Raw genomic sequence first — 112,888 nt, forward strand, 5'->3', positions numbered from 1 at the left:
GACGGAGGGCACCTTGCCGAGCTTCTGCACGAGAAGGGCTACGAAGTCTTCGGTCTGATCCGCGGACAGAACAACCCGCGAAAAGAGGCGACCGTCGCGGAATTCCCCTATGTCACGCTGATCGAGGGCGATCTGATCGACCCCACCTCGCTGGTCCGCGCCGTCGAGACGTCGGATCCCGACGAGGTCTACAACCTCGCCGCCGTCAGCCACGTCGGATACTCGTTCAAGAACCCCACCCTCACCGCCGACGTGACGGCAAAGGGCGTGCTGAACGTTCTCGAGGCGGTCCGCATCACCGGCCGCACCGAGCGCACCAAGGTCTACCAGGCATCCACGTCCGAGATGTTCGGCGGGCTCGACTACAACCGCCCCGGAGCCGGCTACAACGAGAACTCGCTGTTCCACCCGCGCAGCCCCTACGGCGTCGCGAAGCTCTACGGCCACTGGATCGCGAAGAACTACCGCGAGAGTTACGGCATGTTCGTCTCCTGCGGCATCCTGTTCAACCACGAGGGCGAGCGCCGCGGCGTCGAGTTCGTGACCCGCAAGATCACCCACGCCGTGGCGCGGATCAAGCTCGGCCTGCAGCCGAACATCGAGCTCGGCGACCTGTGGCCCAAGCGCGACTGGGGGTACGCCGGAGACTACGTCGAGGGCATGTGGCGGATGCTGCAGCACGACACTCCCGACGACTTCGTCCTCGCGACCGGTGAGACGCACTCCATCGAGGAGTTCCTCACGCTCGCCTTCGCCGAGATCGGCATCGACGACTGGCGCCCCTACGTCGTCCAGAACCCCGCGTTCATGCGACCGGCCGAGGTCGACATCCTCCTCGGCGACCCCTCGAAGGCGGAGAACGAGCTCGGCTGGCGCCGCGAGGTCGACTTCCCCGGCCTGGTCCGGCTCATGGTCGCGCACGACCTGGCGGAACAGGCCCGGTTGCACGGATGACCCGAACCCTCGTCGTCACCGGCGCCGCCGGATTCGTCGGCGCCCACCTCTGCCGGATCGCGGCCGAGGCCGGCTTCTCGGTCTTCGCCATCGGTCGGGAGGAGCGCGTGCCGGATTCTCTCGACGGCATCGCGGACCAATACGTGGGTGTGGACCTCACGGAGGAGTGGCCCTCGACAGCACCGACGGACGCAGATGTGGTCCACCTCGCGGGCCTCGCGGCCGTGGGCGGCTCGTTCAGTCGCCCGCAGCTCTACCTCTCGGCCAACAGCGCCATGGTCACTCACCTCGGAGAGGCGCTCCTCCGCGGCTCCGGCGGAGGCCGAGTGGTCGGCGTCAGCTCCGGTGCGGTCTACGCGGCGACCCCCGGTGCTTCGGTCATCGACGAGTCGTCGCCCCTGGGGTTCACCTCGCCCTACGCCGTGAGCAAAGTGCTCGTCGAGAACCAGCTGGCCTACTACCGCGGTCGGGGTCTCGACACGGTGGTCGCTCGACCGTTCAACCATTCCGGTCCCGGCCAGGGCCCCGGTTTCCTCATCCCCGACCTCGCGCGCCGGATCGCGGAGCTGCCGGCCGGTGCGACGGTGACCACGGGGTCGCTGGTGACGCGTCGTGACTACACCGACGTGCGTGACGTCGCCCGCGCTTACCTGGCTCTCATCACCGCGCCCACCCTGGATCACGCTCTGTACAACGTGGCCTCGGGCTCGGCCCACTCGGGTAAGGAGATCCTGGCGACGATCTGCGCTGTGCTGGAACGTCCCGTTCCCGAGACGCGCACGGATCCCGACCTCATCCGGCCGAACGATCCTGCATCCATCACCGGGGATGCGGAACGCCTGCGACGCGAGACGGGATGGGTGCCGCGCATCCCGTTCGCGCGGATGATCGCGGAGAGCGTGTCGTCGGTTCTCGCCTGACTCCCCGCGCCGAAGTTCGCAGAATCCCGCGTTCTTCGCAGAATTCCGGCCGAATCCTGCGAGCTTCGCGCGGATCTGCGAACGAAGGCGGGCCGCGGGGTCAGATCCAGCTCGGCATCCAGTTGTGCAGGCGCCAGAACTCGTAGGGCACCGGCAGCGCCGTCCACACCGGGTACCAGAACGCCGAGAGGATGACGCACACCGCGAGGAACACGACGACCCAGGCCTGCCCGGTCGCCCGGGGCATCGACCTCGGGCCCCGCGCGAGATCACGCAGCGCGAACGTCAGCGCCAGCACGAGGAACGGCACCATCGCCACCGTGTAGAACTGGAAGATCGTCCGCTCGGGGTACAGCAGCCACGGCACGTAGGTCGCCGCGAGGCCCATGAGCACGAGGCCGTACCGTCCGTCGCGCCGCAGGACGAACCGCACCAGAAGATAAATGGATGCCACGATCCCGGCCCACCACAGCAGGGGGTTGTCGATGCTCGAGATGGCCTCGGTGCAGCCGCTGGGGAGCTGGCATCCGTTCACTCCGAAATCGTCCTGGTGCCAGTACATCGAGGTCGGGCGGATCATCAGCGGCCACTGCCACGCAGGGCTCGCGTACGAGTGCGGCGTCGACAGGCCCACGTGGAACGCGTACATCGACTGGTGGTAGCCCCAGAGGTTCTGGAGCGGCAGCGGCACCCACGCCCAGAAGCCGGTGGCGGGCGTCGCGTCGAGCGCGTGCCGGTCGTAACCGCCGTCGGTGAAGAGCCACCCCGACCAGCTCGCGAGGTAGACGACGGCGGCGAGCGGCACGAGCTGCACGAACGACACGAGTCCCTGCCGCACAGCGTCGACCGGCCACTGCACCACCCCGGCGCGACGGCGGGCGAGGGCGTCGGTGATCACGACGTAGATGCCGATGCCGGCGATGACGTACAGCCCCGACCACTTCACCGCCGTGGCCGCGCCCGCGGCGAGGCCGGCGGCCAGCAGCCACGGGCGGTTCCAGAACAGCGGGCCCCACGTCGACTCGCGCGGCTCGCGCGCCGCCCACCGCTCGCGCATGGCCCGCCGGTCGAGCGCGAGGAACCACAGTGCCAGCACGATGAAGAACGTCAGGAAGCCGTCGAGCAGCGCCACGCGGCTCAGCACGATCCCGAGGCCGTCGATCGCCAGGAGACCGGATGCCACGGACGCGAAGACGAGCGACCCGGTGAGCGTCTTCGCGAGCAGGTACACCAGCAGGACCGTCGCCGTGCCGAAGACGACCGCGGCGATCCGCCACCCCGTTGAGGAATCCGCACCGAACAGCGCCATGCCCGCACCGATGAAGACGCGGCCGAGAGGCGGGTGTACGACGTAGCTGCCGACCCCCGTGAAGAAGTCCGTGTCGCCCGCGGCGAAGCGCTCGTCCGCGCCGCCCGGCCAGTTCGACGGGAACCCGAGGAGCCACTGGCTCCAGCCGTCCTTCACGTAGTACGTCTCGTCGAAGACCAGCTGGTGCGGGTTGCCGACGTTCACGATGCGCAGCAGGAAGGCGATCAGCGTGATGATCGTCGGGGCGAGCCAGCGCCACCGCCGTGCGCTGCGGGGATCGGCGAGCAGGCTGTCGCGCCAGCGATCGAGGCGCGTCCGTTCGTCCGAGGACAGGAGCGGGGGGACGGCGGTCACGGCCCCCAGCATAAGGTGGGGCGGTGATCATCCTGGCGGCGACCCCCATCGGAAACCTGGGCGACGCGTCGCGACGCCTGGTCGAGGCTCTCGAGAACGCCACGGTCGTCGCGGCGGAGGACACCCGCACCACTCAGCGGCTGCTCGCCGGTCTCGGGATCGCGAACCGGCCGCGGCTCCTCGCGCTGCACGACCACAACGAGAAGGAACGCGCGGGCGAGCTCGTCGAACTCGCCCGCGAGGACGACCTCCTCGTGCTGAGCGATGCCGGCATGCCGACGGTCAGCGATCCCGGGTACGGGCTCGTCGCGGCCGCCGCCGCGGCGGGTGTCACGGTCACCGCGATTCCCGGCCCGAGCGCCGTCGTCACCGCCCTCGCCGTCGCCGGGCTCCCGACCGACCGCTTCGCGTTCGAGGGGTTCCCGCGCCGTAAGCCGGGCGAGCGCCGCCGGGCGTTCGCCGACCTCGCCGCCGAGACGCGGACCCTGGTGTTCTTCGAGTCGCCGTCGCGGCTGGCATCCACTCTCGACGATCTCGCGTCCGCGTTCGGCGCCGACCGTCCCGCCGCGGTCTGCCGCGAGCTGACGAAGCTGCACGAGGAGGTGCGCCGCGGCACGCTGGCGGAGCTCGCCGCCTGGGCGGCCGACGGCGTGCGCGGCGAGATCGCGATCGTCGTCGGCGGTGCGTCCGCGCGCGAGGTGGCGTTCCCGGATGCCGTGACCCAGGTGCTCGAACTCGTGCGCGGCGGCGCACGGCTCAAGGAGGCCGCGGCCGAGGTCGCGTCGCTCACCGGGCACTCGTCGCGCGAGCTGTACCAGGCGGCGCTCGCCGTCAGGGGCTGACGCCGACACACGGCCGGACGTGTCGGCCGTCCCCCGTAGAATCCTGGGGTGACTTCCGGCCGATCGTTCTACATCACCACGCCGATCTACTACCCGAGCGACGTGCCCCACATCGGGCACGGCTACACGACCGTGGCGGTGGACGCGCTCGCGCGGTGGCACCGGCAGTCCGGTGACGACACCTGGATGCTGACGGGTACCGACGAGCACGGCCAGAAGATGATGCGCGCCGCCGCGGCGAACAACCACACGCCGCAGGAGTGGGTCGACAAGCTCGTCAGCGAGTCCTGGTTCCCGCTGCTGAAGACCCTCGACGTCGCCAACGACGACTTCATCCGTACGAGCCAGCCGCGTCACGAGGAGCGCGTCGAGAAGTTCGTGCAGGCGCTGTACGAGCGCGGCTACATCTACGCGGGCGAGTTCGAGGCGCTGTACTGCGTCGGCTGCGAGGAGTTCAAGACCGAGGCCGAGATCGTCGACGGCGAGGGCCCGTTCGAGGGTCTGAAGGTCTGCGCGATCCACTCGAAGCCCCTCGAGCTGCTGCAGGAGAAGAACTACTTCTTCAAGCTCAGCGAGTTCCAGGAGCCGCTGCTCGAGCTCTACCGCTCGGTGCCCGACTTCGTGAGGCCCGACTCCGCGCGCAACGAGGTCGTCTCGTTCGTGAAGAACGGTCTGAAAGACCTCTCGATCTCGCGGTCGACGTTCGACTGGGGCATCCAGGTGCCGTGGGACGACTCGCACGTCATCTACGTGTGGGTCGACGCGCTGCTGAACTACGCCACGGCCGTCGGCTACGGCAGCGACCCCGAGGAGTTCGCGCGCCGCTGGCCCGCGTACCACGTCGTGGGCAAGGACATCCTGCGCTTCCACGCCGTGATCTGGCCCGCGATGCTCATGGCGGCGGGGCTCGAGGTGCCCCGCGGCGTCTTCGCGCACGGCTGGCTGCTGGTCGGCGGCGAGAAGATGTCGAAGTCGAAGCTCACCGGTATCGCACCGACCGAGATCACCGACGTCTTCGGTTCCGACGCGTACCGCTTCTACTTCCTCTCCGCGATCGCGTTCGGACAGGACGGGTCGTTCTCGTGGGAAGACCTCTCCGCCCGCTACCAGGCCGAACTCGCCAACGGCTTCGGCAACCTGGCATCCCGGTCGATCGCGATGATCGAGCGGTACTTCGAGGGGATCGTGCCGCCGGCGGGGGAGTACACCGACGCCGACCTCGCGATTCAGAAGACGGTCGCGGATGCCGCGAGCAACGCTGACGCGGCCATCGAGCGGTTCCGCATCGACGAGGCGATCGACGCGATCTGGACGATCGTCGACGCGCTGAACCAGTACATCACCGAGAACGAGCCGTGGGCGTTGGCGAAGGACGACGCGCAGCGCGAGCGCCTCGGCACGGTTCTGTACACCGCGGCCGAGGGTCTCCGCGCTCTCGCCGTGCTGCTGTCGCCCGTCATGCCGATCTCGACCGAGAAGCTCTGGATCGCCCTCGGCGCCGCCGAGAGCATCGGGCGTCTGCAGGACCAGCCGCTGCGGGAGGCCGGTGCGTGGGGCGTGCTGCGTCCGGGCACGTCGGTCAACGGTCTGTCGCCGCTGTTCCCGCGCGTCGAGCAGGCATGAGCACGCCTGTCGAGCGGCCCCGCGGCACGATCGAGGGCGGCGACCCGAGCCAGTACGTGCGCGAGCGGTCGGCCGACGGTCGGCGCGACGTGAGCTACCCGCCCGCACCCGAGCCGCTCGGCGTGCCCGTGTACGACAACCACACGCACCTCGAGATCGAGGACGGCGAGACCGGCCTCTCGCTCGACGAGCAGCTCCAGCGGGCGCTGGCCGTGGGCGTGCACGGCGTCGTCCAGGCCGGGGGAGACGTCGACTCGTCGCGCTGGTCCGCGTGGGCCGCGGCCACGCATCCGCGCGTGCTCGCGGCGGTGGCGATCCACCCGAACGAGGCGCCGGCGTACGCCGCTGCGGGCGAATTGGATGCCGCGATCGCGGTCATCGACGAGCTTGCGGCAGAGCCCCGGGTGCGTGCCATCGGCGAGACGGGCCTCGACTTCTTCCGAACCGAGGCGGATGGCATCCCGGCCCAGCTCCGCTCGTTCGAGGCGCACATCGCCCTCGCAAAGAAGCACGGCATCGCCATGCAGATCCACGATCGCGACGCCCACGACGCCGTTCTGGAGACGCTGGAGCGCGTCGGCGCCCCCGAGAAGACGGTGTTCCACTGCTTCTCCGGCGACGCCGACATGGCCCGCATCGCGGCCGACCGCGGGTACTACCTCTCCTTCGCGGGCAACGTCACGTTCAAGAACGCCCAGAACCTGCGCGACGCCCTCGCCGTGACCCCGCGCGAGCGGATCCTCGTCGAGACCGACGCGCCGTTCCTCACCCCGGCGCCGTACCGCGGCCGCCCGAACGCGCCGTACCTCATCCCGGTGACGCTGCGCTTCCTGGCACCCGAACTCGGTATCGACGTCGACGATCTCGCCGCCCAGGTGGCCGCCAACACCCTCGAGGTGTACGGGGAGTTCTGACCCGCTGCGACCGCTCTGCGTCGGGGCGTTGACTCAGTGATCCGCGTATCCTCAGTTCGCCCGGGGTGGATCCCGCCGAGGTCGTGCGGATCGCGGAGGTCATGCCGGCGGCTCGCGTCGCGGCCGTGGCTCAGTGATTCGCGCACGCTCAGTCGTTTCGGGGCGGGTGCCGCTGAGCTTGTGCCGATCGCGGAGGTTGTGCCGGCGGCTCGCGTCGCGGCCGTGGCTCAGTGGTTCGCGCACGCTCAGTCGTTTCGGGGCGGGTGCCACTGAGCTTGTGCGGATCGCGGAGGTTGTGCCGCAGCGCACACGGCACCAGACACGACGGAGGCCGGCACCCCTCGGGGCGCCGGCCTTCGCAATTCGTCAGGCCTTGCTCTTGTCCTTGCGGACGAACAGGGTCTCGGTCTGCTCGAGTTCCATGCCCTTGGTCTCGGGGATCCGCAGCGCCACGTAGAGGAACGACAGCGCGGCGAACAGCGCGTACATGCCGTACGTGAGCGGGAGCGACCAGCCCGACATCGCGGGGAACGACACCGTGATGGCGAAGTTCGCGATCCACTGCGCACCCGCCGCGACACCCAGCGCCTTGCCGCGGATGCGGCTGGGGAAGATCTCGCCGAGCAGCACCCAGACCAGCGGACCCCACGACGCGCCGAACCCGATCACGAAGACGTTCGCCGCGACCAGCGCGATCCCGCCCCACGGGGCCGGCAGCGACACGTCATCGCCGCTGCCCTGCGCGAACGTGAACGACAGGGCCATCGCGGCCAGCGACACCGTCATCAGCACGGAACCGGTCAGGAGGATCGGCTTCCGGCCCACGCGGTCGACGAGGAAGATCGCGACGAAGGTGACGACGACGTTCGTGACCGACGTGATGACCGAGATGAGCAGGGAGTTGCTCTCGTCGAAGCCGACCGCGCGCCACAGCGTCGTCGAGTAGTAGAAGATCACGTTGATACCGACGAACTGCTGGAACATCGACAGCAGGATGCCGGTCCACACGATGCCCTGCAGACCCAGCACCGGTCCGCGCAGCGACACGTTCTTGTTCTTGCGGTCGGTCTCGATCGCGCTCGTGAGCTCGTTCATCGTCTTGTCGAGGTCGGCCGGGGGCACCAGGCGCGAGAAGATCGCGCGCGCTTCGTCCTTACGGCCCTTCGCGAGGAGGTAGCGCGGCGACTCCGGGACGGTGAACGACAGGATGCCGTAGACGGCGGCGGGGATCACGCCGACGAGGAACATCCAGCGCCACGCCTCCATGCCCAGCCACAGTTGGTTCGCGGCGCCACCGGCGGAGGTGGCGAGGAGCGCGTCGGAGAGCAGCGCGCCGAAGATGCCGAGCGTGATCGCGAGCTGCTGCAGGGACGCGAGCGAGCCGCGGATCTGGCGCGGCGCCACCTCGGCGATGTATGCGGGCGCCACGACCGAGGCGATGCCGATGCCGAGGCCGCTCATGACGCGCCACAGGATGAGGTCGGGGACGCTGAACGTCAGCGCGGCACCGATCGACGACACGAAGAACAGCACGGCACCGAGGAGCATGACCTTCAGTCGGCCCCAGCGGTCGGAGAGCGCGCCGGCGATGACCGCGCCCACCGCGCAGCCGAGCAGCGCGACGGCCACGACGAAGCCCGTCAGCACCTGGCTCAGCTCGAAGTTGCCCTGGACGGCATCCACGGCGCCGTTGATGACGGAGGAGTCGAACCCGAACAGGAACCCACCGACGGCGGCGGCGATCGAGAGTCCAACCGCTCGTCGTCCGTAGGGACCGCGGAGGGTGAAGGCATTGGCGGGGATCGACTGCGTCTGGCTCACCCACCCACGCTACTGCCGTCTGCGCCCCAGGGCGGCGACTGGCGGTCGCCCTGGTTACAGTGGAACAATGCCCGTTTCGCTCCTCGGTGCCGCCGAGATCCGCCGGCTCGCCGCCGACCTCGACGTCACGCCGACCAAGAAGCTGGGGCAGAACTTCGTCGTCGACGCCAACACGGTCCGAAAGATCGTGCAGGCCGCGCGGGTCGAGGCATCCGATCGGGTCGTCGAGATCGGGCCGGGACTCGGCTCGCTGACGCTCGCGATCCTCGAGACGGGCGCGTCGGTCGTCGCCGTCGAGATCGACCACCGGCTGGCCGCGCGGCTCCCCGAGACCGCGGCCGCGCACGATGTGCCGGCCGAGCGTCTGACCGTGATCGACGCCGACGCGCTGCAGGTGCGCGAGCTCCCCGGCGCGCCCGAGGTCCTCGTCGCGAACCTGCCGTACAACGTGTCGGTACCGGTGCTGCTGCACTTCCTCGAGACGTTCCCGTTCCTGCAGCGCGGCGTCGTCATGGTGCAGGCCGAGGTGGGGGAGCGCCTCGCGGCCCCGCCCGGATCCAAGGTGTACGGCGCCCCGAGCGTCAAGGCCGCGTGGTACGGCCCGTGGCGCCTGGCCGGAACGGTCTCGCGCCAGGTGTTCTGGCCGGTTCCGAACGTCGACAGCGTGCTGGTCGGATTCGAACGGGATGCCGAGCCCCGCGGCGACGAAGACCTCCGGCGCCGCACGTTCGCGATCGTGGATGCCGCCTTCCAGCAGCGCCGCAAGATGCTGCGGCAGGCTCTGTCGAGCGTTCTCGGCGGGTCTGCCGCCGCCGCGTCAGAGGCGCTGGAGGCCGCGGGCGTCGATCCGACGCTCCGCGGCGAGCAGCTCTCCATCACCGACTTCGTACGCATCGCCGCGCTCTAACCCCCGGCTTCCCCCCAGGGTGGTCGCGCCGCCGATCCCGCGCTCTCGCGTGAGTCGCCACGTCTTGTCGCTTCTCCGCGGGTAGAGGCGACAAATCGTGGCGACTCACGCGTCTGCGCGTCCCGTAATTTCTCGTCGCGTTCATCACGAGTTCCCGAAACATGCCGGTAACATTTCTGCTCAACCGGGAGCATCACGCCGGGCTGAGGCCGTACCCGACGGCCCGAAGGGATCGAGATGCGCTTTGCCGAACACCCTCGCGCCGAACGCGTGCTGCTCCACCTGAGTGACACGCACCTGCGAGCGGGCGGCGCCCCGCTGTACGACCGCGTCGACTCCGAGGAGCACCTCTCCCAGGCGGTCGCCGCGATCGAGGCATCCGGAATCCGTCCCGACGGTCTCATCTTCACGGGCGACCTCGCCGACTTCGGTGAGGACGACGCGTACGCCCGCGTGCGGGCGATCGTCGAGCCCGCGGCAGCGCGTCTGGGCGCCCCCGTCATCTGGGTCATGGGCAACCACGACGACCGCGCGACGTTCCGCTCCCATTTCCTGCCCGGCGAGAGCGGCGACCCGACGGCCCCGGTCGATCGCATCGACGAGCTCAACGGCCTCCGCGTCGTGACGCTCGACACGTCGGTCCCCGGTCACCACCACGGCGAGGTCACCGCCGCCCAGCGCGAGTGGCTCGCCGACGTGCTGTCGGTGCCCGCGCCCCTCGGCACGATCCTCGCGATGCACCACCCGCCGGTGCCGAGCGTGCTCGACCTGGCCGCCACCGTCGAGTTGCGCGACCAGCGGCTCCTGGCCGACGTGCTGCGCGGCAGCGACGTGCGGGCGATCCTCGCGGGACACCTGCACTACTCGACGTTCGCGACGTTCGCGGGCATCCCGGTGTCCGTGGCATCCGCCACCTGCTACACGCAGGACCTGATGGTGCCGGTCGGGGGGACCCGGCCGCAGGACGGTGCCCAGGGCTTCAACCTCGTCCACGTCTACGACGAGACGATCGTGCATTCGGTCGTCCCCGTCGGCGCCGCCGAGGTGCTGCAGTACGTCGACGCCGCCGAGTCGCAGGAGCGCCTGCGGTCGGCCGGCATCGTCGTGCCGGCCACGGCGGAGCTCAGCGGGCGGGTGTCGCCGCCGACGACGCCGCTACCGATCCTGCGGTGACCGCCTCGGCCTTCTCCCACGGCGCCGCCACGGGGAAGTAGCGCTCGAGGCAGGCGCGGAGCGCGGGCACGCGGACCTCTTCGGGGATCTCGGGCACGCTGCCGTCGTTGAGGCAGAACATGTCCGTGTCCCGCCGCGAGACGAGCCGCTCCATCTGACGGAGGGCGTCGAGCTGCGTGGTCTGGACGTAGCGCGTGCGGGGCTCGGTCGTGATGACCGCGCGACCCGTGGCCAGGGCGTAGTAGTGGTACAGGCTGTTCGTCACCGAGATGTCGGTCGCCGAGCGGAAACGGCTCGCGGCGGTGCGGGCGTAGTCCTCGGCGAACTCTCGCTCCAGCTCGTACGCGACCGAACGCCGGAGCGGCGTGGCGCAGTGCTCGAGGTCAAGCGTGGTGACCCGACCGAAGCGCTCCTTCAGCAGCGCGCGGTTCACGCGCAGCCCGTTGTCGTGGCCCGAGCGGTCGACGTGGGCGGGACCGCTGCCGATGCGGATGCCGCTCTCCACGAACCGGGTGATGCCCGCTCCGCTGAAGAACAGTTCCGGCGTGACGGGACGCCCGAAGAACATGTCGTCGTTGCTGTAGAGGAAGTGCTCGGCGAGGCCCGGGATGCGGTGCAGCTGTGCCTCGACGGCGTGCGAGTTGTGCGTGGGGAGCACTGACAGGTCGGCGAAGAACTCCTCGCTGCGCACGATCGTGACCTTGGGGTGGTCGGCGAGCCACTCGGGCGTGGGGGAGTCGGTCGCGATGAAGATGCGCCGCACCCACGGTGCGTACATGTGGACGCTCCGCAGCGCGTAGCGCAGCTCGTCGACCTGGCGGTAACGGGCGGCGTTGTCGTCGCCGTCGCCGACGACGTAGCCCTTCATGCGCGCGGCGCGCTGGCGCTGGAACTCGCTCGACGAGCCGTCGACCCACGAGAAGACCATGTCGACGTCTTCCGTGAACTCGTTCGGGTGGGGGTCGAACATGCCCGCGACCGTGCGCCAGCGGCGTCCGTAGCGCTCGACCTCGACGAGATCGAGGTCGGCTGCGGCGAACTTCCGGCGTGTGAGCGCGCTCGGGCGCGGAGCCTCGACGGTCTGCGCCCCGAACCGCCACAGCTCGAGGCGCGGCGCGAGTGCGGAACCGTAGCGGTACGAGCCCTCCGTCGACGTGCGGGGACGGAACACGGCGTAGGCCTCGACGGCGTTGCGGCTGGGGCGGACGCTGTGCGCCGGCACCGGTTCCTCGCCGCGGGCCTTGAGGTACACGGGACCGAGCTCGGGGTCGCGCAGCGCCGCGAGCGCGGCGTCGGCATGCGCCGTGTCGACGACGATCTTCGGTCGGCGATTGGCATCCCGCACCAGCATCACCTCGACGCCCGCCGCCTCGATCGCCGCGGCGACCGTGAGCAGGTCGTCACGCTCGGCGTCCGCCGGGGTGGAGCGGTCGTCGACGACGTGCAGGATGCCGTCGACCATGCGGATGTCCGCCCGGGAGAGGAGGGCGCGCCAGGGATCGGTTTCGACAGAAAGGGGGACCATCGATCGCATACTGTGCCTCCTCGGGGGATGTGGGGACGGTTCGTACACCGTAGGGATTACGGCGTTACGTGCGCGTTTCGGCGGCGGCGCCGAACGGCGGTGAGCGGGGCACTACTGTCGAAGAGTGACTGAGATCGCCCGCTCCGGACCGACCGCCATCGACCCGTTGCTCGCGGGTCGGACGACGTCGGGCCGACGTTCCAGTCTCGCACACGGTGGCGCGACCGGGGCGCGCGCGGGACGGTCTGCCCGATGAGCGGCTCGTCCGCAGAGGTCCGCGTCCGCGCGCCCGGGAAGATCAACGTCTTCCTCGAGGTCGGCGACGTCGCCGACGACGGTTATCACGAGGTCGCCACGGCGTACCAGGCGGTTTCGCTGTACGAGGAGATCACGGCCGTCCCCGCCGGCGGCTTCACGATCGAGATCGCCGAGACCTCGACGGTCGACGTCGAGGGCGTCCCCACCGACGAGCGCAATCTCGCGCTGCGCGCCGCCCGGATGCTCGCTCGGGTCGCCGGGGTCGAGGACGGCGTGCATCTCACGGTCCGCAAGGCGGTGCCGGTGGCGGGCGGGATGGGCGGCGGGTCCGCCGACGCCGCGGCCGCCCTGGTGGCCTGCGACGCCCTGTGGGGGATCGGGATGCCGACCGCCGAGCTCGCGCGCCTCGCGGCGCAGCTGGGCGCCGACGTGCCCTTCGCGCTGCTCGGCGGAACCGCGATCGGCACGGGCCGCGGCGACGAACTGAGCCCCGCGCTGGCATCCGGTCGCTTCCACTGGGTCCTCGTCCCGAACGACCAGGGGCTGTCGACCCCGGTCGTCTACGGGGAGCTCGACGCGCACCGCGCGCGCCACGCGGTCGACATCGGACCGGCGCCGCGCGTCCCGGCCGTCGACCCGGACGTGCTGCACGCGATCCGCCAGGGCGACGCGCACATGCTCGCGGCGACCGTCCGCAACGATCTGCAGGCGCCCGCGCTGCACCTCCGACCCGATCTCGGACGCGTGCTCGAGCGCGGAGAACGCTCCGGTGCCCTCGCCGGGCTGGTCTCGGGCTCGGGCCCGACGCTGGCGTTCCTGGCGGCCGACGAGACATCGGCCATCGATCTCCAGGTGACCCTGAGCGCCGCGGGATATCCCGCTCTGCACGTCCACGGTCCCGTCGCGGGCGCGCGTGTGGTCTGACCAGGGGGCACCATAGCCCAGGTCGTCACACGCGGCAATCTGACCTTTCGTGTCGGGGCCCCTCGCTAGCGTGTCCCAGGTAGCCGCAGACCTGCGAGCGCCGTGCCCGCACGCGGTCACGAAGAGGGAGGATCCCCATGAAGGCAGTACTCGACGGCGTCGTCATCGCCGAAGCCGACCGCGACGACCTCGTCCCCATCGAAGGCAACTGGTACTTCCCGCCGAGCGCGATTCGCGAGGGCGCGCTCTCGCAGAGCCCGACGCCTTACACGTGCCCCTGGAAGGGCGCGGCCCAGTACTGGAACGTCTCGCTCGACGGTGCGGACCTGCCCGACGGCGCCTGGTCCTACCCCGACCTGCGTCCCGGCGCGGTCGACCGTGTCGGCACCGACTTCGCCGGCTACGTCGCGTTCGACCGGAAGGTCGTGGTCTCCGACTGAGTCGGGTACGCGCATGATCGAGTTCTCGACCGTCTCGAAGGTCTTCCCCGACGGCACCCGCGCCGTCGACGACTTCAGCCTCGTCATCCCGTCCCGCAAGACGACCGTCTTCGTGGGATCGTCGGGCTGCGGCAAGACCACCCTGCTCCGCATGATCAACCGCATGGTCGAGCCCTCGTCCGGAACCATCTCCATCGACGGTGACGACATCGCGTCCCGGCCACCGGTGCAGCTGCGCCGGAGCATCGGCTACGTCATGCAGAACTCGGGTCTGCTGCCGCACTTCACCGTCGCGGAGAACATCGCGACCGTGCCCGTGCTGCAGGGCGAGAACCGCAAGAAGGCGCGCACCCGTGCCCTCGAGCTCATGGAGACGGTGGGCCTCGACACCGCGATGGCCGACCGCTACCCGAGCCAGCTCTCGGGCGGCCAGCAGCAGCGCGTCGGCGTCGCGCGCGGTCTCGCCGCCGACCCCAACATCCTCCTGATGGACGAGCCGTTCGGCGCGGTGGACCCGATCGTGCGCGACGAACTGCAGCAGGAGCTCATCCGCCTGCAGAACGACATCGGCAAGACGATCGTGTTCGTCACTCACGACATCGACGAAGCGTTCCTGCTCGGCGACCAGGTGGTGCTGCTCGAGAAGGGCGCTCAGGTCGCACAGGTCGGCGCACCGAGCGAGATCATCGAGCGCCCGGCGAACGACTTCGTCGCCAGCTTCATCGGAGCGGTGAAGGGCAAGCGCGCCCTGCATCTTAAGAAAACCGAGCGTGGCACGGTCGTCGTGGATGCCGAGGGACGCACGCAGGGCGCTCTCGTGGAGGAGCCGCGCGCGTGACCTGGGTCCTCAACAACCTCGGCCTGATCGGCGAGCTGGCGGTCGCGCATCTGCAACAGAGCCTGATCGCGCTGGTCGCCGGTTTCGTCGTCAGCGTCCCGCTCGGCTGGTTCGCCTGGCGCTACCGGCTGGTGCGCAGCAGCGTCATCACGATCACCGGTCTGCTCTACACGATCCCCTCCCTCGCGCTGCTGATCCTGATGCCGGTGATCACCGGCTGGTACTCGATCGTGAGCCCCGTGAACCTCGTGGTCGCGCTGGCGATCTACGCCGTCGCGATCCTCGTGCGGGCTGTCGCGGACGGACTCGATTCGGTGGATGCCGGCGTGCGCCAGGCTTCGACCGCCCTGGGCTACAGCTCGTTCCGGCGCTTCTGGGCCGTGGAGTTCCCGCTCGCGGGTCCCGTGATCCTCGCCGGGCTTCGCGTCGCTTCGGCGAGCACGATCGCCCTCGCGACCGTCGGGATCCTGGTCGGCATCCAGAACATCGGCTACCTCTTCACGAACGGCCTGCAGCGACGGATCCTGCCCGAGGTGTTCACCGGCGTTCTCGCGGTGGTCGTGATCGCGCTCGTGATCGACCTGCTTCTCGTTTTGGCTGGACGACTGCTGATGCCCTGGACGCGGGGGACCAAGACCGTCTCCCGTCAGGCCAACCGGACGCTGGTGAAGGCATGAACCTCATCGGCGAAGCGTTCGCCTGGATCTTCTCGGGCAACCCGGGCACGGGCTTCGACTCCATTCCCGCGGCGATCGGCGTGCAACTGCTGTACACGCTCGTGTCGGTGCTCGTCGCCGCGGCCATCGCGATCCCGCTCGGCTGGTACATCGGTCACACCGGGAAGGGTCGAAAGACCGCCGTCGCGATCTCGGGCGCCGCGCGCGCGATCCCGTCCTTCGGCCTCCTCATCCTGCTGACGCTGCTCCTCGGTGTTCTCCACAAGCCCGAGGCGGCCGTCATCTCGTTCGTCATCCTTGCGATCCCGTCCCTCCTCGCCGGCGCCTACACCGGCTTCGAGGCGATCGATCGTCGAGTTCTGGATGCCGGGCGGTCGATGGGCATGACCGAGGCGCAGATCCTGTGGCGCATCGAGGTCCCGCTCGGTCTGCCGCTGCTCGTCGGAGGCATCCGCGCCGCTACGTTGCAGGTGCTGGCCACCGTGACGATCGCCGCGTACATCGGACTCGGCGGGCTCGGGCAGTACATCATCGCGGCGATTCCGCTCCGCCGTTTCGACATCCTGATCGGCGGTGCGATCCTGGTCGCGGTGCTCGCGCTCGTCACCGACGGGTTGTTCGCCCTGCTCCAGCACCTCGTCGTGCCCCGTGGCATCCGTGTCGCCGGTGCCGCCTCCCCGCGGGCCCGGTCGGCCCGTGAGCGTCGAGCCGAGGCCGTCGCCGTCGGCGTTCCGGCCACCCCTCCCTCGGCTTCCTGACTCACCCGATTCCCCACCACCAGAAAGAGGAACCATGTTCACAGCACGAACTCGCAAGGGTCTCGGCGTTCTCGCCGGACTCGCGGTCGCCTCGCTCGCCCTCGCCGGATGCGGCGCCTCGAGCGACCCCCTGAGCAACAACGGCGGCGACGCCAGCGCGTCGTCGGCGGAGATCGTCGTCGGCTCGCAGGCGTACTTCTCGAACGAGATCATCGCCGAGATCTACGCGCAGGCCCTGGAGAACTCCGGCCTCACGGTCAAGCGCCAGTTCCAGATCGGTCAGCGCGACGCGTACATCCCGCTGCTCGAGGACGGCACGGTCACGGTGTTCCCCGAGTACACCGGTAACCTCCTGCAGTTCTTCGACAAGGAGACGACGGCCCGCACCTCCGACGAGGTCTACGCCGCCCTGCCGAAGGCGCTGCCCGAGGGCCTCGAGGTGCTCGACCAGTCGTCGGCCACCGACCAGGACTCGTACACCGTCACCAAGGCCTTCGCGGATGCCAATGGGCTGACGACGATCGCGGACCTGGCCAAGGTCACCACGCCGCTGACCCTCGGCGGCAACGCCGAGCTGGCCGAGCGTCCGTACGGTCCGAACGGCCTGAAGTCGACCTACGGCGTGAACGTCCAGTTCTCGGCGACGGGTGACACCACGGTCGACGACCTCGTCGCCGGCACGATCCAGGTGGCGAATGTCTACACCGCCGACCCGCGCATCAAGACCGACGACCTCGTCACGCTGGAAGACCCGAAGGGCCTCTTCCTCGCGTCGAACGTCGTCCCGGTCGTGAACTCGAAGGTCGCGTCGCAGGTGTCCGACGTCCTCAACAAGGTCTCCGCCGCCCTCACCCCCGAGGGCCTCGTGGAACTGAACGTGAAGTCGACCGTCGACCAGCAGTCGTCGGCCGACATCGCGAAGGCCTGGCTCGCCGACAACAACCTCTGAGCCGAAGCCACACCAGCGGGGCCGTCCGGGAATCCGGGCGGCCCCGCTGCGCGCGTCCGGGCCGGCCCGCGAGCCGCGTAGCCTGGGACGGATATGGCACATCTGCTCGGGGGCGAAGCCCTGCACCTGGAATACCCGACCAAGGTCGTGTTCGACTCCGTCTCGCTCGGGGTGAACGAGGGCGATCGCATCGGCATCGTCGGTCGCAACGGCGACGGCAAGTCGAGCCTGCTCGGAATGCTCGCCGGCATCCGCGAGCCCGACGGCGGGCGTGTGACGGTGCGCGGCGGGGTGACCGTGGGCGTCCTCGACCAGCAGGACACGCTCGACGACGACGACACGATCGGCCACGCGGTCGTCGGCGATCGGGCCGAGCACGAGTGGGCGGGGGACGCCCGCACGCGCGACGTCATCGCCGGTCTCCTCGGTGACCTGCCGTGGGACGCGCGCCTGGGCGGTCTGTCCGGCGGCCAGCGCCGCCGGGTGGCGCTCGCTCGGCTGCTGTCCGGTGACTGGGACGTGCTGTTCCTCGACGAGCCGACCAACCACCTCGACGTCGAGGCCATCACGTGGCTCGCGGGGCACCTCAAGAAGCGGTGGGCTCCGAACGCGGGCGGCCTGCTGGTCGTCACGCACGACCGGTGGTTCCTCGACGAGGTGTGCAACACGACGTGGGAGGTGCACGACCGGATCGTCGAGCCGTTCGAGGGCGGCTACGCGGCGTACATCCTGCAGCGCGTCGAACGCGACCGCCAGGCGGCATCCATCGAACAGCGCCGGCAGAACCTCGCGCGTACGGAGCTCGCGTGGCTGCGCCGCGGCGCCCCGGCCCGCACGTCGAAGCCGAAGTTCCGCATCGACGCGGCGAACGAGCTCATCGCCGATGTCCCCGAGATCCGTGACAAGGTCGCCCTCCAGTCGCTCGCGGTCGCGCGTCTGGGCAAGGATGTCGTCGACCTCCTCGACGCGGGTGTGACCTACGGCGACCACACGGTGTTGCGAGACGTCGAGTGGCGGATCGCGCCGGGCGAGCGCACCGGCATCCTGGGGGTGAACGGCGCCGGCAAGTCGACGCTGCTGAGCCTCATCACCGGAACGCTCGAACCCACGACAGGCCGCGTCAAGCGCGGCAAGACCGTCAAGGTCGCGACCCTCACCCAGCGCCTCGACGAGCTGGAACAGCACATGGACGATCCCGTGCGGGTGGTCATCGCGGGCCTGCGCACCACGTACTCGTTCGGCTCGGGCTCGAAGGCGCAGGAGCTGACGCCGGGCCAGCTCCTCGAACGGCTCGGGTTCTCCAGCGCGCAGCTCTCGACGCCGGTGAAGGATCTGTCGGGTGGCCAGAAGCGACGCCTCCAGCTGCTGCTCATCCTGCTCGACCAGCCCAACGTGCTGATCCTCGACGAGCCCACCAACGACCTCGACACCGACATGCTCGCGGCGATGGAAGACCTGCTGGACTCCTGGTCGGGCACCCTCATCGTCGTCTCGCACGACCGGTACTTCCTCGAGCGCGTCACCGATCAGCAGTTCGCGATCCTCGACGCGCGTCTGCGCCACCTCCCCGGCGGCGTCGACGAATACCTGCGCCTTCGGGCGATCCAGGATGCCGAGCCGTCACGCTCGACGACGACCGAGGCCGTGGCATCCCCGGGTCTCCAGGGTGCCGACCTGCGCGCCGCGCAGAAGGAGGCGTCGGCGACCGAGCGGAAGATCGAGAAGCTGCAGGCGCAGATCGACCGGGCGAAGGCGGCGCTCGCCGACCACGACCAGGCAGACTACGTCGGGCTCGGGAAGGAGATGCAGCGCATCTCCGAGTGGGAGTCCGAGCGCGACGAGCTCGAGATGCGCTGGTTCGAACTCACCGAGGCCATCGGCTGAGATCGACCCGTGGCGGTGTCAGTGGAAGCCGTACTCGAGGATCACGATGAAGATGCCGAGCATGGCGGTCGCCACGGCGCCCAGAATGCGCCCGAACAACGGAGCGCGGCGGCTCTGGAAGGCGTGATAGCCGAGGAGGGCGAGCATGATGAACGCCGTCAGCATGCAGGAGTCGACGGCGTCGTGGATCGTGGCCCCCGTAGCCCACGAGACCGCAAGGACGATGATCGACGGCACCGACGCGTAGAGCATGCCCGATCCGTGGCGCAGGGCGTTCCGCAGCGCCGCCCGGAACCCGTGTTCCGAATGCTCGGTGAGGGTGTGCGCGAAGACGTGGGCGATGAAGAACACGATCAGGCTCGCGACGGACGTCGCGAGCATGTCCTCGATGCTCTCGGCGTGATCCTCGGCGATGGTGACGAACGCGGTGAACACGATCAGTCCATAGATGGCCGCGGGGGAGCGGAACCGCACGTCGACCCAGGCGAGCACACGCCGCCACGGCGTCGGCGGGTTCTCCACCGGGGCGCTCATGCGTCGAACCCCATGCTGAGCTTCCGCAGCAGCGTCGCCAGGCGGTCCCGGTCGCCGCGCGACAGGCTCTCCAGCAGCAGGGCCTCGGCATCGACGAGGCGGGTGATCGCGGCGTCCACGCGCACGCGACCGTCGTCGGTCAGGGTCACCAGGATGCTCCGTCCGTCGCCGGGGTCGGCCTCGCGCCGCACTAACCGGCGGGCGACGAGCCGGTCGATGCGATTGGTCATGGTTCCGCTGGAGACGAGCGTCTGCTGCAGCAGCTGCTTGGGGCTGAGCTGGTACGGTTCGCCGGCCCGGCGGAGGGCGGAGAGCACGTCCCACTCCCACGACTCGATGTCGCTGCGGCGGAACGCCTCCTTGCGGGCGATGTCGAGGTGCCGGGAGAGGCGCGCGACGCGCGAGAGCACCTCGAGCGGGGAGAAGTCGAGGTCGGGTCGCTGACGCACCCACGCCTCGACGATGCGATCGACCTCGTCGCTGTCCCGGCTCACCCGTTCATTATGTCGAGAACGCCGCGGGTCAACGCTCCCGTGTCGCCGTCTGGCAGACTTGACCGGTGCCCGCGGGGCACGGTCCGCCGTGGTGTAACGGCAGCACGACAGCCTTTGGAGCTGTTAGGTCCAGGTTCGAATCCTGGCGGCGGAGCATGACCTCATCGACCGAGCTCGCCGTCGTCGTCCTGGCTGCGGGGCAGGGCACCCGCATGCGATCCCGCATCCCCAAGATCCTGCACGCGGTGGGCGGTCGCCCTCTCGTCGGACACGTGCTCGACACCGCGGCATCCCTCGATCCCTCCCGCATCGTGGTGGTCGTGCGCCACGAGCGCGACCTCGTGGCCGAGACGATCACCGAGCTCGCACCGGGCGTCGTGATCGTCGATCAGGACGAGGTCCCCGGTACGGGGCGGGCGGTCGAGGCGGCCCTCGGCGCGCTCGAAGACTTCGCGGGCGACGTGCTAGTGCTGAGCGGCGACGTTCCGCTGCTCGAGTCGCACACGCTCGCCGAGCTCGTCGCGACGCACCGCTCCGGCGGCTCGGCCGTCACCCTGCTCACCGCCCGCGTCGATGAGCCGCACGGCTACGGTCGGGTGATCCGTGACGAGGTCGCCGCCGTGCACCGCATCGTGGAGCAGAAGGATGCCACGGCCGACGAGGCCGCGGTCACCGAGATCAACGTGGGCGTCTACGTCTTCCGTGCGGCGCCGCTGCGCGAGCACCTCGCCCGCGTGGGCACCTCGAACGCGCAGGGCGAGAAGTACCTCACCGACGTCGTCGCGCTGCTGCGCGAGGCCGAGCTCGGGGTCGCGGCATCCGTCACTTCCGACGCCGCCGCGGCGCTCGGCGTGAACGACCGCATCCAGCTGTCCGAGGCCGGGCGCACGCTCAACGCCCGGACGGTGCAGCACTGGCAGCGCGAGGGCGTCACAGTCGTCGACCCGGCGACGACGTGGATCGACGTGACCGCGGTGCTCGCACCGGACGTGACCCTCCTGCCGAACACGCACGTGCGCGGCGCGACCGTGATCGCGGCCGGCGCGACGATCGGCCCCGACACGAGCCTCGTGGACTGCGAAGTGGGCGAGGACGCCACGATCACCCGCACCGACGCGACCCTCGCGGTCGTCGGACCCGGCGCCACCGTCGGACCCTTCGCGTATCTCCGGGCGAACGCGCGGGTCGGCGTGAACGGCAAGGTCGGCACCTTCGTCGAGGTGAAGAATTCCTCGATCGGCGAGGGCAGCAAGGTCCCGCACCTGTCGTACATCGGCGACACCGAGATCGGTCGCCACGTCAATCTCGGCGCGGGTGCCATCACCGCGAACTACGACGACATCACCAAGCACCGCACCGTGATCGGCGACGAGGTGCACAGCGGTTCGCACAACGTCTTCGTCGCGCCCGTTACGATTGGGGATGGCGCCAAGACCGGTGCCGGCGCGGTGATCCGTAAGGACGTTCCCGCCGGTGCGCTGGCACTCAGCGTTGCACCCCAGCGGAACATCGAGGGGTGGGTCGAGAAGAATCGACCGGGCACCGGCGCGGCGGACGTCGCCGCGCGGGCCCGGGGTGAACAGGAAGCGCGCGATGGCTCGTAAGAAGAACCGTGTAGATCTCGACCGCGACAACGACATCGCCCCCGGGCTCGTCGCCAAGACCAAGAAGCGTCTCGTCGTCGCCTCGGGTCGCTCGCACCCCGAACTCGCGAACGCGGTCGCCCGCCACCTGGGCACGGAGCTCGCCCCGACCGAGCACCGCACCTTCGCCTCGGGCGAGATCTATACGCGCTTCGAGGTCTCGATCCGCGGGTGCGACGTGTTCGTCGTGCAGTCGTTCGGTCCACCGGTGAACGAGTGGCTCATGGAGCTGCTCATCATGCTCGACGCCCTCAAGCGCGCCTCCGCCAAGCGCATCACCGTCGTCGCCCCCTACTTCCCGTATTCGCGCCAGGACAAGAAGGGCCGTGGCCGCGAGCCCATCAGCGCGCGCCTCGTCGCCGACCTGCTGAAGACGGCGGGTGCCGACCGCATCATGAGCGTCGACCTCCACGCCGCGCAGATTCAGGGCTTCTTCGACGGCCCCGTCGACCACCTGTTCGCCAAGCCCGTGCTGCTCGAGCACTTCGAGCAGGGACTCACCGGCGAGGATCGCGAGACGCTCACGGTCGTCTCGCCCGACATGGGGCGCGTCCGCGTCGCCGATACGTGGTCCGACAGCCTGGGCGCTCCGCTCGCGATCATCCACAAGCGTCGCGACCCGAAGGTGGCCAACCAGGTCTCGGTCCACGAGATCGTCGGTGACGTCGACGGACGCACGTGTCTGCTCGTCGACGACATGATCGACACCGGTGGCACGATCCAGAAGGCCGCCCAGGCCCTCAAGGCGAGCGGTGCCCGCAAGGTCATCGTCGCCGCGACCCACGCGATCTTCAGCGATCCCGCGACCGAGCGCCTGCAGGACCCCGCGATCGACGAGGTCGTCGTGACCGACACCGTGCCGCTGCCCCCGGAGCGTCGGTTCGACCGCCTCACGGTCCTCCCGATCGCCCCGCTGCTGGCGCGCGCGATCCGCGAGGTCTTCGAGGACGGCTCGGTCACGAGCATGTTCGGCGGCGACGCCTGAGATTCATCGCGGGCGCACAGGTTCGGTGAGGTCTGAACCAGGTCCGTTTCGAGATCGTGTGTTCATCGTGAGCATCCCCCGCTCCGCGAGGCACGACCGAAAGAGGACCCTCATGATCCGCACGACCGCCGTCCCCCGCCCCATCCGTGTCGGTACCGCCCTGCTGGGCGTCGCCGGCGTGGTCACGCTCGCCGGTTGCTCCGGCACGAACGCGGACGCCGCCGCTCCGGCGCCCGCGGCGTCGTCCGCGGCGAGCGCTCCGAGCACCGGTTCGAGCGGAGCTGCCGCGTCGAACGGCACGTACTCCGACGGGACCTACGAGGCCACGGGCCAGTACTCCACGCCCGAGAGCGTCGAGAAGGTCGACGTGACCCTCACGATCGCCGGAGACAAGGTCACCGACGTCACGGTGACGGGCGACCCGCAGGCCGCGGAGTCCCGCCGGTACCAGAGCGAGTTCATCGGCGGCATCAAGGACGAGGTCGTCGGCAAGTCGCTCGACGAGATCTCCGTGACCAAGGTCGCCGGCTCATCGCTCACGAGCGGCGGGTTCATGCAGGCCGTGAACGCGATCAAGTCCGAGGCGAAGGCCTGAGACGGTGACCTCGCCGACGACGACCGGCGCGGTCTGGACGTTCGACGCGATCGGCACGGCCTGGTCGATCGACACCGAGGAGCCGCTGTCGGCCACCGCCCGCGCCGCCGTCGCGACGGTCGTGAACGACTTCGACCGGGAATGGTCGCGCTTCCGCGACGACTCGCTCGTGACGGCTCTCGCGGAGGGCCACGTGGCATCCCTTCCCGCGCCCGACGACACGGATGCCATGCTGTCGCTGTACGACGAGCTCGACGTCGCGACGGGCGGGGCCGTGAATCCGCTCGTCGGTGACGCCCTGGGCCGACTCGGTTACGACGCGCGGCTGACTCTCGCGCCCTGGGGTGCGCCGGAACCCGTGCCCGACTGGCGCGACATCGTGACGTGGGGGAGTGGCATCCTGTCGCTGTCCCACCCGGCGACGCTCGACGTGGGCGCAGTGGGAAAGGGCCGGCTCGTCGATCGGGTGCTGCGGGAGGTGCAGCGGCATGTCGGCGGCGACGTCGTCGTCGACGGTTCGGGTGACCTCGCGGTCCGCGGGATGCCGGTGCGCGTGGGACTCGAGCACCCGTACGATCCCGCGCGGGCGATCGGGGTGGTCGAGGTCCGGGACGCCGCGCTGTGCGCATCGGCCGTGACGCGGCGCGCGTGGGGCGACGGCCTGCACCACGTCCTCGATGCGCGGACGGGTGCGCCTGTGCGGGCCTACGCCGCGACGTGGGCGATCGCCGACACGGCGATGCGCGCGGACGCCCTCGCGACGGCCCTGTTCTTCGACGGCGGCCCCGAACTCGCGGCGGCGTGGGGCGCCCCCTGGGTCCGCATGCGCACGGACGGCCGCGTGGAGTGGTCGCCCGGATTCGACGGGGAGATCTTCTGATGACCACCACCCTCACAGCTTCCTCCACCCGCGTGCGCGGGGTTCTCGGCCGCGTCTCGATGTATCGCCTGGTGCAGTCGTCGCTCGGTCTCCTGGCCGTGATCGCGCTCGGGCTCTCGTTCGCCGGGCTCGTGGTCCCCGACCCGCTCGAGATCCTCGCCAGCGCCGCGGTGCTCGTCGTCGCGTGCGCGGCGGCGGATCTCGCCGCGCAGAGTGTGCTCCGGATGCCGCGCCGCCTGGAGTCCTCGCTCATCACCGCCGCGATCCTCCTGTTCGTGCTGCGCCCGACGGTGGAGCCGCTGGGCCTGGTCGGGCTCGTCGTCGCCGGGGTCGTGGCATCCCTGTCGAAGTATCTGCTCGCGTGGCGCGGGCGCCACGTGCTGAACCCGGCGGCGACCGGCGCGGCGGTGCTCACGATCCTGAGCGTCGCGGTGCCCGATCTGGGCGGTTCGGCGTGGTGGGTGGGCTCGCCGTGGCTCGCCGGCCCCGTCCTCGTCCTGGGACTGCTGATCCTCGCGCGCACCGACCGGCTCGCGGTCGTCGCCGTGTTCTGGGTCGTGGCCGCGGTCGTCGCGTTCGTACGGACCACCGTGCAGTTCCAGTCCGCGGGGTTTCCCGTCGACGTGACGACGGTGATCCTGCAGGTGGCGTTCTCGTCGCCGTTCCTGTTCCTCGGCGCCTTCATGCTGTCCGAACCGCTGACCCTACCGCCGCGGCGCTGGCAGCAGTTCGTCGTCGCGGTCGTCGTCGGCGTGCTGGCCGGGTGGCCGATCGCGATCGGCGCGATCACCCTCGGTCAGGAGCGGGCCCTGCTCATCGGCAACCTCGTCGCGTTCCTGTTCTGCCTGCGCGCGGCCGTGCGGTTGCGCGTCGAGGGACGCCGCGACCTCACCCCGACGGTGCGTGAACTCACGTTCCGCGCCGAGCGGTCGTTCTCGTTCTCGCCCGGACAATACCTCGAACTCGATGTGCCGCACCGTCGGCCCGACGCGCGCGGAACCCGACGCGAGTTCTCGATTGCCTCCGCGCCCGAGGATCTTCCGACGGTCCGCATCGCGTTCAAGGACGGCTCGCAGTCGTCGTACAAGCGCGCCCTGGCCGAGGTTCCCGTCGGGGCGACGCTCGCGGTCACCGGCGTGTGGGGCGACTTCGTGCTGCCGTCGCGGCCGACCGCACCCGTACTGCTCATCGCCGCCGGCATCGGCGTGACGCCGTTCGTGTCGCAGCTCCGGCACCTCGCGGCGACCGGGCAGGACCGCGATGTCGTCCTCGTGTACGTCGTGTCCGAGGCGAGCGAGCTCGCCTTCCGCGACGACATCGCCGCCAGCGGCATCCCGGTGGTCGTGTTCTGTCGGGACGAGCCGAGCGATCTCCCGGCCGGGTGGGTGTGGGCCGGTCCCGACCGGGTGGATGCCGACGGGCTCCTGCGCGCGGTCCCCGACATCGCGCTGCGCACGGCCTACGTCTCCGGACCGCCGCGGCTCATCGCGGACCTGGCTCCGGCACTCTCCCGCGCCGCCTCGCTCACTACCGACGCGTTCGCGGGTTACTGACCTCGGGGTGGTGCGGGCGGGAGAGCGCAGACAGAGTGGATGCCGTGTTCTCCTTCTTTCCCCCGGACGAGCCCGCGAACGATGAGGCGATGGACGGGCGCGTCCCGGAACGCGTGCCGGCCTTCGAACCGCCGAGCGACGAGCTCGCGGTGCCTTTCGCGACTTCGACGATCGTCGGACGCGGTGACGACGTCGTCATCGTTCTCGCGGGCGCCCGGGTGCATTCGGACGGCGTCGAGTTCCTCATCGACCTGTACCTGCGACGGGGTGCGCGGGATGCGCGGCAATGGCAGCTGACCCAGATGGACTTCGCGGGCCATTGGGGGATGGCACTGCCGGGGCCCGATCGCCTGCGCTTCGGTCTCGCGCTCGGCAACGGCGAGCGCCTCTTCATCGACGACCGTTTCGAGGGGACCGGGTGGCGAGGAGCCGGGGAGTCACACGCTGCGGATGACGGTACACGGCGGCACCGGGGGCGAGGACCGCTTCACGGCGCACGACGGCCTGTGGCTGTGGCCTCTCCCACCCGAGGGGCCGCTCGAGCTGGTGGTGCAGTGGCCGGCGTTCGGAATCGCGGAGACGCGGGTCGTGCTCGACGGGACGGAACTCCGGTCGCTCGCCGGCGGCGTGCGGCCGATCTGGGACTGACGCCGGAGCACCGCGGAGGAATCGGCTCAGGCGGGGTCGCGGGGCTTCGCCGGGAGGCGCACCTCGAAGGTCGTGTCGCCGGGAGTGCTGCGGACCCCGATCGTGCCGCCGTGCGCCTCCACGATCGCCTTGGCGATCGACAGGCCGAGGCCGGTGCCGCCGGTCTTGCGGTCGCGGGAACGGTCGGCGCGCGCGAAGCGCTCGAACAGCTGCGCGGCGACGGACGGGTCGATGCCGGGGCCGTCGTCGTGCACGCGCAGGACGGCGTCGTCGCCCTCGCGCGTCACCGAGACCGTGACCTCCGTGCCGGCGGGCGTGTGCGTGCGGGCGTTGGCGAGCAGGTTGGCGACCACCTGATTCAGCCGTGAGACGTCGCCGGCGAGCTCGACCGGTTCGGCGTCGACGTCGATGGTCCACGAGTGGTCGGGACCCGCGGGGCGCGCGTCGCCGACGGCTTCGACCGCGAGCCGGGTCAGGTCGACCGTCCCGTAGACGAGTTCCTGTCCCTCGTCGAGACGCGCGAGCAGCAGCAGGTCCTCCACGAGGGTCGTCATCCGCAGCGACTGCGCCTGGATGCGCTCCAGCGACTGCTCGGTCGTCTCGACGGCCATCGCGATGCGCTGACGGCTCTCGTCGTCCTGCGCCTGCCGCATGGCCCGGAGCGACAGCTCGGAGAACCCTCGAATGGATGCCAGTGGCGTGCGCAGTTCGTGACTGGCATCCGCTACGAACCGGCGCATGAGGTCTTCGTTGCGCTGTCGGGCGCTCAGCGAAGCGTCGACGCGATCGAGCAGCGTGTTCAACGCGGCGCCGACCTGACCGATCTCCGTGTGCTCGTCGACCTGATCCTCGGGCACGCGTTCCTCGATCGACACGTCGCCCTGGTCCATGCGCAGGGAGGCGACGCGGGTCGCGGTGTCGGCGACGGAACGGAGCGGACGGAGTCCGAGCCGGATGATGATCGCGATGACGACCGCGAGCAGCAGGAGACCGCCCGCCGTCACCAGAGCGACGGTGGTGAGGATCGCGCCGATGGTGCCGGTGACCTGAGACAGCGGAAGGCCGACGAAGAAGTAGCTGTCGCTCCCGGGCGCGGGGAACGCGCGGACGAGGTACTCGCCCAGGCTGGGCAGCTCCACCGTCTTGGCGGAGGGGGCCGCCCCCCGCAGACTGTCGACGATGCGGGAGAGGTCCGCGGTGCTGAGCGCGCGCGCCCCGGCATCCTCGACGACGGCGCCCGTGACGCCCGTGCCCGGTGAACTCATCACGAGCAGGGTGCCCGAGTCGAACCGACCCGAGTTCAGCACGTCGTCGGCGGAGTTCTGGAAGACGATGCGGGGCTGGATCCCGGATGCCGCGTCGGTCACGGCGGCATCCAGGTTCGTGATCAACACCTGACTGAGGATCGCGCTCGTCGAGATGCCGATCATCACGAGGATGAACGCGACCATGCCGATGACCGCCGTCATCAAGCGCGCCTGGAGCGTCCACGGTCGCTTCAGACGAAATCGCAGACCGTCGCGCTGCGGCGCGGGAGAGGAGTCGGTGGGGGAGGCGCTCACTGAGGGGCTTTGATCATGTAGCCGACGCCGCGCACGGTGTGGATGAGCGGCTCGTGACCGGCGTCGATCTTCTTGCGGAGGTACGAGATGTACAGCTCGACGACGCTGGAGCGCCCGCCGAAGTCGTAGTTCCACACACGGTCGAGGATCTGCGCCTTCGACACGACGCGGCGCTGGTTGCGCATGAGGAAGCGGAGCAGTTCGAATTCGGTCGCCGTGAGCTCGATCTCGACGCCGCCGCGGATCACTTCGTGGCTGTCCTCGTTCAGCGACAGGTCGCCGACGCGGAGGATCGGCTCGGAGTCGCGCGTCAGAGCGGTACCGGCGCGGCGCATCAGACCGCGGAGCCGCGCGACGACCTCCTCCAGGCTGAAGGGCTTCGTGACGTAGTCGTCGCCGCCCGCGGTGAGACCCGCGACCCGGTCGGCGACGGCGTCCTTCGCGGTGAGGAACAGGACCGGAACGTCGTTGCCGGAGTGCCGGAGGCGCTGCAGCACGGCCATGCCGTCGAGGTCGGGCATCATGATGTCGAGCACCATGGCATCCGGTTCGAAATCCCGGGCGGCCTGCAGCGCGTCGAAACCGGAACCCGCCGTGCGGACGTCCCACCCCTCCATACGCAGAGCCATCGACAGCAGGTCGGTGAGCATCTGCTCGTCGTCGACGACGAGGACGCGCAGGGCGCTGCCGTCGGGGCGGGTGAAGGCGGGTGCGCTGGCGGTCGCGGTCATGGGACTCATTGTGCGCTCGTAGCTATGAGCTTTCTATGGCGAGGGCTATGCGCTCGCTGTGAGAACGGACAGCGCGCGCGATCAGCGCGCCGACGAGCACGCCCAGCGCCGCCCCGGCGGTGTTCGCGACGACGTCGCGCACGTCGGCCACACGGGTGGGGAGGAAGAGCAGCTGTGTCGTCTCGATCATGGCGCTGAGGGCCAGGCCGCCCAGGATGCCGTGCCACGGCCGCCCGCCCCAGGCGAGGACCAGAAGCCCCAGGGGGACGAACATCACGACGTTCGCGGAGAACTCGACGACGTCGAACGTCACCCAGGCCGTCGGCGGCCACGCGGCGAGGATCTCCAGGAATCGCCGGATGAACCCCGCCGTCTCGGCGTCGTAGGGGACGGGCCGCAGCGTCATCCACCACACGCCGAACGCGTACAGCGCCGAAGCGGCGACGAGCAGTGCCCGCCGCCGCTTCGTCCGGACGTCCGTCAGTGGGTGTCCTCGGCCTCGATCTCGGTGCGGTCGCCGGACCAAAGGGTGTGGAACGTGCCCTCCTTGTCGATGCGGCGGTACGTGTGCGCGCCGAAGAAGTCGCGCTGTCCCTGGATGAGGGCGGCCGGGAGGCGGTCGGCGCGGAGGCCGTCGTAGTACGCCAGCGACGAGCTGAACGCGGGGGCGGGAATGCCCGCGGCCGCGGCCAGCGCGACGATGTTGCGCCAGGCGTCCTGCGCGCGGCCGAGGGCCTCGACGAAGTACGGGGCGGTCAGCAGCACGGGCAGGTCGGCGGTGTCGTCGTAGGCCTCGGCGATGCGGTTGAGGAACTGCGCGCGGATGATGCAGCCGCCGCGCCAGATCTTCGACACCGCGCCCAGGTCGATGTTCCAGTCGTACTGCGCGGCACCGGCACGGATCTCGTCGAAGCCCTGCGAGTACGCGACGATCTTCGACGCGTACAGGGCCAGACGCACCTGCTCGATGAACGCGTCGGCGTCCTCGCCGGCGAGCAGATCGGTGCCCGACGGACCCGGGAGCTCGCGGGAGACGCTGCGCTGCTCGGGGTGGCTCGACAGCGACCGGGCGAAGGTCGCCTCCGCGATGCCGGAGACGGGCACGCCCAGGTCGAGGGCGGTCTGCACCGTCCACGCGCCGGTGCCCTTGGCGCCCGCCTGGTCGAGGATCACATCCACGAGCGGGGCGCCGGTCTCGGCATCCGTCTGTCGCAGGACCTCGGCGGTGATCTCGATGAGGTACGACTCCAGCTCGCCCCGGTTCCATTCGGCGAAAACATCCGCGATCTCAGCGGGGGTCTTGCCGGTGGCGCGGCGGATGAGGTCGTAGGCCTCGGCGATGAGCTGCATGTCGGCGTACTCGATGCCGTTGTGCACCATCTTCACGAAATGGCCGGCGCCGTCGTGGCCGACGTGCGTCACGCACGCCTCGCCCTCGGCGACAGCGGCGATCGAGGTGAGGATCGGTCCCAGCGTCTGCCACGACTCGTCCGAGCCGCCCGGCATGAGGGAGGGGCCATTGAGGGCGCCCTCCTCGCCGCCGGAGACGCCCATGCCGACGTAGTTGATTCCGGTGTCGCGGACGGCCTTCTCGCGGCGGATCGTGTCGGTGAACAGCGCGTTTCCGCCGTCGACGATGATGTCGCCCGGCTCGAACACCTTCACCAGTTCGTCGATGACGAAGTCGGTCGCCCGGCCCGCCTTGACCATGATGATCGCGGTGCGGGGCTTCGACAGGGAGGCCGCGAAGTCCTCGTACGAGAACGACGCCACGAACTCCGCCTCGGGGTGCTCGGCGACGAGGTGTTCGGTCTTGTCGGCGCTGCGGTTGAACACCGCGACCGTGTTGCCCTCGCGGCTGGCGAGGTTCCGCGCGAGGTTCGAGCCCATGACGGCCAGCCCCACGACACCGATGTTGGCGGTGCCGTCGCCCTCGCCCCGGCCGCGGGAGCCGGCCTCGGTGGTGGGACGTTCCACCTCCTCGATGCCGGGCGCACCCTCGTGCACCTGAGCGGCCTCGTGCGGTGCCTGATTCTGATCGGTCGACGTCATTCGTTGCTCCGTGTTCACGTGCGAAGGGAGGGGTGGCGGACGAGAGTCACGTGCCCCCGCCACTTTATCGGCTCGCTGCGACACCGATCCGGCGTCCGCGCGGACCGCTCAGGCGGTGGGGGAGAGGTTCAGTCGCGCGATGACCTCGTCGACCTGTTCCTGCGGCGTGAGGTCGAGGTCGATGTGGATCGCCCGCTCATCGGCATCCGGGATCTCCAGGGTGTCGAACTGCGAGGTGAGGAGCGCGGGCGGCATGAAGTGCCCCTGGCGGCGCAGGAGACGCTCGCGCACGAGGGTCGGGTCGCCCAGCAGCAGGACGAAGGTCACCCCGTCGCGCCGCAGCACGTCACGGTAGCTGCGCTTGAGCGCGGAGCAGGTGATGACGCCGGGGCGTCCCGCCGCGATCTCGCCGTCGATCCACGCGGCGACGCGGTCGAGCCACGGCCAGCGGTCGTCGTCGGTGAGGGCGTGCCCGGCCGCCATCTTCGCGACGTTGGCGGCCGGGTGGAGGTCGTCGCCCTCCTGGAAGTCCCAGCCGAGGCGACCGGCGAGCATGCCGGCGACCGTCGACTTTCCGGTTCCGGCCGGTCCCATGAACACCAGGACGGGGGCGGGGGAGGTCATATCGGGGTCCTTCCGGTTCTCAGACGAACACACTGATCGCGAGCACACCGGCCAGACCCGTGACGGAGATCAGGCATTCCAACAGCGTCCAGGTCTTCAGCGTCTGCGGGATGCTCAGACCGAAGTATTCCTTGATGAGCCAGAAGCCGGCGTCGTTGACGTGGCTGAAGAACACCGACCCGGCACCGATCGCGAGCACGAGGAGGGCCGTCATCGGAGCGTCGAGCGACTCGGTGAGGGGCTGGAGGATGCCGGCGGCGGTGATCGTCGCGACGGTCGCCGAACCGGTCGCGACGCGGATCACCACGGCGACGAGCCACGCCAGCAGAAGCACGGAGACGCTGGAGCCGGCGACGAGGTCCGCGATCACCTTGCCGATGCCGGTGTCGACGAGCACCTGCTTGAAGCCGCCGCCCGCGCCCACGATGAGGAGGATGCCGGCGATGGGGCCGAGGGAAGAGCCGACGACGCCGGTGAGACGCGCACGGTCGAAGCCCGCGCCGCGGCCGAGCACGACGAAGCCGACCAGCACGGCGAGGAGCAGCGCGATGACCGGAAGGCCGAGGAAGTCGATGACGACCTTCCACACGTCGGTGGATCCCGGGGCCAGGATGTCGGCGAGCGCCTTGAGGAGCATCAGCACGACGGGGAGCAGGATGCTCGCGAGCGTCGCACCGAACGAGGGGCGGCGGACGGGGGCCTCGCCCTTCTCCTCCGCCGAGACGAACAGGTCGGGCACGGGAACCGGCGCCCACCGCGCCGCGATCGGCGCGAACAGGGGTCCGGCGATGATGACGGCCGGGATCGCGACGATGACGCCGAACGCGAGCGTGAGGCCGAGGTTGGCATCCAGTGCATCGATCGCGGCGAGCGGGCCGGGGTGCGGCGGGACGAGGCCGTGCATGGCGGAGAGACCCGCGAGGGTGGGGATCGCGATCTTCATCAGCGAGGCGCCGGAGCGGCGGGCGACCAGGATGATGACGGGCACCAGCAGCACGAGCCCGACCTCGAAGAACATCGGGAGACCGATGATGGCGCCGATCAGGCCCATGATCCACGGCAGGCTCCGCGGCGTCGCCCGCGCGACGAGCGTGTCGACGATGCGGTCGGCTCCGCCCGAGTCGGCCAGCAGCTTCCCGTAGATCGCTCCGAGCGCGATCAGGATGCCGACTCCGCCCATCGTCGAGCCGAAGCCGCCGGTGAAGCTCGTGACGGCTGTGCCGATCGGCATCCCCGCCACGACACCCGTGGTGAAGGCGCCGATGGTCAGCGCGAGGAAGGGGTGGAGTTTGCCCCACGTGATGAGCACCACGATCAGGGCGATGCCGATCAGGGCGGCGGTGACCAACTGCCCGGCCGGAGCGGCGGGGGCGGTGGACTCGCTCGCGGCGAGTACGAGGGCGGTGGGGAGGAGATGTGTGGCCATGAGCGTCCTTGGTCCGGCGGCGGCGGCGATGCCGATTCGTATTTGTCGTACATAAAAACATAGATCGGTCGTTTATGCACGACGAATATTTGCAACGATTGTCGTGACGTCTGGCATCATCGATGCATGACGACCGCTGGTCCCGGCGCGGGGACACTGCACGACGCTCTCGTCACGCGCATCGGCGCGGACATCGTCCAGGGCCGTCTGCCCGCGGGATCACGCTTGGTGACGGGCGACCTCGCCGAGGGGTCCTCGCGCGGTGCCGGGCGCGAGGCGGTCCGGGTGCTCGAGGCGCTCGGCCTCGTGAGCGTGCGCCGCAAAGCCGGTGTCGTCGTCCGTCCGGCCACCGACTGGAACGTCTTCGCGCCGGAGATCATCGAGTGGCGGCTCGGCGGCCCCGCGCGGGGCGCGCAACTGCGCGAACTCAGCGAGCTGCGCAGCGGCATCGAACCGCTCGCGGCGCGGGGCGCGGCGACGTCGGCCACCGCGGCGCAGCGCGAGGAACTGGTGGCGTCCGTCCTCGAGATGGCCCGCACCGAGGGTGCCGCCGACGAAGCGGACTACCTCGCCGCGGACGTGCGGTTCCACCGGACGCTGCTCGTCGCCTCGGGCAACAGCATGTTCGCGGCCCTCGGCGACGTGGTCGAGGCCGTGCTCACCGGCCGGACGCGGCACGAACTCATGCCGCACGACGCCAACCCGCACGCGGTGCGGTGGCACCAGGATGTCGCCTTCGCGATCGCCGCGGGTCGCGCGGAGGAGGCGGCGCAGGCGATGCGGCTCATCGTCCGTGAAGCCGGGGATGCCATGGCATCCGCGATCTCCGACGGCTGAGGGGCGCGGTCGGTCCGGGGTCGGAAACCCTCGGGACGCGCGTCAGTGCTTCTTGTATCCCGCGTTGCGGCCCATGGAGAAGAGGGCGCCGACGGTGCCGACGAGTCCGATGGCCGCGATGCCGCCGATGACCCAGAGCACGACGTGGGAGAAGAAGCCGCTGTCCATGGTGATCCTCCGGGTAGATGGGGTTTCCATCGTACCGTCGCGTCGTCGCCGCCGATGACACGGGCGGGTCGTGCGAAGGACGACGCGCTGGTAGACTTCCGGGGAACTTCGGCGAGGGATGCGTCGTCGTGCGCCCGACGGGTGCGCGTGGCATCCGTGATCGACGCGGTGATGCAGGCTTCCGGCTTTCCTCACGCGCTCGCGTTCGAGTCGAATCCAGACCACATACGCGCGGACATGATCCGCTCACAAGCTGCGGGACCTGTGCCCGCGAGGAGAACAACATGTCGGAAGACAACAAGGTCGTGGCCGAGCTGCGCGAGAACTTCGGCAAGGGCTTCGCCCGCCGTCTGCGCGCCGCCGGCAAGATCCCTGCCGTCATCTACGGTCACGGCACGGAGCCGCAGCACGTCGCGCTGCCCGGCCACCAGGTGTCGCTGCTCATCCGCCGCGCCAACGCGCTGCTCGACCTCGACATCAACGGCAAGAGCCAGCTCGCGCTCGTCAAGGACGTGCAGAAGGACCCGGTGCGCCAGATCGTCGAGCACATCGACCTCCTCGTCGTCCGCAAGGGCGAGAAGGTCGCCGTCGACGTCCCCGTCGTCGTCACCGGTGAGCCCTTCCCCGGCACCGTGGCCATGCTCGACAACGCCACCGTCTCGCTCGAGGTCGAGGCCACGCACATCCCGCAGAACGTCGAGGTCTCGGTCGAGGGTCTCGAGGACGGCACGCAGATCACCGCCGCCGACCTCACGCTGCCCTCCGGCGCCACGCTCGTGACCGAGCCCGAGACGCTGATCGTCGCCGTCTCGGTGCCGCTCGACACCCTCGCCGCGGAAGAGGAGATCGCCGAGGCCGACGCCGAGATCGCCGAGGAGCAGTCCGAGGAGTCCGAGGCTGCGGCCGAGGCCGAAGAGAACTGATCTCGACGGGCCGCGCGAGCGGTCCGTGATCGACGAGGGGGCGTGCTTCACGCCCCCTCGTCGTCGTACCGGGGTCCGCGCACGGACCCGGAAGGATGGATGCCATGGCGGACACCTGGCTGATCGTCGGTCTCGGCAACCCGGGATCGCGGTACGAGGCGACCCGGCACAACGTCGGGCAAATGGTCGTCGATGAGCTGGCCGGTCGTCGTCGCGAGGCGTTCCGTGCGCACAAGGCGAATGCTCGGGTCGTGGAGACGTGGTTGCGTCCGGGTGCGGCGAAGCTCGTGCTCGCCAAGCCCAACAGCTTCATGAACGTCTCGGGCGGTCCGGTGTCGGGGCTCGCGAGGTTCTACGACGTCGAACCCGATCACGTCGTCGTCGTCCACGACGAGCTCGACATCCCGTTCGACGCGATCAAGCTCAAGACCGGGGGAGGCCACGGCGGGCACAACGGCGTCCGTGACGTCGCGAAGGCCCTCGGGACTCCGGACTTCCCTCGCGTGCGGGTGGGCATCGGTCGCCCCGTCGGACGCCAGGATCCCGCGGACTGGGTTCTCGACCCCTTCGGTGCGAAGGAGCGCGAGACGCTGCCGATCCTCGTGTCGGACGCCGCCGATGCGGTCGAGACCCTCGTCGAGGACGGTCTTCTCGCCGCCCAGCAGCGCTTCCACGCGCCGCGCTGAGCCCGCGTGGTGCGGCCTCACGGCTGTACCACCGCACCCGTCCCTCACCGCCCGGCTCCCGAGTCCCGGGCGCGCATCGCCCGTGACAGCGTGACGGTCCCGAAGATCGCCGCGGCGACGCCGCTCAGGCAGCCGCCGAGACAGCAGAAATCGCCGACCGCGGCGACCGCGGGGTCGTCGTCCCGCAGCGTCATTTCGCCGATCGCGAGAAGCGCCGCGCTGATCGAGCCGTAGACGAGGAACGGGACGAGTCGAGACGGGCGCGGGTGTGTCCCCTCGTCGGTCGCGCCGGCGTCGGAGGCGGGGGTATCCGTCGATCGTGACTGGGGCATCGGTGTCCTCTCCTGCGGCGAGCGGCCGTGAGGCCTCCGGCGAGGCTAGGCGGGATGCTCCGATGCGCGCGGAGGAGAGTGCGGGATCTGTGGATGAATCCGTGTGATCCCGGCCTGTGGAGGAGGGGTGGCGCGCGGTCATCGCCGGGTGCAGGGCCCGGGCGCGCAGAAAGGCCCCGACCGAAGTCGAGGCCTTTCGTGGTCCGTGCTCAGGAGATGTACGGCGCTGCGCCGACGCCCACTCCGACGGTGAGGAAGATCAGGACGATACCGCCGCCGATCACCGCGAGCACGATCGCCGCGATTCCCCAACCGCGACCGCGATTCTTGACCGTGGCGACGATGCCCTGGATGAAACCCCACAGGGCGAATGCGCCCCAGACGAGGAAAGCCGCGATGGTGAGGAGGCCTGCGGCGATTCCCATCTGCTGGACAGACGGAGGGACGCTGTCGTAGTCGAGGGTCCCGGTGCCGGTGGAGTAGTCGGCGTACTGCGTCAGGCCGCCGGTCTGCATTCCCCCGATGGTCGCGAGGATAGAACCGATGATGATGCCGACGAGCGCGGCGACGAAGGCGATGAGGCCGAGCCGGCTCGAGCCCTTGGGGCGCGCGGCGGGGGCGCCGTACGCAGCGGGCGGGGCGCTGTAGCCGGCCTGCGGCGCGGTGTATCCGCTCTGGGCCGCTTCGGCGCGCGTGGCCGGCGGCGGGTTGTACGGCTCGGGGGGCGGCGGTGTGCTGGTCACGGTGTGCTCCTCTGATCGACGAGGACGAGGACGTCCTGGTGCCGTCAGTTTATGGAGTCGCCGTAAGTTCGCCACGAGGATCGACACGTCCTTGACGAAAGCGGTAATGCTCAGGCAAGGGACCCGGCGGACGCGGCCGCCCCGGCGGCGAGGGCGACGAACACCAGCAGTCCGAACACGAACGGCCCGAACGCCGACACCAGGATGGCGGCGATCCCGGTTCCGCGTCCCAGGTTCCGCGCGGTCGCCACGATGCCGATGACGAACGCGGCGATTCCGAGCGCCGTCCCCGACCAGAATGCGATCTCGCCGAGCAGGACGAAATCCCGCACGGGCGACAGTACGCGCCAGTCGAACGTCTGCCCGCCGCGGGCGACGAACTCGGCCCCGGCGCCGCGGGCGACGATGAACGCGGCGAACCCGGCGACCACCGAGGCCAGCACTCCCGCGAGGAGGGCGAGCACGAGGCCGATCGCCCCCAGCGGCCGGGGGCGGGATGCCGTGGGCGGCGGCGTCAGCAGCGTTCCGACCGGGGGCGCCGCGTGCGGGGCGGCGAATTCGGGCGAACCGGGCGAGGTCATGACCTCACTGTACGACCCGCGAGCCGGGGGCGCCGAAGCTTCCGCGCGGGGCGATCTCCGGCCGCGACGGCCCCGTTCGCGCGCCCGTGTCCACAGCTCCCGGAGCCCGTGTCCGCGCCCCCGCGTAGGATGTGTCGAGTGACAGTTCCCGGGATCGTTCGCGCCCTCGAGCAGGCTGAGTCGTACCGGGAGGCCGCTGCCGCGGCATCCTCCGATCTGTCTCTCTCCGTCGTCGACGGGCTCGACGCGCCCGTCATCGCGGGTCTCCTCGAGCGTCGGCGTACGGGCGGCGCGCCCGGTGCCGTTCTGGTGATCGCGCCGACCGGTCGTCGCGCCGAGTCGCTCGGCCCCGCCCTGGATGCCGTGCTCCCGGGCGCGCACGTTCTGCACTTCCCGGCGTGGGAGACGCTGCCGCACGAGCGTCTGAGCCCCAGCCCCGAGACCGTCGGCCGCCGCCTCGACGTCCTGCGCCGGATCGCCGCGTGGGACGGCTCGGTTCCGCTCGTCGTCACCGCCTCGGTGCGCAGTGCCCTCCAGCCGCTCGCGCCGGGCCTCGGCGACGTCGAGCCGGTCGAGTTGCGCGTCGGTGGTCGCGGGCACGAGCTCGAGACGGTGACCACGCGTCTCGTCGAACTGGCGTATCACCGCGTCGACATGGTGTCCCGCCGCGGCGAGTTCGCGGTGCGCGGTGGCATCCTGGACGTCTTCCCGCCGGTCGCCGACCACCCGTACCGGATCGAGTTCTTCGGTGACGAGGTCGACCAGATCCGCGCGTTCTCCGTGGCCGATCAGCGTTCGCTGCCCGGCGAGGTGTCCGACGTCTCGCTGGTCCCCAGCCGCGAGCTGCTGCTGACCCCCGCCGTCCGCGAGCGCGCCGCCGAGCTGCGCGACGGCTACCCGGGTCTCCGGCAGTTGCTCGAGAAGATGGCCGAGGGGATTCCGGCGGAGGGCATGGAGTCGCTCATCCCGGTGCTCGTCGACGACCTCGTGACGCTCGTCGATTACCTGCCCGGTGGCAGTGCCGTCGCGCTCGTCGACCCCGAGCGGTCGCTCGCCCGCGCCACGACGCTCGGCGACACCAACCGCGAGTTCCTCGAGGCCGCGTGGTCGGCGGCCACCGCCGGAGCAGACACCCCCGTCGATCTGGGCGCGGGCGACTTCGTCACGCTCGACGACCTGAGAGAAATCGCCGGGGGCCGTGGCGGCGTGTGGTGGCGACTGAGCGCGTTCGACTCCGGAGCGGCGGATGCCGAGGCCGAGGGCCTCGTGGTGGGCGACGACTCGGCGCACCGGGTGAAGGCCGACCCCGTTCCGTCCTTCCAGGGCAACGTCGATGGCGCGACGGCACACGTCGGGGAGCTGCTCGCGGACGGGTGGGCCGTCGTGGTGACGGCATCCGGTCCGGGTCTCGTCGACCGCGCGCGCGACGTGCTCGCCGAACGCGGGATCGCGGCGCGCAAGGTCGATGACGTCCGCACGCCGCCCGAGCCGGGCGTGGCGCACGTCGTGTGCGCCTCGCTGGAGCGCGGGTTCGAGCTGACCGAGGTCAAGTTCGCCGTCATCACCGAGACGGAGTTCTACGGGCGCTCGGTCGGGAACGACAACCGCGGCGCGAAGAAGCTCGCGTCACGTCGGCGCAACGTCGTCGATCCGCTGCAGCTCAAGCCCGGCGACGTGGTCGTGCACGCGACGCACGGCATCGGCAAGTTCCTCGAGCTCACGCGCCGCGAGGTCTCCAGCGGCGGCCGCAACGCAGTGAAGACGACGAAGGAGTACCTGGTCCTGGAGTACGCGCCGTCCAAGCGCGGCTACCCGGGCGACAAGCTCTTCGTGCCCACCGATCAGCTCGACCTGCTGTCGAAGTACGTCGGCGGCGAGGCGCCCGTGCTGTCGAAGATGGGCGGGAGTGACTGGGCCGCGGCCAAGGGGCGCGCGCGCAAGGCGGTGCGCGACATCGCGGTCGAGCTGGTCAAGCTCTACTCGGCGCGCATGGCGGCGAAGGGGTACGCGTTCGGCCCGGACACGCCGTGGCAGCGGGAGCTGGAAGAGGCGTTCCCGTTCGCCGAGACGCAGGACCAGCTGCAGACGATCGACGAGATCAAGGCCGACATGGAGAAGCCGATCCCGATGGACCGGCTGCTCTCCGGCGACGTCGGGTTCGGCAAGACCGAGGTCGCCGTGCGCGCCGCGTTCAAGGCGATCCAGGATGGCAAGCAGGTCGCCATGCTCGTGCCGACCACCCTGCTGGTGAAGCAGCACCTCGAGACCTTCGCGGAGCGCTTCGCCGGCTTCCCCGTGACGGTGCGTCCGCTCTCGCGCTTCCAGACCGACAAGGAGGCGAAGGCCACGCTCGCGGGGCTCACCGACGGCACGGTCGACATGGTCATCGGCACGCACCGGATCCTCACCGAGAAGGTCATCTTCAAAGACCTGGGCCTCATGATCATCGACGAGGAGCAGCGATTCGGCGTCGAGCACAAGGACGCGCTGAAGAAGCTCAAGACCAACGTCGACATCCTCGCCATGAGCGCGACGCCCATCCCGCGCACGCTCGAGATGGCGGTCACCGGCATCCGCGAGATGTCGACGCTCGCGACGCCGCCGGAGGATCGGCATCCGATTCTGTCGTATGTCGGCCCGCGCAACGACAAGCAGATCGCCGCTGCGATCCGGCGCGAGCTGCTGCGTGAGGGCCAGGTGTTCTACGTGCACAACCGGGTCTCGTCGATCCAGCGGGTCGCCGCGCACCTCGCCGAGCTCGTGCCCGAGGCCCGGATCGTCGTCGCGCACGGGCAGATGGGGGAGCACGCGCTCGAGCAGGTCGTCGACGACTTCTGGGAGCGTCGCGCCGACGTCCTCGTGTCGACCACGATCATCGAGACCGGCCTCGACATCGCCAACGCCAACACGATCATCATCGACCGGGCCGACAAATACGGCCTGTCGCAGCTGCACCAGCTGCGCGGCCGCGTGGGCCGCGGCCGCGAGCGCGCGTACGCGTACTTCCTGTACGACGAGATGAAGCCGCTGTCGGAGACCGCAGCCGACCGCCTCGAGACGATCGCCGTCAACAACGACCTCGGCAGCGGCATGCAGGTCGCTCTGAAAGACCTCGAGCTGCGCGGCGCGGGAAATCTGCTGGGGGCGGAGCAGGCCGGACACATCGCCGGCGTCGGGTTCGACCTGTACCTGCGCATGATCGGCGAGGCCGTCGCGACCTTCCGCGGAGAGGACACCGAGGGGCCCACCGAGCTGCGCCTCGAACTCCCCGTCGATGCGCGTCTGCCCGAGACGTACATCGACAGCGAGCGGCTGCGCCTCGAGGCCTACCAGAAGCTGTCGGCCGCGGCATCCGCCACCGCCAAGGACGACGCGATCGACCTCGTGATCGAGGAACTCCGCGACCGCTACGGCGAGCCGCCCGCGGAGGTCGAGGGCCTGATCGCGGTCGCGCGTCTGCGGCGTCGCGCCGCGCAGGCCGGTCTCGCGGACGTCGTGGCCATGGGCTCGAACCTCCGCATCGCCCCGGCGCACCTCGCCGACTCGATGCGCGTGCGTCTGCAGCGGCTATATCCGAAGGCGAAGCTCGTCGCGAACGGGGATGCCATGGTCGTCCCGCTCCCGCCGGATGCCGACGACGCGAACCTCATCGCCTGGGTGCGGCAGCTGCTCGACGCGCTGTGGCCGTTGCCGGCCGAGAAGGCGACCGAGACCGCGACGGCCTGAGCGGGACTACGCTGGCGGGCACCGACGGGAAGGACGGCGCCCATGCGCTTCGCTCATCTCGGGGCCGAGCCCCGCATCCACCCGGACGCCGTGATCGCCCCCACCGCGGTCATCAGCGGTGACGTCACGATCGGACCCGGATGCCAGGTCCTCCACGGCGCGGTCCTCACCGCCGAGGGCACCCGGATCGTGCTGAGGGAGAACACCATCGTGATGGAGAACGCCCTGCTGCGGGCCAGTTCCACCCACGCGGTGCATGTCGGCGCGCACACGCTCATCGGCCCGATGGCGAGCGTCGCGGGAGCCGACGTCGGCGACGAGGTGTTCCTCGCCACCGGCACCCGCGTGTTCAACGGCGCGGAGATCGGCGACCGCAGCGAGGTGCGCATCAACGCGATCGTGCACCTGCGCACGGTGCTGCCGCCCGAGACGGTGGTGCCGATCGGCTGGGTCGCGGTCGGCGACCCCGTGCAGCTCCTCTCGCCGGACCGGCACGACGAGATCTGGGCCGCGCAGAAGGAGCTCGACTTCCCCGGGTACGTCTTCGGTCTCGATCGCGAGACGCCCGACCTGATGGTGCAGCTCACCGAGCGGTACGGCCGCAGCCTCGCGCGCCACGCGCACGACAGACGCCTCGACTGAGACGGAAAGCGCCGACACCCCGAGGGACGCCGGCGCTTCCGTGTAGAGCCGGATCAGCCCGTGTTCTGCAGGCCCGCCGCCACACCGCTCACCGACAGCAGCAGCAGGCGCTGGTGCTCGGCATCCGGGGTCGGGTTCTCCGCGTGGGTGTCGCGCAGCGCGCGGAGAGCCCGCAGCTGCAGGAGCGACAGCGCGTCGACGTAGGGGCTGCGCATCTTCACGGCGCGCTGCAGAACGGGCTTGTTGCCGAGCAGGTCGCCGCCGGTGATGCGCTCGACCCACGAGCGGGTGAGGAGCATCTCGTCCATGACGAGCCGGGCGAGGTCGTCGCGGTCGCCGAGCGCGAGGTAGCGGCGGGCGATCCGGGCGTCGGCCTTGGCGAGGCTCATCGCGACGTTGTCGATCATCGTGCGGAACAGCGGCCAGCGTGCGTACGCGTCGCGCAGGCGCTCCTCGTCGCCGACGGCGTCGAGCGCCGTTCCCAGGCCGAACCATCCGGCGAGGTTGATGCGAGCCTGCGTCCACGAGAACACCCACGGGATCGCCCGGAGGTCTTCGAGCGACTCGACCGAGAGTCCGCGGCGAGCCGGGCGCGAACCCAGTGCCAGGTGCCCGAGCTCCTCCATCGGGGTCACGGTGGCGAACCACGGCGCGAAGCCGGGCGCCTTCACGAGCGCGAAGAACCGCTCGCGCGAGGCGACGTCCATCGTGGCGGCCACGTCGGCGAACGCCTCGGCCGCCTCGCGGTTGCGCGTCTCGATCGAGGGAGAGGATGCCGTGAGCACCGCCGCGGCGACCTGGTCGATGTGGCGCATCGCGATGTCGGGGTCGCCGTACCGGGCGAAGATGACCTCGCCCTGCTCGGTGAGCTTGAAGCGGCCGTCCACCGAGTGCGGGGGCTGCGCCAGGATCGCGGAGTTGGCCGGGCCGCCGCCGCGTCCGAGCGCGCCGCCGCGGCCGTGGAACAGCGTCAGCTCGATGTTCTCGGCCTGGGCCCACGTCGAGATCTTCGCCTGCGCCTCGTACAGCGCGAGGTTCGCGGCGACGGGGCCGACGTCCTTCGACGAGTCGGAGTAGCCCAGCATGACCTCGAGGCGGCGGCCGGTGGCATCCAGTCGCGCGACGAATGCGGGGTGCGTGACGATCTCAGCCAGGATGCCGGGGGCCGCCTGCAGGTCGGCGAACGTCTCGAACAGCGGGATGACGTCGAGCACCGGCGGCGTCTCGCCCGGGCCCATCGCGTACGACGCGAGCTCGTGCACGTTCGCGAGGTCTTCCGCGGACTGCGTGAACGACACGATGTAGCGTCCGGCGGCGCGGGGGCCGAAGCGCTCCTGGACGTAGGCGATCGAGCGGAACACCTCGAGCACCTCTTCGGCCAGGTCGCTGCGCTCGCCGCCGGCGCGCAGCTCGTCGAGCACCTTGCGGTGGACGGCGGAGTGCTGGCGCACCTCGAGCTCGGTGAGGTGGAAGCCGTACGTCTCGACCTGCCACACGAGCCGCTGCAACGAGCCGTACGCCTGGCGTGCGGCGCCCGCGGCGACGAGCGAGTCCTGGACGGTCCGGAGGTCGGCGAGGAGGTGCTCGGGGTCGCGGTAGGCCAGGTCGGCGTTGCGCGTGCGGGTCGCGGCGATCTTCCGCGCGATGAGCAGCAGGATGCGGCGGTGCGGCTCCGCGGGGGAGCGCTCGGCGATCTCGGCCGCGGCATCCTCGTCCGCGGCACGCAGGCGGTGCCACAGCGACAGCAGCGCGTCGCTCGGCGGGGTGGACTCGGCATCCAGAGTCAGTCCGCGACCGACCCGTTGGGTCGTCCGTTCGAGGCCGAGCAGCACGTGCTCGCTCGCGATCGCGGCGGCCTTACGGGTGACGGATGCCGTGACGAAGGGGTTGCCGTCGCGGTCGCCGCCCACCCACGAGCCGACGCGCACGAAGGGCTTCACGATCGGGGCCTTGGCGCCGGCGTCCTCGCCCTGGAGGATGTCGTCGATCCGGCGGTAGACACGCGGCACCGCGGTGTAGAGCGTCTCGTCGAACACGGCCATGACGGAGCGCACCTCGTCGACCGGGGACGGCTTCTCGCGGCGCAGCGGGGCGGTCCGCCACAGCGTGTCGATCTCCTCGAGCATGCGCCGCTCGGTGCGGCGGACCTCGGTGTCGTTCTCGGCGGCCGCGTCGTGCTCGCCGAGCAGCTCGGACAGGCGGCGGATGCTCGTCGAGATCGCGCGGCGGCGGGCCTCGGTGGGGTGCGCCGTGAAGACGGGGTGGAAGCGGAGCGCCTGCAGGCGCGCGAGCGCGGTCTCCTCGCCGACCTCGGCCGACAGGCTCTCGAAGGCCGCGGCGATCGTGTCGGGGGTGCCGCTGCGGGACGGGCGGTCGCCGCGCTCGCGGAGGACGCGCACACGCTGGTGCTCCTCGACGAGGTTGACGAGGTGGAAGTAGGCCGTGAAGGCCCGGGCCACCTCGTCGGCGCGGGCGATCGAGAAACCATCGGCGATCGCGGCGGCCCGTTCGAACGCCTCGGGCGTCTCGTCGGTGTACGCCTGGATCGTCGCGGTCCGCAGCTCCTCGACGTCCTCGTACAGGCCGGGGGAGCCGCTCTCACGCAGCACCCGGCCCAGCAGGGAGCCGAGGAGGCGCACGTCGGCACGCATCTGCTCGGGAAGCTCTTGGCCGGCTTCGAAGCGGCCCACGAGGTCGATCGCCTCGGTCGGGGTCAGTTCACGCACACGGCCCAGGATAGTTGCGTCACGTTGCGGCCAGATCACGTGCTCCCTCTCACGCGACACAATGCAGGAGAATCCGCGTCGGGCCCGCAGGGGTGCCGCGGGATTCCGGGGCGTCGGGGGCTCGGCATCCGGAATCTCCTTCGTCGTGTCTGCCGCCGGTCCCGGCAGAACTCCGGCGCGTTGGCGGCGCGCGGGCCTCACACGTCTCGGCACGCGGGATCCGCAGGAGTTGTGCCGGGCCTGCGCGCCCGCAACCCCGGGGCGGGGGATACTCGGGGCAGCGGTGCACGGATGCCGCCGGAGGAGGGACCGTGAGCGACGACGCGCTGCGCGAGGCCGCCGAGACGATGCGCGCGGTGCGCGAACGCTGCGTGTGGACGCAGACGATCGACCACCGCGACCTCGTGCCGTACCTGGTCGAGGAGAGCGCCGAGGTGATCGACGCGGTGGAGTCCGGCACGCGCGCCGACCTGCGGGAGGAGCTCGGCGACCTGCTGTGGCAGGTGCTCTTCCACGCCGAGATCGCCGCAGGCGACCCGGAGGATCCGTTCGACATCGACGACGTGGCCCGCGGACTGACCGAGAAGATGGTGCGCCGGCACCCGCACGTGTTCGGCGACGCCGTGGCATCCACTCCCGAACAGGTTCTCGTGCACTGGAACGCGGCGAAGGCGGCCGAGAAGCGCGAGCGCACGAGCGTCCTGGACGGCGTCTCGGAGCACATGCCGTCGCTCGCCCTCGCGCAGAAAGTGCTCGGCAAGGCCGCGCAGGTCGGCGTGGTGGCGCCCGCGCACCGGCTGGCCGACCCGGCGACCGAGGCCGAGTTGGGGGACGCGCTGCTGGTGCTCGTGCAGCAGGCCCGCGAACACGGCTGGGATGCCGACCGCGCCCTGCGCGAACGTCTCCGCCGCCTGTCGGCCGAGGTGCGCGCGGCCGAGTCCGGGGTCTGAGGCCGGCCAGATCACGTGATCTGGCCGAGATCACGCGTCGCGACGCCCCATGGCGGGTGCTTTCGGCGAGTGCACGTGATCAGGTCGAGCGCCCCCGTCCCGGCCGCCCGCACCGTGAGCGCTGGGCCGGATCGTGGGCACTCGGCGCAGCGGCGCGCGGGCGCCGCGCGCGAGCCTGGAACAATGGGGACGTGGCATCCGTGAACCCGCCGCGCGGCATGCGCGACTTCCTCCCCGCTGACAAGGCCCGACGCGAGCGCGTGCTCGCCGTGATCCGCGAGCGCTACCGCGCGCACGGCTTCGACGAGATCGAGACGCCCGTCATGGAGGAGTACTCGCGGCTGCACGCCGGCATGGGCGGCGACAACGAGAAGCTCTCGTTCAGCATCCTCAAGCGGGGAATGGATGCCGAGGCGATCCGCGGTGCGGCCGAGGATCCTGCCGCGCTCGCCGACCTGGGTCTGCGCTACGACCTGACCGTGCCGCTCGCCCGGTTCTACGCGACCAACCGCGCGCAGCTGCCGACGGTGTTCCGCGCCATCCAGATGGCGCCCGTGTGGCGGGCGGAGCGGCCGCAGAAGGGCCGCTACCGCCAGTTCGTGCAGTGCGACATCGACATCATCGGCGACGCGTCCGCGCGCGCCGAGGCCGAGCTGATGACGGCGAGCCTCGACGTGCTCGACGCCCTGGGGCTCGAGGGCGGCATCGTCCGGGTCAACGACCGCCGTGCGCTCGACGCGATGCTCGACGTGTTCGGCTTCGCCGCGGACGAGCGCCCCGGCGTCCTCATCACCATCGACAAGCTCGACAAGATCGGGCCGTCGGGCGTCGTGGCCGAGCTCCGCGAGCGCGGCACGACTCCGGACGCCGTCGACGCCTTCGCCGCCTACCTCGACCGGCCGAGCGCCGACGACGCCGGCTTCGATGCCGCGGGCATCCGTGCGGCGCTGCCGGCCGGCATCCCGGACGAGATCGTCGACCACCTCGTCGCCCTCGGCGACACCGTCGCCGCCGCGCGCGGTGCCGAGGCCCCGCTGCGCTTCGACCCGTTCCTGGTCCGCGGCATGGGGTACTACACGGGCACGATCTTCGAGCTCGCGCACCCGAGCGTCGACTACTCGCTCGGCGGCGGCGGTCGCTACGACGGCATGATCGGCCGATTCCTCGGACAGGACGTGCCGGCGGTGGGCTTCTCGATCGGGTTCGAGCGGATCGTCGACCTGCTCCAGGATGCCGACGACTCGGGCTCCCGCTCCCTCGTGCTGGTGCATGATCGCGACGTGCCGCTCGCGCAGCTGCTGCGGATCAAGGCCGCGCTCGTCGCCGACGGCGCCCGCGTGCGCCTCGAGCAGCGGCCGAAGAACATGAAGGCGCTGCTCGAGCGCTCGAGCGCCGACGGCTACACGTCCTTCGCGACGGTCGGCGCCGACAGCACGATCGACTCGCTCGAGATCAAGCCGCTCGGCTGACGGGGAGTCCCGTCAGGCGACGGCGCTGATCAAGGCCTGATCGGGGTGCTCGGACGCGAGCCGTTCCAGGCGCGCGGCCGTCGCGGCATCCCTCGGGGAGAACCACACCACGCGGGATCCCAGGCTCTCGTCGACCCACGCGCTCGCCATCTCCAGGTGCAGCTCGCCGACGCGATCGTTCACGATGTGCTTCACCGAGTGGCGTTCGCTGCTCACGTCGCCGCGGCTCCACAGCTCGGCGAAGCGCGGCGAGACCCGCTCCAGGTCGGCGATGAAGCGCTGCCACGACGGCTCGTCGTGATGCCGGCCGTACGCGGACCGCAGGCGCGCGGCCATGCGGCGTTGCGCGTGCTCGAGGTCGACGTGCGCGCGCTGCCATGTCTCGTCGGTGAAGAGCAGCACGGCGCAGTTCCGGCGCTCGGCCGGAACGTCGTCGAGGTCGTCGAACAGGTACCGGTACGACCGGTTGTAGGCGCGGATCTCGAAGCGCGACGTCTGCAGCGCCGCGGGGTACGGAAGCAGTTTCTCGAGCAGGTCGAGGTGCGGGGTGTCGACGCATCCGCGCGCTTCGCGCTCCGGTCGGGGGAGGTCGGCGAGCGCGAACAGGTGGTCCCGCTCGTCGTCGGTGAGTCGCAGAGCCCGGGCGATCGCTCCGACGACCTGGGCGGATGCCGCGATGGGGCGGCCCTGCTCGAGCCACGTGTACCAGGTGAGGCCGACCCCGGCGAGCTGTGCGACTTCTTCGCGGCGCAGCCCCGCGACCCGGCGGCGGGAGCCGTCCGGCAGGCCGACGTCGGCCGGCTGCAGCCGTGCGCGCCGACCGCGGAGGAACGCCGCGAACTCCGCGCGCGCGTCGTCGGATCGGGTCATGGCGTCTCCTTCCGACGCGAGCATAGGCGGCGAGGCGCTCATGAGCCGCGCTGAGGGGAGTGGTCTCGGTACCAGGATGAGGAGGCTCCTGGTACCAGGATCCCGCACCCATCATGCTGGCACCATGACCACTTCCGCGCACCCCGCCACCGGCGCGTCGCCCGTGCCGATGGCATCCCCCTCCCCGGCGGTCCCCACCTGGCGCTACATCGGGTTCCTCCTCGGACCCGGCGTCGGCACGTTCGCCTTCAACGCGGTCACCGTCATCCTCCCGACGCTGCGCGATCGCTTCGGTTCCGACGACGTCTCGCTCGAGCTCGTCATCGCCGGGTACGGGGTCCCCTTCGCGGTGCTGCTCATCCTCGGCGGGCGCCTCGGAGACCGCTTCGGACGTCACCGTCTCTACACGGTGGGAATGGGTCTGTTCCTCGTCTCGGCTGTCGCGTGCGCGTTCGCACCCTCCGTTGCGATGCTCATCGTGGCGCGAGTCGTGCAGGGAGTGGGGGCCGCGCTCTGCACGCCGCAGGTGCTCGCCACCATCCAGGCGACCTCGCGCGGAGCCGCGCGGACCCGCGCGATCGCGGCCTTCGGTGCGAGCGGCGGCATCGGCTCGGCGGTCGGCCAGGTCGCCGGTGGCGCGCTCGCCGCGACGAGCTTCGGCGTGGTCGACGGCTGGCGGGCGGTGTTCGTCGTCGTGGCGCTGGTGGCCGCCGCCGCGATCGCGCTGGCGCCCCTCGCGCCGCGGAGTCGCTCGCACGAGCACGTCGCGATCGACCTGGTCGGAACCGCCGCGCTGGGCATCGGCATCCTGGCCGCGTCCGTCGCGCTGACGTTCGGCCCGGCGTGGGGCTGGTCGTGGCCGGTGTACGTCGTGCTGTTCGTCGCCGCGGTCGCGCTGGTGGCGATGTGGCGGCACCAGGATGCCGTGGAGCGCAGCGGTCGCGTGCCGCTCCTGCCTCCGAGCGTCCTGCGTCTGCGCCCGCTGCAGCTCGGGCTGCTGTCGGCGGCGCTGTTCTTCGCCGGATACTCGGCGCTCCTCTACGTCTTCCCGCGCGCCGTGGAGGCGGGCGGCATGACGTCGCTGCAGGCGGGCCTGGCGCTGCTGCCGTTCGCGGTGGTGTTCGCGGCGGTGTCGCTCACGGTCGCGCGTGTGCAGGCGCGCCTGGGCGACGCGACGCTGGCATGGGGTGTCGGCCTGCAGCTCGTGGCCCTGGTCGCGATGTCGGTGACCGTGGTGCTGGCCTGGGGTTCCGACATCGGCCTGTGGCTGCAGCCGGCCCTGGTGATCCTGGGGGCGGGCCAGGCGCTGATCTTCTCGCCGCTGACGCAGCTCGTCGTGCGCGAGGTGCCGGTGCGGGCCGCGGGGCTGTCGGGCGGCATGTTCAGCACGGCGCAGCAGATCGCGCTGTCCTTCGGCGTCATCGTGATCGGCGGGGTCGTGTCGTTCACGCACGTCGCGGGCCGCGACGAACTGCTCGCCGGCCTCGCGCTCGACATCGTCCTCGCCGTCGCGGTGCTCGTGCTGGCGCTCGTGCTGCGGGCGCGGGGTCGGCGGCACGCCGAGGGCTGAGCCGGGAAGGGACCCGAGCCGGGCGCGGGGCCTGAGCCGCGCGGGACCGGGGGCCCCTTGGACGTCACCCGCCGTTCACCCCGGCGCGATGGAATGACACCATGCGCAGGCGTCGGCCGATCACCGTCACCGTCGCGTCGTCGGTCGCGGTGCTCGGCACGGCGGCGGTGGGGGTGCGCACCCTCATCGCCCGACAGGCCGCGATCGCGCGTCGCCGCATCGGCAAGCCCCTCGGGGAGCAGGCACTGGATGCCGACCGCGTGTGGCGCCGCAAGAAGCATCCCGGTCCGCCGGTCGAGCTCCTGCTGCTCGGGGATTCGATCGCGGCGGGTCTGGGCGCCGGCCACCGGCGCGACACGCTCGGCGCCCGGCTCGCGAAGGGCATCGCCGGCGCGGAAGGACGACCGGTGCGGCTGCGGACCGCCGCGGTCGTCGGGTCCGAGAGCTCGGCCCTCGCCGGGCAGCTCGCGGCGGTGCCGGCGGACTATCGCGCCGACGTCGCGGTGATCGTCGTGGGCGGCAACGACGTGACGCACCGCATCCCGGCATCCCGTGCCGCCGAACAGCTCGAGGTCATCGTGCGCGCGCTGCGCGACACGGGCGTGCCTGTGGTCGTCGGAACCTGCCCCGATCTGGGGACGCTGCGGGCGATCCCGCAACCCCTGCGGTCCCTCGCCGCGCGGTCGTCGCGCCAGCTCGCGGCGGCTCAGGCCGCGGCGGTGCACCGCGCCGGGGGCCGCGTCGTCCCCCTCGCGCGGGCCGTCGGGCCGGTGTTCGCCGAGCGTCCGGACGAGATGTTCAGCGTCGACCGCTTCCACCCGAGCGCCCTCGGGTACCGCCGCACCGCCGAGGCGCTGCTGCCCGCGGTCCTCGCCGCGCTGAAGCCCGCGGCGGTCCCGGTCGGCGGTCCAAACTCCTGAGTTTCGCGCGTCGGGCCGGTCGGGGACGCCGCTGCCGGGCGGAACCGTCCGAAAACTCAGGAGTTTCGCACGCGGCGCCGGCCCGCCGACCCCGCGTCGGTCCCGGCAAACGCATAGCCACCCGGCCTACCGTGACCGCACGCCTCCTCTGACCGTTCTCCTGACCACCTGGCACGCCGCGCCCGTTCCGCTCGGCGTGATCGTCGTGGCATCCGCTCTCTACATCACCGGGGTCGTGCGGGTGCGACGTCGCGGGGAGAACTGGCCGGTGCTCCGCACGATCGGCTTCTTCGCGCTCGGCCTCGCCCCCTACGCCGTCATCGAGTTGGGCTTCCTCGGGGCGTACTCGTCCGAGCTGCGGTGGGCGTTCTCGACACGCATCGCGCTGCTGATCTTCGCGGTCCCCGCCGGCATCGCGGCCGGCCGCCCGCTCGACCTGTACTCGCTCGCGACCGGTGATCGGGGGCGCGCCCGCCTCGACCGACTGCTCGCGACGCGCCTGGTCCGGATCACCGGCAACGCGATGGTCGCCACCGTCGTCATCGCCGCCGTGTTCTGCCTGTTCCTGACGCCGGTCGCCGGCATCCTGCGCGTGAACCCCGTCATCGAGGCCTCGCTCGGGATCGTCGTGCCGCTGGTCGGACTCGCGATGGTGCTGCCGATGATGGCGCTCGGCGCCGTCCACACCGGCACCTTCATCGCGATCGAGTTCCTGCTCGCGTTCGTCGAACTGCTCATCGACTCCGTGCCGGGACTCCTGATGCGCCTGAACGACTCGGTGCTCGACCTGATCCCGGATGCCACGCAGGCGGTGGCGTGGTGGCCCTCGACGCTGCACGACCAGCACCTCGCCGGCGACCTCATCTGGTTCATCGCCGAGTTCGCCGACGTGCCGATCCTCGTGATCCTCATGGTGCGCTGGATGCGCACCGACCGGGCCGAGGCGAAGAGCTACGACGACCTGTCCGATGAGGACTACGACGAAATGACGCGGGCCCACCTGCACGGACCCCGTTGACCCGCACGGTTCGCATCGTCAGGCTGGGGGAGTGCCCACCCACGACGACGTCGACGGCTTCCTGACCGACACCCTGATCGGTCACGACCCGGTCCTGGATGCCGCGCTCTCCGCGCAGCAGGACGCCGGACTCCCGGCGATCGAGGTGTCGCCGGTCAGCGCGAAGCTGCTGCACCTGCTGGCGCGGATCAGCGGCGCACGCCGCGTGCTGGAGATCGGGACGCTCGCCGGGTACTCGACGATCTGGCTCGCGCGAGCGGTGCCCGACGGCGGTCGGGTCGTCACGATCGAGGCGGAGGAGCGCAACGCCGCCATCGCCCGCGCGAATCTGGAGCGGGCGGGGGTCGCCGACCGCGTCGACATCCGCGTGGGCCGCGGCACCGACGTCCTCCCGAGTCTCGCGAACGAGGAGCCGTTCGACCTGGTCTTCGTGGATGCCGACAAGGAGTCCAACCCCGCCTACCTCGACTGGGCCGCGCGGCTCGGCCGTCCCGGCACCGTCGTTGTGCTCGACAACGTCGTGCGGGCCGGAGCGGTCGCCGATCCGCCGCCCGGGGACACGAAGGTCGCCGGGGCGCGCGCCGGCGTCGTGATGCTGGGGCAGGATCCGCGCTTCGACGCCACCGCGCTGCAGACGCTCGACCGCAAGGGGTGGGACGGCCTCGCGATCGCGATCCTCACCGACGCCGTGGCATCCGGGACCGCGTCGTGTGTCGCGTGAGGTTTCCGGGCGTTCGTGGCCCCGGGGCCACATCCGTCGCCCCGGGGCCACGCCCGGCGCCCCGAACCGGCCCCACGCGCGGCGACCGCGGTCACTAGACTCGATCCCGGACCGACGACGCTCCGCCCTCTTCCACCCAGAACCAACGAGGAGTCCTTCGTGGCACTTATCGAGGCTGTCAACGCGCGCGAGATCCTGGATTCGCGCGGTAACCCGACCGTCGAGGTGGAGGTGCTCCTCGACGACGGCATCGTCCAGCGCGCGGCCGTCCCCTCCGGCGCGTCCACCGGTGCTTTCGAGGCCTACGAGCTGCGCGACGGCGACAAGAGCCGCTACGGCGGCAAGGGCGTCCTCAAGGCCGTCGCCGCGGTCGTCGACGAGCTCGGCCCCGCGATCGAGGGTGTCGAGGCCAGCGAGCAGCGCATCATCGACGAGATCCTCATCGAGACCGACGGCACCGAGAACAAGTCGCGCACCGGCGCCAACGCCATCCTCGGTGTCTCGCTCGCCGTCGCCAAGGCCGCCGCCGACAGCGCCGACCTGCCCCTGTTCCGCTACCTCGGCGGCCCCAACGCGCACCTCCTGCCCGTGCCGCTGTTCAACGTCATCAACGGCGGCGAGCACGCCGACAACGGTATCGACTTCCAGGAGTTCTTCCTCGCGCCCATCGGTGCCGACACCTACGGCGAGTCGCTCCGCTGGGGCACCGAGGTCTACCACCTCCTCAAGGGCGAGCTGAAGTCCGCGGGCTACAACACCGGCCTCGGTGACGAGGGCGGCTTCGCCCCCGACCTGCCCAGCAACCGCGAGGGCCTCGACTTCCTCATCCGCGCGATCGAGAAGGCCGGCTTCACCCCCGGCCAGGACATCGCCGTCGGCCTCGACGTCGCTGCCACCGAGTTCTACAAGGACGGCGTCTACACCGTCGAGGGCAAGGCGTGGAGCGTCGACGAGCTGGTCGACTACTTCGCCGACCTCGTCGCGAACTTCCCGATCGTCACGATCGAGGACGCGCTCGCCGAAGACGACTGGGACGGCTGGAAGAAGCTCACCGAGACCATCGGCTCGAAGGTCCAGCTCGTCGGCGACGACCTGTTCGTCACCAACCCCAAGCGCCTCAAGCAGGGCATCGACCTCGGCGTCGCCAACTCGCTCCTGGTGAAGGTCAACCAGATCGGCACGCTGTCCGAGACCCTGGATGCCATCGCCCTGGCGACCCGTTCGGGCTACACGTCGATGCTGTCGCACCGGTCGGGCGAGACCGAGGACACCACGATCGCCGACCTCGCGGTCGCCGTGAACGCCGGCCAGATCAAGACCGGTGCGCCGGCCCGCAGCGAGCGCGTCGCGAAGTACAACCAGCTGCTGCGCATCGAGGAGGACCTCGGCGACGCCGCCGTCTTCGCCGGCCGCTCGGCGTTCCCCCGCTTCAAGGGCTGAACGCACCCGCGTGAGGAGGGGGGAGCCGCAAGGCTCCTCCCTTCGTCGTTCCCGGGCCCGTCGTTCCCCGGGACGGAAGCCGAGCGGATGCCGTGAGCCCGGCGCGTCACCGGGGTGCCCGGGGCGCGCGACATAGAGTCGGATACCGTCCGGGCGCGCACGTGCGCCGGTGAGGAAGGAGACGTCGTGGATCGACCGACGCTCCCGTCCCCGCGAGGGCGGAACGAGACGCCGGCGGCCCCGGCCACGAAAGCGCGCCGCCCGAAGGCGCCGGTGAAGCGGGAACCGGTGCGGCCCACCCCGGCGCGCGCGCCGCGCGTCGACGTCCGGGAGTGGCTCGGGGGACTGCGCATCTCGGGCTTCGTCGTGATCATGCTCGGGCTCGTCGTGCTCGGGACGTTCGTGCTCGTGCCGACCGTCGGGACGTACATGAACCAGCGGCAGCAGATCCAGGCTCTCCAGAGTGCTGTCGCCCTGAGCCGGAACGAGGTCGCCGACCTGCAATCCCAGCGCGAGCGCTGGTCCGACCCCGCGTACATCACGACCCAGGCGCGCGAGCGACTGTTCTACACGATGCCCGGTGAGGTCGTGTACCTCATCGACGATGACCTGCCCGCGTCGCAGGCCCCGCAGGAGCAGCAGGACGTCTCGCAGGACGTCGGTCAGACGCGCACCGACTGGATGTCGCAGCTGGTGCGGTCGGTCACCTCGGCCGGAGCGGCGCAGGTGGCGGCACCGACCATCGGCGTCCCCGACCCCGCGCCGACCCCCTGATCGACGCTCCCGGCCAGGCTTGTCGGGGGCGCCGGGTACCCTGGAACCGATGAGTACGCCGCCCCTTCCCCCCGCCTCCGACGCCGATCTCGACGTGCTGCGGTCGCAGCTCGGTCGTGTTCCGCGCGGGGTGATCGGCATCGCAGCGCGCTGCGTGTGCGGGAACCCGACCGTGGTGGCGACGTCGCCCCGTCTCGACGACGGCAGTCCGTTCCCCACCTTCTACTACCTGACGCACCCCGCGGCGACGGCGGCGATGTCGGTGCTCGAGGCCGGGCACGTCATGAAGGAGTTCACCGACGAGCTCGCCGCCGACGACGACCTGCGCGCGGCCTACGCGGCGGCGCACGAGGCGTACCTGCGCGATCGCGCGGCCTACGGCGAGCCGGAAGAGATCGCCGGCATCTCGGCGGGCGGGATGCCGACCCGCGTGAAGTGTCTGCACGCTCTCGCCGGTCACGCGCTCGCGGCCGGCCCGGGCGTGAACCCGATCGGCGACCGCGCTCTCGCGCGGGGCACGTGGTCGCCCGAGCGCTGCGAATGCGAGACCCCCGGGGCGGGCGGATGAGACGCGTCGTCGCGGCCGTGGCATCCGTCGTCCTGGGCGCGGTGCTGCTGACGGGCGCGGCGGCGACTCCGACTCCGCAGCAGTCGACCGACCCCACCCGAGCCGCGGAGTACTGGCTCGACCAGTACGGCATCCGCGAGGCGTGGAAGACGACGCGCGGTGCGGGCCAGAAGATCGCGATCATCGACACCGGGATCGCCCGCGGACCGGTCGAGTTCACGGGCGCCGTCGCCGGCGGCACCGACGTCTCCGGCGTGGGAGCGGCCGACGGACGCACGCCGGTCGGCGCGGTGGACGCCAACCACGGCAGTTGGGTCGCCTCGCTCGCCGCGGCGCGCGGCACGGGCGACCAGACCGGCATGATCGGCGTGGCGCCGGACGCGCAACTGCTGTCCATCTCCGTCGGCTTCGGCTCGGTGACGTCGAAGCCCTTCACCGAGCAGATCGTGGATGCCATCCACTGGGCGGTCGACCAGGGCGCCACCGTCATCAACATGTCGCTGACGACCAACACGCTCGACTGGGACCCCAGTTGGGACGAAGCGTTCCAGTACGCGTTCGATCACGACGTGGTCATCGTCGTCGCGGCGGGCAACCGGGGGAGTGGGACGTCCCGCGTCGGTGCTCCCGCGACGATCCCCGGCGTGCTCGCCGTCGGCGGGGTCGACCCGTCCGGCACGGCGAGCAACGACGCGTCGACGCAGGGCATCACCATCGGCCTGTCGGCTCCGAGCGAGCGCCTCCTCGGCGTCTCCGCCGACGGCACCCTCGTGCAGTGGAACGGGACGAGCGGCGCTGCGCCCATCGTCTCCGGGATCGCGGCCCTCGTCCGCGCCGCCCATCCCGATCTGAGCGCCGACAACGTGCTGAACCGGCTGATCCGCACCGCCAAGCCGGCCGCCGGCGCGGCACCGGGCCAGGACAAGCTGTACGGCTACGGACTGGTGGATGCCGCCGCCGCGGTGTCCGCCACCGGCGTGCCCACGGTGTCCGCGAACCCGCTCGGCGACCTCGCGGAATGGGTGCGGCTGTACCGCCGTGCGAACGCCCCCGCGCCCACCGGCTCACCGACCGCCGCGCCCGTCGACATCCCGCCGCTGCCGCCGGTCGAGTCGGCTCCACAGGCGGCCTCCCCGCTCCTCCCGACGCGCGACAGCCTGCTGTACGGGACGCTGCCGCTCGCGGGGGCGACCCTCGCCGCTATAATGATCACGCTCGGCGTCAGTGCTGCTGCCCGGCGTATCCGTAAGGCGCGCACATCTCGCGAGCCGAGCCGCATCACAAACCAGGAGTCTCTTCCATCGTGACCAGCACCGTGCCCAAGATCCTCATCGTCGGCGGAGGCTACGCGGGTTTCTACACCGCGTGGAAGCTCGAGAAGCTCCTCGGCCGCAACGAGGCCGAGGTCACTCTCGTCGACCCGCTGCCGTACATGACCTACCAGCCGTTCCTCCCCGAGGTCGCGGCCGGTGAGATCGAGCCCCGCCACGTCGTCGTCGGCCTGCGCCGCCACCTCAAGCGCACCACGGTCATCGCCGGAAAGGTCACGGGCATCGAGCACGCGACCAAGACCGCGACCATCACCCCGATCGTGGGCGACGAAACCTGGACCCAGGAGTACGACCAGATCGTCGTGACGGCCGGTGCCGTCTCCCGCACGTTCCCGATCCCGGGCATCGCCGAGAACGCGATCGGCCTCAAGACGATCGAGGAGGCCGTCGCGATCCGTGACCGTCTGACCTCGAACTTCGAGAAGGCGTCGGTGCTCCCCGCCGGTCCCGAGCGCGACCGTCTGCTCACCGTCGTGGTCGTCGGTGGCGGCTTCGCGGGCATCGAGGTGTTCGCCGAGCTGCGCGCCTACGCGTCCTCGCTGCTGAAGCAGTACCCGACGCTCACGTTCGACGACACGCACTTCCACCTCATCGAGGCCATGGGCCGCATCATGCCCGAGGTGTCGCAGAAGACGAGCGAGTGGGTGCTCGCCGACCTCGCGAAGAAGGGTGCGTTCGTGCACCTCGACACGCAGGTCAAGGGCGCCGTCGACGGCGTCGTCGAGCTTTCGACCGGTGAGCAGCTGCCCACCGACCTCATCATCTGGACCGCGGGTGTCATGGCCAACCCGACGGTCGTGCGCGGCAGCGACCTTCCCGTCGAGGAGCGCGGTCGCATCCGCACCCGCCCCGACCTCCGCGTCGGCACCGAGGAGGAGTTCGTCGAGGGTGCCTGGGCCGCCGGTGACGTCTCGGCCGTCCCCGACCTGTCCGGTGGCGGTGTGGGCGGCTTCTGCGTCCCGAACGCGCAGCACGCGGTCCGCCAGGGCAAGCTCATGGCGAAGAACATCGTCGCTGTGCTCCGCGGCGAGCAGCCCAAGCAGTACTTCCACAAGAACCTCGGTGCCGTCGCCGGCCTGGGTCTCTACAACGGTGCCTTCCAGTCCGGCAAGATCGCCCTCACCGGCCTCCTCGCCTGGTTCGCGCACCGCGGCTACCACGGCCTGGCCATGCCGACGTGGGAGCGCAAGTTCCGCGTCGTCGGCGACTGGGTGCAGAACTTCTTCCACGGCCGCGAGACCGTGTCGCTCGAGGCGGTCCAGAACCCCCGCGCGACCTTCGAGGAGTTCGCGGCGCGTCCCCGCCCCGCGCAGCCCGCCGCCGAGGCCCCGGCCGAGAAGAAGCCCGAGGCCGTCGCCGCCAAGTGACACCGCTCGAAACCCCCGCACCTCACGTGCGGGGGTTTCGTCGTTTCCGGATGCCGTTCGCCCGCGCGCTACGGTGGAGCGAGGCATCCGCCCCCGTAGCCCAATGGCAGAGGCAGGCGACTTAAAATCGCTCCAGGTGTGGGTTCGAGTCCCACCGGGGGTACTGCGGGGGCGTCGTTCGGCCGTATCGAGGCGCCAGCGTGCGTATCGACTGAGAGTCGTGCCCAGGCCCCTGGTGGGAGGTGGCCGCGCCGTTAGGATTGTCCGGGCAGTCGTCGAACGGAGAACCGGAACATGTGGGAGTGGCTCGTTCCCCTCATCGTGATCGTCGCGATCCTCGTGATCGCGGGAATCTATCTGTGGGCGACGTACAACTCGCTCGTGTCCCTGAACGTGCGGGTCGACGAGGCCTGGAGCGACATCACGGTCCAGCTCAAGCGGAGGGCCGATCTGCTCCCCAACCTCATCGAGACGGTGAAAGGCTACGCCGCCCACGAGAAGGCGGTCTTCGAGAACGTGACGCGGGCGCGCGCCGAGACGATCTCGGCGCAGAGCCCCGCCGAAGCGGGAGTCGCCGAGGGCCACATGCAGCAGGCGCTGAAGTCGCTGTTCGCGGTGGCGGAGGGCTACCCGCAGCTCCAGGCGAGCCAGAACTTCCTGCAGCTGCAGCAGTCGATCGTCGACACCGAGGACAAGATCCAGGCCTCGCGCCGGTTCTACAACGGCGGCGTCCGCGAGCTGAACACCAAGATCAAGGTGTTCCCCAACAACCTCTTCGCCCGCCAACTGGGCTTCCAGGCCCGCGAATTCTTCGAGGTCGTCGACGGCGCCGCGATCTCGGAGCCGCCGCGCGTCCAGTTCTGACGTCTACTTCGGTGCCCCCTCCGCCGCCACGGGCGAGGGGGCACCGTCGTTCGCGGGTGCGGAAGGGTGCTCGTGCCGCTCCGCGGCGAGGGCACCGGCCAGGGCGTCCGCGGCATCGCCCCATCGCGACACCGTGACCCTCTCCAGTCCCTGCCACTGGGCGGCGGTCCGCAGTTCCGCGGCAAGCCGCTCGGCGGCATCCGCGGGTGCGCCGTGCTCCCACCACGCGGACTGCACGCGCAGCGCGGAGGCGGCCCGGTCGGCCTTGAGGTCGATGCGCCCGACGACGTCGTCGCCCACGATGACGGGCAGCGAGTAGTAGCCGAAGCGCCGCTTCTCGGCCGGGGTGTAGATCTCGATGCGGTAGTCGAAGTCGAACAGACGCTCCGCGCGGTCGCGGAACCACACGACGGGATCGAACGGCGTGAGGAGGGCCGTCGCATCGATACGGCGGGGGCGGGCGGCATCCCGGTGCAGCCAGGCCTTGGCGGGCCTGCCGGCGACCGTCCAGCCCTCGACGGACACGGGCTCGAGCTCGCCGGCGTCGACGAGGTCACGCACGGCGGACAGCACCGCGGGGCGATCGCGGATGCGCCAGTAGTCGGCGAGGTCGGCGGCGGTCGCGACGCCGTACGCCACGGCCGCGCGGCGGATCAGCTCGGGGATCGCCTCGGATCGCGGCACGGGGGAGTCGAGCGCCTCGGACGGGAGCACGTCCTCGGCCAGCGCGTAGCGCCGCTCGAAGCCGCGGCGCCCGGCGATGGCGACGTCGCCCACGAGCCACAGGCGCTCGAGCCCGTTCTTCACGTCGTCCCAGCCCCACCAGGATCCGCGCGACCCCTCGCGGGCGTCGTGCTCGATCTCGGCGGGCCGCAGCGGCCCGCGCGCCGCGAGCTCGTCGCGCAGCCATCGCAGCAGGCCGGCGTTCGCGCGGGCCCAGTCGTCGTCGCCGTACTTCTCGCGCGCGGCGTCGCGGCGGAACTGCAGCAGCGGCCAGTCGGCGACGTCGACGAGGGATGCCACGTGCGCCCATGACTCCACCCACCGCGGGCGCCGCGAGAACGCGAGGCGGTCGAGGAGCCTCGTGTCGTAGGCGCCGAGGCGGGCGAACAACGGCATGTAGTGGCTCCGCGAGAAGACGTTGACGGAGTCGATCTGCAGGATGCGCATGCGCTGCAGCGTCGCGGTGATCTGGCGGGTGCCGACGGTCGTGGGACGGGCACGGCCGAACCCCTGGGCGGCGAGCGCGATGCGACGCGCGTCGGCGCGGCGGAGGGTCGTCGTCATACATGCCAGCGTAGGCATGACCGCCGACATTCCCGGCGTTCCCCGAGACCGGGCGGAGGTAGGCTGACGGGATGACCGGAACCGATCCCGAGGACCGCGGATCGTTCTTCGACGCCCTGCGTCGACGCACCGTCTCGAGCGATCTCTCGCCCGCCGTTCCGCCCGCTCTGCGGCAGACGACGGCCTACGCGTGGCGACTCCTCGTCATCGCGGCCGCCCTCGGCGTGGTGGTCTGGCTGGTCATCCAGCTCAAGCTCCTCGTGGTCCCGTTGCTCGTGGCGATCCTCGTCACCGCGCTCGTCTGGCCGGCGTTCTCGTTCCTGCTGCGGCACCGGTGGCCGCGCTGGCTCGCGATCGTCGTCACTGTGGTCGGCACGATCGCGATCATCTCGGGTCTCGTGTGGCTGGCGGTGTGGCAGATCACGCGCGAGTTCGGTTCCGTCCAGGAACGGACCGTCGCGGCCGTCGGCCAGTTCCGCCAGTACCTCATCGACGGACCGCTGCACCTCAGCGCGCAGCAGATCGACGACGGCCTGCAGCAGGCGGGGTCCTTCCTGCAGCAGCAGGCCGAGGTGCTGTGGACGGGCGCGCTGGCGATCGGGACCACGATCGGCCACGTCGCCACCGGTGTCCTGCTGACGCTGTTCATCCTGCTCTGCCTGCTCGCGGACGGCGGCGGCATCTGGCGCTGGACGACGCGGCTGTTCCCGCGGGCGGCGCGTCCCGCCGTCGACGGTGCCGGACGCGCGGGTTGGCGGACCGTCATCACGTACGCGCGCACGCAGCTCCTCGTCGCCACGATCGACGCCATCGGCATCGGCCTCGGCGCATTCCTGCTCGGAGTGCCGCTGGCCATCCCGATCGGCGTCCTGGTGTTCCTCGGCGCCTTCATCCCCTTCGTGGGGGCCGTGGTCACCGGAGCGCTCGCGGTCTTCATCGCGCTGGTCTACAACGGTCCGCTCATCGCGCTGTTCATGCTCATCGTCGTGCTGGGCGTCCAGCAGATCGAGAGTCACGTGCTGCAGCCCATCCTCATGGGTTCGGCCGTGAAGGTGCACCCCCTCGCGGTGGTGCTCGTCGTCGCCGGGGGCGCCATGATCGGCGGCATCCCCGGTGCGCTGTTCGCGGTGCCGCTCGCCGCGTTCGTCAACGTCGTCTCGGTGTACCTCAGCAGCCACGCGTGGCGGGATGGCGACGGCTCCGTCGACTCCGCCGACCTGATCTGGCGGACCGTGCCCCGCGACCGCGGAAGGAGATCATGAACGACACGCCCACCCTGGCCGAGTTCGAGGATGCCGCGCAGACCCTGCGCGGCATCATCACGCGGACACCGCTCGACGAGTCGCAGCACCTGAGCGAACTGCTCGGCGTGCCGGTGCACCTCAAGCTCGAGAACCTCCAGCGCACCGGTTCGTTCAAGATCCGTGGCGCGACGTACCGCCTCTCCCGACTCACGGCGGAGGAGCGAGCGCGCGGCGTCGTCGCCGCGTCCGCGGGGAACCACGCGCAGGGGGTGGCTCTCGCGGCGCAGCAGCTGGGGATCTCGGCCACGATCTTCATGCCGCTGGGCGTGCCCGTGCCGAAGCTCCTCGCGACGCGCGGCTACGGCGCCGAGGTGATCCTGGAGGGCGCGACCGTCGAGACGCCCCTGCGCCTCGCGGCCGAGTTCGCCGAGCGCACGGGTGCGGTGCTGATCCCGCCGTTCGACCACCGCGACATCATCGTCGGCCAGGGCACGCTCGGGCTCGAGCTCGTGGAGGACCTGCCCGACCTCGACACGATCGTCGTCGGCATCGGCGGCGGAGGGCTGGCCGCCGGTGTGGCCGCCGCCGTCAAGGCGCGCGCGGCTGCCGAGGGCCGCGAGGTGCACATCATCGGGGTGCAAGCCGAGAACTCCGCCGCGTACCCGACGTCCCTCGCGGCGGGGCACCCGATCCAGGTCCCCACGACCCCGACGATCGCCGACGGCATCGCCGTCGCCCGCCCGGGCGACCTGCCCTTCGAGCTCATCCGTCAGTACGTCGACGAGGTCGTGACCGTCACGGAGGACGACATCGCCCGCGCGCTCCTGGTACTGCTCGAGCGCGCCAAGCAGGTCGTCGAGCCCGCGGGGGCGGTCGGAGTCGCGGCGATCCTGGCCGGCAAGGTCCGGGCCGGGGGAACCGCGGTCACCATCCTCTCCGGCGGCAACATCGACCCGCTGCTGCTGCAGCGCGTCGTGGCCCACGGGCTCTCGGCATCCGGTCGCTACATGTCCCTGCGGATCCCTCTTCCCGACCGTCCGGGCCAGCTCGCGCGCGTGTCGGACCTGCTCGCACAGGTCGGGGCGAACGTCATCGAGGTGCTGCACACACGGCACGGGCAGGGGCTGCAGATCAGCGAGGTCATCCTGCAGTTGAGCGTCGAGACGCGCGGGGCCGAGCATCGCGCCCTCGTCATCCGCACGCTCGAGGAGGCCGGCTTCACCGCCACCGTCGTGCCCGACTGAGACATGCGCTGTGCCGGGGCGGCATCGGTGCAGTGGGGCGTCTCGTGACCGCCCCGGTGCACGAATCACGCCCCGACGTTGCGCCGCGATAACGCGAAGAGCCGCTCACCCCGACCGGGGGAGCGGCTCTGGACGTCTCCGCGTCACTGACCCGAGTACGTCTCGACCTTCACGATCTCGACGGCGATCTGCTTGCCGTTGGGCGTGGTGTACGAACCGCTGTCGCCTTCCTTGAGGCCGAGGATCGCCGCGCCGAGCGGGGAGGCCTCGCTGTAGACGTCGAGCTCGGAGTCGGCGGCGATCTCGCGGTTGCCGAGGAGGAACTTCTCCTCGCCGCCGGCGATGATCGCGGTCACGACCGTGCCGGACTCGACGACGCCCGTGCTCTCGGGGGCCTCGCCGACCTTGGCGTTCTTCAGCAGCGCCTGGAGGGTGCGGATGCGGGCTTCCTGCTTGCCCTGCTCGTCCTTCGCGGCGTGGTAGCCGCCGTTCTCCTTGAGGTCGCCCTCTTCGCGGGCGATTTCGATGCGCTTGGCGATCTCTTCGCGGCCGGTGGTCGAGAGGTGCTCGAGTTCGTGGGCGAGACGGTCGTAGGCATCCTGGGTGAGGAACGTCACCTGAGCGTCGCTGGACACGGTGGTCTCCTTCGTCGATCGAGCCGGCGGGAGGGGCGACGAACGCGCGGTCCCGCCGGGACATATGTCGAACGCCCCGGCTTCGAGCCGGGGCGCGTCTGAGAAACCGAGACTACGGCACCCAGCAGGAGTTGACAAAACCCGTGGTCGCCAGCGCAACGGTCGGGATCTCCTCCGAGAACGCCTGGGTGTGATCCTGGGATGCCGGGTACTCCACGACCCGCCACCCGACCGTCCCGTGGTCCTCGTCCTGGGCCTCGAGGGCGCACGCGACCGGCTGCCCGACGGGGGCGGAGATCTGGAACGAGATCGTTACGCGCTCGGCATCCGCCACCGAGAACCCGGTGTCGGTCGTCGAGACGGACCCGAGAGTGTTGGACACTGTGACCCATCCCAGCGCGACCGTCAGTCCGAGCGCCACGACACCGACGATGCTCCACTGCACGATGCGCCGTCGCGGCGACCGGGTGCGGCCGTAGCGATCGTCGAGCAGGGCTTGCGTCGTCATGGTCTCCCCGGGCTTTAGGCTGGACTTCCAGGCTACGCGCTTCCGCCCGGACCGAAGGACTCCATGCTCACCGCGCTCGCGGCCCTCGCGGCCACGCCCACCCCCGCGTCGACCCCCGACGAATCGATCGTGACCCCGGGGCCGCTCGGCTTCGCCGCGGTCGCGTTCGTCGCCGTGGCGGTGTTCCTGCTCGTGTGGGACATGCTGCGCCGGATCCGTCGCGGCCGCTACCGCGAAGAGGTCAACGCCGAGCTGGATGCCGAGGAGCAGGCGCGCGCGGCCGAGGCGGCGAGCGAGACCGACGACGAGGACATCGACCGGGACGCTCCCCGCAGCTGAGCGCTAGCCCCCGTGGTACGCGGGGGCGAGGGCGATGAGCAGGCACGCGGTCCAGTGGCACAGGAATGCCAGCACCGTGCACACGTGGAAGATCTCGTGGAAGCCGAAGTGGCCGGGCCACGGGTTCGGGCGCTTGAGCGCGTACACGACCGCACCGACCGTGTAGAGCACGCCGCCGACCACGACGAGCACCATCATCGCGACGTTCGCGTCCAGCAGGTCGACGATGTACATCACGGCCGCCCAGCCGAGGGCCAGATACAGCGCGACATACAGCCACCGCGGGGCGTTGATCCAGAAGACGCGGAACAGGATGCCGAGAATCGCGCCGCCCCAGACGATTGACAGCAGCAGCACCGTCTTGGGCGTCGGGAGGGCCAGCACCGCGAGCGGCGTGTAGGTGCCGGCGATGAGCAGCAGGATGTTCGCGTGGTCGATGCGCTTGAGGACCGCCTTGGTCGCCGGCTTCCAGTTGAACCGGTGGTACAGCGCGGAGTTGCCGAACAGCAGCATCGAGGTCGCCATGAAGACGGCCGAGGCCCACTTCGCGGGGGCGCCGTGCGCGAGCGTGATCAGGACGATCCCCGCGGCGATCGCCACCGGGAACGTGCCGGCGTGGATCCAGCCGCGCCAGGTGGGCTTCAGATCCGCCTGCGCGCCGACGGCTCCCGCTTCCAGGAGCGGAAGCTGGGGCATCTCGGGTCCGTCGGTCGGGGTGGTGGATGTCACGCGTCGAGCCTACGTCGGGCCGCATACCGGACCCCGTACATGGAGAGCGTTCTGTGAGCAGACGCCCAGCGACGCGCCCCACGGCGCCGGACGCGGACGCCGCGACGCGGTAGCGTAGGCGGGTGGCGCGCGTGTGGAGGAACGAGGGACGGGGTCCCCTCTACCGGCTGTACATTCAGCGCCTCCGTCGGCAGATGCCGACCACCGTGCCGCACCACGTCGCCATGATGATCGATGGCAATCGCCGGTGGGCGCGCCAGCTGGGTTTCGACAGCGCCGCACACGGCCACCGCGCCGGGGCCGCGAAGATGCACGAGTTCCTGCGGTGGTGCGACGATCTCGGCATCCGGGTCGTGTCGCTGTACCTGCTGTCGAACGACAACCTCCGCAAACGCGATCCGCGGGAACTCGACGACCTCATCGACATCATCGCGGAGCTCGCCCGCGAACTGTCGCACGAGCCCGACTGGCGCGTGCAGCACGTCGGGCGCTCCGAGGAGCTGCCGCCCGCTCTCGCCGAGGTGCTGCACGAGGTCACCGAGCGCACGCGTTCGCACACCGGGCTGCACGTCAACCTCGCCGTCGGGTACGGCGGCCGCAGCGAGATCGTGGATGCCGTGCGCAGCATCATCGCGAAGCACGACGAGCGCGGCGGCACGCTCGAGGAGCTCGCGGCGAGCCTCACGCCGGAGCAGATCGGCGAGCACCTGTACACCGGCGGCCAGGCCGACCCGGATCTCGTCATCCGCACGTCCGGGGAGCAGCGCCTGAGCGACTTCCTGCTGTGGCAGTCGGCGCACTCGGAGTTCTACTTCGTCGAGGCGCTGGGGCCGGATCTGCGCGAGGTGGACTTCCTGCGCGCCATCCGCGACTTCGCTGCGCGCGATCGCCGGTTCGGTCAGTAGCCGCCGATCCATCGTTTACGCAGTCGTCATTTTTCCGGGCGTGTTTGCGACCCCGGCGGGGTGCGCGAGGCCTTACGGTGAGGTCATCGGGCACGGAGCCCGATCGAGTCGGCCTTCGGATCGCGACTCGTGACCCACAGGTCGACTCGTGACAGCCGGGTGAGACACCCGGGTCGGGAGTGGGTTGTGACTGCACGAGCACCGTACGACCAGCGGAACGTCGACGCTTACGTCGCTGACAGCAGTGTTTCGGAATCGGACGCCTCAGCCGATCAGGCTCTGCGCACGTACGTTCTGGACACCTCCGTTCTGTTGAGCGATCCGCGGGCGTTCTTCCGCTTCGCCGAGCATTCGGTGGTGATCCCGGTCGTGGTGATCACCGAACTCGAGGGCAAACGCCATGATCCCGAGATCGGCTACTTCGCGCGGCAGGCGCTTCGCCATCTCGACGAACTGCGCATCGAGCACGGGCGCCTCGACTTCCCGGTGCCCGTCGGCACCGACGGTACGCTCCGGGTCGAGCTCAACAACACCGACCCGTCGGTGCTCCCGTCGGGCATGCGGCTCGGCGACAACGACAGCCGCATCCTCGCGGTGGCGATGAACATCGCGCGCGGCGGCGTCGAGGTCACGGTCGTGTCCAAGGACCTCCCGATGCGCGTCAAGGCCGCGTCCCTCGGCCTGACCGCGGAGGAGTACCTCGCCGAGCAGGCGATGGACTCGGGCTGGACCGGTATCGCATCGCTCGACGTCTCCGGCGATGACCTCAGCGACCTGTACGAGGCGGAGGTCGCTTCGAGCGACGACGTCCGGGGGCTGCCGGTCAATACCGGCCTCATCATCCACTCGGAGCGCGGCTCGGCGCTCGGCCGCGTCACCGGCGATGGCGAGTTCCGCCTCGTCCGCGGCGACCGCGACGCGTTCGGCCTGCACGGTCGCTCGGCCGAACAGCGCATCGCCCTCGACCTCCTGCTCGACCCGGAGGTGGGCATCGTCTCGCTCGGCGGGCGTGCCGGCACCGGCAAATCGGCCCTGGCGCTGTGCGCGGCGCTCGAGGCGGTACTGGAGCGCCAGCAGCAGAAGAAGATCATCGTCTTCCGTCCGTTGTTCGCCGTCGGCGGGCAGGAGCTGGGGTACCTGCCCGGCGATCAGGCGGAGAAGATGAACCCGTGGGGCCAGGCGGTGTTCGACACGCTCGGCTCGGTCGTCTCGGGCAACGTCCTCGAGGAGGTGCTCGCGCGCGGTCTGCTCGAGGTGCTCCCGCTGACCCACATCCGCGGACGCTCGCTGCACGACGCGTTCGTCATCGTCGATGAGGCGCAATCGCTCGAGCGCAACGTGCTCCTCACCGTGTTGAGCCGCATCGGGCAGAACTCCCGCGTCGTGCTCACCCACGACGTCGGTCAGCGCGACAACCTGCGCGTCGGTCGCCACGACGGCGTCGCCTCGGTGATCGAGACGCTCAAGGGCCACGCGCTCTTCGGTCACGTCACGCTCACGCGCTCCGAGCGTTCCGCGATCGCCGCGCTCGTGACCGAGCTGCTGGAGGCCGGCGAGCTGTCCTGACCGAAGCGCTGTCGGGGCCGGGATGCCAGGCATCCCGGCCCCTTTCTCGTCCGTGCCGCACAGATGAGAGGTTTCTCATCTGCAGCTCTCGGGATTCTCACGGGGAGCAACCAGAGTGGTGTCAACGGCGAGGGAAACTTTGCCGCCGCCCCCGGCGGTTCCCCCTGATAAATGAAGAGAGACCGGTTCGCCGAGCAGGCCACCGACGTTTCGGGTACGTCGGAAGACCGCCGCGGATCATCTCCCCAATCCCCCCGGTTTCCCCCCACCGGGGGTTTTTGGGTTTTCGGCGTCTATTGCCAGCGGTAGCCCGCGCCGCGGACCGTGGCGATGCGGGCCGCCCCGAACTTCGCGCGCAGGTAGCGCACGTAGACATCGACGACGTTCGACCCCGGGTCGAAGTCCAGGCCCCACACGCGACTCAGCAGCTGCTCACGGCTGAGCACCTGACCCGCGTGACGCAGGAATTCCTCGGTGAGAGCGAACTCGCGTGCGCTGAGGTCGACCTCACGGCCGCCGATCGTGGCGCGGCGGGTGAGGACGTCGAGCGACACGTCGCCGTGGGCGATCGTGATACTTCCCAGGGGTGTGGGCTCGCGGAGACGCGAGCGCACGCGGGCGAGGAGCTCGTCGAACTTGAACGGCTTGGCGACGTAGTCGTTGGCGCCCGAGTCCAGCCCGTCGACCGTGTCCCGTGTGCTCGTCCGGGCGGTCAGCATGATGACCGGAATGGGGGAGCCCTGCCCGCGCAGACTGCGGAGGACCTCGAAGCCGTCCATCGTCGGGAGCCCCACGTCCAGCAGCACGAGGTCCACCTCACCCGACAGCGCGGTGTCGAGCGCCTCGGCCCCGTCGTCGACGATGAGGGTCTGGTAGCCGGCGGCCTCGAGACCCTTCGCCACGAACGCCGAGATGCGCTCCTCGTCCTCGGCGATGAGGATGCGGGTCATCCGGTGGCCTCTCTCTGCAGGACGACGTCGCCGGCGCGGACCGGCGTGGGGAGATCGGTCGGGGCGTGCGTGCCGCCCAGGGGGATGTGCAGTGTCACGGTCGCGCCGCCGCCGGGGGTGTCGGCGACGCTGCAGGTTCCCTCGTGCGCCTTGGCGATGGCATCCACGATGGAAAGTCCCAGGCCGGACCCGTCGACTCCGCGCCGCGTCGAGACGCGATCGAACCGCCGGAACACCCGGTGGCGTGCGGCGGGAGGGATGCCGGGGCCGTGGTCGCGTACCCACAGGTTCGCGACCGTGCCGTCGGTGGAGCTGCCGAGCTCGATCGGGCTGCCCGCGGCGGTGTACTTGGCGGCGTTGTCGGCCAGCTGGAGCCAGGCCTGCACGAGCCGGTCGTGGTCGCCGACGAACGTGCCGCGGCCGCGGGCCTCGACCGTCCAGGTGTGCTCCGGGATGGCCGCGACCAGCTCGCCGACGCGGTCGGTGAGAGCGCCGATGTCGATGACCCCCGACGACAGCGACCCGCTCTCCACATCCGCCAGGGCGTCGATGTCGTCGACGAGCCGCGAGAGCCTGTCCAACTCGGCGATGCCGAGGTCGCGTGTTTCGACGACGTCGTCGGGGTCGGCGGGGTTCATCGTCTCGAGATGCCCGCGGACGATCGTGATCGGCGTCTTCAGCTCGTGGCGCACGTCGTCGAGCAGTTGGCGCTGTGCCTCGACCGACATCGCCAGCCTGTCGAGCATCGAATTCACCGAGGCGGTCAGGTCGGCGATCTCGTCGTTGCCGTCCGCGGACACGCGGGTGCCGAGGTCGGCGATCGTGATCGCGTCGGTGGTGTCGCGGAGCTTCCGGAGCGGCGAGAACAGCCGACCCGTGACGAACCAGCCCGCCACTCCCACCGCCAGCAGCACCGCCGCACCGGCGATCGCGTACGTCGTCGTCGAGAGCGTGACGAGCTCCATGCGCTGGTCGATGGAGATGGCCTGGACGATCGAGGCATCGCCGTCGTGGACGGCAGCGAACAGCACGGGACCGGCGGCCGACGACAGGCGACCGCGCGTGTCGCCGCGATCCAAAGCCGCGCGCAGGTCGGTGAGGAACCCGGTGTCGCCGGCGAGGGGCAGTCCCGGTGGGGCCGGAGTGGACGCAACAACGGTTGTGTCATTCAGCGCGAGGGTGCCGTCGGTGCGCCCGGGGACCGCCGCTGCGACCAGGTCGGCCGGGTCCTGACTGCTGACCGACACCGTCGACACGAACCCGTCGAGTTGCCGCTCCGCGTTCGCGATGACGCGAGCGCTCTGGACGAAGAACGTGACACCACCGGCGAGGATGAGCCCGAGCAGCACGACGCCGAGGATCGCCGCGAGGAGCCGCACGCGCGCCGAGACGGGTCTCGAGCGGGGGGTCATCCTCCGATTATGGCGGTCCTCGGCGTCGAGGGCGGTGTCGTTGCGCGGGATCAGCCCGGGTGGGTCATCGACAGGAGGTCGAGCTTGGCGTCGAGCACCTCTTCGGTGATCTCGCCGCGCTCGACGTAACCGAGGTCGAGGACGGCCTCACGGACCGTGATGCCCTTGGCGACGGAGTGCTTCGCGATCTTCGCCGCGGCCTCGTAGCCGATGACCTTGTTCAGCGGCGTGACGATAGAGGGCGACATGCCCGCGAAGGCCCCGGCGCGGGCGACGTTGGCCTCGAGGCCGTCGATGGTCTTGTCGGCCAGCACCCGCATGGCGTTCGAGAGGAGGCGGATCGACTCCAGCAGCGCGGTGCCCATGACGGGGATCGCCACGTTGAGCTCGAACGATCCGGACGCACCGGCCCACGCGACGGTGGCGTCGTTGCCGATGACCCGCGCGCACACCATGAGGGTCGCCTCGGGGACGACGGGGTTGACCTTGCCCGGCATGATCGAGGAGCCCGGCTGCAGGTCGGGGATGTGGATCTCGCCGAGGCCCGTGTTGGGGCCCGAGCCCATCCAGCGGATGTCGTTGTTGATCTTCGTCAGCGACACCGCGATCGTGCGCAGCGCGCCGGAGGCCTCGACGAGCCCGTCGCGGTTGGCCTGCGCCTCGAAGTGGTCCTTGGCCTCGGTGATGGGCAGCTCGGTCTCGGCTGCGAGCAGCTCGATGACCTTCTGCGGGAAGCCCAGAGGGGTGTTGATGCCGGTGCCGACGGCCGTGCCACCGAGCGGCACCTCGCCGACGCGGGGGAGGGTCGCGCGGACGCGCTCGATGCCGAGACGCATCTGGCGCGCGTAACCGCCGAACTCCTGGCCGAGCGTGACGGGCGTGGCATCCATCAGGTGGGTGCGGCCCGACTTGACGATGCCCTTCCACGCCTCGGCCTTCGCCTCGAGCGCCACCGCGAGGTGGTCGAGCGCCGGGATGAGGTCGTCGATGAGGGCCTGGGTCACGGCGATGTGGACCGAGGTCGGGAAGACGTCGTTCGACGACTGCGAAGCGTTCACGTGGTCGTTCGGGTGGACCGTGTCGCCGAGGATCCGGGTCGCGAGGGTCGCGAGGACCTCGTTCATGTTCATGTTCGACGAGGTGCCGCTGCCGGTCTGGTAGGTGTCGACCGGGAAGTGCGCGTCGTAGGCGCCGGTGATGACCTCGTCCGCCGCCTGGGCGATCGCGTCGGCGATGCGCGGGTCGAGGGTGCCGAGCTCCTTGTTCGCGAGGGCGGCGGCCTTCTTGATGCGGGCGAGCGCGGCGATCTGCGTCGACTCCAGCCCCGAACCCGAGATCGGGAAGTTCTCCACCGCGCGCTGTGTCTGCGCGGCGTAGAGGGCGTCCTTGGGCACCCGCACCTCACCCATGGTGTCGTGTTCGATGCGGTACTCGATGTCGGTCACGTCGTCGTTCCTCCAGATCGTTTGTCGTGCGGTCTCAGGCCGCGTGGGCGTCGTCGACGTCGCCCACGCTCACGACGGGGACGGCTTCCCCGTCGGCAAGTCGGTAGTTGGCTCCCACGACCGCCACCCGGCCCTCGGCCACGGCTTCGGCGATGAGCTCGGAAGCACGGAGGAGGTCGGCGACGGTGTGGCGCAGGTGTTCGCGGCCCACGAGCTCGGCATCCACGTGATCGGTCGGGCGGCCGGCGGCGGCCTCCTCGCGGATCACGCGGCGCACGGCGGGGACGATCGGCGCGATCTGGCGCCAGATGTACGGGGGCAGGTTCGGGGCGTCGACGGCGGTGCTGTCGATCGCGGCGCCGACCGCGCCGCACGCGTCGTGGGCGAGCACGACGATCAGGGGCACGCCGAGGACGCCGACGGCGTACTCGAGGCTGCCGATCACGGAGTCGGAGATGACCTGGCCGGCGTTGCGGACGACGAAGAGGTCGCCGAGGCCCTGGTCGAAGATGATCTCGGCGGCCAGGCGCGAGTCCGAGCAGCCGAACAGCGCCGCGGTGGGGTGCTGCGAGTTCGCCAGCTCGGCGCGACGTTCGACGTCCTGTCGGGGGTGCGCCGGATCGCCCGAGACGAAGCGCCGGTTCCCCTCGAGCATCTGGGTCCACACGGCCTGGGGGGTCAGGGCATCGCTCACGGGGTCTCTCTCAGTTCTCGAACCTGGGCGGTGACGGATGCCGCGGCGATCGCGGTCGTTTCGGGGCTGGCGTCTCCGTAGATCAGCACCTGATCGGGGCCGGCCGGGGTCGACAGGGCGTAGGTGACGTTGCCCGCGCGTTCGGGGTCGCTCGGGCGGTAGACGTTCCAGTCGATGCCGTCGATCGCGACGGTCTCGGTGCTCCGCGCCCCGCCGAGGATCTGCGCGACCCATTCCTCGCCCGTGTCGAGTCCCTGCGCGACGCGCACGAAGCCGGACTCGCCGGAGCGGACGTACACCATCGTCCACGCCTCGGTGCCGCCCTGGCCCTCGGTGGTGGCCTGATTGACGCGCCAGCCGTCGGGGAGCGACGGCGACAGGGCGGGGCGGCCGATGTCCTTCGACAGGTCGGCGGCCAGTGCCGCGACGTCGGGCTGCGGACGCGGGGCGGGTTCGCCGCGGGGCACGGCCGCGATGACGACCAGCACCACACCGACGGTGACGAGCAGCGCCGCGATGAGGTTGCGGAAGGTCTTGCTCGAGCGGTATCGGCGCGAGGATTCGGCCTTGCGGGCGGCGGTCTCCTCCGGCGTCTCGGGGCGGCCGAGCTCGGCGACGACGCGGGCCATCAGGACTCCTCGCCCTCGCCGCGGGCGGCATCCAGCCGACGCTTCGCGCCCAGCAGCCACTCCTCGCAGCGGGCCGACAGCTGTTCGCCGCGTTCCCACAGCGCGAGGGACTCCTCCAGCGTCGGAGCGCCCTGTTCGAGTTCGGCGACCACGCGGACCAGCTCGTCGCGCGCCTGCTCGAACGACAGGGATGCCACGTCGGCGGAGGGGCCGGAAGGCGTCGCGGTCATGGCATCCATCTTAGGCTCGCCCGCTGGACGGACCGCCGTCGCCGGGGGAGTCCGCCTCGACGACCGGGCCTGTGGAGGAGGAGCCGAAGGCACCCTCGGCGACGGTGACGACCACGCGGGTTCCGGCCGGGGCCTGCGTCGCGTCCCGCACGATTCCGCCGCCCTCGACCTGCGCGATGGCGTAGCCGCGCGCCAACGTCGCCTCGGGCGAGAGCGCCCGGAGGGATGCGCGCAGCTCGCGCGTGCGCCGTTCCTCGCTCTGCAGGCGGCGGTCGACGACGTCGCGTCCGCGGGTCGCGAGCATCCAGACGTCCTGCGCCCGGGCGGTGAGCATCGCGTGCGGCGTGCGCAGCACCGGCCGGGAGCGCAGCTGTTCGAGCTGCGCGATGTCGTGCAGCACGCGCTGGGTGAGTCGGTTCGTGAGGCGGGCCCGCAGCTGCGCGACGAGGGCGCGCTGCTCGCTCACGTCCGGGACGACGCGCTTGGCGGCATCCGTCGGCGTCGAGGCGCGAACGTCGGCGACGTCGTCGAGGAGAGGACGGTCGTTCTCGTGTCCGATCGCGCTCACGACCGGAGTGGATGCCGCGGCCACCGCGCGCACCAGTCGCTCCTCGCTGAACCCGAGCAAGGTCTGCGGATCCCCGCCGCCGCGCGCGATCACGATGACGTCGACCTCGGGGTCGGCATCCAGCGCCCTCAGTGCGGCGAGGGTCTCGGGGACGCACCGGTCGCCCTGCACGGCGGCGTAACGCGTGCGGAAGCGCACCTGCGGCCAGCGCAGTTCGGCGTTGCGGTGGACGTCCTTCTCGGCATCCGAGTTCTCGCCCGTGATCAGACCGATGCAGTGGGGGAGGAAGGGCAGCTTCTTCTTGCGCGCGGGGTCGAAGAGCCCCTCGGAGCGCAACTGCGCGCGCAGCCGCTCGAGGCGCTCGAGCTGCTCGCCGAGGCCGACGTGCCGCATCGCCGAGACGGCGAACGAGAAGTCGCCGGTGCGCGGGAAGTAGTCGGCCTTGACGCACGCCACGACGTGGTCGCCGACCTCGAAGTCCTTCGGAAGGCGAGCGAGCGTGCTCGACCAGATGCGGAAGGCGACGGTCGACTCGCTGCCGAGGTCCTTGAGACGTCCGAAGACGTTGCCCCCGCGGCGGTTGAAGGACGTGATCTCGCCCTCGACCCACACCGAGCCCCACCGCTCGATGAACCCGCGGATGGTGTCGTTCAGGCGCGACACCGACGTGGGCGCCTCGTTCTTCGAGTCGCGCGGGTGGACGGAGTCGGCCGGGGGCGCCTGGCCCTCGACGGCTTCGGGTCGGAAGGAGGTCATGCTCTCTCAGGGGGTCGGTGATGGGCGGTTCGGCCGTCGTCCAGGGGCGCCCCGGTAGAATCGAGGAGTGAGCACACCTGCCGTCCACCTGCCCGTTCCCCGGATCCCGGGTCGACGCGGGCGGCTCCAGGATATCCCCGTCCACGGACAGAAGAAGGTGCTGTTGGCGGCGCCCCGCGGCTACTGCGCGGGTGTGGACCGCGCGGTCATCGCCGTCGAGAAGGCACTCGAGCGCTACGGCGCGCCGGTGTACGTGCGCAAGCAGATCGTGCACAACGTCCACGTGGTCACCGAGCTCGAGAAGAAGGGCGCGATCTTCGTCGACGAGGTCGACGAGGTGCCCGAGGGCTCGCACGTCGTGTTCAGCGCCCATGGAGTCTCGCCGGCCGTGGTGTCGGCGGCATCCGATCGGCACCTGCAGGCGATCGACGCGACCTGCCCGCTCGTGACGAAGGTGCACCGCGAGGCCGTTCGCTTCGCCCGTGACGACTTCGAGATCCTTCTCATCGGTCACGAGGGACACGAAGAGGTCGAGGGCACCGCGGGCGAGGCTCCCGAGCACGTCACGGTCGTGAACTCGCCGGAGCACGCCGACACCGTGGAGGTGCGCGACCCGTCGAAGGTCGTGTGGCTCTCGCAGACCACGCTCTCCGTCGACGAGACGATGGAGACCGTCCGTCGTCTGCGGCTGCGCTTCCCCGAGCTGCAGGATCCGCCGTCCGACGACATCTGCTACGCCACGCAGAACCGCCAGGTCGCGATCAAGAAGGTCGCACGCGACGCCGACCTCGTGATCGTCGTGGGCTCGGCCAACTCCTCGAACAGCGTCCGGCTCGTCGAGGTCGCGCTCGAGCACGGGGCCAAGGCCGCGTACCGCGTCGACTACGTCGACGAGGTGCGTCAGGAATGGCTCGAGGGCGTCGAGACCGTGGGTGTCACGAGCGGCGCCTCCGTACCGGAGGTGCTCGTCACCGAGGTGCTGCAGGAGCTCGCGGGTGCGGGCTACCGCGATGTCGAGGAAGTACGCACGGCTGAGGAGGACCTCATGTTCTCTCTGCCCAAGGAGCTGCGTCAGGATGCCTCGGGCAAGCGCGACCAGCGTGCCCTGGGCGGCCGGGGCCGCGCGTGACCGACGGCGACGAACGACCGCGGCCGCAGTACGGCGAATACGCGACTCCGGAGGAGCAGCGTGCGCGGATTCAGCGTCCTGAGGTGACCGAGTCGCTCGAGGCGGGAGTGGCACCGGCCCCCGAGCCCTCGGCCGATCCCGTTCACCCGGCTGCCCAAACGCGGGGCGCGCTCGCCGACCGCGTCGTGACGGTCGGCCTGCTGGTCTACGGATTGCTCAATGTGGTCGGCGGGATCATCCTGTTGCTCGACTTTCCCGAGTTCGCGGATGGTTACGCCCGATCCCTCGGTGTCGACGCCACGTACACGGCGTTGTCCGCCGGGCACGTCTGGGGCGCGGCCGCAGCCATCGTCCTCGGTGTCGGGTATCTGGTCACGGCCTGGCTCACGTGGCGGCGCCTGCGCCGCGGACGTATCGCCTTCTGGGTGCCCGTCGCCGGAGCCATCGTCACGGCGATCCCGGCGGCCGTGTGCATCTCCATGGCTTTCGGCGCCGATCCCGCCTACGTCTCCGGGCTCTCGCAGCTTTTCCTGAAATGAACCTCTGGGCCCGGCATCCCGTGTTCTCCTGAGGACGACAGGAGGGAGCCGGCGATGCGAGACGATCACGCGCAGCTGACCGCGTTGTACGACGCGCACGCGGCACCCGTCTGGCGCTACGTGGTCAGTCTCACGGGCGACCACGCCGGTGCGGACGACGTCGTGCAGGAGACGCTGCTGCGCGCCTGGCGCACGCCGCGCGTCATGGCGGACGATCCCTCGCGCCTGCGCTCGTGGATGTTCACCGTCGCCCGCAACATCGTCATCGACGACGCCCGCAGCGCGCGTCGTCGCCATGAGCAGCCCGTCGATGAGCTTCCCGAGACGGCAGGCGGAGACGACACGGATGCCATGTTCGACGCGCTGCTCGTCGAGGAGGCGCTCGCGACCCTCACTCCCGACCATCGGGCGGTCATCGTCTCGGCCTACTACGGCGGTCGCAGCGTCGCGCAGGCGGCAGAGGAGCTCGGCATCCCCGCCGGAACCGTGAAGTCGCGGTTGCACTACGCCGTGCGCGCGCTGCGCCTCGCGCTGCAGGAGAGGGGCGTGACGCGATGACCTCCGAACACGAGCGTTTCGCCACATGGGACGGTGCGTACGTGCTGGGCGCGCTGTCGGCCGCGGATCGCGGCGAGTACGAGCGGCACCTCGACGAGTGCGTCCTGTGCCGCGCTGCGGTCGCAGAACTCGCCCCCACCGCCGGGCTCCTGTCACGGCTCTCGCCCGAGCGGGCCCGCGCGGTCGACGGCGGGGATCCGGCCCTGCGCGCGGCCCCCCGTGCGCCCGACCCCGCCCTCCGCGGACGGGTGGTCCGCACGGCGCGGCGTCGCCGACGCCGGACGGTCGCGCTGTGGGTGGGTGCGGTCGCCGCGGCTCTGGTCGTGATCGCGGTTCCGAGTGTCGTGGCGCTGACCAGCACCCCGACCGACGCCACGGGCACCGTCTACGCCCTCGACGATGTCGCGGGCGCGCCGCTCGAGGCATCCGTGAAGCTCACCCCCGTCGAGTGGGGCACGCGCATCGATCTCGTGTGCAGCTACACCGGTGAGGTGTTGGACGCCCCACCCGGCGGCTGGCCGTACGCCCTCGCCGTCACCGACGACTCCGGGGCGACGACGATGCTCTCGACGTGGCGCGCCGGCCCCGGATCGACGACCGAGCTGAGCGCGGGCACCGACGTGTCGGCATCCCGGATCGACTCCATCGAGATCCGCACCGCCGACGGCGACCGCGTCGTGATGCGCCGCGACTTCGGCAGCCCGTAGCATCGACGGATGCCGAGCCTCCTCGCCGTCTGCGCCGTCCACGCCCTGCGCCCGGACTCCGGATCCGTCGGGGTCACCGCCATCGACAAGCGCGCGCTCGACGGCGCGGTGCGGATCGGTCCGCTGGGCGTGCGGGCGGACGTGCAGGCGAGCCGCAAGCATCACGGCGGCCCCGACAAGGCCGTCTACGCCTACGCGCAGGACGACGCGGATTTCTGGTCGCGCGAACTCGGGCGCGAGCTCGCCCCCGGGTGGTTCGGCGAGAACCTGCGGGTGGACGGCATCGACGTCAATGCCGCGCGGATCGGCGAAGTGTGGCGGATCGGCGAGACCGTCCGGCTCGAGGTGACCATGCCGCGGACCCCCTGCGCGACGTTCGCGCGCTGGGTCGGTGGCGCGGCGTCGCGCGGCTGGGTGAAGCGGTTCTCGGACGAAGGCCGGCTCGGCGCCTACCTGCGGGTGCTCCGCGCCGGCGAGGTGCGCGCCGGGGATTCCGTCGAGGTGGTGTCGTCGCCGCCCGGCGCCCCCACGGTGCTGGAGATGTACCGCAGCTGAGGCCCACGCCGACTTCGGGCGCATGTACGCCAGATCGCGCGGTCGGCGCGCATTTCCCCGAAGTCAGCGACCAGTCCGGAAACGCACGAACGCCCCGGCCGGAGCCGGGGCGTTCGTGGCGGGGATCAGCCCTGCGACTTGCCGAAGGAGCCGAGCTGCTTCGTCGCCTCGACGACGCGGACTGCCATCGCCGACTCGGCGACCTTGCCCCACGCGCGCGGGTCGTACTGCTTCTTGTTGCCGACCTCGCCGTCGACCTTCAGGACGCCGTCGTAGTTGGAGAACATGTAGCCCGCGATCGAACGGGTGAAGGCGTACTGCGTGTCCGTGTCGATGTTCATCTTCACGACGCCGTTCGAGACGGCCAGCGCGATCTCGGCGTCGGTCGAGCCGCTGCCGCCGTGGAAGACGAGGTCGAGCGGCTTGGGGCCGGTGCCGAACTTCGCGGCGATACCCTCCTGGATCTCGCCGAGCAGCTCGGGGCGCAGCTTCACGCCGCCGGGCTTGTACACGCCGTGCACGTTGCCGAAGGTGAGGGCCGAGATGTAGCGGCCGTTCTCGCCGAGGCCGAGACGCTCGACGGCCTTCGTGACGTCGGCGACCGTGGTGTACAGGGCCTCGTTGGAGCCCTCGTGCGCGACGCCGTCCTCTTCGCCGCCGACCACGCCGACCTCGATCTCGAGGATGGCGTTGATGTTCTTGAGGCGGGGGAGAAGCTCCGCGGCGATGTCGATGTTCTCGTCGAGCGGCACGGCGGACCCGTCCCACATGTGCGACTGGAAGATCGGGTTGCGGCCGGCCTTGACCTCTTCCTCGGATGCCTCGAGGAGGGGGAGCACGAACCCGGGGAGCGCGTCCTTCGGGCAGTGGTCGGTGTGGAGCGCGACCGTGATGGGGTAGTTCTTCGCGACCTCGGTCACGTACTTCGCGAACGCGAGCGCGCCGGTCGCGCGGGCCTTGACGGTGTGACCGGCGAAGTAATCGGCGCCACCGGTGGTGACCTGGAGGATGCCGTCCGAGCCGGCCTCGGTCAGGCCCTGGAGCACGGCGTTGATGGTCTGCGAGCTCGAGACGTTGATCGCGGGGTAGGCGAAGCTACCGGCCTTGGCGCGGTCGAGCATGTCGGCGTACTGCTCAGGGGTGGCGACGGGCATGGAGGTGCTCCTTGGTCGTGACTGGGACACCGTCACTCTAGCGAAGGCGCACGATCATCACGGGTCGCCGCCGCAAGGAACGGGGGCGTTCTCTTGTTCCGTTAAGAAATGCGATTCCTTCGATCCAGAGCGCGCCAAATCCCGGGATTGTCGCCGGGTCGCTGATTACAGTGGGCAACATGGTGAGCCTGACGTCCGACATGAGTCCCCTGCATCCCGATCGGAACCTGGCTCTCGAGCTGGTGAGGGCGACCGAAGCCGCCGCGATCCGCGCCGTTCCGTTCATCGGTCGTGGCGCCAAGGAAGCCGCCGACGGTGCCGCCGTCGACGCGATGCGCGCCTTCTTCAGCACCGTCAACTTCGACGGCACGATCGTGATCGGCGAGGGCGAGAAGGACAACGCCCCGATGCTCTACAACGGCGAGCGGGTCGGCAACGGCAAGGGCCCTCAGTGCGACGTGGCGGTCGACCCCATCGACGGCACCTCGCTGACGGCGGCCGGGCGGCAGAACGCGCTCTCGGTCATCGCGGTCTCCGACCACGGATCGATGTTGGATGCCTCGAGCGTGTTCTACATGGACAAGCTCGTCACCGGTCCGGCCGGTGTCGGCGTCGTCGACATCCGCCTCCCCATCGGCGAGAACATCCGCCTGCTGGCCAAGGCGCTCGGCAAGCCCGTGGACGAGATCGTGGTGTCGGTGCTGAACCGGCCCCGTCACGAGCAGCTCATCGCCGACATCCGCGAGGCCGGTGCCGGCACGCGTCTCATGAGCGACGGCGACGTCGCCGGTGGAATCAACGCCGCCCGCCACAACGCCCGCACCGACATGTGCGTCGGGATCGGCGGCAGCCCCGAGGGAATCGTCACCGCGTGCGCCATCAAGGCGCTGGGCGGCCACATCCAGGGTGTGCTCGCGCCGCGCGACGACGCGGAGAAGGAGAAGGGCCGCGACGCCGGCCTGAAGGTCGACGGCGAGGTCTACGAAGCGGACGACCTCGTGAAGGGCAAGAACACGATCTTCGTCGCCACCGGCGTGACGGACGGTCAGCTCGTGCAGGGCGTCCGCCGCGACGGCGACTTCATCTACACCGAGAGCGTCGTACTGCGCGGAGCGTCCGGAACGCTCCGACGCATCTCGTCGGAGCATCTGACGTCGAAGTGGCTCTGACGCGCTGACTCGAGGGGCACCGCGCGCCCGTGCGCGACGCGCCGCGTGTCACCGTACTCGCAGATACAGCCGGGCGTGTCGTTGCGCAAGCGTGACTCCCGCTTCAGGCCGCCTCTGGCAGAATCATCTGCAGTGTCAACGGCGACGCTATGTTCTTCCGAGACCCGAAGGGGGATCGTTTCATGGCAGCTCCGACGAACTCCACCGCACCTCAGACGGGTGCCCAGGCGGTGATCGCCAGCGCAGTCGACCCCGCGCGGCGTCCCGACGTCCTGCTCCGCAAGCGCCTCGACGAGGGCCACGAGATCAGCGCGTGGTGGATGATCGGTGCCTTCGTGGGTGTCTCCGCCGCCGTGGTGAGCCTGCTCAGCTGGGTTCCCGGCGGTTCTTGAGCGCCACCCCTCACTCGTCCTGAGGCAGACCCGCCCGGGCGCGGATGCCACCCAAATCGGCCTGCGCGATCCCGATCGCGGGTGGATCCTGCGTGCCGGACTCGTCGAGCAGCTCCGGGGCCGTCCATCGTCGGGGCGCCGCTTCGAGCGCGGCCGGGGCGGTCACCGCGTCGAGCTTCGTCTCGTCGACCCCCGGGAACTTTCGCGCCGTGACGAGCACGCGTGACTCGAGCGACCCGGCGAACTTGTTGTAACTGTCGACCGTTCGCTCCAGCGCGCGCCGCAGGTCGCCCGCGTGCCCGGCGAGCACCCCGATGCGGTCGTACAGTTCGGTTCCGAGCGCGAACAGCGTGCGGGCTTCGTCGGACACATCCTGCTGCGTCCACGTGAACGCCACGGTCTTCAGGACGGCCCAGAGGTTCACCGGAGAGGCGAGCGCCACTCGTCGGGTGAAGGCGTACTCGAGGAGCGTCGGGTCGTCGTCGAGGGCCGCCGACAGGAGTGACTCGCTCGGGAGGAAGCAGATCACGAACTCGGGGCTGCTCGTCAGGCCCGCCCAGTACGTCTTGCGCGCGAGCGCGTCGACGTGGGCGCGGACGGCCTTCGTGTGCTTGGTCATCAGGGCGGAGCGGCGGGCGCCCTCCTCGCCCGCGGCGGTCACCGGGATCGCGCTGGCCTGGAGGTACGCGTCGAGGGGGACCTTGGCATCCACCGCCAAAGCCTTCCCGCCGGGCAGCCGCACGACCATGTCGGGTCGACCCGCGCCAGCGTCGGAGGTGATCGAGGATTGCAGGTCGAAGTCGACGTACCGCGTGAGTCCCGCGGCCTCCACCACACGGCGCAACTGTGTCTCGCCCCATACACCCCGGGTGCTGCCCGAACGCATCGCGGAGGCCAGGGCCTCGGTCGTCGCACGGAGCGCCTCGTCGGCCTCGCGCGAGAGCCGCAACTGCTCGCCGAGCGCGGAGTACTGCTCGACGCGCTCGCGCTCCAGGCCGTCGACCTTGCGCTGCATCGCGTCGAGGGTCTCGCGCACGGGGTCGAGGGCTCGGAGCACCGTCTGCTCCCGGCGCTCACGTTCTTCGCGCGCGGCCTGATCCGCGCGGGTCTGCCCCACGAGGTCGCGATACAGGGCGCTCTGATGCTCGAGCTGTGCCTGCACTCCGGCACGCGCGGCATCGGCGGCGGCGACCCGCGCGGCCAGGTCGACGCGCTCGGCGGCTGCCCGCGAGGTCGCTCGGGCGGTGCCGAGGAACCAGCCGGCGGCGGCCCCCACGGCGAGGGCGAGGATCGCGAGGATCAGGGCGATGGCATCCATGTGCTCAGTGTGCCGGAGGGTTCCGACATCGCCCGGAAGCGCGGCGGGAGCAACGCCCCGACGCGTGGCGGGAGCAACGCCCGGATGCGTGGCGGGATCAGGCGACGGCGCGCTCGATCCGGGGTGCGGCGGCGATCTGCGACACGCGGACGCCGAGGTGCGCCGCGAGCGCGTGGACGTCATCGGCGCCGGCGCGGCGGGCGCAGTCGATCGTGATCTCGGCGCACGCCACGGCGTCGGCGAGCGCGTCGTGGTGCGCGAAGGGCGAGCAGCCGGCCTCGGCCGCCACGAGCGGGAGACGATAGGAGTCGAGCGTGTACGTCTTGCGCGACATCTGCACGCTGCAGAGATAGCGGTACGGCGGGCACTCGTCGCCCGTCACGGCGCACGCGCGCCGCAGCACCGACATGTCGAACCCGGCGTTGTGCGCGACGAGGACGTCGGCTCCGGCGAACGCGGTCAGGCGGGCGAGCTGCGTACTCCAGTCCGGCGCGTTCCGGACGTCGATCGGGCGGATGCCATGGATACCGACGTTGATCGGGGCGAAGGTGTCGTGGCCCGCCGGCGGCTTGATGAGCCACGCGGCGGTCGCGACCACCCGCCCGTCGCGCACCCGGGCGAGACCCACCGCGCACGCGGACGCACCGCTGGAATTCGCCGTTTCGAAGTCGATCGCGGTGAAATCCAGAGCCACGCCTCCACCCTGCGTCGCGACCGCCGCGCGGCAGGGGAGGCGCGCCGCGTTTCGCCGCGGGCCGTCCGGCGGACGTCGTCCGTGCCAGGCCGTGTCGTGGCATCCGGAGTCGGCGTGGCGAGCACGCACATCGCGCGACGGTCGGGCCAGGGACGCCCCGGCATAGGCTCGGAGCATGACGGAACGAGAGAAGTCGACGTCGTTCGGACAGGCGGCCGCGGCCTACGAGTCGGGGCGGCCCGGGTACCCCACCGAGGCGGTCGCCTGGCTGCTCGCGCCGGTCCGCGAGCCGGGCCGCGCTCTCCGCGTCGCCGATGTGGGCGCGGGGACGGGCAAGCTGACGCGCGCCGTCGTCGAGCTCGGCGCCGACGTCGTGGCGATCGACCCGGATGCCGCGATGCTGGCGTCGCTGCGCGAGAACGTTCGCGGCGTCCCGACGTTCGCCGGTACCGCGGAGGACCTTCCGCTCCCGGACTCGGCTCTCGACGCGGTGGTCATGGGGCAGGCGTGGCACTGGGTCGACCCGGACACGGGTTCCCGCGAGATCGGGCGGGTGCTGCGCAGCGGGGGAGTGCTCGGCCTGATCTGGAACATCCGCGACGACCGCGTCGAGTGGGTGCGGCGGTTGACCGCGGCGATGGGCGGATCGAACGCCGAAGTGCTGCTGGCCACCACCGGTCCCCGTGTCGCGGACCCGCTCGGCGACCTCGAACATCGCTCCTGGACGTGGAGCCGCTCCATCACGCTCCCGCAGTTGCGCGACCTCGTGTTCTCGCGGAGCGACGTCATCACGGCGAGCCCCGAGGACCGCGCCCGCATCGATGCCGCCGTCGACGGGGTCGTGGCATCCATTGCCGAACTCGCCGACGGGGGAGCGGTCGACCTGCCGTACGTCACCCACGCGTTCCGCGCGCGGCGTCCCTGACGCCGTGGGGGCGGCGCGGGCCGGGTAACCTGGACTCCCGTGGCTCTTACCATCGGAATCGTCGGCCTTCCCAACGTCGGAAAGTCGACCCTCTTCAACGCCCTGACCAAGAACGACGTGCTCGCGGCGAACTACCCGTTCGCGACGATCGAGCCGAACGTCGGGGTCGTGAACCTTCCCGATGCGCGCCTCCAGCAGCTCGCCGACGTCTTCGGCAGCGAGCGGCTCGTCCCCGCGGTCGTGTCGTTCGTCGACATCGCCGGCATCGTTCGCGGTGCGAGCGAAGGCGAGGGCCTCGGCAACCAGTTCCTTGCGAACATCCGGGAAGCGGATGCCATCGCCCAGGTCGTGCGCGGCTTCGCCGACGACGACGTGGTCCACGTCGATGGGCAGGTCAACCCCGCGAGCGACATGGAGACGATCAACGCGGAGCTGCAGCTCGCCGACCTCCAGACGCTCGAGAAGGCGATCCCGCGCTACGAAAAGGAGATCAAGGGCAAGAAGCTCGACCCCTCGGTGCTCGAAGCCGCCAAGGCCGCGCAGGATGCGCTCCAGCGCGGGCAGCTGCTCTCGGCATCCGGTCTCGACCTCTCCCCGATCCGCGAGCTGGGACTCCTCACCGCGAAGCCGTTCATCTTCGTCTTCAACGTCGACGAGTCCGTCCTCACCGACCAGGCCCGCAAGGACGAGCTCGCCGCGCTCGTCGCGCCCGCGAAGGCCGTCTTCCTGGATGCCAAGATCGAGTCCGAGCTGATCGACCTCGACCCGGAGGATGCCGCCGAGCTGCTGGCATCCACGGGTCAGGACGAGTCGGGACTCGACCAGCTCGCCCGCGTCGGCTTCGACACCCTCGGGCTGCAGACCTACCTCACGGCGGGCCCGAAGGAGGCGCGCGCGTGGACGATCCCGAAGGGCGCCAAGGCGCCGCAGGCGGCCGGCGTCATCCACACCGACTTCGAGAAGGGCTTCATCAAGGCCGAGGTCATCTCGTTCGCCGACCTCGTCGAGCTCGGCTCGGTCGCAGAGGCCCGCGCGAAAGGCAAGGCGCGGCTCGAGGGCAAGGACTACGTCATGCAGGACGGCGACGTGGTGGAGTTCCGCTTCAACAACTGACATCCCGATGGCCGAGCCATATGTGGCGGCGCGGCTCCCCGCTGTTGATACCTGGGACCCTGTTCATTTCTGCCTACCTCGGCGGGCTGGGCTCGGTCGCCGAGGCGTGCGCGAAGGGCAAGGCGCGTCTCGAGGGCAAGGGCCGCTCGTTCAAGAGGGCTACTCGGTGAAGTTCCGGCTTGACGAGTAGCGTTAATAACGGATGCCGTTATATCCTGGCTCCGTGATCAGGTCGTTCGGCAGCAGGGACACCGAACGATTGTGGCGTCGTGAGCGCGTGCCGGCGATCGATCCGAGGATCCATCGAGTCGCACTTCGCAAGCTCCGCCAGGTGGGCTCGGCGGAGGCCCTCGAGGATCTTCGCGTTCCGCCCGGCAACCGGCTTGAAGCACTGAAGGGTGACCGCGCCGGTCAGTACAGCATCAGAATCAACGACCAGTGGCGGATCTGCTTCGTGTGGACCGACGCTGGACCAGAGGAGGTGGAGATCGTTGACTATCACTGACAAGATCGAGCCAATTCACCCGGGCGAGGTCCTCATGGAGGACTTCATCGAGGGATTCGGCATCACTCAGAACAGGCTCGCCGTGTCCATCGGCGTCCCGCCGCGGCGGATCAACGAGATCGTCCACGGCAAGCGGGGGATCACCGCGGACACCGCGCTGCGGCTGGCGAAGTACTTCGGCACGTCAGCCGAGTTTTGGATCAACCTGCAGAGCCACTACGAGCTCGACCGTGCGGAAGACGCCGCAGGAGAACAGATCGCAGCGATCACCCCCTTGCAGGCGGCTTAGCACGTGCCGGACATTGCGATCAATATCGTCGCGCATGATGAGTTGACCGCCCATGACTTCTCGGGGTTGCGCCAGCTCTTCGATACCGAGTAACTGAGGGACTTCGGCGAGTGGGACCCCGACACGCCGCATGGATATGCCCGGCATGCTGTTCGTGTCATCGCTCAGAGAAGCGGTGAGACAGTCGGTCATGTTGGCTGGTCGAGACGAACGATAGACGTCGGCGGCGACGAGGTAGGCATCGCTGGTGTCGGGGGTGTACTAGTCGCGGATGCTGTGAGGGATAAGCGCGTCGGAAGCCTCCTCATGGCAAGCGCTGCGGAGGCAATGCGGACGGCCGGTGGCCTTGACTTCGGGTGTCCTCGTCCCTCCGGTGCTCGAGGCGTACCACCGCGCCCGGCGATGGGCCTCTGGCGCCGAGCACTCTGTCGGTGCCACCATCGGGCATGACTTACGCCGTCGTCTCCGTGCACTACCCGAAGCCCGAGCACCGGGCGGCTGTGATCGACTCCATGCAGCGCTACAGCCGGGTCGCCCGCGAACAGGCCAGCCTCGAATGGACGGGTGTCGTCGACGACGGCAGCGGTCGCCTGGTCGGGATCGCCCTGTGGACGTCGGAGGAGGCCGCGGCGGCCGCGCGGCCGGCGCTGATGGCGGAGGTCGGCGACGACCCGTTCGAGACGTGGGACGAGCGTCCGATTGACGGGCTTCGCGGCGACGTCGTCTGACGGATGCCGTCGGCTCGACGCCCTGCGGGAGGACATGAGGCACCGCTTCGCTAAAGTCAGCGCGTGCCCTCCACGCCCGCGGTCGCACCCGACCCGCATCCTGCCCGGCGCGGTCGCGCCCGGGCCATCCTGGCCGGATCGGTGCCGAACCTCGTCCAATGGTTCAACCTGTACGTCTACGCGATCTTCGCGCCGTACTTCCGTACCGAGTTCTTCGACGCCGAGTCGCGCGACTCCCTCATCTACGTCTACGCGCTGTTCGCGGTGACGTTCGTCGTGAGGCCGGTGGGCTCGTGGCTGTTCGGCAGATTCGCCGACACGCGAGGCCGGATGGCAGCCCTCGTCGCGGCGGTCGCCCTCATGTCGGCTGGATCGCTCGCCCTCGCAATCGCGCCGACCGAGCGGGTCGTCGGGGCCTGGGCGGCTGTGATCCTCGTCGTCGTGAGCATCGTGCAGGGGATCGCCGCCGGGGGAGAGTACGCGGCCGCCACCGTGCTGCTGTCGGAGTCCGGCACCCGCGGCCACCGCGGATTCTTCGCATCCTTCCAAGGGGCGACCATCGTCGGGGGACTGGTGCTCGCGCAGGGCTCGCTCTTGGTGCTCCTGCTCGTCGGTGATCGCGCCTCCGTGTCGGAATGGGGCTGGCGGGTCGCCTTCGCGGTCGGCGGCGCCGCGGGCTTGGCATCCCTGTGGGGGGCACGCGGACTTCGGCACACGGGATCCACCGCGCGCGGGGCGGACTCGCCCGCGCCCTCGACCATGTCGGAGCTGTTCCGCTCGCACTGGCGCCCGCTCGTGTGGGTGATGCTCCTCACGGCCGGAGGGAGCGCGGCGTTCTACACCGCGACGGTGACGGTTCCCTCGCTCTTCCGTGAGACCGCTTTCGGCGCGGGCAGCGCGCCGGCGGAACTCGCGGTTACGGGAGTGGTCTTCGCGGCTTTCGTCGTGCTCATGCTCCTGCAGCCGCTCGGCGGAGCGCTGAGCGACCGGATCGGGCGGAAGCCGCTCCTGGTGGCCTTCGGAATCGTGGGGGTGCTGGGGACGGGTCTGCTGGTGACCGCGGCCGCTCGAGTGGCCTCGCCCCTGGCGGTTCTCGGCATCCTGGTTCTCGCCTTCGCGGTTCTCACCTGCTACCTGTCGGTGAACGGCATCGCCAAGGCGGAGGTGTTCCCCGCCCACATTCGCGCGCTCGGGGTCGGTTTCGGGTACGCGGTGGCCAACTCGCTCTTCGGGGGTACCGCTCCGCTGATCTATCACGCCACGGCGGGCGAGGGCGGCGTCGGCTTCGTCGTGTACCTGACGGTGCTGCTCGGGGTGACGCTGGTCGCCGCTCTCGCGATGCGCGGAGGGGCCGCGACCGCCCTGGATGCGCCGCGGGGGTAGCGATCGTGAGCCCCCGGTCGCGTGACCGGGGGCTCGAGTGCCCGGCGTCAGCCGCCGATCGGCGTCGGGTTCGAGGGGTCGGGCGGGACCGACGAGGAGAACGGTGCACCCAGCTGTCCCGGGTGCGTCAGGCGCCACCAGAGGGTCGGGGGTTCGAGCGTGCCGACGATCTGGACGTCGGAGGACGCGGTGTTCGGGCCCGCGCTCCAGGTGACGGTGCCGACGGTTTCGCCGTTGGTCCACGTCTGCGGCGTCGCGATGTTCGCCGCCGTCGCGACCGGGGTGTCCGACCACGTTCGCAGCGTGGCCGTGCGGCCGAGGACGACCTCCGCCTCGGCGCCCCACGCGGTCCGGACGTGCCCGATCCGGTCGCCGGCGTTCCCGACCGTGACGTCGTGGAAACCGGCGCTGATGCTCTCCAGAAGCGCCGCGACGTCCTGGTCCGTGCTGTCGTGCGTCTCGCCGCCGAGGCGGACACCGGTGATCTGCAGGGGCGGGCCGATGCCGACGTCGAGGAGCGAGCTGAAGAGGAGATTGAACGTCCCCTCGCCGAGGTTGCCGGTCTTGAGCCCGCGAACGCCGTCCCTGCCCAGCAGGTCGTTCGTGTTCGTCACCGTACCGGGACCGTTCGGCAGCGAGATCGAGGTCATCCCCACGATTCCCGCGAGGGCGGGATTGGCTTCGGCGATCTTCCCGATGGCGACGAGGTCGCGCGGCGTGGAGGTGTTGCGTTCGTCGAGGCCGGTGGCATCCACGATCCGCGTCGAGGTGAGGCCGTTCGCGGCGAGCCACGCGTTGGCGGCATCGACGTAGGCGCCCTCGGAACCGTATCCCCAACGGGCGAGGGCGACGGCGTAGTTGCTCGCGGACGGGAGGAGCATGGTCGCGAGCGCGTCGTGCAACGACAGCGAAGAGCCGTCGGGCATCTTCGCGATCGTCGCGCCGCGGACGTAGAACTGGTCGTAGAGGTCGGTGTCGGCCTCCGTGAACGACACCGTCGGGCCGGGATCGTTCGGTCCGTCGAGGGGATGCCGGTCCAGGACGACGAGGGCGGTGATGAGCTTCGCGATGCTCGCGGTCGGCCGCGGATCGTCACCGCCGGACGCAGCCCACGCGCCGTCCGTGTCCGAACCCATGTATTGCTCGCCGCCCGTGATGCTCACACGCATCGACCCCGACGATGGGAGGTCGATGTGGGCCGCATCGCCCGGTGCGACGGCCGGCGGCTTCGTCGTCAGCGTGGGGGCAGGCAGGGGAGCGGTCGACGCCCACCAGACGTATCCACCCGCGCCGGCGAGTGCCACGAGGACCGTGACCAGGAACACGACCAGCGCGATGCGACCGGCGCGACCGGACCCGGATGCCGCGGGCGCCTCCTCCAGGAGATCGGCGAACATCGTCAGCTCGTCGGTCTTGCTCGGTGTTTCCCCCATGGCATCCCCCCGCCTCGAACCTAACCCGTCCGGCCCGCTTCCTCACCCTCGCGCGATTTTCAAGCCCCCCGAGAATCCGAGCGAGCGCGCCTAGCGTGGCGGCATTCCGGAATCATCCGGGCCACCAAGCGGAAGGAGTCGGCCATGGGTCTCGACGACAAGATCAAGAACACCGCAGAGGACGTCGCCGGTAAGGCGAAGGAGGGCTGGGGCAAGGCCACGGGCAACGAGCGTCTCGAAGCCGAAGGCCAGGCCGACCAGACCAAGGCCGACCTCAAGCAGGCCGGAGAGAACGTCAAGGACGCCTTCAAGTAAGTCGCCCCCGGAACGCCCCGACCCGCGGACACCTCCGCCGGTCGGGGCGTCCGTCGTTTTCGGGCACCGGAGATCGAGATAATGGCCGAATGACCACCGCCGTCTCCGGAACCCCCGTCGTCCTCCGCGCCCACGGCTATGAAGCCGCGATCGCGAGCGTGGGCGCCTCCCTCCGATCCTTGACCCACGAGGGGCGCGACCTCGTCGTCCCCTTCGCCGCCGACGAGGTGCGCCCGTACTTCCGCGGTGCGACCCTCGCGCCGTGGCCGAATCGCGTCGTGGACGGTGCGTACGTCTTCGGCGGTGAGGAGTACCAGCTCGCGCTCACGGAACCGAACCGCGGCCACGCACTGCACGGGCTGCTGGGCTGGGCGGACTGGTCGGTCGTCGACGGCGATGAGGAGTCGGTGACGCTCACGGCCGTCGTGCCCGCGCAGGCCGGCTACCCGTGGTGGGTCGAGGTCACCACGACCTACCGACTCGGCCCCGACGGGCTCGCGCAGACCGTCCGCGCCACCAACCGTTCGGAGGACCCCGCGCCGTGGGGCACCGGGCCGCACCCGTATCTCGTTGCCGGCCCGGGCGCGCTCGACACGTGGACGTTCGAGTTGCCGGCCGACACCGTGCTCGAGGTCACGCCGGACCGGTTGGCGCCGGTGGGCCTGGCATCCGTCGCCGTGGACGCCGAGCGATTCGACTTCCGGGCTCCGCGCGTGATCGGCGCCGTCGAGATCGACCACGCGTACACCGATCTGATCCGGGATGCCGACGGCCGGGCGACCGTCACCCTCACCGACCCGTCGGGCACCGGTGTGGCGCTGTCGTGGGACGCGGGCTGCGGCTGGGTGCAGATTCACACCGCCGACCGTCCCGAAGGCCCCGACCACCCGGCGAACCGGGCGGGACTCGCGGTCGAGCCCATGACGTGCGCTCCGGATGCCTTCAACGACCAGGCCTACGACTTCGCCACGGGCCTCGTCGTGCTCGCGCCCGGCGAGAGCCACGAGGTCGGCTGGACGATCTCCGTCCGCTGACGCGAAACGACGCCGCCCCGGTCACTGGACCGGGGCGGCGTCGTGCATTCCTGGCGTCAGACGACCTGGGTGCCGCACATCCCGCACATACCGTCGGCCGAGACCTCGACGAAGCACTCGGGGCACATCGCCCGGACGGGACGGTCGGTGACCGGCGTCGGCTTGGGGGAGGCGGTGCGGCGCTCGGCGCGCGGTGCGGACGCGCGCGGCTTCTTGAGCGGAATCGCCGCGGCGGGAGCCGGCGCGGGAGCGGGCTTGTGCGCCTCGCAGTAGAACCGCACGAACCCGCCGTGGTGCTTCGGATGGCGGTGCTTCACCGCCCACAGCTCGGTGCGGTCGAACAGCTCTCCGTCGGGACCGCATCCGACGCAGCGGGTGGGCTCACCGGGGACGACATCGGCGACGACGACGGGCACGTCGAAGGTGATGGCATCCCTCCAGTCCGAGGACGAGACGATCTTCATGGGGGACCCTTCTTCGGCGGTTCGGGCCGCCTCACCCTCAACGGTACGCGCCTCCGCAGCGACGCGGGGACGTCCGATGGGTGCACAAGGGGTGGACTCGGAGGCGGACCCTCCCGATAGGTTGGCAGGAATCGGTCCGGTCAGTCATCGACGGTGGCATCCGGTCTGCGGGACGGAAGGGGAGTCACCATGCCCGAAGCGCCCGAGGTCGTAGCGCTCACCCTGTTCCTGCGCGAGCGGCTCGCCGGTCACGCCGTCGTCGCGGTGGAACTGGCGGAATTCCGCGCCCTCAAGACGCGGGCGCGGCCGCTCGACGCCCTCGTCGGACGCACCGTCACGGAAGTCACGCGGTACGGCAAACACATCGACCTCGACCTCGATGGCATCCACCTCTCCCTCGGATTCGGCCGGGCCGGGTGGGCGACGTGGGACACGGACCCTCCGGACGGTGCGGCCCTGATCGCCACTGTGGCCTTCGACGACGGGGTGCTCGGCATCACCGACGCGGGCGACTGGCTCTCGGTGCAGCTGCCCGTCGTGGACGACCCGCTCGAGGTGCCCGCGGTGGCGAAGCTCGGACCGGATGCCGCGGATCCGGCGTTCTCCCGCGAGGATCTCGCCCGAGCGCTCGGGAAGCGTCGCAAGCAGCTGAAGGCGCTGCTGCAGGAGCAGGAATCGCTCGCCGGGATCGGCAACGCGTATTCGGACGAGATCTTGTACGTCGCTCGGCTGTCGCCGGTGGCGCACGCGGCGTCGCTGACCGACGACGAGGTGACGGGTCTGCACGCGGCGCTGCGTTCCGTTCTCGACGAGGCGGTGGCAGCCCGCCGCGGGGTTCCGATCGCGGAGCAGAAGGCCGCGAAGGTCGCCGCGATGCGCGTGCACGGCCGCACCGGCGAGCGGTGCCCCGACGGCGACGGAACGATCGAGGACATCCCCGGCACGAAGGGCGGCGGCCAGTACTGCCCGTCGTGCCAGCCGCTTTCGGCGTGAGGCCGGGGGCGGTTCGCCCCGCTGCGCGGCGTCGGCGATCGTCGCACTGTCCGTTGCCGCGGGCGGATCGCGGCTGAGGTTGTGCGGATCGCTGAGCGTGTGCCGGGCCACGGGGATGGATGCCACGACCGGTCGGTCAGTGATCTGCGCTGTGTCAGTTCGGTTCGGGGTGTGGCGGCTGAGGTTGTGCGGATCGCGGAGGTTGTGCCGGGACCCGGGAACGCCGCGGGGCCCCGAGCCGCAGCCCGGGGCCCCGCGAAGAGGCCGTCAGGCCGTCTGGCCGGCGTGCGCGCCCTCGGCGAATTCCTCGACGAGCTTCGCGTTGAACGCGGGGAGATCGTCGGGGTTGCGGCTCGACACCAGGCCCTGGTCGACGTGGACCTCCTCGTCGACCCACGTGGCGCCGGCGTTGCGCAGATCCGTCTGCAGCGTCGGGTAGCTGGTGAGCGTGCGGCCCTTCAGGACGTCCGCCTCGGTGAGGATCCAGCCGCCGTGGCAGATCACGCCGACCGGCTTGTGCTGGTCGAAGAAGGCGCGCGCGAAGCGCACGGCATCCTTCACGATCCGGATGTCGTCCGCGTTCTGCACGCCGCCCGGGAGGACGAGGGCGTCGAAGTCGTCGGCCGTGGCCGAGCCGACCGGGAGGTCGACCTTCTGCTCGTGGCCCTTCTCGCCCGTGACGCTGCCGTCGGCGGGCGAGACCAGCACGGCCTCCGCGCCGGCCGCGGTGACCGCGTCCCAGGGGCTCGTGAGCTCGCTGTCTTCGAAGCCGTCGGTGAGCAGGAAGGCGATGCGCTTTCCGGTGAGGTCCGTCATGGGGACTCCTCTCGCAGGGATCGGGGATGCCACAACGCTAGGAACCGCTTCGCTCCGGGGAACGGGGGTTGCGGATGCCGTCGACCCGGGGTACCGCGAGCCTCTCCGACTCATGGTGCCGGGGCATCTGCGCAGGCGTACCATGGAGGGATGTCCGGTGACACCACCCCTGATACCGAGACGCCGTCGAAGCCGCTCCTGACGCTTCTGACCTCACCGGTCGACGACGACGCCCCCGCTCCCGCGTACTGCTGCAGCGGCGGTTCCTGCTCGCTGACCTGAGCGCTCTGCGGGTTCAGTGCCCGACGGGGGCCGCACCCTCGATCTGATCGGCCGGCTTGCGGATGACGAACGAGCCGACGATGAGGGGCAGCGAGACGATCGCCGCGATCATGAACGCCATGCGCGCGCCGGCCGCGTCTCCCTCGGCCCCGCCGCCCGCGCTCGCGGAGACGCCCGCCAGGACGGTGACGAGCAGCGCGATGCCCGCGGCCCCGGCCACCTGCTGCACGGTTCCGACCACGGCCGAGCCGTACGAGTAGAAGCGCGGCTCGAGAGAGCCGAGCGACGCGGTGAACAGGGGCGTGAACGAGAGCGCGAGGCCGATCGACAACACGGTCTGCGCGACGATCAGCAGCAGGAACGACGTGTCGGTGCCGACCGTCGAGTAGAACCAGAGCACGGCGCTCGTGATGATCGCGCCCGGGATGAGCAGGATCTGGGTGCCACGTCGGTCGTAGATGCGGCCGATCAGCGGACCCGCGAGACCCATCGCGAGCGAGCCCGGGAGGACGGCCAGCCCGGTCTCGAGCGCGGTGCGACCGAGGACGTTCTGCAGGTACAGCGGCACGAGCGTGATCGCGCCGAAGAACGCGAGCGACATGACACCGAGCTGCACGACCGAGAGCGTGAAGTTCAGCGAGCGGAAGACGCGCAGATCGAGCAGCGCGGCGTCGGCGCGCTGCAGGCGCACCTGCCGCCAGCCGAACAGCGCGAGCGCGACGACGCCCACGGCGAAGGACGCGACGAGCGTCACCGTCGCGGTCGCGGCGGCGTCCGTGGCATCCGTCGATCCGCCGTGACCGCCGCCGATCTGGCTCAGACCGAACACGATGCCGCCGAATCCGAGCGCCGACAGCACGACGGACACGACGTCGATCGGGGCTTCGCGCGTCTCACCGAGGTTGCGGATCCATCGCGCGCCGACGAAGAGCGAGACGAGCGCGATCGGCAGGACGATCCCGAAGATCCAGTGCCAGCCGAGCGAGTCCAGGACGACGCCCGACATCGTGGGGCCGATCGCGGGAGCGAGTGCCATCACGATGCTGACGCGCCCCATCATGCGGCCACGGTGCTGCGGCGGCACGATCGTCATGAGCGTGGTCATGAGCAGCGGCATCATGATCGCGGTGCCGGAGGCCTGGATGACGCGCGCGGTGACCAGGAGTTCGAAGCCGGGGGAGAGGAACGCCACCAGGGTGCCGAGCGAGAAGAGGCTCATCGCGGTGATGAACACCTGACGCGTGGTGAACCGCTGCAGCAGGAAGCCCGTGACCGGGATGACGACCGCCATCGTGAGCATGAACGCTGTCGTCAGCCACTGCGCCGCGACCGCGGTGATGCTGAGGTCGCGGATGAGGTGCGGGATCGCCACGTTCATCGTGGTCTCGTTCAGGATGGCCACGAACGCGGCCACGAGCAGCAGCCAGATCACCCTGTTCTGCTCGGCGGTGACACCGGTATCGGATGTCGGCGGGGCGGTGGGGGTTCCGGTGGTGGCGGCCATGGCGAGATCCAATCCAGGGGAGGGCGTCGTGGCGTCACGAAAGCGACGAACGTCAGACGGCAACAGCGACGGCGGGATCGCTATTCCCATCGAGGGACGACGGGGGATGCCGTGCGTGGAGGCCGAGTCTATCGGTGGCCCCCGACATCGGCCGGCGCGTCCCGATGTCGTCGGTCGGACGTAGGCTGACCGGCATGAGCATGGGCGGCGGCATGGGCGGAAGCATGTTCCGCGGTGTGTACGCGGAGAGTCAACGGCAGCGGAACGCCGAGGCGCCGCGCGTGCCCGACCTCGGCCGGCGCGTGGCCGCCCTCTTCCGGCCCTACCGCGGACGCATCGCGGTCACGATCGTCCTCGTCGTCCTCGGCGCGGCCCTCGCCGTCATCCCGCCGCTGCTCGTGCAGCGCATCTTCGACGACGCGCTCTTCCCCATCGACGGGTCGCCGGTCGATCTCGCGCTGCTGACCGAGCTCGTCGCCGCGATGATCGTCCTGTTCCTGCTCTCCGGAGGGCTCGGCGTCGCGCAGACGTGGTTCACCGCCACCGTCGGCAACCGTGTCACGGGCGATCTGCGCGTGCGGCTGTTCGACCACCTGCAGGCGATGGAGCTCGGCTTCTTCACGCGCACCAAGACCGGTGTCATCCAATCTCGACTGCAGAACGACGTCGGCGGGGTCTCGGGTGTTCTCACGAACACGGTGACCAGCATCCTCGGCAACTCCGTGACCGTCGTGGCCTCGCTCGTGGCGATGATCCTCATCGACTGGCGGCTCACGCTCATCGCGGTCGTCATCATGCCGATCCTCGTCCTCGTCCAACGGCGCGTCGGGCAGGTGCGCGCTCGCATCGCCGCGCAGACGCAGGAGTCGCTGTCCGAGCTGTCGGCCATCACGCAGGAGACCCTGAGCGTGTCCGGCATCCTGTTGTCCAAGTCCTTCAATCGTCAGCGCACCGAATCGGAGCGCTACGACGCCGAGAACGCCAACCAGGTCCGGCTCCAGGTGCGGCAGGCGATGAGCGGCCAGCGCTTCTTCGCGGTCGTGCAGGTCATCATGGCGAGCGTCCCCGCGATCATCTACCTCGTGGCGGGCAGCCTGCTCGGCAGCGGCGTGGGCACGCTCACGGCAGGCACGATCGTCGCCTTCACCACGGTGCAGGCACGCCTGCTCATGCCACTCATGGGGCTCATGCGCGTGGCGCTCGACGTGCAGACCTCGGCGGCGCTCTTCGCGCGCATCTTCGAGTACCTCGACCTGAAGCCCGCGATCGCCGACGCCCCCGACGCGATCCCGGTGTCGGCGGCGCCCGGACCCGTGGGCCGTATCGAGTTCCGCGACGTCGTGTTCCGGTACCCGGATGCCGCGGAACAGGGGCGTCCCACCCTCGGCGGAGTCTCTTTCGTCGTGGAGCCCGGCGAGCACGTCGCGTTCGTCGGCCCGTCGGGTGCGGGGAAGACGACGATCCTGTACCTGACCCCGCGCATGTACGAAGCGAGCGGTGGGTCCGTGATGTTCTCGGGCGCGGACGTGCGCACCCTCGAACGCGCGTCGATCATCGACAACATCGGCATCGTCTCGCAGGAGACGTACCTCTTCCACGCCACCGTGCGCGAGAACCTGCGGTACGCCAAGCCCGAGGCGACGGATGCCGAGATCGAAGCGGCGTGCCGGGCGGCGAACATCCACCACGTCATCGCCGGGTTCGAGGACGGGTACGACACGATCGTCGGTGAACGCGGGTATCGCCTCTCGGGCGGCGAGAAGCAGCGCATCGCGATCGCGCGCGTGCTGCTCAAGGACCCGCCGGTGCTCCTGCTCGACGAGGCCACGAGCGCGCTGGACACCGTGTCGGAGCGCATCGTGCAGGAGGCGCTCGAGACCGCCGCCCACGGCCGGACGACCCTGTCCATCGCTCATCGTCTGTCGACGGTGATCGGCGCCGACCGTATCCACGTCGTGGACGCGGGCCGCATCGTCGAGTCCGGAACCCACTCGGAACTCCTCGCCGCGGGCGGCCTCTACGCCGGACTCGCCGCCGAGCAGCTCGCGGCCTCGTTCGTGCTCACCGAGGAAGAGCGCGAGCGCGCCGGTCTCGCCCGCCCCGCCCTGGCGTCGCGCCGCGGCGACCAGCCGCCCGCGTAGGGCGTCGCCGCAGTCGCGGCTCACGTCCGGTCGGGCCGGCGTCACCGGCGGGGAGTTGAGTGTCCAAGACACGCGGAGCGTGGGCCGTGGCATCCGCGTGTCTTGGACACCGAAGCGTGGGGCGCGCGGGCGCGCGCTGCCCACTCAAGTGCGGCACGCGAACGTGCCGCACACTAAGCGGGCAGCGTCTCCCGGAACGACTCGAGGGCGATGCGGTACGCGGCGTCGGGGTGGGTCTCGGCGATCCGCAGCAGCGGCGGCAGGTCGAGAGCGCGGATGAGGCGCCCGCGCTCACTCACGGCGGCATGCGCGCCCGCCGCGCGGAGGACCGCGATGCCCTCGCCGAGCGCGTCGAGGTAGTCGCGCAGCACGACGACCTCGTCGAGGCGCTGCGTGATCGATCCGCCGTTGCGGCGCTGGCGCCACTCCACCACGACGTCCGGCACCACGTCGAACGTCGTCGCGAGCGTGTACATACGCTGCGCGACGACCTGGTCCTCGTAGTAGCGCCCCTCGGGGAAGCGCAGCCCGTGCGTGTGCCAGAAATCCGTGCGGCTCAGCTTCGACCACGCGACGATGTTCCCGGATGCCGCGGGGTGCTCCGCCAGCGTCGTCGCGGTCCGGGCCGGGTCGGTGGCGGCCGCCACCCACGGCTGCACGTCGCCGGCGACGTACCCGGGGCCGTCGGCATCGGGCCGGAGCCGCACGTACGCGCCGACCACGAAGTCGCTGCCCGAGGCGTCGAGCGTGTCCCACAGCCGCGCCAGGGCGTCGGGCCGGAGGCGATCGTCGGCGTCGAGGAAGGCCGTATACGGCGTCTCGATCCGGTCGAGGCCGCTGTTCCGGGCGGCTCCCAAGCCCCGCGGCTGTCGGTGCTCCACCAGCGAGAACCGCGGGTCGGCGGCTGCGGCGTCGGCGAACAGGCGGCGGGTGTCGTCGGTGGAGGCGTCGTCGACGAGCACAGCACGCCACCGGTCGAAGGACTGCGCCTGCAGGGAATGCAGGGCTTCACCGGCGAACTCGGCCACGTCGCGGCCGGGGACGATCACGGTGATCGCGGGGGAACTCACCCGCGTGATCCTACGGCGGTCACCGCCTCGGCGACGGCGATTGCCACGGCGTCGAGATTCTGCGTCATGTGGTGCGGAAACGTGAAGCGTACGGCGGTGCGGGCATCGTCCGGATCGAGGCCGAGTGCCAGCAGCACGTGCGACGCTTCGTCGCTGCCCGCGGCGCACGCCGAACCGCTCGACGACACGACCCCCCGGCGTTCGAGTTCGAGCAGCACGGTCTCGCCGTTGACGCCGGGGAAGACGAAGCTCGCGGTCGCGGGCAGGCGGTGCTCGGGGTGCCCGGTGAGCCGCGCGCCGGGGACGGCGGCGAGCACGCCGCGAATGAACGAGTCGCGGAACCGCGTCGCCCGCTCCGCTTCCGCGACCCGCTCGGCCTCGGCCAGCGTCAGCGCCGTCGCGAACGCCACCGCGCCGGCGACGTCCGGCGTGCCGGAGCGTCGGCCGCGTTCCTGCCCGCCGCCGTGCATCAGCGGTTCGAGGGGGAGGCGTCCGCGGACGGCGAGGATGCCGGTGCCCTTGGGCGCGCCGATCTTGTGCCCCGCGACGGTGAGGGCGTCGGCGTCGAGCCCGGCGAGCGGCAGCCACCCCGCGGCCTGGACGGCGTCGAGGTGCAGCGGCACGCCCCGGGCGTGCGCCACGGCCGCGAGGGCCGCGGCATCCTGAACCGTCCCGACCTCGTTGTTGGCGTACCCGACGCTCACGAGCGCCGTGTCGTCGCGCAGCGCGGCGGCCAGGGTGTCGGGCGAGAGCGTCCCGGTGGCGTCGACGGGCGCGTACGTGACGTCGACGCCGTGCAACCGCGCGAGGTAGTCGGCCGACGCGAGCACGGACTCGTGTTCGATCGCGGTGGTGACCAGGTGCTTCTTCCCAGAGCCGAGCACGAGCCCCTTGATCGCGGTGTTGTTCGACTCCGTGCCGCCCGAGGTGAAGACGACGTCGCCCGACCGCATCCCGAGGATCGCGGCCACGCGCGCGCGGGCGTCCTCGAGAGCGGATGCCGCGGCCTCGCCGACCTCGTGATGGCTCGACGGGTTGCCGAACCAGCGCGTCAGGTACGGCGCCATCGCCGCGACGACCTCGGGGCGGACCGGGGTCGTCGCGGCGTTGTCGAGGTAGAGGCTCACGTTGTGCGGATGCGGATGTCGAGGCCGAGGTCGAGGGCCGGCGCGGAGTGGGTGAGCGCACCCACGGAGATGACGTCGACACCGGTCTCGGCGATCGCGCGCACCGTGTCGAGCGTCACGCCTCCGGACGCCTCGACGACGGCGCTCCCCGCGATCTTCTCGACACCCGCGCGCAGGTCGTCGAGCGAGAAGTTGTCGAGCATGATCGTGTCCACCCCGGCCGCGAGCAACGCGTCGATCTGGTCGAGCCGGTCGACTTCGACCTCGACGTGCGTCGTGTGCGGGAGGCGCGCGATCGCGCTCTCCAGGGCCTGCGTGAGCGGCAGACCGGATGCCGCGAGCACGGCGAGGTGGTTGTCCTTCGCCATCACGGCATCCGACAGCGAGAACCGGTGATTGTGGCCGCCGCCGTCGCGGACCGCCTGCCGCTCGATCGCGCGAAGCCCGGGCGTCGTCTTGCGGGTGTCGACGATGCGCGCGCCGGTGTGCGCGACGGCGGCGACATAGCGGCTCGTGAGGGTGGCGATGCCGGACATGCGCTGCACGAAGTTCAGCCCGATCCGCTCCGCGGTGAGCACGGCCCGCGCCGGACCGCTCACCACCGCGAGCACTTCGCCGGGTACGAACTCCGCGCCGTCGGTGACGCGGATCTCCACGTCGATCGTCGGATCGGTCAGCGTGAACGCGGCGCGGAAGACCTCGGCGCCGCTGAACACGCCGATCTCGCGGGCGACGAGCTCGGCGCGCGCGGTCGCGTCGGCGGGGATGAGCGTCTCGCTCGTGAGGTCGCCCCACGGGGCGTCCTCCTCGAGGGCGGCGGTGACGACGCGGTCGATCGCGGCGCGGGTCAGCATGCGAGGGCCTCCTCGGCGGGGAGTGATGCCACCGCGGGAGCCGTCTCATCGGAGCGGAAGTGCGCACCGACCGAGCCGGTGCGGGCGAGAGCGGCGGCGACGACGTGACGGGCCAGCAGGAGCAGCCCGGCGTCCTCCACGGACCGGGGCTGCGCGTCGGCGGCCCACGCCGTGAGGATGCCGGCGGCGCGCCCCAGACCCGCGGCGTCGCGGACGAGTCCCGCGTGCTCCCACATGAGCTGCTGCAGCGCCGCCCGCGAGAAGGCGGGCGCGTCCGTCGCCGGCTCGACGTCGGGGAGCGCGACGGCCGCGGGCACCGCGACCGGGGTCCATGGGCCCCCGATGCCCGCGGCATCTCCGGCGCGCGCGCCGAACACGGCGCCTTCGAGGAGGGAGTTGGATGCCAGTCGGTTCGCGCCGTGCACACCGGTCCGCGCCGTCTCGCCGACCGCGTACAGTCCCGGCACCGTGGTCCGTCCGTCGAGGTCGGTCACGACACCGCCCATGAGGTAGTGCGCCGCGGGGGTGACGGGGATCGGCTCGCGCGACCAGTCCAGTCCGCGCGCGCGGACGGCGGCGTCGATCGTGGGGAAGCGTCGCGCGAGTCGCTCGGGGCCGAGGGCCGTGGCATCCAGGCGGACCGGACGTCCGCCCTGCGCCGCCATCGCCCGCGCGTTCGCCCGGGCGACGACGTCGCGCGGGGCGAGCTCGCCGTCGGGGTGCGCGTCGAACGCGAAGCGGCGTCCCTCGTCGTCGATCAGGGTCGCGCCGTCGCCGCGGACCGCCTCGGAGACGAGGAACGGCTCGCCCGCGGCCAGCGCCGTGGGGTGGAACTGCACGAACTCGAGGTCGGCAACGGCAGCCCCGGCGCGGAGGGCCGCGGCGATGCCGTCGCCGGTGGCCGAGGTCGGGTTGGTGGTGTGGGAGTAGAGCTGCCCCGCGCCGCCGGTGGCGAGGATCACCGCGTCGGCGCGCAGACGCTCGACCGCGCCGTCCGCCTCGACGTCGATTCCGACGACGCGACCGTCCTCGATCACGAGGTCGCGCAGCAGCGTGTGCTCGCGCACCTCGACGCTGCTCGCGCGCACCGCGGCGCCCAGCGCCCCCTGGATCGCCGCGCCCGTGGCATCCCCTCCGGCATGCAGCACACGCGGACGCGCGTGGGCCGCTTCGAGACCCCGGGCGAAGTCGCCGTCGGCCGCGCGGTCGAAGGCGACACCGCGCCGGACGAGTTCGGCGATGCGGTCGGGTCCCTCGGTCACGAGCGTCCGTACGGCGTCGGGGTCGTTCAGGCCCACGCCGGCGGTGAGGGTGTCCGCGATGTGCGAGTCGACGGTGTCGTCGGCGGCGGTGACGGCGGCGACGCCGCCCTGTGCCCACCGCGTGTTGGTGTCGGCGAGAGCGCCCTTGGTGATGACGGTGACGTGGCATCCCTTGTCCGCCGCGTGCAGGGCCGCGGTGAGACCGGCGATGCCGCTGCCGACCACGATCACGTCGGTCATTTCACGGCGCCGTTCGGCTTGGCCGCGAGCATCCGTTCGAGGGCGACGGTGGCGGGTTCGGCGACGTCGGCCGGAACCGTGATGCGGTTGACGACCTCGCCCGCGACGAGCGACTCCAGCACCCACGCGAGGTAGCCGGGGTGGATGCGGTACATCGTCGAGCACGGGCACACGACCGGGTCGAGGCAGAAGATCTCGTGCTGCGGGAACTGTGCGGCGAGACGCTGCACGAGGTTGATCTCGGTGCCGATCGCGAAGGTCGTGGGCTCGTCGGCCGCGGCGATGGCCTTGCGGATGATGTCGGTGGATCCGGCCTCGTCGGCGGCGTCCACGACGTCCATCGGGCACTCGGGGTGCACGATGACCCGAACGCCGGGGTGCTCGGCGCGGGCCTTGTCGATCTGCGCGACGCTGAATCGGCGGTGCACCGAGCAGAAGCCGTGCCACAGGATGACCTGGCTGTCCTCGAGCTGTTCGGCCGTGGAGCCGCCGAGCGGGCGGCGGGGGTTCCACATCGGCATCCGGTCGAGCGGCACGCCCATGGCCTTCGCGGTGTTCCGGCCCAGGTGCTGGTCGGGGAAGAAGAGCACGCGGCGGCCGCGGGCGAACGCCCACTCGAGCACGGTGCGCGCGTTGGATGAGGTGCACACGATCCCGCCGTGACGACCGACGAAGCCCTTGATGGCGGCGCTGGAGTTCATGTACGTGACCGGGATCACGGGCAGGAGACCGTCGGCATCCGGCGTCTCGAGGTCGCCGAGCACGTCGGCGAGCTGCTCCCAGCACTCCTCGACCTGGTCGATGCTGGCCATGTCGGCCATCGAGCATCCGGCGGCGAGGTTGGGGAGGATCACCGACTGCTCGGGGCGCGAGAGCAGGTCGGCGGTCTCGGCCATGAAGTGGACGCCGCAGAAGACGATCGCCTCGGCCTCGGGGTGGGCCTTCGCGGCGTTGGCGAGCTGGAACGAGTCGCCCACGTAGTCGGCGTGCCGCACGACCTCCTCGCGCTGGTAGAAGTGCCCGAGCACGACGACCCGGTCACCGAGCGTCGCCTTGGCTGTGCGGATACGCGCGTCGAGTTCGTCGTCGGACGCCTCGCGGTACTCGCGGGGGAGCTCGCCCTGGCGCGGCGCGCCGGTGGGGATGACGTCGCCCATCGACGAGCCCGGGCCGTACCCCGGACGCGTGTCGAAGTCCCAGGGGCCCACCGCGAGGTCGGTCGTACAGGTCGCGTCTGTCGACGCGCCGGAGACGATCGCCTGGATGACGTGGTCGACCGACGGGTCGATCTCGGGGCGAGGCTGCAGGGTGAGGGTTGTCGTGCTCATGGGCGGTCCGATCAGTGACGGGACGTGAGCGGGCCGCGATCGGCGAGCTCCACGTCACGGTTGTAGCGGTACAGGCGGGCGGGTCGGTGGCTTCCGGTGCGGAAGCGTTCGGTCGGGATGACGGTGTCGGAGGTGTCGATCTGCCGACGGAAGTTCGCCGGGTCCAGCCGTCGGCCGAGGATCGTCTCGGTGACTTCGCGCAGGTCGGCGAGGGTGAACTCGTCGGGCAGGAGTCCGTGCGCGATGCGGCTGTAGCCGACCTTGTTGCGCAGACGCCACAGCGTGTACTCGACGATGTCGTTGTGGTCGAACGCGAGCGCCGGCAGGTGCGTGGCGTCGAACCACTCGACGTTCTCGGGGGCGTCGCCCTCGCGGGCGTGCGCGGCGACCTGCGCGTCGACCTCGTCGGAGCGCAGCAGCGCCCAGTAGACGATCGAGACGACGCGCGTGGGGGAGCGGTCCACCGCGCCGAACGCGTAGAGCTGCTCGAGATAGCTCGGGGTGAGTCCGGTGGTCTCTTCGAGGGTGCGGGATGCCGCGGCATCCAGGCTCTCGCTCGGGTCCAGCCATCCGCCGGGGAGCGCCCAGCGGCCGTCGTACGGATCGCGCGTGCGTCGGACGAGCGGGAGGGAGAGGACGGGTTCGTCGTGGGTGTCGCGGCGGACGCTGAAGATCACGGTCGACACCGCGACGCGCACGTCCGCGTCGCGGGGTTCGGGGCGAGGGGTTCGTGTCATTGTGACCATATCTCCGAGCACGATCTTAGTGTCATCGTGACCCGAACCACAAAACGGGACTCTCCCAGCGCCGCCGCGTACCCTGGCGCTCGACCCTGGAGGTACGGATGCCGGTTGTCGACATCGTGCTGATCGTGCTCCTCGCGCTGGCTCTCGTCGTGGGCCTCGCGCGAGGATTCCTCGCCACGATCGGCTTCTTCGCGGGCCTCGCCGTGGGCGGAGCCGCCGCATTCTGGCTGATCCCGTACGTCGGCTCGTGGGTGACCGATTCGATGTGGCGCGGCGCCGCGATCGTCGCCGCCGGCGTTCTGCTGCTGCTTCTCGGCGCCGCGCTCGGCACGGCCGTCGGGAACGCGCTCCGGCGGGGCGCCGACCGCATCAGACTCCGTGTGCCCGAGCGGATCCTCGGCGGGGTCGTGAACCTCGCCGCGGCGGCGCTCGCGCTGTCGTTCTTCGCCGGCACGCTCACCACCGCGGGTGTCCCGGTCGTCTCCGCCGCGCTCGCGTCGTCGAACGTCGTCCGCACGATCGACCGGCTCACCCCCGACCCCGTTCGTTCCGCACTCGCGCAGTTGCGCGGTGCGGTCTTCGCCGACGGCATCCCGCGCCTGGGTCAGCTCATCCAGATCGGTCCGGTGCAGAGCGCCCCGGCGATCGCGCTCGACGACCCCGCCCTCACGCAGGCGGCGCAGTCGGTCGCCCGCATCACCGGCACCGCGTACGCGTGCGGCATCACCGCGAGTGGATCCGGGTTCGTCGTCGGCGACGACCGCGTGCTCACCAACGCGCACGTCGTCGCGGGCGTCGACGCGCCGCTCGTCGAACTGCCGGGCCGGGAGGCGAAGGAAGGACGCGTCGTGTACTTCGACCCGACCGACGACCTCGCCGTCATCGCGGTGGACGGACTGGATGCCGCGGCCCTCCCGGTCGTCCCCGCGCTCGGTGTCGGCTCGGCCGCCGTCGTCCAGGGCTACCCGTACGGCGGACCGTTCACGTCGGGGAACGCGCAGGTGCTGTCCGAGGGCACGGTTCCGGTCCCCGACATCTACGGCGACCAGTCGGCGCCGCGCGAGATCTACGCGCTCGGCGCGGTCGTGCGGCCGGGCAACTCCGGAGGACCGCTCCTCACCCCCGAGGGAGAGGTCGCCGGTGTCGTCTTCGCGCGCTCGGAGACCGATGACAACGTCGGCTACGCGATGACCTCCGCCGAGATCGACCCCGTGCTGGCCCAGCTCGGGTCGCTGTCCGCGCCCGTGGCATCCGGCAGCTGCACGACCCGCTGACTCGCGGAGGACTGTGTTCCGGGGCGGCGCCTCGGATATGCTGGCGCCCACAAGTCCACACCGGCCCCATGATCGATGCGGGAGAGCTCCGGCGAACGCAGCCGGGCACCGAAGGAGCAAGCCTCCCCGCCAATCTCTCAGGTACGCGTACCGCGTCGATCGGGCCACTCTGGAAAGTGACCCGGGTGCACCGGCCGGGTCCGCCGACGGTGAAAGCCCCGCGTCGCTGAGACGCCCCGGGCGAAACTCTCAGGTTCATGACAGAGGGGGAGTTCTCAGGCGTCGACCGGCGTCTGACCGTCCTTCTGAACGGCAGAACTCATGACCGACACCCCCGCTCCACCGCGCTCGTCTCCTTTGCACGATCGGCACGAAGCCCTCGGCGCCTCGTTCACCGACTTCGGCGGCTGGAACATGCCCGTGCGCTACTCCTCCGACCTCGCCGAGCACCGTGCCGTCCGTGAGGCCGCCGGCCTCTTCGACATCTCGCACATGGCCGAGTTCTGGGTGCACGACGGCGAGGCCGCGGAGTTCCTCGACTACGTCCTCGCGGGCCGCGTCTCGGCGATGAAGCTCGGCAAAGCGAAGTACTCGCTCGTCCTCGCCGAGTCCGGCGGGATCATCGACGACGTCATCGTCTATCGGACGGGCGAGAAGTACTACCTCGTGATCGCGAACGCGAGCAACCGCGACGCCGTCGCGGCGGCGTTCGCCCGGGCTCGCGACACGTGGACCGGCGGCGCGCTCCCCGAGGTCGACGACGTCACCGACCGCGTCGCGCTGGTCGCCCTTCAGGGACCGCGGGCGCGCGGCATCCTCGAATCCGTCCCGGCGGTCGAGATCCTCAGCACGCCGCTCGACGAACTCGGCTATTACGCCTTCACCGAGGGCACGTTCGACGGAGACTCGCTGTTCATCGCCCGCACGGGCTACACCGGCGAGGACGGGTACGAGCTGCTCGTCCCGGTCGAGCGCGCCGGCGACCTGTGGGATGCGCTCCTGGATGCCGGGACCCCGGCGGGACTCGTCCCGTGCGGCCTCGCGGCTCGGGACACCCTGCGGCTCGAGGCCGGCATGCCGCTGTACGGCCACGAACTCTCGCGCGACGTGACGCCGGCGCAGGCCGGGCTCGGCCGCGTCGTGGCCGCCGACAAGCCCGTGTTCGTCGGCAAGGACGGCCTCGCCTCCGTCGCCGCCGACGCCCCGGTCCTCGTCGGACTCGTCTCCGAGGGCAAGCGCGCCGGCCGCGCCGGTTACACCGTGCTCCACGGCGACGACGTCGTCGGCGAGATCACCAGCGGCGCCCTGAGCCCCACCCTCGGCCACCCCGTCGCGATGGCCTACGTCTCCCCGCCCGCGGCCGAACCCGGCACCACCCTGACCATCGACGTGCGCGGAACACGCATCCCCGCGACCGTCACCGCCCTTCCCTTCTACCGGAGGAACGCATGACCGACCTGACCGCACTCCGCTACACCTCCGAGCACGAGTGGATCGCCGTCGACGGCGACATCGCCACCGTGGGGATCACCGACTTCGCCGCCGAGAAGCTCGGCGACGTCGTCTTCGTCGACCTCCCCGCGGCCGACTCCGCGGTCAGCGCGGGCGACGTCTGCGGCGAGATCGAGTCCACCAAGTCGGTCGGCGAGCTGTACGCCCCGCTCGACGGCACCGTCGTCGAGATCAACGACGCCGTGGTCGACGACCCGTCGCTCGTCAACGCCGACCCGTTCGGCGACGGCTGGCTCGTGAAGATCCGCCTCGGCGGCGACCTGCCCGCCGACCTGCTCGACCGCGCCGCGTACGAGGACCTCACCGCATGAGCCTGACCACCTCCCCCCGCACGGATGCCGCGGCGCCCGCCGCCTTCACCGATCGCCACATCGGCATCGGCACCCGCGACCGCGCGCGCATGCTCCAGGTCGTCGGGTACGACAGCGTCGAACGGCTCGTCGAGACCGCCGTCCCGGCATCCATCCATGTCCGTCCCCGCGAGACCAGCGACCTGCCGCCCGCCGCGACCGAGGCCGAGGCGCTCGCCGAGCTCCGCGAGCTCGCGTCGGCGAACCGCTCCGCCCGCCCGATGATCGGCCTGGGCTACTACGACACGTTCACGCCCTCGGTCATCCAGCGGAACGTGCTGGAGAACCCGTCCTGGTACACCGCGTACACGCCGTACCAGCCGGAGATCTCGCAGGGACGGCTCGAAGCGCTCATCAATTTCCAGACGATGGTCACCGACCTCACCGGTCTCGCGACGGCCAACGCGTCGATGCTCGACGAGTCCACCGCGGTCGTGGAGGGCATGCTCGTCGCCCGCCGCGCGTCCAAGGCCAAGACCGATGTCTTCCTCGTCGACGCCGACGCGCTGCCGCAGACCAAGGCACTGCTCGCCCACCGGGCCGCGGCCGTCGGCATCGAGCTGGTCGAGACGTCGTACGACGGAGAGATCCCCGAGAGCTTCGGCGCCTTCGTGCAGTACCCCGGGGCCACCGGGCGGGTGTGGGACTTCTCCGACGTCGCGTCGGCCGTCCACCGCCACGGCGGTCTCGTCGTCGCCGCGGCCGACCTGCTCGCGCTCACTCTTCTGCGCTCGCCGGGGACCCTCGGCGCCGACGTGGCAGTGGGGACGACGCAGCGCTTCGGCGTGCCGCTCGGTTTCGGCGGTCCGCACGCCGGATACATGGCCGTCCGCACCGGTCTCGAGCGCCAGCTCCCGGGCCGTCTCGTGGGCGTGTCGGTGGATGCCGCGGGCAACCCCGCCTACCGCCTGTCGCTGCAGACGCGCGAACAGCACATCCGCCGCGAGAAGGCCACGTCGAACATCTGCACCGCGCAGGTGCTCCTGGCCGTGATGGCCGCGATGTACGCGGTGTACCACGGGCCGGACGGGCTGCGCGCGATCGCGACCCGCGTCGCGCGGACCGCCGACGCCCTGGCATCCGCTCTCGTGTCGTACGACCTCACGCTCGCGTCCGACGCGTTCTTCGACACCGTGCGCGTGCACGTGCCGGGGCGCGCGCAGGACGTCGTCGACCGCGCCCGCGAGCGCGGCTACCAGCTGCTGTGGGTCGACGACGCCACGGTGGGCGTCTCGGTCGACGAGACGACGACGGATGCCGATGTCACCGCGATCGTGGCATCCTTCGGGCTGCCCGCGGTCGAACTGCCCGCGGGGGAGGCGCTGCGCGGTGTTCCCGAGCGGCTGCACCGCGACGACGCATATCTCACGCACCCCGTCTTCCACGCGCACCGCAGCGAGACGGCGATGATGCGGTACCTCAAGACGCTCGCCGACCGCGACTACGCGCTGGACCGGGGCATGATCCCGCTCGGCTCGTGCACGATGAAGCTCAACGCCGCGACCGAGATGGCGGCGGTGTCGTGGCCGGAGTTCGCGCGCGTGCACCCGTTCGCGCCCGAGGCCGACGTGCACGGCTACCTCGCGATGATCGAGCAGCTGGAGCGTTGGCTCGCCGAGGTCACCGGCTACGACGCCGTGTCGCTGCAGCCGAACGCCGGCTCGCAGGGGGAGCTCGCGGGGCTCCTCGCGATCCGCGGCTACCACCACGCCAACGGCGACACCGAGCGCACCGTGTGCCTCATCCCGTCGTCCGCGCACGGGACGAACGCCGCCTCGGCGGTGCTCGCCGGCATGCGGGTCGTGGTCGTCGCGTGCGACGAGGCGGGCAACGTCGACCTCGACGACCTGCGGGCCAAGATCGCGCAGCACGCCGACGCCCTGTCGGCACTGATGATCACGTACCCGTCGACGCACGGCGTCTACGAGCACGACGTCCTCGAGATCACGCAGGCCGTGCACGACGCCGGCGGACAGGTGTACGTCGACGGCGCGAACCTCAACGCGCTGCTCGGCTTCGCCCGCTTCGGCGACCTCGGCGGCGACGTGTCGCACCTGAACCTCCACAAGACGTTCGCCATCCCGCACGGCGGCGGCGGACCGGGCGTGGGTCCGGTGGCGGCGAAGGCGCACCTCGCGCCGTTCCTGCCGTCGCACCCGTTCTCGCAGCGCGCCGATCACGCCGGCGGCGTCTTCGACGGCGGACCGGTGTCGGCCGCGCCGCACGGATCGGCCGGCATCCTGCCGATCTCCTGGGCGTACGTGCGGATGATGGGGGCCGAGGGACTCCGGCAGGCGACCGCGGCCGCCGTGCTCTCGGCGAACTACATCGCCGCGCGCCTGCGCGAGCACTACCCGGTGCTGTACGCCGGCGAGGGCGGCCTGGTGGCGCACGAGTGCATCCTCGACCTGCGTCCCCTCAAGGACCAGACCGGGATCACGGTCGACGACGTCGCCAAACGCCTCATCGACTACGGCTTCCACGCCCCGACGATGTCGTTCCCGGTGGCCGGCACCCTCATGGTCGAGCCGACCGAGAGCGAGGACCTCGCCGAGCTCGACCGGTTCGTGGATGCCATGATCGCGATCAAGGGGGAAGCGCTTGCTGTCGCCGCGGGGGAGTGGCCCGCCGACGACAACCCGCTCGTGAACGCCCCGCACACCGCGGAGGCGGCGGTCGCGAACGAGTGGCTGCACGCCTACCCCCGGGAGACGGCGGTGTACCCGCAGCGCTCGCTCGTCCGCGGCAAGTACTGGCCGCCGGTGCGCCGCATCGACCAGGCGTACGGCGACCGCAACCTCGTGTGCTCGTGCCCTCCGCCGGAGGCGTTCGCGTAGGCGGAGCGGGTCCCCGGGGTCGTGAGCCGCGGCCCCGGGGAACCTTCAGGGGCGTTGGATAAAGTGCGCTTGTGCACCTCGAGCAGTACCAGCAGACCTCGATGACATCGCGACGCCGCCTCGCGCGGCTGATCGTCCTCACCGCGGCCGCGGCGCTCGCCGTGACCGGATGCTCGGCGCCGCAACCGGCTCCCGCGGAGCAGCCGCCGGCACGGACGACGTTGACCGTCGGTGTCGTCGGCACGCCGACGAGCTTCAACGCCGCCACCGCCCACGGGGACACGGCCGCGAACCAGGCGCTCAACGCCCTGATGAACGAGAACCTCGGGTCGCTCGACGGCGACCTGCAGGTGGTCCCCAATGACGGGCTGGGGCGCATCACCCGTGTCGAGGGCAACCCGCTCAAGGTCACGTACGAACTGTTCCCGGATCGCGTCTGGTCGGACGGTACGCCCATCACCCTCGACGACCTCATGTTCGGCTGGGCCGTCTCGTCGCACTACTTCGACGACGCGACGTACGACGCAGCGGGGGCCGTGGTCTCGGGAACGCGGTACTTCGACACGGCGACCCCCGCCGACCCGAACGCGCGCACCTCGCGTCCCACCCTCGACCGCGCCGCCGACACCCTCACCCTGACCTACGACGAGCCCTTCGCCGACTGGAACCGCCAGTGGCTGCTGGATCGCCCCGTGCACGTGATCGCGGCCAAGGCCGGCGTGACCGTCCGCGACCTGATGACCGCGATCCAGACGACGCCCGAGGGGGACCCCGCCGCCCCCGTGGCGCCCAACGCGGTCCTGAGCGCCGCGGCCGCCGCGTGGAACACCGGGTTCGACGCCGCGGCGGACGGCACCCTCGACGTGTCGTCTGCGGTGGCGTCCGGCCCGTGGACGGTCGGGGAGGCGTCGAGCACCTCCGTCTCGCTCGTCCGGCGCGACAGCTACCAGGGTGCGCACTACCCCGGTCTCGAGGGACTGACCGTGCGGTTCTTCCCCGACCACGCGTCGCAGGTCGCCGCGCTGGCGTCGGGGGAGGTCGACATCGCCAACATCGGCGACCCGGATCCCGAGGACCTCACGACGCTCGCCGATGCCGGCGTGACCGTGACCACCGGTCCCACGGCGCAGACGATGCAGCTGCGTTTCGCCGACGCCACCTCCGATGAGCTGCGCAAAGCGGTCTTCCTTTCGATCGACCGCGACCAGCTCGTGAAGGACGTCGTCGGCACCGAGCGTTCCGGCGCGCGCCCGCTGCAGTCCTTCCTGTCGTCCGCAGCCACCGGGCAGGTGTACCAGCAGCTCAGTTCCGACAACGGTTCCCCGGGCACGGGCAGCGATGTGGGCGGGGCTCGATCGGCGCTCGACAATCTCGCGGCGGTCTTCCGCGTGTCCTACGACCCCTCCGACGACACCGCCGCGGCGGTGTTCGCCCACCTCGTGACGATGGGGGCGGACGCCGGGATCGCCGTCCGCGCCTCCACCGCCACGGAGATCCCGGATGCCACCCTCGCCTGGGTCGGCGAGGACGAGAGCCTCTACCGCTCGGCGCGTGACCGGCTGGCCGAGGGCGTCACGTCCGTCGACGCGGAGAAGACGTTCGACCAGATGACGCGCGAGACCGACCCGGTCGACGTGCTCGCGGCCGCGAAAGACATCGACCGCGCGCTGTTCGCCGAATACGCCGGGGTGCCGCTGTTCGAGCGGACGGGCGCCGTCGCCGTCGGCAAGGGCATCGGGGGAGTCACGTACACGTCGGAGCCGAACGGCATTCCGCCGTCGTTCTGGTCCTGGACGCCTCCGGCGACGTGACCGCCCGACCAGCCGGGGCCGAGCGCTCGGCCGTCGGGCGGGGCGCTAGGCGGTCGGGCTGGGCGACGGCGCCGGGGGAGCGAAGATCCCCGGCCACCACGCCGCTGCCAGCGGGTAGCCGACGAATGCGATCACGTCGATGAGCGTGTGCGCCACGACGAGCGGCATGACGCGTCCCCAGCGCCGGTAACACCAGCCGAAGACGAGACCCATCACGACATTGCCCAGCGCCGACGGCCATCCCTGGTACAGGTGGTAGCTGCCCCGCAGGAGTGCGGTCGACACGAGGATCCACGTCCACGACCAGCCGAGGCGGCGCAGTCGGTCGAACAGGTAGCCGAGGAAGATGACCTCCTCGGTGAGCCCCGCCCGCAGCGCCGCGAGGACCAGCAGCGCGATCACCCACCACGAAGAGTCCAGGGGGGCGGGCACCACCGTGATGCTCTGCCCCAGGAGGCGTCCCACGGCGTACACGCCGATGCCCGGCACGCCGATGAGCGCGACGAGGGCCACGGCGCGCAGCACGTCGGAGCCGAAGCGTCGGAAATCCAAGCCGATGCGGCGCAGCGCGTTGTCGGCCGGCTCCCACAGCAGGTAGACGGCGAGGGCCACGAGCGCGAGCGAGAAGAAGATCCCGAGGAACTGGTACAGCGCGTCCCAGAACGGCTCATCGCTCCGGGAGGGATTCAGCTGGGTCTGCTGCTGGGCGATCGGGGCGCGCGTCGCGGCCCGGACGAACGAGACGACCGAGTAGATGGCGGACTGCCCGACGCTCACGAGCAGGACGAGCACGACCTCCCAGGGGAGCTTTCGGCGACGGAAACCGTCTTGTTCGATTCCGGGATCGTTGAAGCCCACAGAGCGCGGCATGTTGTCAGATTGCCACATGAAGTGCCCCTCGAATTAAAGGTATGTAACGGTTTCCCCAGGCGTTTTGACCAACGCAGAGCGTTTACCTATCGTTTCCGTATCCACGGCCCCCCTCTGTCATGTCCTGTCTTGACGATCGGGGGTGCCCGTCAAACCTTGCACAGGAGGCAAAGTGTCTGAAAAGACTCGGCGCACGCGCGCCCTGGCGGCGGGAGCAGGTGTCGCCGTCGCGGCGCTCGCGCTCGCCGGCTGCACCACCACTGCCACGCCCGACGCGGGCGCGAGCAGCGGCGGTACCATCACCATCGCCACCACGAACGCGTTCACCTCGTTCAACGGCGACACCCCCGAGGCGAACCTCGACACCAACGGCATGGTGGGCTACCTCACCGGTGTCAGCGGCGGCCTCGGTCTCGGTGGTTTCCAGCGCCTCGACAAGGACTTCAGCGTCCTCGACAACACCGACTTCGGAACCTACGAGAAGGTCTCCGACGACCCGCTGACGGTGAAGTACACCATCAACCCCGGCCTGACCTGGTCGGACGGCGAGCCCATCAACGCCGACGACATGCTCGTCAACTGGGCCATCAACTCGGGCTACTACGACGACGCCAAGATCGACGCCGAGTCGGGCGAGGTCACCAGCGGCACGCAGTACTTCACGCTCGCGGGCAGCACCGCGGGTCTCGACACGACCGCGTTCCCGACCATCGGCGACGACAACATGTCGATGACCCTCGTCTACTCGACGCCGTTCGTGGACTGGGAGCTCGTCAACCCGATCGGCAAGCCGGCTCACGTGCTCGCCGAGAAGGCCGGTGTCTCCGAGGAAGACTTCATCAAGGTCCTGAAGGACACCCCGAAGGGCAACCCGGACGCTCCCGTCACCCCCAACGCCACGCTGAAGGCCGCGGCCGACTTCTGGAACAAGGGCTACGACGTCACGGCGATGCCGACCGACCAGAGCCTCCTCGTCGCGAGCGGTCCGTTCATCGTGACCGACTTCACCCCCGAGCAGAGCATCACGCTGGGCAAGAACCCCAACTACAAGGGCAGCATGTCGCCCAAGTACGACCAGTTGATCATCCGCTTCATCGGTGACGCCAACGCGCAGGTCACGGCTCTCCAGAACGGTGAGGTCCAGGCCATCCAGCCGCAGCCCTCCGCCGACACGCTGACCGCACTGAAGAACGCCAACGCCACGGTCCACTCCGGCAGCCAGCTGTCGTACGATCACGTCGACCTGACGTTCGCCGGTGTGTTCGCCGACGCCAACGTCCGCGAGGCCTTCCTCAAGACCATCCCGCGCCAGCAGATCCTCGACTCGATCATCACGCCGATCAACCCCGACGCCGAGGTGCTGAACTCGCAGATCTTCCTCCCGACCGATGGCGACCAGTACAAGACCGCTGTCTCGGCCAGTGGCTACGACAAGTTCGGCGAGCCCGACATCGAGGGGGCCAAGGCGCTGCTGAACGGTGCGACCCCCACGGTCCGCATCCTCTACAACACCAAGAACCCGAACCGTGTCGACAGCTTCCGCGCCATCCAGCAGTCGGCGCAGCAGGCGGGCTTCAACATCGTGGACGCCGGTTCGCCCGACTGGGGCAAGCTCCTCGGCAGCGGCAGCTACGACGTGTCGATCTTCGGTTGGATCTCGCCGGGTGCCGGTAACGCCGCGCTCCCGCAGATCTTCAAGACCGCGGGCGGCGGAAACTACAACAACTACAGCAACGCCACCGTCGACAGCCTCGTCGACGAGAGCCAGGTCACGACCGACAAGGACAAGCTGGCCGACATCAAGGTGAAGATCGACGCGGAGACGGCCAAGGACTTCTACGGTCTGCCGCTGTTCCAGCTCCCCGGTGTCTTCGCCGACAACGGCACCGTCACGGGCATCGACTACTTCGGTGGCCAGACGGGCATCGTGTGGAACGCACAGGAGTGGACGCTCAACGGTTGATGAGCCGCTGAATCCCTCGTGAGGCGCCGGAGTCGCTCGGCTCCGGCGCCTCACTTCGTGTGCGCGCGGCGTGCCACCCCCTGCGCTGCGCGACTATCCTTTCCAGGACGCCCACAGGCGTCCTCCACCCGATCGAAAGAAGTCCTCCCGCGATGGTCGGATTCATCCTCAGGCGCATCGCCGTCTCGATCCTGGTCCTGCTTGCAGCCTCGTTCATCATGTACGTGCTGTCCGCCAACTCCGGCGACCCCCTGCAGGACCTGCGCGACAGCTCCGCCGCCAACCGTGACCAGCTCATCGCCGCCCGTGTCGCGGCCCTCGACCTCAATGTCCCCGTACC

At 70.6% G+C, this 112,888-nt stretch carries 110 protein-coding genes, 2 tRNA genes and 2 riboswitches (1 of these 114 cut by a window edge); of the genes, 70 read left to right on the forward strand and 42 right to left on the reverse strand.

Translation table 11 applies throughout. From position 1 onward, the window contains the following. Both AVW09_RS06040 and AVW09_RS06045 read left to right on the forward strand, forming a co-directional pair. Positions 1–954 (forward strand): GDP-mannose 4,6-dehydratase (locus AVW09_RS06040; protein WP_063257164.1); only part of this gene is annotated, 954 nt, incomplete at its 5' end. Beyond that, positions 951–1,874 carry an NAD-dependent epimerase/dehydratase family protein gene (locus AVW09_RS06045; RefSeq protein ID WP_063257165.1) on the forward strand — a complete coding sequence of 308 codons (924 nt, stop codon included), beginning with the start codon at positions 951–953 and terminating at the stop codon, positions 1,872–1,874. The genes AVW09_RS06040 and AVW09_RS06045, both read left to right, overlap by 4 nt. 100 nt (positions 1,875–1,974) lie before the next feature. Here the strand turns inward: AVW09_RS06045 and AVW09_RS06050 are convergent, their stop codons facing one another. Continuing rightward, entirely contained in the window at positions 1,975–3,537 is a 1,563-nt protein-coding gene (locus tag AVW09_RS06050; RefSeq protein WP_231901785.1) for a dolichyl-phosphate-mannose--protein mannosyltransferase, read from the reverse strand. 23 nt (positions 3,538–3,560) lie between these two features. On the opposite strand from AVW09_RS06050, the gene rsmI reads away from it, so the two are divergent. From rsmI to AVW09_RS06065, 3 genes are read left to right on the forward strand one after another with little or no spacing between them, the layout of a single operon-like run. Then, on the forward strand, positions 3,561–4,379 hold the full coding sequence (gene rsmI / locus AVW09_RS06055) for a 16S rRNA (cytidine(1402)-2'-O)-methyltransferase (protein ID WP_063257167.1): 819 nt from the start codon (positions 3,561–3,563) through the stop codon (positions 4,377–4,379). Positions 4,380–4,427: 48 nt separating this feature from the next. After that, positions 4,428–6,002 carry a methionine--tRNA ligase gene (metG, locus tag AVW09_RS06060; protein ID WP_063257169.1) on the forward strand — a complete coding sequence of 525 codons (1,575 nt, stop codon included), beginning with the start codon at positions 4,428–4,430 and terminating at the stop codon, positions 6,000–6,002. Next, positions 5,999–6,916, forward strand: coding sequence for a TatD family hydrolase (locus tag AVW09_RS06065; RefSeq protein WP_063257171.1), 918 nt, complete (start codon positions 5,999–6,001; stop codon positions 6,914–6,916). Before metG ends, AVW09_RS06065 begins: the two co-directional genes overlap by 4 nt. A gap of 366 nt (positions 6,917–7,282) precedes the next feature. Here AVW09_RS06065 and AVW09_RS06070 read toward each other — a convergent pair whose 3' ends face one another. Further along, positions 7,283–8,737, reverse strand: coding sequence for a sugar porter family MFS transporter (locus AVW09_RS06070; protein ID WP_063257173.1), 1,455 nt, complete (start codon positions 8,735–8,737; stop codon positions 7,283–7,285). Positions 8,738–8,804: 67 nt separating this feature from the next. Here AVW09_RS06070 and rsmA point away from each other — a divergent pair, with 67 nt between their 5' ends. Then, a complete protein-coding gene (gene rsmA / locus AVW09_RS06075; RefSeq protein ID WP_063257175.1) occupies positions 8,805–9,644 on the forward strand; it encodes a 16S rRNA (adenine(1518)-N(6)/adenine(1519)-N(6))-dimethyltransferase RsmA in 840 nt (279 codons plus the stop codon). Positions 9,645–9,881: 237 nt separating this feature from the next. Further along, positions 9,882–10,817: a phosphodiesterase gene (locus tag AVW09_RS06080; RefSeq protein ID WP_063257177.1), complete on the forward strand. Its 936-nt coding sequence runs from the start codon at positions 9,882–9,884 to the stop codon at positions 10,815–10,817. Here the strand turns inward: AVW09_RS06080 and AVW09_RS06085 are convergent. Further along, positions 10,768–12,351, reverse strand: a complete 1,584-nt coding sequence (locus AVW09_RS06085; protein WP_063257179.1) for a stealth family protein — start codon at positions 12,349–12,351, stop codon at positions 10,768–10,770. The genes AVW09_RS06080 and AVW09_RS06085 overlap by 50 nt on opposite strands. A gap of 243 nt (positions 12,352–12,594) precedes the next feature. Here AVW09_RS06085 and AVW09_RS06090 point away from each other — a divergent pair, with 243 nt between their 5' ends. The 7 genes from AVW09_RS06090 (at position 12,595) to AVW09_RS06120 (ending at position 19,070) form a co-directional block, all read left to right on the forward strand. Continuing rightward, positions 12,595–13,524 (forward strand): 4-(cytidine 5'-diphospho)-2-C-methyl-D-erythritol kinase, encoded by a 930-nt coding sequence (locus AVW09_RS06090; protein ID WP_063257181.1) that lies wholly within the window; start codon positions 12,595–12,597, stop codon positions 13,522–13,524. 137 nt (positions 13,525–13,661) lie between these two features. Further along, complete coding sequence (locus AVW09_RS06095; protein ID WP_063257183.1) at positions 13,662–13,964, forward strand: DUF427 domain-containing protein; 303 nt, start codon at positions 13,662–13,664, stop codon at positions 13,962–13,964. A gap of 13 nt (positions 13,965–13,977) precedes the next feature. After that, positions 13,978–14,802, forward strand: a complete 825-nt coding sequence (locus tag AVW09_RS06100; protein ID WP_063257185.1) for an ABC transporter ATP-binding protein — start codon at positions 13,978–13,980, stop codon at positions 14,800–14,802. After that, positions 14,799–15,479, forward strand: coding sequence for an ABC transporter permease (locus AVW09_RS06105; RefSeq protein ID WP_063257187.1), 681 nt, complete (start codon positions 14,799–14,801; stop codon positions 15,477–15,479). The genes AVW09_RS06100 and AVW09_RS06105 overlap by 4 nt, the downstream gene beginning before the upstream one ends. Continuing rightward, complete coding sequence (locus AVW09_RS06110; protein WP_063257189.1) at positions 15,476–16,237, forward strand: ABC transporter permease; 762 nt, start codon at positions 15,476–15,478, stop codon at positions 16,235–16,237. The genes AVW09_RS06105 and AVW09_RS06110 overlap by 4 nt, the downstream gene beginning before the upstream one ends. Positions 16,238–16,271: 34 nt before the next feature. After that, on the forward strand, positions 16,272–17,186 hold the full coding sequence (locus AVW09_RS06115; RefSeq protein ID WP_063257191.1) for an ABC transporter substrate-binding protein: 915 nt from the start codon (positions 16,272–16,274) through the stop codon (positions 17,184–17,186). Positions 17,187–17,279: 93 nt separating this feature from the next. After that, positions 17,280–19,070 carry an ABC-F family ATP-binding cassette domain-containing protein gene (locus tag AVW09_RS06120; protein ID WP_063257193.1) on the forward strand — a complete coding sequence of 597 codons (1,791 nt, stop codon included), beginning with the start codon at positions 17,280–17,282 and terminating at the stop codon, positions 19,068–19,070. A gap of 18 nt (positions 19,071–19,088) precedes the next feature. On the opposite strand, the gene AVW09_RS06125 is transcribed toward AVW09_RS06120, so the two are convergent. Continuing rightward, a complete protein-coding gene (locus AVW09_RS06125) occupies positions 19,089–19,604 on the reverse strand; it encodes a hypothetical protein (protein WP_063257195.1) in 516 nt (171 codons plus the stop codon). Next, positions 19,601–20,098, reverse strand: coding sequence for a MarR family winged helix-turn-helix transcriptional regulator (locus AVW09_RS06130; protein ID WP_063257197.1), 498 nt, complete (start codon positions 20,096–20,098; stop codon positions 19,601–19,603). The genes AVW09_RS06125 and AVW09_RS06130 overlap by 4 nt, the downstream gene beginning before the upstream one ends. An 82-nt stretch (positions 20,099–20,180) precedes the next feature. Here AVW09_RS06130 and AVW09_RS06135 point away from each other — a divergent pair. The 7 genes from AVW09_RS06135 to AVW09_RS06170 all read left to right on the forward strand — a co-directional run bounded on the left by AVW09_RS06135 (position 20,181) and on the right by AVW09_RS06170 (position 26,402). Then, positions 20,181–20,252, forward strand: a tRNA-Gln gene (locus tag AVW09_RS06135). A 1-nt stretch (position 20,253) separates the two neighbouring features. Continuing rightward, on the forward strand, positions 20,254–21,702 hold the full coding sequence (gene glmU, locus AVW09_RS06140; protein ID WP_063257199.1) for a bifunctional UDP-N-acetylglucosamine diphosphorylase/glucosamine-1-phosphate N-acetyltransferase GlmU: 1,449 nt from the start codon (positions 20,254–20,256) through the stop codon (positions 21,700–21,702). After that, positions 21,692–22,726: a ribose-phosphate diphosphokinase gene (locus tag AVW09_RS06145; protein WP_063257200.1), complete on the forward strand. Its 1,035-nt coding sequence runs from the start codon at positions 21,692–21,694 to the stop codon at positions 22,724–22,726. Before glmU ends, AVW09_RS06145 begins: the two co-directional genes overlap by 11 nt. 112 nt (positions 22,727–22,838) lie before the next feature. Continuing rightward, positions 22,839–23,321, forward strand: coding sequence for an FMN-binding protein (locus AVW09_RS06150; RefSeq protein ID WP_063257710.1), 483 nt, complete (start codon positions 22,839–22,841; stop codon positions 23,319–23,321). A 4-nt stretch (positions 23,322–23,325) separates the two neighbouring features. Beyond that, a complete protein-coding gene (locus AVW09_RS06155) occupies positions 23,326–24,201 on the forward strand; it encodes an FAD:protein FMN transferase (protein WP_063257201.1) in 876 nt (291 codons plus the stop codon). After that, positions 24,201–25,754 (forward strand): FAD-dependent oxidoreductase, encoded by a 1,554-nt coding sequence (locus tag AVW09_RS06160; protein WP_063257203.1) that lies wholly within the window; start codon positions 24,201–24,203, stop codon positions 25,752–25,754. Before AVW09_RS06155 ends, AVW09_RS06160 begins: the two co-directional genes overlap by 1 nt. 450 nt (positions 25,755–26,204) lie before the next feature. After that, on the forward strand, positions 26,205–26,402 hold the full coding sequence (locus AVW09_RS06170) for a hypothetical protein (RefSeq protein WP_063257207.1): 198 nt from the start codon (positions 26,205–26,207) through the stop codon (positions 26,400–26,402). Between the two features lie 26 nt (positions 26,403–26,428). On the opposite strand, the gene AVW09_RS06175 is transcribed toward AVW09_RS06170, so the two are convergent. The 6 genes from AVW09_RS06175 to AVW09_RS06200 all read right to left on the reverse strand — a co-directional run bounded on the left by AVW09_RS06175 (position 26,429) and on the right by AVW09_RS06200 (position 32,797). Next, positions 26,429–27,853 carry a HAMP domain-containing sensor histidine kinase gene (locus tag AVW09_RS06175; RefSeq protein WP_197462591.1) on the reverse strand — a complete coding sequence of 475 codons (1,425 nt, stop codon included), beginning with the start codon at positions 27,851–27,853 and terminating at the stop codon, positions 26,429–26,431. A 107-nt stretch (positions 27,854–27,960) separates the two neighbouring features. After that, positions 27,961–28,695 carry a response regulator transcription factor gene (locus AVW09_RS06180; RefSeq protein WP_063257211.1) on the reverse strand — a complete coding sequence of 245 codons (735 nt, stop codon included), beginning with the start codon at positions 28,693–28,695 and terminating at the stop codon, positions 27,961–27,963. A 22-nt stretch (positions 28,696–28,717) separates the two neighbouring features. Beyond that, positions 28,718–29,179 carry a VanZ family protein gene (locus AVW09_RS06185; RefSeq protein ID WP_442922741.1) on the reverse strand — a complete coding sequence of 154 codons (462 nt, stop codon included), beginning with the start codon at positions 29,177–29,179 and terminating at the stop codon, positions 28,718–28,720. After that, positions 29,176–30,747, reverse strand: coding sequence for an NADP-dependent phosphogluconate dehydrogenase (gene gndA, locus AVW09_RS06190; RefSeq protein ID WP_156495982.1), 1,572 nt, complete (start codon positions 30,745–30,747; stop codon positions 29,176–29,178). The genes AVW09_RS06185 and gndA overlap by 4 nt, the downstream gene beginning before the upstream one ends. Positions 30,748–30,855: 108 nt before the next feature. Then, entirely contained in the window at positions 30,856–31,371 is a 516-nt protein-coding gene (locus tag AVW09_RS06195; protein WP_063257216.1) for a gluconokinase, read from the reverse strand. 19 nt (positions 31,372–31,390) lie between these two features. Continuing rightward, a complete protein-coding gene (locus tag AVW09_RS06200; protein ID WP_063257218.1) occupies positions 31,391–32,797 on the reverse strand; it encodes a GntP family permease in 1,407 nt (468 codons plus the stop codon). Positions 32,798–32,923: 126 nt separating this feature from the next. On the opposite strand from AVW09_RS06200, the gene AVW09_RS06205 reads away from it, so the two are divergent. After that, a complete protein-coding gene (locus tag AVW09_RS06205) occupies positions 32,924–33,634 on the forward strand; it encodes a FadR/GntR family transcriptional regulator (protein WP_063257219.1) in 711 nt (236 codons plus the stop codon). Between the two features lie 42 nt (positions 33,635–33,676). On the opposite strand, the gene AVW09_RS18325 is transcribed toward AVW09_RS06205, so the two are convergent. Beyond that, positions 33,677–33,802 carry a hypothetical protein gene (locus tag AVW09_RS18325; RefSeq protein ID WP_269454550.1) on the reverse strand — a complete coding sequence of 42 codons (126 nt, stop codon included), beginning with the start codon at positions 33,800–33,802 and terminating at the stop codon, positions 33,677–33,679. Positions 33,803–34,086: 284 nt separating this feature from the next. Between AVW09_RS18325 and AVW09_RS06210 the strand changes: the two genes are divergently transcribed. Further along, a complete protein-coding gene (locus AVW09_RS06210) occupies positions 34,087–34,725 on the forward strand; it encodes a 50S ribosomal protein L25/general stress protein Ctc (RefSeq protein WP_063257221.1) in 639 nt (212 codons plus the stop codon). Between the two features lie 104 nt (positions 34,726–34,829). Next, on the forward strand, positions 34,830–35,411 hold the full coding sequence (gene pth, locus AVW09_RS06215) for an aminoacyl-tRNA hydrolase (RefSeq protein ID WP_063257223.1): 582 nt from the start codon (positions 34,830–34,832) through the stop codon (positions 35,409–35,411). A 44-nt stretch (positions 35,412–35,455) separates the two neighbouring features. Here the strand turns inward: pth and AVW09_RS06220 are convergent, their stop codons facing one another. The 3 genes from AVW09_RS06220 to AVW09_RS06230 form a co-directional block, all read right to left on the reverse strand. Continuing rightward, positions 35,456–35,743 carry a hypothetical protein gene (locus AVW09_RS06220; RefSeq protein ID WP_063257225.1) on the reverse strand — a complete coding sequence of 96 codons (288 nt, stop codon included), beginning with the start codon at positions 35,741–35,743 and terminating at the stop codon, positions 35,456–35,458. 209 nt (positions 35,744–35,952) lie between these two features. Next, entirely contained in the window at positions 35,953–36,486 is a 534-nt protein-coding gene (locus AVW09_RS06225) for a hypothetical protein (RefSeq protein WP_063257226.1), read from the reverse strand. 110 nt (positions 36,487–36,596) lie between these two features. After that, positions 36,597–37,067, reverse strand: a complete 471-nt coding sequence (locus tag AVW09_RS06230) for a hypothetical protein (protein ID WP_063257228.1) — start codon at positions 37,065–37,067, stop codon at positions 36,597–36,599. A gap of 138 nt (positions 37,068–37,205) precedes the next feature. On the opposite strand from AVW09_RS06230, the gene mfd reads away from it, so the two are divergent. Together mfd and AVW09_RS06240 are read left to right on the forward strand one after the other, a co-directional pair. Further along, positions 37,206–40,793, forward strand: a complete 3,588-nt coding sequence (mfd, locus tag AVW09_RS06235) for a transcription-repair coupling factor (protein ID WP_197462575.1) — start codon at positions 37,206–37,208, stop codon at positions 40,791–40,793. A gap of 42 nt (positions 40,794–40,835) precedes the next feature. After that, the gene (locus AVW09_RS06240) at positions 40,836–41,435 is read left to right on the forward strand and encodes a gamma carbonic anhydrase family protein (protein ID WP_063257232.1); all 600 of its coding nucleotides are present in this window, start codon (positions 40,836–40,838) and stop codon (positions 41,433–41,435) included. Positions 41,436–41,488: 53 nt separating this feature from the next. Here AVW09_RS06240 and AVW09_RS06245 read toward each other — a convergent pair whose 3' ends face one another. Beyond that, positions 41,489–44,161 (reverse strand): phosphoenolpyruvate carboxylase, encoded by a 2,673-nt coding sequence (locus AVW09_RS06245; RefSeq protein WP_063257234.1) that lies wholly within the window; start codon positions 44,159–44,161, stop codon positions 41,489–41,491. A 347-nt stretch (positions 44,162–44,508) separates the two neighbouring features. Between AVW09_RS06245 and AVW09_RS06250 the strand changes: the two genes are divergently transcribed. Both AVW09_RS06250 and hisS read left to right on the forward strand, forming a co-directional pair. Next, positions 44,509–45,111, forward strand: coding sequence for a MazG family protein (locus tag AVW09_RS06250; RefSeq protein ID WP_082822881.1), 603 nt, complete (start codon positions 44,509–44,511; stop codon positions 45,109–45,111). Between the two features lie 218 nt (positions 45,112–45,329). Next, positions 45,330–46,580, forward strand: a complete 1,251-nt coding sequence (gene hisS / locus AVW09_RS06255) for a histidine--tRNA ligase (protein ID WP_063257711.1) — start codon at positions 45,330–45,332, stop codon at positions 46,578–46,580. Between the two features lie 12 nt (positions 46,581–46,592). Here hisS and AVW09_RS06260 read toward each other — a convergent pair whose 3' ends face one another. Further along, positions 46,593–47,450: a helix-turn-helix transcriptional regulator gene (locus AVW09_RS06260; protein ID WP_156495983.1), complete on the reverse strand. Its 858-nt coding sequence runs from the start codon at positions 47,448–47,450 to the stop codon at positions 46,593–46,595. A 124-nt stretch (positions 47,451–47,574) separates the two neighbouring features. Between AVW09_RS06260 and AVW09_RS06265 the strand changes: the two genes are divergently transcribed. The 11 genes from AVW09_RS06265 to AVW09_RS06315 all read left to right on the forward strand — a co-directional run bounded on the left by AVW09_RS06265 (position 47,575) and on the right by AVW09_RS06315 (position 58,023). Beyond that, on the forward strand, positions 47,575–49,020 hold the full coding sequence (locus AVW09_RS06265; RefSeq protein ID WP_063257237.1) for an MFS transporter: 1,446 nt from the start codon (positions 47,575–47,577) through the stop codon (positions 49,018–49,020). A gap of 101 nt (positions 49,021–49,121) precedes the next feature. Further along, the gene (locus AVW09_RS06270; RefSeq protein ID WP_063257239.1) at positions 49,122–49,940 is read left to right on the forward strand and encodes an SGNH/GDSL hydrolase family protein; all 819 of its coding nucleotides are present in this window, start codon (positions 49,122–49,124) and stop codon (positions 49,938–49,940) included. 205 nt (positions 49,941–50,145) lie between these two features. Beyond that, positions 50,146–50,958: a cytochrome c oxidase assembly protein gene (locus AVW09_RS06275; protein WP_231901786.1), complete on the forward strand. Its 813-nt coding sequence runs from the start codon at positions 50,146–50,148 to the stop codon at positions 50,956–50,958. A 31-nt stretch (positions 50,959–50,989) separates the two neighbouring features. Then, positions 50,990–51,679, forward strand: a complete 690-nt coding sequence (locus tag AVW09_RS06280; RefSeq protein ID WP_063257241.1) for an O-methyltransferase — start codon at positions 50,990–50,992, stop codon at positions 51,677–51,679. Positions 51,680–51,838: 159 nt separating this feature from the next. After that, on the forward strand, positions 51,839–53,119 hold the full coding sequence (gene eno / locus AVW09_RS06285) for a phosphopyruvate hydratase (RefSeq protein ID WP_063257243.1): 1,281 nt from the start codon (positions 51,839–51,841) through the stop codon (positions 53,117–53,119). A gap of 273 nt (positions 53,120–53,392) precedes the next feature. Further along, positions 53,393–53,893 (forward strand): FtsB family cell division protein, encoded by a 501-nt coding sequence (locus tag AVW09_RS06290; protein ID WP_231901787.1) that lies wholly within the window; start codon positions 53,393–53,395, stop codon positions 53,891–53,893. A 49-nt stretch (positions 53,894–53,942) separates the two neighbouring features. Continuing rightward, on the forward strand, positions 53,943–54,461 hold the full coding sequence (locus AVW09_RS06295) for a DUF501 domain-containing protein (protein ID WP_063257244.1): 519 nt from the start codon (positions 53,943–53,945) through the stop codon (positions 54,459–54,461). Further along, on the forward strand, positions 54,458–55,768 hold the full coding sequence (locus AVW09_RS06300; RefSeq protein ID WP_063257246.1) for a S8 family serine peptidase: 1,311 nt from the start codon (positions 54,458–54,460) through the stop codon (positions 55,766–55,768). Before AVW09_RS06295 ends, AVW09_RS06300 begins: the two co-directional genes overlap by 4 nt. An 8-nt stretch (positions 55,769–55,776) precedes the next feature. Then, the gene (locus AVW09_RS06305) at positions 55,777–57,159 is read left to right on the forward strand and encodes an NAD(P)/FAD-dependent oxidoreductase (RefSeq protein ID WP_063257714.1); all 1,383 of its coding nucleotides are present in this window, start codon (positions 55,777–55,779) and stop codon (positions 57,157–57,159) included. Positions 57,160–57,248: 89 nt separating this feature from the next. Then, a tRNA-Leu gene (locus tag AVW09_RS06310) sits at positions 57,249–57,322 on the forward strand. Between the two features lie 131 nt (positions 57,323–57,453). Further along, complete coding sequence (locus AVW09_RS06315) at positions 57,454–58,023, forward strand: LemA family protein (RefSeq protein WP_022879785.1); 570 nt, start codon at positions 57,454–57,456, stop codon at positions 58,021–58,023. 3 nt (positions 58,024–58,026) lie between these two features. On the opposite strand, the gene AVW09_RS06320 is transcribed toward AVW09_RS06315, so the two are convergent. Next, entirely contained in the window at positions 58,027–59,310 is a 1,284-nt protein-coding gene (locus AVW09_RS06320; protein ID WP_063257248.1) for a winged helix-turn-helix domain-containing protein, read from the reverse strand. Positions 59,311–59,381: 71 nt separating this feature from the next. Between AVW09_RS06320 and AVW09_RS06325 the strand changes: the two genes are divergently transcribed. Together AVW09_RS06325 and ilvA are read left to right on the forward strand one after the other, a co-directional pair. Beyond that, positions 59,382–60,572: an AI-2E family transporter gene (locus AVW09_RS06325; RefSeq protein ID WP_063257249.1), complete on the forward strand. Its 1,191-nt coding sequence runs from the start codon at positions 59,382–59,384 to the stop codon at positions 60,570–60,572. Continuing rightward, positions 60,569–61,798 carry a threonine ammonia-lyase gene (gene ilvA, locus AVW09_RS06330; protein WP_063257251.1) on the forward strand — a complete coding sequence of 410 codons (1,230 nt, stop codon included), beginning with the start codon at positions 60,569–60,571 and terminating at the stop codon, positions 61,796–61,798. Before AVW09_RS06325 ends, ilvA begins: the two co-directional genes overlap by 4 nt. Before the next feature lie 143 nt (positions 61,799–61,941). Here ilvA and greA read toward each other — a convergent pair whose 3' ends face one another. Together greA and AVW09_RS06340 are read right to left on the reverse strand one after the other, a co-directional pair. Then, complete coding sequence (gene greA, locus AVW09_RS06335) at positions 61,942–62,433, reverse strand: transcription elongation factor GreA (RefSeq protein WP_022879596.1); 492 nt, start codon at positions 62,431–62,433, stop codon at positions 61,942–61,944. 112 nt (positions 62,434–62,545) lie between these two features. Beyond that, the gene (locus AVW09_RS06340; RefSeq protein WP_063257253.1) at positions 62,546–62,941 is read right to left on the reverse strand and encodes a DUF4307 domain-containing protein; all 396 of its coding nucleotides are present in this window, start codon (positions 62,939–62,941) and stop codon (positions 62,546–62,548) included. Between the two features lie 63 nt (positions 62,942–63,004). Between AVW09_RS06340 and AVW09_RS06345 the strand changes: the two genes are divergently transcribed. Beyond that, on the forward strand, positions 63,005–63,280 hold the full coding sequence (locus tag AVW09_RS06345; RefSeq protein ID WP_063257254.1) for a hypothetical protein: 276 nt from the start codon (positions 63,005–63,007) through the stop codon (positions 63,278–63,280). A 3-nt stretch (positions 63,281–63,283) separates the two neighbouring features. Here the strand turns inward: AVW09_RS06345 and trhA are convergent, their stop codons facing one another. Further along, positions 63,284–63,976 carry a PAQR family membrane homeostasis protein TrhA gene (trhA, locus tag AVW09_RS06350; protein ID WP_063257715.1) on the reverse strand — a complete coding sequence of 231 codons (693 nt, stop codon included), beginning with the start codon at positions 63,974–63,976 and terminating at the stop codon, positions 63,284–63,286. Positions 63,977–64,140: 164 nt separating this feature from the next. Between trhA and AVW09_RS06355 the strand changes: the two genes are divergently transcribed. Together AVW09_RS06355 and AVW09_RS06360 are read left to right on the forward strand one after the other, a co-directional pair. Then, positions 64,141–64,914 carry an isoprenyl transferase gene (locus AVW09_RS06355; protein WP_063257716.1) on the forward strand — a complete coding sequence of 258 codons (774 nt, stop codon included), beginning with the start codon at positions 64,141–64,143 and terminating at the stop codon, positions 64,912–64,914. A 186-nt stretch (positions 64,915–65,100) separates the two neighbouring features. Further along, the gene (locus AVW09_RS06360) at positions 65,101–66,480 is read left to right on the forward strand and encodes a PhoH family protein (RefSeq protein ID WP_063257256.1); all 1,380 of its coding nucleotides are present in this window, start codon (positions 65,101–65,103) and stop codon (positions 66,478–66,480) included. A 293-nt stretch (positions 66,481–66,773) separates the two neighbouring features. Here AVW09_RS06360 and AVW09_RS06365 read toward each other — a convergent pair whose 3' ends face one another. From AVW09_RS06365 to xseA, 7 genes are read right to left on the reverse strand one after another with little or no spacing between them, the layout of a single operon-like run. Continuing rightward, positions 66,774–67,430 (reverse strand): response regulator transcription factor, encoded by a 657-nt coding sequence (locus AVW09_RS06365; RefSeq protein WP_063257258.1) that lies wholly within the window; start codon positions 67,428–67,430, stop codon positions 66,774–66,776. After that, entirely contained in the window at positions 67,427–68,842 is a 1,416-nt protein-coding gene (locus AVW09_RS06370; RefSeq protein ID WP_082822852.1) for a sensor histidine kinase, read from the reverse strand. Before AVW09_RS06370 ends, AVW09_RS06365 begins: the two co-directional genes overlap by 4 nt. Positions 68,843–68,892: 50 nt before the next feature. Next, entirely contained in the window at positions 68,893–70,287 is a 1,395-nt protein-coding gene (locus AVW09_RS06375; RefSeq protein ID WP_063257260.1) for a class II fumarate hydratase, read from the reverse strand. A 34-nt stretch (positions 70,288–70,321) separates the two neighbouring features. Next, the gene (locus tag AVW09_RS06380) at positions 70,322–70,942 is read right to left on the reverse strand and encodes a carbonic anhydrase (RefSeq protein WP_148286501.1); all 621 of its coding nucleotides are present in this window, start codon (positions 70,940–70,942) and stop codon (positions 70,322–70,324) included. A gap of 35 nt (positions 70,943–70,977) precedes the next feature. Further along, the gene (locus tag AVW09_RS06385; RefSeq protein WP_063257262.1) at positions 70,978–71,610 is read right to left on the reverse strand and encodes a DUF4245 family protein; all 633 of its coding nucleotides are present in this window, start codon (positions 71,608–71,610) and stop codon (positions 70,978–70,980) included. Continuing rightward, positions 71,610–71,849, reverse strand: a complete 240-nt coding sequence (locus AVW09_RS06390) for an exodeoxyribonuclease VII small subunit (RefSeq protein ID WP_036328293.1) — start codon at positions 71,847–71,849, stop codon at positions 71,610–71,612. The genes AVW09_RS06385 and AVW09_RS06390 overlap by 1 nt, the downstream gene beginning before the upstream one ends. Position 71,850: 1 nt before the next feature. Further along, positions 71,851–73,164 (reverse strand): exodeoxyribonuclease VII large subunit, encoded by a 1,314-nt coding sequence (gene xseA / locus AVW09_RS06395; RefSeq protein ID WP_063257264.1) that lies wholly within the window; start codon positions 73,162–73,164, stop codon positions 71,851–71,853. Between the two features lie 88 nt (positions 73,165–73,252). Between xseA and AVW09_RS06400 the strand changes: the two genes are divergently transcribed. The 5 genes from AVW09_RS06400 to AVW09_RS06420 are packed head-to-tail and all read left to right on the forward strand — an operon-like array spanning position 73,253 to position 76,652. Next, a complete protein-coding gene (locus AVW09_RS06400; protein WP_082822882.1) occupies positions 73,253–74,293 on the forward strand; it encodes a 4-hydroxy-3-methylbut-2-enyl diphosphate reductase in 1,041 nt (346 codons plus the stop codon). Further along, entirely contained in the window at positions 74,290–74,832 is a 543-nt protein-coding gene (locus AVW09_RS06405; RefSeq protein ID WP_197462576.1) for a DUF6264 family protein, read from the forward strand. Before AVW09_RS06400 ends, AVW09_RS06405 begins: the two co-directional genes overlap by 4 nt. 54 nt (positions 74,833–74,886) lie before the next feature. Then, positions 74,887–75,390: a sigma-70 family RNA polymerase sigma factor gene (locus tag AVW09_RS06410; protein WP_063257268.1), complete on the forward strand. Its 504-nt coding sequence runs from the start codon at positions 74,887–74,889 to the stop codon at positions 75,388–75,390. Further along, positions 75,387–76,097 (forward strand): anti-sigma factor family protein, encoded by a 711-nt coding sequence (locus AVW09_RS06415; RefSeq protein ID WP_063257270.1) that lies wholly within the window; start codon positions 75,387–75,389, stop codon positions 76,095–76,097. Before AVW09_RS06410 ends, AVW09_RS06415 begins: the two co-directional genes overlap by 4 nt. A 9-nt stretch (positions 76,098–76,106) precedes the next feature. Continuing rightward, a complete protein-coding gene (locus AVW09_RS06420; protein ID WP_063257272.1) occupies positions 76,107–76,652 on the forward strand; it encodes an MOSC domain-containing protein in 546 nt (181 codons plus the stop codon). 125 nt (positions 76,653–76,777) lie between these two features. On the opposite strand, the gene fbaA is transcribed toward AVW09_RS06420, so the two are convergent. Then, positions 76,778–77,806 carry a class II fructose-bisphosphate aldolase gene (gene fbaA / locus AVW09_RS06425; protein ID WP_022879579.1) on the reverse strand — a complete coding sequence of 343 codons (1,029 nt, stop codon included), beginning with the start codon at positions 77,804–77,806 and terminating at the stop codon, positions 76,778–76,780. 179 nt (positions 77,807–77,985) lie between these two features. Here fbaA and glpX point away from each other — a divergent pair, with 179 nt between their 5' ends. Together glpX and AVW09_RS06435 are read left to right on the forward strand one after the other, a co-directional pair. Further along, positions 77,986–78,975 carry a class II fructose-bisphosphatase gene (glpX, locus tag AVW09_RS06430; RefSeq protein ID WP_063257273.1) on the forward strand — a complete coding sequence of 330 codons (990 nt, stop codon included), beginning with the start codon at positions 77,986–77,988 and terminating at the stop codon, positions 78,973–78,975. A 182-nt stretch (positions 78,976–79,157) separates the two neighbouring features. After that, positions 79,158–79,367 carry a UDP-N-acetylmuramyl pentapeptide phosphotransferase gene (locus AVW09_RS06435; protein WP_082822883.1) on the forward strand — a complete coding sequence of 70 codons (210 nt, stop codon included), beginning with the start codon at positions 79,158–79,160 and terminating at the stop codon, positions 79,365–79,367. Positions 79,368–79,377: 10 nt separating this feature from the next. Here the strand turns inward: AVW09_RS06435 and AVW09_RS06440 are convergent, their stop codons facing one another. Further along, positions 79,378–80,685, reverse strand: coding sequence for a DNA recombination protein RmuC (locus AVW09_RS06440; RefSeq protein WP_063257275.1), 1,308 nt, complete (start codon positions 80,683–80,685; stop codon positions 79,378–79,380). Positions 80,686–80,782: 97 nt separating this feature from the next. Next, the gene (locus tag AVW09_RS06445; protein WP_022879575.1) at positions 80,783–81,379 is read right to left on the reverse strand and encodes a 3'-5' exonuclease; all 597 of its coding nucleotides are present in this window, start codon (positions 81,377–81,379) and stop codon (positions 80,783–80,785) included. Between the two features lie 175 nt (positions 81,380–81,554). On the opposite strand from AVW09_RS06445, the gene AVW09_RS06450 reads away from it, so the two are divergent. The 7 genes from AVW09_RS06450 to AVW09_RS06475 all read left to right on the forward strand — a co-directional run bounded on the left by AVW09_RS06450 (position 81,555) and on the right by AVW09_RS06475 (position 86,322). Beyond that, positions 81,555–82,304 carry a class I SAM-dependent methyltransferase gene (locus AVW09_RS06450; RefSeq protein ID WP_063257276.1) on the forward strand — a complete coding sequence of 250 codons (750 nt, stop codon included), beginning with the start codon at positions 81,555–81,557 and terminating at the stop codon, positions 82,302–82,304. 39 nt (positions 82,305–82,343) lie between these two features. Continuing rightward, entirely contained in the window at positions 82,344–83,417 is a 1,074-nt protein-coding gene (gene ychF, locus AVW09_RS06455) for a redox-regulated ATPase YchF (RefSeq protein WP_063257277.1), read from the forward strand. A 223-nt stretch (positions 83,418–83,640) separates the two neighbouring features. Then, a complete protein-coding gene (locus AVW09_RS06460; protein WP_063257278.1) occupies positions 83,641–83,922 on the forward strand; it encodes a type II toxin-antitoxin system RelE/ParE family toxin in 282 nt (93 codons plus the stop codon). After that, positions 83,909–84,211, forward strand: a complete 303-nt coding sequence (locus AVW09_RS06465; RefSeq protein ID WP_063257279.1) for a HigA family addiction module antitoxin — start codon at positions 83,909–83,911, stop codon at positions 84,209–84,211. Before AVW09_RS06460 ends, AVW09_RS06465 begins: the two co-directional genes overlap by 14 nt. 93 nt (positions 84,212–84,304) lie before the next feature. After that, positions 84,305–84,661, forward strand: a complete 357-nt coding sequence (locus tag AVW09_RS18435) for a GNAT family N-acetyltransferase (RefSeq protein WP_082822853.1) — start codon at positions 84,305–84,307, stop codon at positions 84,659–84,661. Next, the gene (locus AVW09_RS06470) at positions 84,658–84,939 is read left to right on the forward strand and encodes a hypothetical protein (protein WP_063257280.1); all 282 of its coding nucleotides are present in this window, start codon (positions 84,658–84,660) and stop codon (positions 84,937–84,939) included. The genes AVW09_RS18435 and AVW09_RS06470 overlap by 4 nt, the downstream gene beginning before the upstream one ends. 63 nt (positions 84,940–85,002) lie before the next feature. Beyond that, the gene (locus AVW09_RS06475; RefSeq protein WP_063257281.1) at positions 85,003–86,322 is read left to right on the forward strand and encodes an MFS transporter; all 1,320 of its coding nucleotides are present in this window, start codon (positions 85,003–85,005) and stop codon (positions 86,320–86,322) included. A gap of 47 nt (positions 86,323–86,369) precedes the next feature. Here AVW09_RS06475 and AVW09_RS06480 read toward each other — a convergent pair whose 3' ends face one another. After that, positions 86,370–87,755, reverse strand: coding sequence for a D-alanyl-D-alanine carboxypeptidase family protein (locus tag AVW09_RS06480; protein ID WP_082822854.1), 1,386 nt, complete (start codon positions 87,753–87,755; stop codon positions 86,370–86,372). A 144-nt stretch (positions 87,756–87,899) separates the two neighbouring features. On the opposite strand from AVW09_RS06480, the gene AVW09_RS06485 reads away from it, so the two are divergent. After that, positions 87,900–88,070, forward strand: a complete 171-nt coding sequence (locus AVW09_RS06485; protein ID WP_063257282.1) for a CsbD family protein — start codon at positions 87,900–87,902, stop codon at positions 88,068–88,070. 89 nt (positions 88,071–88,159) lie between these two features. Beyond that, on the forward strand, positions 88,160–89,104 hold the full coding sequence (locus tag AVW09_RS06490) for an aldose 1-epimerase family protein (RefSeq protein WP_063257283.1): 945 nt from the start codon (positions 88,160–88,162) through the stop codon (positions 89,102–89,104). 56 nt (positions 89,105–89,160) lie between these two features. Here the strand turns inward: AVW09_RS06490 and AVW09_RS06495 are convergent, their stop codons facing one another. Then, positions 89,161–89,568 (reverse strand): hypothetical protein, encoded by a 408-nt coding sequence (locus AVW09_RS06495; protein ID WP_063257284.1) that lies wholly within the window; start codon positions 89,566–89,568, stop codon positions 89,161–89,163. 189 nt (positions 89,569–89,757) lie between these two features. Here AVW09_RS06495 and AVW09_RS06500 point away from each other — a divergent pair, with 189 nt between their 5' ends. Further along, the gene (locus AVW09_RS06500) at positions 89,758–90,561 is read left to right on the forward strand and encodes a DNA-formamidopyrimidine glycosylase family protein (protein ID WP_063257285.1); all 804 of its coding nucleotides are present in this window, start codon (positions 89,758–89,760) and stop codon (positions 90,559–90,561) included. A gap of 267 nt (positions 90,562–90,828) precedes the next feature. Here AVW09_RS06500 and AVW09_RS06505 read toward each other — a convergent pair whose 3' ends face one another. Further along, positions 90,829–91,377, reverse strand: coding sequence for a type 1 glutamine amidotransferase domain-containing protein (locus tag AVW09_RS06505; RefSeq protein WP_063257286.1), 549 nt, complete (start codon positions 91,375–91,377; stop codon positions 90,829–90,831). Between the two features lie 150 nt (positions 91,378–91,527). Here AVW09_RS06505 and AVW09_RS18330 point away from each other — a divergent pair, with 150 nt between their 5' ends. After that, complete coding sequence (locus AVW09_RS18330; protein ID WP_269454552.1) at positions 91,528–91,659, forward strand: hypothetical protein; 132 nt, start codon at positions 91,528–91,530, stop codon at positions 91,657–91,659. 13 nt (positions 91,660–91,672) lie between these two features. Here AVW09_RS18330 and AVW09_RS06510 read toward each other — a convergent pair whose 3' ends face one another. Beyond that, on the reverse strand, positions 91,673–93,163 hold the full coding sequence (locus tag AVW09_RS06510) for an MDR family MFS transporter (protein WP_063257287.1): 1,491 nt from the start codon (positions 93,161–93,163) through the stop codon (positions 91,673–91,675). A gap of 200 nt (positions 93,164–93,363) precedes the next feature. On the opposite strand from AVW09_RS06510, the gene AVW09_RS06515 reads away from it, so the two are divergent. Next, positions 93,364–95,304 carry an ABC transporter ATP-binding protein gene (locus AVW09_RS06515; protein WP_063257720.1) on the forward strand — a complete coding sequence of 647 codons (1,941 nt, stop codon included), beginning with the start codon at positions 93,364–93,366 and terminating at the stop codon, positions 95,302–95,304. 173 nt (positions 95,305–95,477) lie between these two features. Here AVW09_RS06515 and AVW09_RS06520 read toward each other — a convergent pair whose 3' ends face one another. Genes AVW09_RS06520 through AVW09_RS06545 form a run of 6 tightly spaced genes read right to left on the reverse strand, consistent with a single transcriptional unit; the run spans position 95,478 to position 101,922 of the window. After that, a complete protein-coding gene (locus tag AVW09_RS06520) occupies positions 95,478–96,374 on the reverse strand; it encodes a glycosyltransferase family 2 protein (protein WP_063257288.1) in 897 nt (298 codons plus the stop codon). Beyond that, the gene (locus tag AVW09_RS06525) at positions 96,371–97,501 is read right to left on the reverse strand and encodes a cysteine desulfurase family protein (protein WP_082822855.1); all 1,131 of its coding nucleotides are present in this window, start codon (positions 97,499–97,501) and stop codon (positions 96,371–96,373) included. The genes AVW09_RS06520 and AVW09_RS06525 overlap by 4 nt, the downstream gene beginning before the upstream one ends. Further along, the gene (gene nadC, locus AVW09_RS06530; RefSeq protein ID WP_063257289.1) at positions 97,498–98,355 is read right to left on the reverse strand and encodes a carboxylating nicotinate-nucleotide diphosphorylase; all 858 of its coding nucleotides are present in this window, start codon (positions 98,353–98,355) and stop codon (positions 97,498–97,500) included. The genes AVW09_RS06525 and nadC overlap by 4 nt, the downstream gene beginning before the upstream one ends. Continuing rightward, positions 98,349–99,857: an L-aspartate oxidase gene (gene nadB, locus AVW09_RS06535; protein ID WP_063257290.1), complete on the reverse strand. Its 1,509-nt coding sequence runs from the start codon at positions 99,855–99,857 to the stop codon at positions 98,349–98,351. Before nadB ends, nadC begins: the two co-directional genes overlap by 7 nt. Further along, entirely contained in the window at positions 99,854–101,185 is a 1,332-nt protein-coding gene (gene nadA / locus AVW09_RS06540; protein ID WP_063257291.1) for a quinolinate synthase NadA, read from the reverse strand. Before nadA ends, nadB begins: the two co-directional genes overlap by 4 nt. An 11-nt stretch (positions 101,186–101,196) precedes the next feature. After that, complete coding sequence (locus tag AVW09_RS06545) at positions 101,197–101,922, reverse strand: NUDIX hydrolase (protein ID WP_063257292.1); 726 nt, start codon at positions 101,920–101,922, stop codon at positions 101,197–101,199. A 107-nt stretch (positions 101,923–102,029) separates the two neighbouring features. Between AVW09_RS06545 and AVW09_RS06550 the strand changes: the two genes are divergently transcribed. From AVW09_RS06550 to AVW09_RS06570, 5 genes are all read left to right on the forward strand, one after another. Continuing rightward, the gene (locus tag AVW09_RS06550; RefSeq protein WP_063257293.1) at positions 102,030–103,205 is read left to right on the forward strand and encodes a MarP family serine protease; all 1,176 of its coding nucleotides are present in this window, start codon (positions 102,030–102,032) and stop codon (positions 103,203–103,205) included. A gap of 68 nt (positions 103,206–103,273) precedes the next feature. Beyond that, positions 103,274–103,368: riboswitch (glycine riboswitch) on the forward strand. Beyond that, positions 103,369–103,479, forward strand: a riboswitch (glycine riboswitch). It begins immediately after the preceding riboswitch. Positions 103,480–103,526: 47 nt separating this feature from the next. Then, the gene (gcvT, locus tag AVW09_RS06555; protein ID WP_063257294.1) at positions 103,527–104,657 is read left to right on the forward strand and encodes a glycine cleavage system aminomethyltransferase GcvT; all 1,131 of its coding nucleotides are present in this window, start codon (positions 103,527–103,529) and stop codon (positions 104,655–104,657) included. Next, positions 104,654–105,028 (forward strand): glycine cleavage system protein GcvH, encoded by a 375-nt coding sequence (gcvH, locus tag AVW09_RS06560; protein WP_063257295.1) that lies wholly within the window; start codon positions 104,654–104,656, stop codon positions 105,026–105,028. The genes gcvT and gcvH overlap by 4 nt, the downstream gene beginning before the upstream one ends. Next, positions 105,025–107,904 carry an aminomethyl-transferring glycine dehydrogenase gene (gene gcvP / locus AVW09_RS06565; protein WP_063257296.1) on the forward strand — a complete coding sequence of 960 codons (2,880 nt, stop codon included), beginning with the start codon at positions 105,025–105,027 and terminating at the stop codon, positions 107,902–107,904. Before gcvH ends, gcvP begins: the two co-directional genes overlap by 4 nt. Before the next feature lie 71 nt (positions 107,905–107,975). Further along, positions 107,976–109,715 (forward strand): ABC transporter substrate-binding protein, encoded by a 1,740-nt coding sequence (locus tag AVW09_RS06570; protein WP_063257297.1) that lies wholly within the window; start codon positions 107,976–107,978, stop codon positions 109,713–109,715. Positions 109,716–109,760: 45 nt separating this feature from the next. Here the strand turns inward: AVW09_RS06570 and AVW09_RS06575 are convergent, their stop codons facing one another. Further along, on the reverse strand, positions 109,761–110,603 hold the full coding sequence (locus AVW09_RS06575; RefSeq protein WP_197462578.1) for a type II CAAX endopeptidase family protein: 843 nt from the start codon (positions 110,601–110,603) through the stop codon (positions 109,761–109,763). Between the two features lie 154 nt (positions 110,604–110,757). On the opposite strand from AVW09_RS06575, the gene AVW09_RS06580 reads away from it, so the two are divergent. Both AVW09_RS06580 and AVW09_RS06585 read left to right on the forward strand, forming a co-directional pair. After that, entirely contained in the window at positions 110,758–112,548 is a 1,791-nt protein-coding gene (locus tag AVW09_RS06580; RefSeq protein ID WP_063257299.1) for an ABC transporter family substrate-binding protein, read from the forward strand. Positions 112,549–112,700: 152 nt separating this feature from the next. After that, positions 112,701–112,888 carry the 5' end (the start) of an ABC transporter permease gene (locus AVW09_RS06585; protein ID WP_063257300.1) on the forward strand. The gene runs 1,357 nt beyond the window's last position, so the window shows 188 of its 1,545 coding nt (coding positions 1–188); it begins with the start codon at positions 112,701–112,703; the stop codon falls past the right edge of the window.

Source organism: Microbacterium sp. T32, assembly GCF_001619615.1.
Classification (GTDB): Bacteria; Actinomycetota; Actinomycetes; order Actinomycetales; family Microbacteriaceae; genus Microbacterium.

Bases quoted from the DNA above. Each gene is read 5' to 3' on its own strand.
- AVW09_RS06045 (WP_063257165.1), top strand. From the start codon at position 951: ATGACCCGAACCCTCGTCGTCACCGGCGCCGCCGGATTCGTCGGCGCC.
- AVW09_RS06065 (WP_063257171.1), top strand. From the start codon at position 5,999: ATGAGCACGCCTGTCGAGCGGCCCCGCGGCACGATCGAGGGCGGCGAC.
- rsmA (WP_063257175.1), top strand. From the start codon at position 8,805: ATGCCCGTTTCGCTCCTCGGTGCCGCCGAGATCCGCCGGCTCGCCGCC.
- AVW09_RS06080 (WP_063257177.1), top strand. From the start codon at position 9,882: ATGCGCTTTGCCGAACACCCTCGCGCCGAACGCGTGCTGCTCCACCTG.
- AVW09_RS06085 (WP_063257179.1), bottom strand. From the start codon at position 12,351: ATGCGATCGATGGTCCCCCTTTCTGTCGAAACCGATCCCTGGCGCGCC.
- AVW09_RS06090 (WP_063257181.1), top strand. From the start codon at position 12,595: ATGAGCGGCTCGTCCGCAGAGGTCCGCGTCCGCGCGCCCGGGAAGATC.
- AVW09_RS06095 (WP_063257183.1), top strand. From the start codon at position 13,662: ATGAAGGCAGTACTCGACGGCGTCGTCATCGCCGAAGCCGACCGCGAC.
- AVW09_RS06100 (WP_063257185.1), top strand. From the start codon at position 13,978: ATGATCGAGTTCTCGACCGTCTCGAAGGTCTTCCCCGACGGCACCCGC.
- AVW09_RS06110 (WP_063257189.1), top strand. From the start codon at position 15,476: ATGAACCTCATCGGCGAAGCGTTCGCCTGGATCTTCTCGGGCAACCCG.
- AVW09_RS06115 (WP_063257191.1), top strand. From the start codon at position 16,272: ATGTTCACAGCACGAACTCGCAAGGGTCTCGGCGTTCTCGCCGGACTC.
- AVW09_RS06120 (WP_063257193.1), top strand. From the start codon at position 17,280: ATGGCACATCTGCTCGGGGGCGAAGCCCTGCACCTGGAATACCCGACC.
- AVW09_RS06125 (WP_063257195.1), bottom strand. From the start codon at position 19,604: ATGAGCGCCCCGGTGGAGAACCCGCCGACGCCGTGGCGGCGTGTGCTC.
- glmU (WP_063257199.1), top strand. From the start codon at position 20,254: ATGACCTCATCGACCGAGCTCGCCGTCGTCGTCCTGGCTGCGGGGCAG.
- AVW09_RS06145 (WP_063257200.1), top strand. From the start codon at position 21,692: ATGGCTCGTAAGAAGAACCGTGTAGATCTCGACCGCGACAACGACATC.
- AVW09_RS06150 (WP_063257710.1), top strand. From the start codon at position 22,839: ATGATCCGCACGACCGCCGTCCCCCGCCCCATCCGTGTCGGTACCGCC.
- AVW09_RS06160 (WP_063257203.1), top strand. From the start codon at position 24,201: ATGACCACCACCCTCACAGCTTCCTCCACCCGCGTGCGCGGGGTTCTC.
- AVW09_RS06170 (WP_063257207.1), top strand. From the start codon at position 26,205: ATGACGGTACACGGCGGCACCGGGGGCGAGGACCGCTTCACGGCGCAC.
- AVW09_RS06175 (WP_197462591.1), bottom strand. From the start codon at position 27,853: ATGGTCGCGTTCATCCTCGTGATGATCGGCATCTCGACGAGCGCGATC.
- AVW09_RS06180 (WP_063257211.1), bottom strand. From the start codon at position 28,695: ATGACCGCGACCGCCAGCGCACCCGCCTTCACCCGCCCCGACGGCAGC.
- gndA (WP_156495982.1), bottom strand. From the start codon at position 30,747: ATGACGTCGACCGATCAGAATCAGGCACCGCACGAGGCCGCTCAGGTG.
- AVW09_RS06195 (WP_063257216.1), bottom strand. From the start codon at position 31,371: ATGACCTCCCCCGCCCCCGTCCTGGTGTTCATGGGACCGGCCGGAACC.
- AVW09_RS06200 (WP_063257218.1), bottom strand. From the start codon at position 32,797: ATGGCCACACATCTCCTCCCCACCGCCCTCGTACTCGCCGCGAGCGAG.
- AVW09_RS06205 (WP_063257219.1), top strand. From the start codon at position 32,924: ATGACGACCGCTGGTCCCGGCGCGGGGACACTGCACGACGCTCTCGTC.
- AVW09_RS18325 (WP_269454550.1), bottom strand. From the start codon at position 33,802: ATGGACAGCGGCTTCTTCTCCCACGTCGTGCTCTGGGTCATCGGCGGC.
- AVW09_RS06210 (WP_063257221.1), top strand. From the start codon at position 34,087: ATGTCGGAAGACAACAAGGTCGTGGCCGAGCTGCGCGAGAACTTCGGC.
- pth (WP_063257223.1), top strand. From the start codon at position 34,830: ATGGCGGACACCTGGCTGATCGTCGGTCTCGGCAACCCGGGATCGCGG.
- AVW09_RS06220 (WP_063257225.1), bottom strand. From the start codon at position 35,743: ATGCCCCAGTCACGATCGACGGATACCCCCGCCTCCGACGCCGGCGCG.
- AVW09_RS06230 (WP_063257228.1), bottom strand. From the start codon at position 37,067: ATGACCTCGCCCGGTTCGCCCGAATTCGCCGCCCCGCACGCGGCGCCC.
- AVW09_RS06240 (WP_063257232.1), top strand. From the start codon at position 40,836: ATGCGCTTCGCTCATCTCGGGGCCGAGCCCCGCATCCACCCGGACGCC.
- AVW09_RS06250 (WP_082822881.1), top strand. From the start codon at position 44,509: ATGCGCGCGGTGCGCGAACGCTGCGTGTGGACGCAGACGATCGACCAC.
- hisS (WP_063257711.1), top strand. From the start codon at position 45,330: ATGCGCGACTTCCTCCCCGCTGACAAGGCCCGACGCGAGCGCGTGCTC.
- AVW09_RS06260 (WP_156495983.1), bottom strand. From the start codon at position 47,450: ATGACCCGATCCGACGACGCGCGCGCGGAGTTCGCGGCGTTCCTCCGC.
- AVW09_RS06265 (WP_063257237.1), top strand. From the start codon at position 47,575: ATGACCACTTCCGCGCACCCCGCCACCGGCGCGTCGCCCGTGCCGATG.
- AVW09_RS06270 (WP_063257239.1), top strand. From the start codon at position 49,122: ATGCGCAGGCGTCGGCCGATCACCGTCACCGTCGCGTCGTCGGTCGCG.
- AVW09_RS06295 (WP_063257244.1), top strand. From the start codon at position 53,943: ATGAGTACGCCGCCCCTTCCCCCCGCCTCCGACGCCGATCTCGACGTG.
- AVW09_RS06300 (WP_063257246.1), top strand. From the start codon at position 54,458: ATGAGACGCGTCGTCGCGGCCGTGGCATCCGTCGTCCTGGGCGCGGTG.
- AVW09_RS06315 (WP_022879785.1), top strand. From the start codon at position 57,454: ATGTGGGAGTGGCTCGTTCCCCTCATCGTGATCGTCGCGATCCTCGTG.
- AVW09_RS06320 (WP_063257248.1), bottom strand. From the start codon at position 59,310: ATGACGACGACCCTCCGCCGCGCCGACGCGCGTCGCATCGCGCTCGCC.
- AVW09_RS06325 (WP_063257249.1), top strand. From the start codon at position 59,382: ATGACCGGAACCGATCCCGAGGACCGCGGATCGTTCTTCGACGCCCTG.
- ilvA (WP_063257251.1), top strand. From the start codon at position 60,569: ATGAACGACACGCCCACCCTGGCCGAGTTCGAGGATGCCGCGCAGACC.
- AVW09_RS06340 (WP_063257253.1), bottom strand. From the start codon at position 62,941: ATGACGACGCAAGCCCTGCTCGACGATCGCTACGGCCGCACCCGGTCG.
- AVW09_RS06345 (WP_063257254.1), top strand. From the start codon at position 63,005: ATGCTCACCGCGCTCGCGGCCCTCGCGGCCACGCCCACCCCCGCGTCG.
- trhA (WP_063257715.1), bottom strand. From the start codon at position 63,976: ATGCCCCAGCTTCCGCTCCTGGAAGCGGGAGCCGTCGGCGCGCAGGCG.
- AVW09_RS06365 (WP_063257258.1), bottom strand. From the start codon at position 67,430: ATGACCCGCATCCTCATCGCCGAGGACGAGGAGCGCATCTCGGCGTTC.
- AVW09_RS06370 (WP_082822852.1), bottom strand. From the start codon at position 68,842: ATGACCCCCCGCTCGAGACCCGTCTCGGCGCGCGTGCGGCTCCTCGCG.
- AVW09_RS06380 (WP_148286501.1), bottom strand. From the start codon at position 70,942: ATGCTCGAGGGGAACCGGCGCTTCGTCTCGGGCGATCCGGCGCACCCC.
- AVW09_RS06385 (WP_063257262.1), bottom strand. From the start codon at position 71,610: ATGGCCCGCGTCGTCGCCGAGCTCGGCCGCCCCGAGACGCCGGAGGAG.
- AVW09_RS06390 (WP_036328293.1), bottom strand. From the start codon at position 71,849: ATGGATGCCATGACCGCGACGCCTTCCGGCCCCTCCGCCGACGTGGCA.
- xseA (WP_063257264.1), bottom strand. From the start codon at position 73,164: ATGACCTCCTTCCGACCCGAAGCCGTCGAGGGCCAGGCGCCCCCGGCC.
- AVW09_RS06410 (WP_063257268.1), top strand. From the start codon at position 74,887: ATGCGAGACGATCACGCGCAGCTGACCGCGTTGTACGACGCGCACGCG.
- AVW09_RS06415 (WP_063257270.1), top strand. From the start codon at position 75,387: ATGACCTCCGAACACGAGCGTTTCGCCACATGGGACGGTGCGTACGTG.
- AVW09_RS06420 (WP_063257272.1), top strand. From the start codon at position 76,107: ATGCCGAGCCTCCTCGCCGTCTGCGCCGTCCACGCCCTGCGCCCGGAC.
- fbaA (WP_022879579.1), bottom strand. From the start codon at position 77,806: ATGCCCGTCGCCACCCCTGAGCAGTACGCCGACATGCTCGACCGCGCC.
- glpX (WP_063257273.1), top strand. From the start codon at position 77,986: ATGGTGAGCCTGACGTCCGACATGAGTCCCCTGCATCCCGATCGGAAC.
- AVW09_RS06435 (WP_082822883.1), top strand. From the start codon at position 79,158: ATGGCAGCTCCGACGAACTCCACCGCACCTCAGACGGGTGCCCAGGCG.
- AVW09_RS06440 (WP_063257275.1), bottom strand. From the start codon at position 80,685: ATGGATGCCATCGCCCTGATCCTCGCGATCCTCGCCCTCGCCGTGGGG.
- AVW09_RS06450 (WP_063257276.1), top strand. From the start codon at position 81,555: ATGACGGAACGAGAGAAGTCGACGTCGTTCGGACAGGCGGCCGCGGCC.
- AVW09_RS06470 (WP_063257280.1), top strand. From the start codon at position 84,658: ATGACTTACGCCGTCGTCTCCGTGCACTACCCGAAGCCCGAGCACCGG.
- AVW09_RS06480 (WP_082822854.1), bottom strand. From the start codon at position 87,755: ATGGGGGAAACACCGAGCAAGACCGACGAGCTGACGATGTTCGCCGAT.
- AVW09_RS06485 (WP_063257282.1), top strand. From the start codon at position 87,900: ATGGGTCTCGACGACAAGATCAAGAACACCGCAGAGGACGTCGCCGGT.
- AVW09_RS06490 (WP_063257283.1), top strand. From the start codon at position 88,160: ATGACCACCGCCGTCTCCGGAACCCCCGTCGTCCTCCGCGCCCACGGC.
- AVW09_RS06495 (WP_063257284.1), bottom strand. From the start codon at position 89,568: ATGAAGATCGTCTCGTCCTCGGACTGGAGGGATGCCATCACCTTCGAC.
- AVW09_RS06500 (WP_063257285.1), top strand. From the start codon at position 89,758: ATGCCCGAAGCGCCCGAGGTCGTAGCGCTCACCCTGTTCCTGCGCGAG.
- AVW09_RS06505 (WP_063257286.1), bottom strand. From the start codon at position 91,377: ATGACGGACCTCACCGGAAAGCGCATCGCCTTCCTGCTCACCGACGGC.
- AVW09_RS18330 (WP_269454552.1), top strand. From the start codon at position 91,528: ATGTCCGGTGACACCACCCCTGATACCGAGACGCCGTCGAAGCCGCTC.
- AVW09_RS06510 (WP_063257287.1), bottom strand. From the start codon at position 93,163: ATGGCCGCCACCACCGGAACCCCCACCGCCCCGCCGACATCCGATACC.
- AVW09_RS06515 (WP_063257720.1), top strand. From the start codon at position 93,364: ATGGGCGGCGGCATGGGCGGAAGCATGTTCCGCGGTGTGTACGCGGAG.
- nadC (WP_063257289.1), bottom strand. From the start codon at position 98,355: ATGCTGACCCGCGCCGCGATCGACCGCGTCGTCACCGCCGCCCTCGAG.
- nadB (WP_063257290.1), bottom strand. From the start codon at position 99,857: ATGACCGACGTGATCGTGGTCGGCAGCGGCATCGCCGGTCTCACCGCG.
- nadA (WP_063257291.1), bottom strand. From the start codon at position 101,185: ATGAGCACGACAACCCTCACCCTGCAGCCTCGCCCCGAGATCGACCCG.
- AVW09_RS06545 (WP_063257292.1), bottom strand. From the start codon at position 101,922: ATGACACGAACCCCTCGCCCCGAACCCCGCGACGCGGACGTGCGCGTC.
- AVW09_RS06550 (WP_063257293.1), top strand. From the start codon at position 102,030: ATGCCGGTTGTCGACATCGTGCTGATCGTGCTCCTCGCGCTGGCTCTC.
- gcvT (WP_063257294.1), top strand. From the start codon at position 103,527: ATGACCGACACCCCCGCTCCACCGCGCTCGTCTCCTTTGCACGATCGG.
- gcvH (WP_063257295.1), top strand. From the start codon at position 104,654: ATGACCGACCTGACCGCACTCCGCTACACCTCCGAGCACGAGTGGATC.
- gcvP (WP_063257296.1), top strand. From the start codon at position 105,025: ATGAGCCTGACCACCTCCCCCCGCACGGATGCCGCGGCGCCCGCCGCC.
- AVW09_RS06575 (WP_197462578.1), bottom strand. From the start codon at position 110,603: ATGTGGCAATCTGACAACATGCCGCGCTCTGTGGGCTTCAACGATCCC.